Source organism: Shewanella sp. LC6 (assembly GCF_006385735.2).
GTDB classification, from domain to species: Bacteria; Pseudomonadota; Gammaproteobacteria; order Enterobacterales; family Shewanellaceae; genus Shewanella; species Shewanella xiamenensis.
The window spans coordinates 1,224,387-1,339,729 of record NZ_CP043902.1 but is presented as its reverse complement, the minus strand read 5'-3'; the positions used below and the strand labels follow the sequence as shown (position 1 = coordinate 1,339,729).

Sequence of the window (115,343 nt, the reverse complement as noted above, 5' to 3'; positions counted from 1 at the left end):
ACCACAATGATGCCTTTGGATAGGGAGCAACGTATCCAAGAATTAGCCAGACTTCTTGGTGGCGATACAATTACTTCTAACACTCTCGCCAATGCACGAGAACTATTACAGTAAAAATACAGTAAGCCACTGCAACGAAAATAAAGCTTTATAACCAATGCCTTATCTACAGCAGATAAGGCATTGGCATTTATAGGGTAACGAACTTTAGTTTGGGTTAACTAAAGATATTATTGGCTAATAAAGACAATCACTTGCAGACAAATAAGTGCAAAAAATCCTGCTAATACATCGTCTATCATAATGCCGAAACCACCTTCAACTTTGGCGTCGAGCCAACGTATCGGCCAAGGTTTTAGGATATCGAATAGCCGAAACAGCACAAAACCGACAGCAAGCCACAGAATACCAGCAGGAGCGGCAATCATAGTGATTAATAGGCCTGCAACTTCATCCCACACAATCGCACCATGGTCATGTACGCCCATGTCCTTAGCGGCCTTATCGCAGATATAAATCCCCGCGAGTACGCACACTAAGGTCACGGCTAAATACCAACACAAGGGCAACTGGGCCAATAATAAATAGAGCGGGACTGCCGCCAAAGTACCAAAAGTACCTGGCGCCTTAGCCGCTAAACCACTGCCAAAACCGAGGGCTAAAAAATGAATAGGATTTTTAAGGGACAGGCGCGACAGCGCCTGATCTTGGGATAACAACTTCATTAAAAATGCTCAAAACCGTGGTACGGTGGCGTAAATAGCTCACCATTAAGTTGCAACTTAAGCTTACTGCCCGCACAGATTTGCCCAACACGGACAAACTTAGTACCAGCATGGCTGAGGGCGGTTTCTAACGCACCTTTTTGTGACTCAGGCACGGTAAAGAGCAGTTCATAATCCTCGCCCCCCGTCAGCGCATAGCCTAATGCATGTTCTTCGCTCACGGTATCTTGCATCGCGCGCGACAAAGGAATCGCCCCCACATCGACTACAGCGCCAACCTTTGATGCCTTGAGGATATGCCCAATATCCGAGATAAAACCATCGGATAAATCGATGGCACTGGATGCCAAAGAGCGCAATGATTGCCCAGCCAATACTCGAGGAGTGGGTCGATAATGGCGATTAATCAAAAACTCTTTATGCTCCGCTCGCGCATGTTGCACGCCGCGGATCAAGTCCAGCCCTAACGCAGAATCACCAAGCGTACCCGTTACATAAATCCAGTCACCGGCCTTAGCGCCATGACGGGTCAAGGCTTTACCATGGGGGACTTGCCCGTGCACTGTGATATTAATTGCCCTAGGCCCGCGAGTTGTGTCACCACCTATTAAGGCGATGCCATAATATTCTGCCGCTTCAAACAGGCCTTCACTAAAACCACTCAGCCAGGTCTCGTTAACCTCTGGCAAAGTGAGTGCAAGCGTCATCCACGCAGGCTCGGCCCCCATTGCCGCTAAATCAGAAAGATTTACCGCTAAGGCTTTGTAACCTAAGGCTTGAGGTGGCATATCGGGGAAGAAGTGAACATTTTCGACTAAGGTATCGCAGGAAATGGCGATCGACTTGTTTTCGGCGGGCTGCACAAGGGCGCAATCGTCGCCAATACTCAATTTGACATCACGGCGTGTTGGGCCGCGGTGATTGAAATAACATTCAATAAGCTGGAATTCTTTCACTGTACAGTTTGGCGCGACTCACATCGGCCACCTTTGTTAGCAATGAAAAACGGTATCCTAAGATACCGTTTGTCCTTATTACTTACGTGCAACCAGTTTGTCGAGTAATCCATTAACAAACTTATGGCTTTCATCCGCACCGAAAGCTTTAGCCAGTTCAATCGCCTCGTTAATGGCAACTTTAAATGGCACATCTTTACGGAAAGTCAGCTCATAGGCCGCTAGGCGCACTATGGCTTTCTCCACTGGAGACACCTCATCAATGGGGCGATCTAAGTGTGGAATGATCAACTCATCCAATTGGGTTTTCTTAGTTGCTACGCCTGCAAATAGCTCACGAAAATAAGCTACGTCTACACCATCGAGACTCTGTTCAGTTAAAAACTCATGCTCGACATCGGCAATATTATTCCCGCTTAGTTGCCATGAATAAATGGCTTGAACGGCTAAACGGCGGGCCTTGCGGCGCTCAGAAGGCTTCATTATTTTTCCTACTATTACAACTGTTGTTCAAGCTGTTGCAGAACGTTGACCATTTCAAGCAAGCTTAGCGCAGCTTCGCCGCCCTTGTTACCCGCTTTAGTACCTGAACGCTCAATAGCTTGTTCAATGGTATCTGTCGTCAATACACCGAAGGCAACGGGCAGATCGAACTCTAATGCGATTTGAGCTAGACCTTTGTTACATTCGCCTGCAACAAAATCAAAATGAGGGGTACCACCACGGATCACAGCACCAAGTGCAATGATACCGTCAAACTTACCACTTGCGGCAACACGACGTGCAGCCAGTGGTAACTCAACCGCACCAGGTACACGGACGACAGTGATGTTTTCATCACTGACTTGGCCAAAACGTTTCAGCGTGTCAAGTGCACCTTCAAGCAGGCTCTCAACTAAAAAGCTGTTAAAACGCGAAATTACAATCGCAACTTTGGCATTCTTCGCTTCGATATTACCTTGAACTACGTTCATTTTCTTACCTAATTTAGCTAAAGCACCCGGCTTGGGCGAAAAGTGGCGACATAATACCACAGTCAATCGCCCACAGCCCTATGCAAATTATACAAATGATTAATTTTACCTTAGTGTAACGTCTAACAAGCTCGGCCTGTTACTCCGCCACGTATTCGGTCACTTCAAGCCCAAAGCCTGAGAGTGAATGGTAACGCTTAGGCGAGCTTAAGAGTCGCATTTTGGTCACGCCTAAACTGGCCAGAATTTGTGAACCTACACCGACACGGCGTGAAGTACCTTGCCATTTGGCTGACACGGGCGTCTGACCTTGATCTTCCGCCTCAAAGGCTTTGACTTTAGCGAGGATTTCACTGGGATGTTCTTGATTGCCAAGCAATACTAACACACCACCTTCGGCAGAAATCCGCGCCATCGCTTTTTCGAGCGGCCAGCTGCGTTGCTGATCGCGCTCAGAATGGAGTAGATCGTTAAACGTATTCTGTAAATGCACCCGCACTAAACAGTCAGGTTTCACCTCGCCCTTCACTAAGGCAAAGTGCAATTGGTTGTCGATAGTATCCCTAAAGGTCACCATATCGAACTCACCAAAACGGGTTGGCAGTTTGCATTTTGCTTCACGCACAACGGTCGTTTCTTTGGTGTTACGGTATTCAATCAGCGCCGCAATAGTGCCGATTTTAACGCCGTGTTTTTCAGAGAAAATCTCTAAATCAGGACGGCGGGCCATGGTGCCGTCTTCATTGAGGATCTCAACAATCACGCCCGACGGCTCAAGCCCCGCTAAACGGGCTAAATCACAACCTGCTTCTGTGTGGCCAGCGCGGGTTAACACGCCGCCGTCCTGCGCCATTAATGGGAAGATATGCCCAGGCTGAACTAAGTCCGACGCTTTGGCATCTTTAGCCACGGCAGCTTTTACCGTTACGGCGCGATCATGGGCCGAAATCCCGGTGGTTACGCCTTCGGCAGCTTCAATCGATACCGTAAAGTTAGTCGAGAACTGCGCATTGTTATTGGTTACCATCAAGGGCAGATTTAGCTGCTGGCAACGAGCTTTAGTCATGGTTTGGCAGATGAGTCCACGACCGTATTTCGCCATAAAGTTAATCGCTTCTGGCGTCACCAACTCGGCCGCCATAATCAGGTCGCCTTCGTTTTCTCTGTCTTCGTCATCCATCAAAATAACCATTTTGCCTTGACGAATATCCTCGATGATCTCTTCTATACTGTGCAGCGCCATTGTAGGACCTTTATGATTTTACTGTTGTTATGAAATTCTATACCTAAGTGAGCTAAGTGCCAGTGCCCTAACGCACAAAGCCAGCACGGGCTAACATTTCCATGGTCACCCCACCGCCTTGGGTTTCTTTAGTATCAAAGCGCATTAAACGCTCTAAATAGCGGGCAATTAAATCCACTTCAATATTCACCTTATCGCCGGCTTTCAAATCCACCAACGTGGTTTCACCCGCGGTATGGGGCACTATGGTTAATCGGAAACGGTGTCCATCGACTTCGTTTACCGTGAGGCTCACGCCATCGATGGTAATAGAACCTTTATGGGCGATATAGCGAGCCAGCTCCGTAGGCGCCGCTAACCAAAACTCAATCGCCTGGCCCCGCGCCAAACGCTGCTCAACGGTGGCAATGCCATCCACATGGCCGCTCACCATGTGCCCGCCGAGGCGAGTTGTCGGGGTAACGGCTTTTTCAAGATTAACCTTAGTACCCACTTTGTAGTTAGCAAAGCCTGTGAGACTGACAGTTTCAGCCGACACATCCGCCACATAGCCATCGGCTAATTGCTGAACCACAGTCAAACACACACCATTGGTGGCGATACTGTCGCCTAAACGCACATCGCTTAAATCCAGTTTGCCACTGGCGACCGTCAAACGAATATCATCGCCTTTACGTTCAAGCTTTCGCAGCGTGCCAACGGCCTCAATAATCCCAGTAAACATGGTTAACTCACTTATTCGCTAAAGATGGATTGGACGTGAGCCGCAAGGTGAAACGCGTATCCGCGCCCACTTTACGCTCATCGACCAGTTTGAGGGTCGGAATATCGGCCATCATTTGATAATCGGGTAATTCGAGTAGATTACGTCCTTGTGCGCCAAGAATTTTCATCGCTTGATACAGTACTAACTCATCGGCTAATCCCGCGCCGATAAAGGCACCTGCTAAGGTCGCGCCCGCTTCGATAAGCACCTGATTACAGTTTTTGCCTAAATAGCTTAAGAGTGTGGGCAGCGAGATGCGACCATCAATCGCCGGTAATTGAAGACAAGTCACATGGGACGGCAACTGCGCCATAAAGGCTGGCGAGTATGGCTCAGTTGAGACTAATAAAATCGGCGATTCAATCGCAAGCAAAGCTGCCTTAATCGGCATGCGGCAGCGACTGTCTAAAATCACCCGTAGCGGTTGTAAAATTTGCGCCTCACTCAATAGTGAGTTAAGACTGCCAAGCTCTGAGTAGCGCACATTGAGGGATGGATCATCGGCCAGTACGGTTTCAATCCCAGTTACTATGGCGCAGGCGCGCAAACGTAAACGCTGCACATCGCGGCGAGCTTCGGGGCCTGTAATCCACTTAGAGACACCATTGGATAATGCGGTTTTACCATCGAGACTCGCGGCAAGCTTTACCGTCACCCAAGGTAGGCCCGACTCCATGCGCTTCATAAAACCAAGATTTAAAGCATAGGCCTCATCGCGATGTAAACCGACATCCACTTGAATGCCCGCATCGCGCAGCATTTGAATACCGCGACCACCGACCTGAGGATTGGGATCTTCAACCGCCACCACCACACGTTTTACACCGATATTGATCAGCGCCAAGGCGCAGGGCGGCGTACGACCATAATGGCTGCAAGGCTCTAAGGTGACATAGGCGGTCGCGCCACGGGCAAGCTCGCCAGCCATGCGCAGTGCATGCACCTCGGCGTGGGGCTCGCCGGCTTTTTGATGATAACCTTCACCGACAATCTGATTATCTTTTACGATAACGCAGCCCACACTGGGATTGGGGCGAGTGGTATAAAATCCTTTGCGAGCCAGTTGTATGGCTCGGCTCATCATCTGGTTATCGAGTTCTGACCAATTCATATAAACCCTATGAAATCTTGAGGAAGCGTGCCCGAATGCAGCGCAAAACGAGGCACTAACCTAAGCACGAACCTAAGCACGAACCTAAGCACGAACCTAAGCACTAACTTAAGATAACCCATGTTACTTTTGCAGTTTCGCAATCGCCTCACCAAATTCGGAGACGTCTTCAAAGGCGCGATAAACCGAGGCAAAACGAATATAGGCAACCTTGTCTAGGCTCATTAACTGTTCCATCATCAAGTTGCCTATCATCTCGGATGGCACTTCACGCTCGCCAGTCGCCCGCAGCGTTGACTTGATTTTACTTAAGGCCTGCTCGATTTCATCCATGGACACGGGGCGTTTTTCGACCGCGCGTAACATACCTGCTTGCAGCTTTTCTTCATCAAAGGGTTGACGCGTGCCATCACGTTTAATCACCCGTGGCATGACTAATTCGGCGCCTTCGAAGGTGGTAAATCTTTCGTGGCATTCGGTGCATTCTCGGCGACGACGCACTTGATGGCCTTCCGCCACTAATCGGGAATCGATCACTTTAGTATCTGTCGCGCTGCAAAATGGACAATGCATTGAGCCTCCTGCCGTGAATGGAATAAAGCCTATCTTGCTTAAACCGAGCAGGTTTAAGTCTAAGATTTTAGCAATAAAAATGGCCGCTTAATGCGGCCATGGGATTTTATCCTATTTATCGGCTGAGGTTAACCACCTAAGCTTAACGACCTAAGCTGTTGTGAACTTAGCCGATATATTCGGATAAATTAACGAATTAACCGTAAACAGGGAAACGGGCGCACAGTGCCAATACTTGGCCTTTTACGCGCTCGATGACCGCTGGATTGTGAGCATCGTCGAGGATGTCACAGATCCAACTGGTTAACTCTTTCGCTTCAGCTTCTTTAAAGCCACGGCGAGTGATCGCAGGCGTACCAATACGTACACCAGAGGTCACGAATGGAGAACGTGGGTCATTTGGCACAGAGTTTTTGTTTACTGTGATGTTCGCGCTACCTAAAGCGGCATCGGCTTCTTTACCCGTCAGGTCGCGACCGATTAAGTCCACCAGCATTAAGTGGTTGTCAGTACCGCCAGAAACGATTTTGTAACCGCGCTCTAAGAACACTTCAACCATAGCTTTAGCGTTCTTAACCACTTGTTGTTGGTAAGCTTTGAACTCTGGCTCTAAAGCTTCTTTGAAGGCTACCGCTTTACCCGCGATAACATGCATCAAAGGACCGCCTTGACCGCCTGGGAATACCGCAGAGTTCAGCTTTTTGTATAACTCTTCATCATCGGCAGCAGACAGAATGATACCGCCACGAGGACCGGCTAAGGTCTTGTGAGTGGTTGAGGTCACAACGTGCGCGTGTGGCACTGGGTTTGGATACACACCAGCGGCGATAAGACCCGCAACGTGTGCCATGTCGACAAACAGATAAGCACCGATTTTGTCTGCGATTTCGCGCATTCTTGCCCAGTCAACGATACCTGAATAAGCAGAGAAACCACCGATCATCATCTTAGGCTTATGTTCAACCGCCAGACGTTCCATTTCGTCGTAGTCAATTTTGCCTGATTCATCGATGCCGTAAGGAATGATGTTGTACAGTCTACCGGAGAAGTTAACAGGTGAACCGTGGGTCAAGTGACCACCGTGAGCGAGGTTCATACCTAAAACGGTATCGCCTGGTTTTAACAATGCCATGTAAACGGCGCTGTTTGCTTGAGAACCTGAGTGAGGTTGTACGTTTGCGTAAGTCGCGCCAAACAGTTGTTTTGCACGCTCAATCGCTAAGGTTTCAACTACGTCCACATACTCACAACCGCCGTAGTAACGCTTGCCTGGATAGCCTTCGGCGTACTTATTCGTTAGTTGTGAACCTTGCGCTTCCATCACGCGTGGACTGGTGTAGTTTTCAGAAGCAATCAGCTCAATATGCTCTTCTTGACGCAGAGTTTCGTTCTGAATTGCGTTGAACAGTTCCGGATCATAATCTGCGATATTCATATCTTTTTTCAGCATTGCTTACTCCAGCTGCCAATTCTTGTAGGTAGGGTTGCGCGGTATTCTACTCGTAACGAGCCGACAATCCCAGTCTCTGAAACATGAAAATCCTACAGTTTTAGCTTGAATGCGCCTCAATGCCGAGTTGAGTTCGGCGCGCAATCGAGTAGAATTAGCCGCATCATTAGTCACTTATAGATGCAGAAAAATGGCTCAGTTTGTTTACAGCATGTTGCGGGTGGGCAAGGTTGTTCCGCCTAAGAAGCAGATCCTTAAAGACATTTCCTTAAGCTTTTTCCCCGGCGCCAAGATCGGTGTGTTAGGTCTTAACGGTTCAGGTAAATCCACCCTACTGCGCATTATGGCCGGTATCGATACCGAGATTGAGGGTGAAGCGCGCCCAATGCCAGGGCTGAAGATTGGTTACCTGCCACAGGAACCCAAACTCGACCCAACGCAAACCGTGCGTGAAGCGATTGAAGAAGCGGTTTCTGAAGCAAAAAATGCCCTCAAACGCTTAGACGAAGTCTATGCCGCTTATGCAGAACCCGATGCGGACTTCGACGCGCTTGCCAAAGAGCAAGGCGAACTTGAAGCGATTATTCAGGCGCAGGACGCTCACAATCTAGACAACATCCTTGAGCGCGCGGCGAACGCGCTACGTCTGCCTGATTGGGATGAAAAGATTGAAGTCTTATCGGGTGGTGAGCGCCGCCGTGTGGCGATTTGCCGTCTGCTGCTGGAAAAGCCAGAGATGCTGCTACTCGACGAACCGACCAACCACTTGGACGCCGAATCAGTCGCTTGGCTCGAACACTTCCTGCAGGAATACTCGGGCACCGTTGTGGCGATTACCCACGACCGTTACTTCCTCGACAATGCTGCTGGTTGGATTTTAGAACTTGACCGTGGTGAGGGTATCCCATGGGAAGGCAACTACTCTTCATGGCTTGAGCAAAAAGATGCTCGCTTGAAGCAGGAATCGGCCGCTGAAAGCGCGCGTCAAAAGACCATTGCAAAAGAATTAGAATGGGTTCGCCAAGGTGCGAAAGGCCGTCAGTCTAAGGGCAAAGCCCGTATGGCGCGCTTCGAAGAGCTGAACACCACAGATTACCAAAAACGTAACGAAACCAACGAGCTGTTTATTCCGCCTGGACCACGTTTAGGTGATAAAGTCATCGAAGTGAAAAACTTAACCAAGTCCTATGGTGATCGCGTGCTAATCGATAACCTGTCGTTCTCGATTCCTAAAGGCGCGATCGTCGGTATTATCGGAGCCAACGGTGCAGGTAAATCGACCCTGTTCCGCATGCTGTCTGGCAGCGAGCAACCTGATAGTGGCACCATTGAGATAGGTGAAACAGTACAACTGGCGTCGGTTGAACAGTTCCGCGATTCGATGAATGACAAGAACACCATTTGGCAAGAAATCTCTGGTGGTCAAGACATCATGCGCATCAACAACATGGAAATTCCAAGTCGCGCCTATGTTGGCCGCTTTAACTTCCGTGGTGCGGATCAGCAAAAGATTATCGGTACTCTATCGGGCGGTGAGCGCAACCGTGTTCACTTAGCCAAACTGTTGCAGGCTGGCGGTAACGTACTGCTCCTCGACGAACCAACCAACGACTTAGACGTTGAAACCCTGCGCGCACTGGAAGAAGCGATTCTCGAATTCCCAGGTTGCGCTATGGTGATCTCGCACGACCGTTGGTTCTTAGACCGTATCGCGACCCACATTCTGGACTACCGCGACGAAGGCCAAGTGAACTTCTACGAAGGTAACTACACCGAATACTCGGCATGGTTGAAGAACACCTATGGTGCCGATGTGGTTGAACCACACCGCCTGAAATACAAGCGCATGACGAAATAGATCGAGAATCTAGAATCTAGAATCTAGAATCTAGGCAAGCGTGTATCTGAGGAGGTTAACTCGAAAGAGTTAAGCTCCTTTTTATTGCATTGAATTTAGGGTGAGGATTTTCCGTTATTTCAGGCTGACACTATATTCATGCTGGTTCATGCTAGCAAAGTAGGCCACTAGCATATCCATCATCACTCTTAAGGCGGGCTGCATATGTTTACGGGATTGATACACCCCATATACGCCCAAGGATTGAGGTTTAAACTCCCGCAGCAGTGGCACTAATGCCCCCGAGTCGAGATGCGGTTTAACCGCCCACAAGGGCTGCATGGCAATCCCCTCCCCCGCCAAAGTAGCGTTTAGTACCACCATAGAATCATTGGCACTTAAGTTACCTCTTACGGGAATATTAAAAAGCTGCCCCGCCTCGATACCATCAGGATGAATAATTTGAGTAAAGCGCCACATCACATCGCCAAAATAGGAATAGGTTAAACAGTTATGCCGAGTCAAATCCTCGGGATGGCTAATAAGTGAATGGGTTGCAAGATAACGCGGTGCGGCGCAGACCACGGACTCACATTCCCCTAAACGTCTGGCGATTAGACTAGGATCGAGCTCATTAGTGATACGTATGGCAAGATCAATACGTTCGGCAACTAAATCAACGGTTTGACTGCTAACATGAAAGTTCACACTCGCCTGCGGGTGTTGGGCTAAGTAAGGACGCACGACCGTGGGAAGGAGTAAATGCGCTATAAATTGTGAGCAACTGATCCGCAGCAATCCTCGCGGTTGGGCGCTTTGTACATGACTGACCGCGGGGACTTCCTGCGCTAATTCAAGCAAGCGCTGGCAATAATCGAGCACTTGCTCGCCCGCACTGGTCAGGCTCAAACGTCTTGTCGAACGGTGCAGTAAGCGTGCCCCCGACCATTCCTCCATCTCGGCCAAATAACGGGTTACCATAGAACGCGACATATCCAGCGCTTCGGCGGCGCCAATCATGCTGCCTCGTTCAACAATAGTCACAAAAACCTTTGCCGCTTCGAGTCTATCCATGGTTTATCCGTCCCTTGTGTTGATTGCCTTGCACTAAATAATCAGTTTCAAACGTTGATTCATCCGGATTATGCAACAAATAAGCGCAAGTTTCCGTGTTTATCTAACGTTTTTTGCAACCTAAACTAAGCTCACTTTTGCAGCAGTGCAAATCACCGAATCCTATTTGAATGAATAAGTGAGAACAGAAATGACACTATTGAATGCTCTAAAATTAACCTCTTTGAAACCCCAGTTAGCCGCAACCATGCTGGTGGCGGGAATGGCTACTGCTCAGGCAGCACCTTTGCAAGTGAGCCATTTTAATCCAGGCGAAAACAGTATTTTTGCGGTATCTTCAAGCTTTATTAGCGGTGAACATGAAATGATGCTGGTCGATGCACAATTTCAAAAAAATGATGCCCAAACCTTAGTGGATACCATTAAAGCCAGCGGTAAAAAGCTTACCTTGGTGTATATCAGCCATAGCGATCCAGACTTTTACTTTGGATTGGATGTGATTAAGCAAAACTTCCCCGAGGTCGAAATCGTTGCCACTCAAACCACAGTCGATGACATTAAAGCCTCGATGGAAGGCAAACTGGCCTACTGGGGACCGATTTTAAAGGACAATGCCCCGAGACAATTAGTGCTGCCTAAGGTGGTCACCACCAATCGCTTTAGTATCGACGGTGAACAAGTACTGATTGAAGGACTAGAGGATGCTCACCCTAAGCATACCTACCTGTGGATACCGTCGGCTAAAACCATCACTGGTGGCGTTGAAGTGTTTGATAACACCCATGTTTGGATGGCAGATACCCAAAGTGTTGAGTCGCGTAAAGCTTGGTTAACCCATTTAGAAAAGATGGAAGCCTTATCTCCCAAAGAGGTTATCCCTGGACATTATCTCGGTGATGCCAGATTTGATAAGCGCGCCATCGATTTTACTCGCGATTATATTAATGCCTTTGAAAAGGCAGCCAAAACAGCAAAAGATTCTGCGGACTTAATCGCCAAGATGCTCAAGCTCTACCCACAAATTCCTTTAGATGCAGGGCTTGAGATCAGTGCCAAAGTCATCATGGGTGAAATGCGCTGGCCAATGTAAGGGAATAGGGGCATGGATATCTCCATGTCCCATTCAATCTGACATTCGCGCTTAGGCTAGCCCTTAAGCCAAAAAGCCAGAACAAAAGACTGTTTTTTGTAGGAATAATTGCGATGAACCCAACTATCAATACCACCATGAAAGCTAAGGCCGTGTTACATGCCATTATCGATCCCTTGTGCGGTTGGTGTTACGCAGCCGCACCGCTGTTTGATGCAGCAGCCGCTGCCGGATTTACCATCAAACTCCACGCAGGTGGCATGCTCACCGGCCCAAGGCGCAAACAGATTGATAACCAATGGCGCGATTATGTGATGCCCCATGATCAACGGATTGCCGCGTTAACCGGACAAGCCTTTGGTGAAAACTATTATGAAGGCTTATTACGTGATACCAGCATTGTACTGGATTCTGCGCCCCCCATTAGAGCTATGCTTGCCGTTGCAGCCTTAGGGGGCAATGAGCTAGCTTACCTACATGCAGTGCAACTCGCCCATTATCGCGATGGCAAAAGCGCCAGCGATGAACAGAATCTACATCTTTTAGCGGAAAAAATGGGAATAGATGGCGCTGCCTTTACGAAGGAATTTGCCCAAAATGAAGACACGTTTTACCAGCACATTTTGGCATCACGGGCGCTGATGAATCAGCTGGGTGCCCAAGGTTTCCCTTCAGTAGCACTCACGACAAGTGAGGGAAATCTGCGTTTACTCAATCACAGCCATTTTTACGGTCATCCGAGCAAGTGGCTTGAGTATCTGAATGAACAAGTGTCTTAACACGCCACTTTCTTGAAAGTGCGCCAGTCTTACGTTTTACTTATGAAGACTCAAACCTTGGCTTTTTGAGTTTGGGGTTTCCCCCTTAAACGATGGGATAAGTCACTATAGGATTTATCCCATCGGCATTTTCAATGTTGATACCACAGGCCAAGTTAACCCTGATTATCGAGCGCAAGCTCGGCTTGCTTTGCCTGTTCGAGCGTAAAAGGCTCACTCATTTTTACACACTCAAGTACTGCTTTCGCATAGAGTGGAATCGGCTTATCCCGAGGTAAACGCGGTAGCTGTGTCCCGGGCAAGGTAAGCAGATACTCATTGACTTTAGATTCAAACCACGAGAAACGAATCAGCTTAAACCCCTGATTAGTATCTAAATAGCATTTGTAATCCTGTCGCTTCTCAGTTTCTGTCGCCAGCGCTGACCATTGGAATCCCGCTAGCAGCAACAAACCAAGGGTACCGTATTTCATCATAAGGCTATTACTCATCTCGACTCGTTAACTCTTTACATCATTGACTGATGTAATAATAAATTTTGTTCGTTGTTGGCCCGCCCCCAATACACTTAGGGTTACCACTTTCACATGTCGCCTCATCTGGCACCGCATTACCGATACCAATCAAAAACATATCTGGCGTTGGTACTTTAGCATTCGGGTCCTTAGGCTGCTCGGCAGGCGGGATCACCAACTGCGGCGTATCCAGTACCAACTCACCTGCATACAAATAATCTGTTTTGTAACCACGAGTGCCCCTGTGCAAATTCTTTTTATAAAGATAGCCTTTGCCCGAACTCAAACATTGGTTGACTGAGCCATCACTACCAGGCACAAAACTGCTGAAGTACACCTCCCCCCCGACTATGGTCGCAGACGACAGGCTCTTTTCGCCTTTACGAGAGAAGTTATAGTACCAACCTCGTTTTTGACTAAAGACGATTTCACTGGCCTGATCATTGGGCGCAGCCGAACTGACATCATATAAATCACTTAACTGTAGTGTTTTAGGCACAGGCTTTTGATTTGATTTACCTTGGAATGATTGAGTGACTATGTTTCTATCTTGCAATGCAAAAAACATATCCGAGCGGGAGACATCACTTGGCTTTGCCCTGTGGCCACTCCCGACAACAATTGCGTCGTAAGGAATATTCTGTGATGTGACAACTTTGGTCGATGTTCCATTAACGACTTTAGTCAGCTCAAAGGTATTGGAGATCAAGGTCTGGGCCACTATAGGCCCAGAAAAGAATCGCCTATCTCCTGCCACTGAACTCTTATCCCCTAATGCGGCAAATTTAAATCCCGACCAGGTCGACACATTCGCGGAGGGCATATCCATCCGCCATACATTACCTTGGATATCTGTGGCATAGATTCTATCGGTATGACCATCACCATTGCCGTCTAATACAGCAACACTGCTTGGAATACTGGTGGCAATACCTGGCAATGGCGTGTTCGCCCCACTGCCGCCGAATTGATGGATTAACGCCCCCGTTTGCGCATCGACAATAAACACGCCACGGCCACTGCTGTCATCAGTACCAATCTCAGCGCCATCTTTAGTTGAAGGGGAATATCCGCCACCAAAAATCAATACAGGCTTATCGCCAGTCGCACTCGGAATTGTCGTCACCACAGGCGTCGACCAAGATTGCCCTAACTCGCCCATACCGGGTGAGCTGGCATCTATCTTCCACATAAAACTGGGGTTATCAGGTGTGGTCACATCGAGGGCGTAATACGCATTGCCGCCTCGGCGCATTCCCACAAATACCCATGCCTTTTCAATCCGTTTGCCCTGCATTTTGGTGTAGGCAACTGGCGAGCCATCAATACCGTATACCGAGTGTACGCCCGTCGGCGCGTTAGCCTTGAGATCGCGAAAATTCGGCAGTAGCTCATAGGGGATAAATCCCCAAGTCTCAGACACGCTATCACCTTCATCCTTAAACATATGCAGGAACCCATGGTTCGTCCCGACAAGAATTCGGATATCAGGTTTAGCTTCAGAACCAAAATTGAGTGCTAAGGGCTTGGAATGTAGAGCATCTCCCATAATATCAGCGCGCCAATTTGGGGTTGCGCTCCTGACAGTACTTAAGTCCTGATTTTTATCGTTATCAACATCGATTCCCTTCGCCCAGTCAAATAGCCCAGTGAGTTCTGTTTCATCGACCCCCATATAGGTGGCTAAACGCACATTATCCCCAGCTTTTCGAGCTGCATTTGACAGAGTAAAAGCGCTCAATCCACTGCCAAAATTACTGTATAAAGTGCGACTAGTCGCCTGCTGCATCGCGGCTAGCACCCCGCCACGCTTAACATCGTTACCATCACCGCTGCTTCCGCATTCTTCAGCTGATGTCCAATAGGAGCAAGCATCGGCTTTGATATTACCATCTTCACCTATCACATTTTTGCCTTTGCTATCAACGACATCACCGTCACTGGTCACCTTGAACTTTTTAATATTCCCTAGCCATCTTGGTCCCTTATTAGGCAAGAACATAGAGTAATAAGCTGAATCAAAGGTTTGAGTACGATTGAAGTTATTGCTCGCTACCGAGGGGGAAGTAAAGCTGGCATTTTTTTCGAGGATATTATTTAAAGCCGTTTGCAATGAAGAACGTAATTGACTGGCATCGGTGGCATCAAAATACTTACCACCGCCATTATCGGCGGTTTGCTTCAGTAGGTGCTCGGCACTGGCTGCACCTTCACTAAACCCAATGGTAAAGGTTCTAACGGTTTGTTTTCCGGCTAAATTAGGATTCACATCCTCAGTTCGCATCCAGCCAGAAAGCGCACTGAGATAACTTTTAGGATTGGAAGTATGCTTACCCACACCATTGGTTAAACGCTCAATAATGCCATCGGCCGCGTTATCAAGCGTCGGCTCGCCGTCGGTGATATAGACGATATACGCTTCATTTTGGCAAGGCTTAAACGGCGAATTGTACGTATTACTTCCAATAATAAGCGCAGCTGGGTCAGTAAAGGGATTAGAACTGGCGTTGTAGGTACCTTGGTAACGCCCCCAATTATCGTAGTAATTATAATCGCTATCATCATCACCAAAATACTGTTCCTGCCCACCAAAATAACGATAGGCTTCGTAGAGCGTTTCGCATAGCGGCGTATTTTGGGCATAACTAATAAGATTGACCCTTTTCAATAAATCAATTTTGGCTTGGGCGGACATAGTCTTAATCCCAGAGATAATCCGCCCACCGTCACGCGCACCATCACGTGGCCCATTCATATTAAAAATAGCTAAACCAAAATCCACACCCGGCGTAGTTAAAACCACACTTTCAATCGCATCTTGCGCCAGTTCTAGACGGGTTTTATTGACCTTCTTTTTAGTACCATGGTGCCATTTTAAATAATCTTCGGTATAAACAGTGACCACTTTGCCGGAGCCAAATCCCGTTTTCTGCGCCTTTGCCTTCGCGCTTGCCTTAGCACTCTCGGATGAGTGAATATTGACTGCCGTGTACCGAACGGGTTTAGCCGCAGAGCCTAAACTGTCAACGGGTAAACCGTTAGCCTCTCCTGCTGCATTACCGAGTCTTTCCTCTTGGATATCTTCAAAGCAATCGACAGCAGCTATCGAGCTACCATTTAGTTCAGAAAATTCTTTCCACGCACCAGTCCCCCCCGAAAAACCATACTCACGAAAGAAACCAGTGAAGGTGCCATACCGATTGAGGTAATCCCACGAGCTTTCACAGCCATTGAGTGCGGCATTAAACTGACGCATTTCACGCTGAGAGGCAGGATTAGGTAACTCAGCATTATCAGCCGAACCTCGGCTATAAAATAGCTTTCCCGACTGGGCATAGTTAGCATTACGTTTATTCTCGTAAGGAGCATCGACCCCATAGGCAAGATTACTCATACTGCCGGAGTTATCGAAAATGATCAGCACCTGCGGGCGCGAGCCATTACGGGCGGACGCTTCGAACACATAAAGCTCTGTATCATCAGCAATGCTTGACGCGGTAAATAAACTCACCACGCCAACAACGAGGCTCGAAATAATAAAAGCGACTATTGAAGTTAACGTATGGCGGACGTTTTGAAGGCGAGATTGACAAATATGTTTCAATAAAACGTAATTAAGCGAAAAGATCATCAACGAGTTTTTCTGACATTTAAATAAAAACTGACTCATACAGTATGCGCATCTGTTATTAAGGAATAATAAAAGCACCTGCATTTACAAAACTAGGATTTAAATTGTTTAAAAAGGCCAAGTTAACCGCACAACAAACAGTAAGTTAACCGAACGTAAAACAGTAAAATCATAAACTTAGGCTACTTTCAGCAATTATTACCATTATGCACACCGAATTGACAACAAATAAATAAAAAATGTAACCAATAAAAATATCACCATCATAGTAATGAGCTAAAAATAAAAAACAGTGACACTTATGATATTGAGAATGCGCTATTACGTTATAGGAAATAAAGGAGAACACCTGCCAAAAAAATATAAAAAAATGCTATACCATTAATTTAACTTGCCAAAACAAAACAGGCTGAACAACAAACATAGAGATAAAGCGTTCTCACCATGAAAATATCCCAACATAGGATCCCTTGCCCTACCAAGTTATTAACATTATGCTAACCAACCACGTTTAATAACTCAGGAGCTTTGAATGCACGCGCTCTTCCGCCATGGTTTAGGTCACTCGACACCTCAACCACAGAATATATCTTCGCTCACATTGAAGAAGAGACTCACTTCGGGTCAGGCTTCACTGTTTACTTTGCTAAGTTTATTTTCTGTTGGCGCATTTAGCACTGAACTTACGCCATCATCCGTGACCGATGGTCCTTATGTTTTCCTCGACCAAGGTAACCAAAATACCGCCTACTGGATCTGCCAGAGTCAGTTAAAACAAACCCCTATCGCAAACAATCAATTGGCTCGCCCAAATGATTGTGGCAACTTGCCACAGCCCAAACGCCATACCGATGCTCCCAAAGTTGAAGCTGATACCTACACTCATGCAGGCAAGATAGTGGCCTTAAGCGATGTGCATGGGCAATTCGATGTGATGATTAACCTACTGAAAGCCCATCAGATTATCGATGAAAATAATCACTGGGCCTTTGGTGACGGCCATATGGTCATGACGGGAGATATGTTCGACCGTGGTCACCAAGTTAACGAAGTTCTGTGGTTTTTATATAAGTTAGATAAGCAAGCCCAAGCCGCCGGTGGTCGATTACATTTACTTATGGGCAACCACGAGCAAATGGTGTTTCGCGGCGACTTACGTTATGTGAATGAGCGCTATAAAACCTCGGCGGAATTACTCAATCGCAGCTATGATGCGCTGTACAACAAAGACACCGAAATCGGCCGTTGGCTTCGCAGTAAAAATACTCTAGTAAAGATCAATAATCTGCTGTTTATGCACGGTGGAATAAGCCCTGAATGGGTCGAGCGTAAACTCAATATCAGCGATGCTAATCAGTTATTCCGTCAACATTTAGACGATAAAAAAGAAGATTTAAAACAAAACGATCTGTTGAATTTCCTGTTTTTCACTAATGGCCCCACTTGGTACCGTGGCTACTTTAAAGATGCACTCGCTGAACCCGAAATCGACCGAATCCTAAACTACTTTAAGGTTGATCATATTATCGTCGGCCACACTTCACAGGAACGAGTACTTGGACTTTACCATAATAAAATCATTGCAATAGATAGTAGTATTAAGGATGGTCAGTCAGGAGAATTATTACTGATAGATGACAATAAACTCACCCGCGGGTTATATAAGGGCGAGCAAGTAGCACTTTAAATCGATTCAGGGCTTATAGGTTTAATCCATAAGCCCTTTTTATTATTCAATAAAAGGATAACGAGTCGACTCCATATCGAGTAAGCGATAACTTACCTATCTATACAAAATTCAACTCATCGGCTTAACACCCCCTATACTCAGCAAATAACGCTTTAACGTTAGGGATGCGTATGGACTTCAAACTGCTGATAAATTTAAGCCTTGTATTGCTGTTGCTAGGATTGCCTTCCCGCAGTTTTGCAGGACGAGATTTAAACTTAGTTGCGACCAATTATCCGCCCTTTTATGCCGATTCGTTACCCGAGCAAGGTGGCGTTGCCCAAGTCGTTAAAGAGGCCTTTAAACGCCAAGGCTACAATGCCAGTGTTAAGTTTTATCCCTTTGCGCGAGCAGCATTACTGGTAAAAACCGGCCAAGCCGATGGTATTATTGGACTTTGGTACCGCAAAGAACGTGAGCAATGGGCGCATTATTCTGCACCGATACAAGCCGTACAGATTGTCTTCTACAAACGTAAAGATAACCCGTTACGTTTTAGTCAATTAAGCGAACTTAAGCCCTTTACCATCGGCATTGGCCGCGGTTACGCCAATCCACCCGAAATAGCCGCCACAGGACTCACGACAGAGGAAGGTAATTCCGACGAAATGAATCTTAAGAAATTGTTTCTAAAACGCATTGACTTAGTGTTAATCGGCCACAATCTTGCTCAATATTTAATCAAGCAAAATCAAAGTGAATATGCCGATACTTTCGAGCAGGTAGGAGACCCCATCGCCACAGAGGTATTCCATCTGGGCGTCTCTTTGGCGATAACGGATCAGTCCACCTTGATCGACGAATTTAACAAAGGCCTTGAAAGCATGGGCCAAGATGGTCGTCTTGAGGCAATTTTAAGCCAGTATCCGCAAATTCAATCGCCGTAGATCCGATAGAAAAAATACGAACACAAGCACATCCTTAGCAGAATAACTCAGCTATCGTATGCACTTCGAATGGGGCGAATGAGATTGCCATGGGGTATCTCGACACAAAACACAATTTCTTTCACTTTCGAGTGCTTAACTTTACAAACTTTTACCCACCTGATGACGGTTATTCACTAGAATAGCGCCATTAGTGCTAACGCCTGTTAACCGTCTTTGTGCGAGATAATTATTCCAATGAAAAAAACCATAATAGCCATTGCCTTAGTTGCGGCGGTTGCCGCCGCTGTGAGCTTTAGTGATGTATTGCAGGCTGCCAAACCCGAAAGTGCCCCCCAGCTTATGCGTACCGTGCCAGTTGTCACAGGGGAAGTGGTTGAACATCCACTGGCTCAATCTATTTCACTGATTGGTAAACTGGCCGCTGAGCGCGCAGTGGTGATCGCGCCGCAAGTCACCGGCAAAATTAAACAAATTGCCGTGACTTCGAATCAAACAGTGAAAAAAGGTCAGCTCCTTATCGAACTCGATGATATGAAAGCTCAAGCCGCGGTGGCTGAAGCCAATGCCTTTTTAAATGATGAAACCCGCAAGCTCAGAGAGTTTGAAAAACTTATCAGCCGCAATGCCATCACTCAAACCGAAATCGATGCTCAAAAAGCCAGTGTCGATATTGCCAGAGCACGCTTAGCCCTGAAGGATCCCCTCATAAATCAGCCATAGCATAGCCATATTTGAGCAACTGATTGGCGAATAATACCCAGGCCGCCAGCAATTCTTTCTCCGTGATTTGATAATCAGGCCGCCTGAGCACCTCCAATCCCAAGCGAATCGTTGAGAGTACCGTTCGATGCCCAATGGTATTGGCCTGAAAATGCTTATCCCAGCCCTGTTGCTGTGCGTGTAAACCAACTAGCCACAACAGGCATTGAACCATCAACGCTATCAGTAGGATGATGTCGAATCGCTCTGGACTGTTGGTACGACTTTGGCGTAAGCCAAAGCCGTATGCCGGGCTTTTGAGGTCACGAAAGGTTTCCTCTATTTGCATACGTTTGGCGTACAGGTTTACCAGCTGCTTTGGGCTCCGAGATTCTGGTGGTAAATTGCTGGCTAACACCCAAGGCTCTTTCGCCGATGTTGAGTACGTTTTTGCCGATGGATGGTGGCAATTAGTCCTCGTTGAACGCTGATTTGTACGCCCCTTAGGTTTGCTACGATAAAGCGTGAGATGGCAATTGATAGGGTTAGTTTTGGTCAAGGTCTTACAACCCAGGCTCTTCGCTTGACCGTTGGCCAAGTCATGTGTACTGCGAACTGCACGCCAATTTTCAGCGCCAATATCTGCAAATTGAACTGTACCGCGAATACGGCTTAGCCAAAACCAACCATGCGCCTCAACCTCTTTGTACCAAGGCACTTTGAACCCCGCGTCAGTCACGATGAGAGGGGTAACATGCAAAGGTAAAATCTTGGCTAAGTCCGCTAAAAAACCGTTGTGGGAGGCCTTAGAGCATTGTTCTGATAGGGGATAGGACTTCTCATACAGGGTAATAGAGCGGCCATTGAAGGCTATTGAGGCGCGCAGAGCCATGATGCGTTTATGCTCTCGGATGTCTGACCAATCGACGAGCACAATCGGCATAGGGTTACCAGAACAGATGAGGCTGGCATGCCATTGGTAGACAGCTAACCGTTCTTGATGCAGATGCGTGTTGCCGAGCAAACGATCAATGCGCTTGATGTTGTGCTTGGTTCGGGCCGTGGTTGGTAAATTTCGACCTAACTCAGTCAAGGTCAGTGTCTTACATTCAATCAGTGCCTTAGAGGCCAGCATCAAGCTGTTTAATCGTTTTAGGTGAAGTTCTGGGCAGTATTGGTGTAAAGAATGTTGTAGGATATTGGCTTCGCGCATCTTGTTGTCCAAGTGTAGTTTTTAGCGAAACCATTTGATCATGCAACAAGATGCGCTTCCACTCTAATTTGATGATTTATTTGTAAATCATCAGGGGATTCTTCAGCGCTTAGCCTCTGCGCAGGCAGATTTACATTATCATTCCCTTATCGCACCTTTTGCCGGTAAAACCGGGCTGATTAACTTTAGTGAAGGTAAGATGGTAAGTATTGGCACAGAGTTAATGACCTTAGATGATTTATCCAGCATGCGACTGGACTTACAAGTGCCTGAACATTTTCTGTCACAACTTAGCATTGGCATGCCAGTATCAGCCACCAGCCGAGCTTGGCCAGGACAAACCTTTATCGGCAAAGTGGTCGCCATCGATCCCCGCGTGAATGAAGAAACCTTAAACCTGAAGATCCGCGTACAATTTGAAAATAGCGATAATCGCTTAAAACCCGGCATGATGATGTCATCAACCATCACCTTCCCACCGATTTCAGCCCCCATAGTGCCAGTGCAAGCCCTAGAATATTCAGGCACTAAACGCTATGTGTATGTGGTTGGTGAGGATCATATCGCCCATCGCACCGAAGTGATTTTGGGTGCCCGTGTTGGCGACCAAGTGCTTATCGATAGCGGCCTTAAAATTGGCGATAAAGTGGTGGTTCAAGGGCTTGTGAATATGCGCGATGGCTTAAAAATCAATGAAGTCGCTCTTGAAGCTAAGAATAGTAATAACCGCCCAGCCAAGTCAGACGTCAACACTGCGGAGACGAAATAATGTGGCTGTCCGATGTCTCAGTTAAACGCCCCGTCGTTGCAATTGTTTTAAGCTTACTGCTATGCGTGTTTGGCTTAGTGTCCTTTACTAAACTTTCAGTGCGGGAAATGCCCGATGTTGAAAGCCCAGTGGTGACAGTCAGCACCAGTTATTCCGGTGCATCGGCAGCGATTATGGAAAGTCAAATCACCAAGACCCTTGAGGATGAACTCACGGGGATCAGCGGTATCGATGAAATCACCTCTACAACTCGTAATGGTAGCTCGCGGATCACGGTCAAATTCCTCCTCGGTTGGAACTTAACCGAAGGGGTGAGTGATGTGCGTGATGCCGTGGCCCGCGCCCAGCGCCGTCTGCCGGAAGACGCTAACGATCCTGTAGTATCGAAGGACAATGGCTCAGGCGAACCGTCCGTGTATGTGAACTTAAGTTCAACCGTGATGGACAGAACCCAGCTGACCGATTATGCCCAGCGGGTTTTAGAAGACAGATTCAGTCTGATCAGCGGCGTGAGTTCCATCAGTATTTCGGGTGGTCTTTATAAGGTCATGTATGTCAAGCTCAGACCCGAGCAAATGGCGGGGCGCAACGTCACCGTCACCGATATCACTAGCGCCCTACGTAAAGAGAACATCGAAACCCCTGGCGGCCAAGTGCGTAACGATACCACAGTGATGTCGGTGCGTACCAAAAGGCTCTATTACACCCCAAAGGATTTTGACTATTTAGTCGTACGCACAGCCAGCGACGGGACACCTATCTATTTAAAAGATGTGGCCGATGTTGCCGTGGGCGCACAGAATGAAAACTCCACCTTTAAAAGTGATGGTATTGTTAACCTAAGCTTAGGGGTGATCACTCAATCCGATGCAAACCCATTGGTCGTCGCTCAGGAAGTCCATAAAGAAGTCGATAAAATTCAAGACTTTTTACCCGATGGCACCAGTCTTGTAGTCGACTTTGACTCCACCGTCTTTATTGACCGCTCAATCAACGAGGTCTACAACACCCTCTATGTCACTGGCGCCCTCGTGGTGTTAGTGCTGTATATCTTTATCGGTCAAGCAAGGGCAACCCTTATCCCCGCGGTAACGGTTCCAGTCTCTTTAATCTCCGCCTTTATTGCCGCCAACATGCTAGGTTATTCAATTAACCTACTGACATTAATGGCATTAATCCTCGCCATTGGTCTCGTGGTCGACGATGCGATTGTGGTGGTCGAAAACATTTTCCACCATATCGAAAAAGGCGAAGAGCCGCTGCTTGCGGCTTACAAAGGCACGCGGGAAGTGGGCTTTGCGGTCGTGGCAACCACCGCGGTGTTAGTCATGGTGTTCCTGCCGATTTCATTTATGGATGGCATGGTCGGTTTACTCTTTACCGAATTTTCCGTGATGCTGGCAGTGTCTGTACTGTTCTCATCCCTCATTGCCCTCACGCTAACGCCAGTATTGAGTAGCAAATTACTCAAAGCCAATGTAAAACCTAACCGTTTCAATCGCATTGTGGATAGTGGTTTTGCGCGCATGGAAAGGGTTTACCGTGTGGGTGTAACCCATGCGATCCGCTTTAGATTACTGGCACCACTGGTCATTCTCGCCTGTATTGGCGGTAGCGCATGGTTAATGCAGCAAGTCCCCTCGCAATTAGCACCACAGGAAGACCGCGGTGTACTTTACGCCTTTGTGAAAGGCGCTGAGGGCACTAGCTATAACCGTATGACGGCGAACATGGATATCGTCGAAGACAGATTAATGCCACTCCTTGGCCAAGGTGTATTGCGGTCTTTCAGTGTGCAAGCCCCTGCCTTTGGTGGTCGTGCTGGCGATCAAACTGGCTATGTGATCATGCAGCTAGAGGATTGGGAACATCGCAATGTCACGGCGCAACAGGCGCTCGGGATTATAAGTAAAGCATTGAAAGATATTCCCGATGTGATGGTTCGCCCTATGATGCCAGGCTTTAGGGGGCAATCGAGTGAGCCAGTACAATTTGTACTGGGTGGCTCTGATTATGCGGAACTCTTTAAATGGGCACAAGTGTTAAAAGAGCAAGCCAATGCCAGCCCGATGATGGAAGGCGCGGATCTGGATTACGCCGAAACCACACCGGAACTGATTGTCAGCGTTGATAAAGAGCGCGCAGCAGAACTTGGGATCAGCGTCGATGACGTCTCACAAACCTTAGAAGTGATGCTCGGCGGTCGTAAAGAAACCACCTATGTGGATCGCGGCGAAGAGTACGATGTGTATCTGCGCGGTGATGAAAACAGTTTTAACAACGTCGGCGATTTAAGCCAAATCTATATGCGTTCAGCCAAGGGCGAATTAGTCACGCTCGATACGGTCACCCATATCGAAGAAGTGGCCTCAGCGCAAAGATTGAGCCATACCAATAAACAAAAATCCATCACCCTTAAGGCCAACATCAGTAAAGGTTACACCTTAGGCGAGGCCTTAACGTTCTTAGAAAACAAGTCCATAGAGTTATTACCCAAGGATATTTCCATTGGCTATACAGGTGAATCAAAAGACTTTAAAGAAAACCAAAGCAGTATTTTTATTGTGTTCGGTTTAGCACTACTGGTGGCTTACTTGGTACTCGCTGCGCAATTTGAGAGTTTTATCAACCCCCTAGTGGTGATGTTTACCGTACCAATGGGAGTATTTGGAGGTTTCCTCGGCCTGTTAGTGACCAGTCAAGGTATTAACATTTATAGCCAGATCGGCATGATCATGTTGATTGGCATGGTGACCAAAAACGGGATCTTAATTGTCGAGTTTGCCAACCAACTGCGTGACCGAGGTTTAGCCTTAGATAAAGCCATTATCGATGCCTCAACCCGCCGTTTACGCCCGATTTTGATGACGGCCTTCACCACCTTAGTCGGCGCGATACCGCTGATTTTCTCAACTGGCGCAGGCTCTGAGAGCCGGATTGCGGTGGGGACTGTGGTGTTTTTCGGCATGGCCTTTGCGACCTTTGTCACCCTGTTTGTCATCCCTGCAATGTACCGTTTAATCTCGGCCGCGACCCATTCACCGGGATATGTTGAAGCTAAGCTCGAAGCGGCCATCAAAGCACAAGAGTTAGCGGCACAAGAGGCAGCCAAACAGCAGGAACAAACGGCAAAAGCCTAATTTATCGCCATGATGTAAACAGGCGCGAAATAATGCGTTTGCTTAAATCATAAAAGCCAAGGGAGCAGTCCCTTGGCTTTTTCATTTAGGTTTCAGATGAGTTCCTTCTATGTTTTATCCAACCTACATGATCTGCAAAATCAAGTCCGACGCATAACAGCGACAGTGCCTTCATTAGCTTTTTTAAGCAATATACCGGCACCACACCGGCGCAATACTTTAAATAATCAATCCATTAACCTAACTAAAAATCCGTTAAGCAAAGCTAAACTCGGCCATTACCGACTAGATCCATTGCTGTTTTTGCCTGCTCGCGCCATTAGCTACCTTGCTGTGCTATAGTGCGCAGAGTCTTCCAACTGATAGCCATAACTTATCCCTTGAAAAGAATCGCCCTCTTTGTCGATGTGCAAAACATTTATTACACCTGCCGTGAGGCCTATCAGCGCCAGTTTAACTATCGTAAACTCTGGCAACACTTGAGTGCGCAAGGAAATATTGTCAGTGCTGTTGCCTATGCCATTCATCGAGGTGATGATGGCCAGCTTAAGTTTCAAGATGCTTTGAGACATATCGGCTTTGAGTTAAAACTTAAGCCCTTTATCCAGCGCAGTGACGGATCAGCAAAGGGAGATTGGGATGTGGGGATCACAATTGATGTACTCGATACCGCTCCCAATGTGGATACCGTAATACTGCTTTCTGGCGATGGGGATTTTGCAATCTTGCTTGAGAAAATAACGCAAAAATATGATGTTAAGACAGAAGTCTATGGCGTCCCCCAACTGACAGCAAAATCACTGATGGATGCAGCAACACAGTTTAATCCGATTGATGATGCTTTACTGCTCTAACAACAATGAATATTAAGCTGAAAATTCTTGGGTTGATAATTGATAAAAATTATCTATATCTGCCAACAAAATGCTGTAAACACCTGCATCTAACTGCCCTTTATCGACCATGGGCTGCATAATGTCGCCAATCTCTGATAGCGATAAAGAGCCTCGATAGGGTCGCTTTTGAGTCAACGCCTGAAAAACATCGACCACAGCAAGAATACGCGAAGGTAAATCTAATTGTTCCTGCTGCTTACTGAAGGGATAGCCTGAACCATCGAGACGTTCATGGTGATTTGAGGCCCATTCGCCTATTACAGACTTAGGGAAAAAACGATGTAAAGTATGCTCTGTATCAACGGTATGACGTTTGACAATCGAATACTCTTCCTTTGTTAATTTGCCTTCTTTATGCAGCAACAGGTCAGGCGTTTTGAGCTTACCGACATCATGTAACAATCCCGCAACGTACAATAATTCAGCATCGGTATCTGATACACCGCAGTCCTTTGCCACTAATTTTGCTAACAGTGCGACTTTTTCTGAATGGTGAAATGTAAAGGGACTCTTAGCATCAACTATTCGAGCTAAAAATCGCGCTAACTGCTTTACCCCGTCAATATCTAATTCTTTGTCGTAAAAGTGATTAGCTTTGAACTCCAGACCTAATAACTCAATATGAGTTGCATCCATGTTGTACCAAAAGCCATCCTTTTTGACCAGTTGACACATTGCATTGACCATTTCTGCTTCAAATAAAGTTCCACTGTGGGCCAATAAATTCTCTGCGACCATACTTTCATGCAATGTAATCAGCTCCTCATGACAACCATGCGTATATCTGGCTCTTAAAAAGTCGGTACGATCCGCTAAGAAAATCAGTGCTGCAATATCACGGTCAAATACGGAAAGCTCATGAGATTGCAACTCAAGCCAAGGTGTGTGGTGGTAAAGAACGACAGGCGCAAAAACATCTAAAATCGGGCATTTAAGCAATGCCTCATAGCCACGTTGACTATGGCACTGCGCATCTTCTGGCTGCATTAATTTGAGCAGACGTAAGTGCTCTTCGGAGGAAGAAACGCCGCAATCATGAATAAGTCCGGCAAAATAGGCGAACTGCTTTTTTTCATCGGGCCAGCCGAGCACATTCGCACATTCGTAAGCCATATAGCCAACCCGATGTCCGTGGTGCAAATCGTCCACCCCAACAAAATCCAATGCCGTCGCAACGGCTAATAAAGCATGCCTTACATCAATATTGACTTTGAAGTCATGGGGCTGAAAGGCATTCATTGAATTTTCCTAATAAATTATTTGTCCCTCACTAAAATATAGTCAATACCTTGATAATTAGCTGCAAAATACAAAAAAGACCTGAAATTTCAGGTCTTTTTATCGATATAAAATAGAACTTATAACACAGCCAAGTTAGACCTCTGATGCTGTACTATGACGGGCGCGTTTTGCTAAGGCATAGTAAAACAATGGTGTAAGGATCAAACCAAACAGCGTCACCCCTATCATACCGGCAAATACCGCAACCCCCATGGCTTGACGCATTTCAGCCCCCGCGCCTGTCGAAAACACCATAGGCACAACGCCCATAATAAAAGCGATAGAGGTCATCAAGATGGGGCGTAAACGTAAACGCGCCGCCTCGAGAATTGACTCCATGACTTCCATACCATGGTCTTGTTTTTCCTTGGCAAATTCGACAATCAGAATCGCGTTCTTGGTCGCTAAGCCCACGAGGACGATAAGACCAATCTGGGTGAAAATATTATTATCACCGCCATAAATAAGCACACCACTGAGCGCTGAGAGCAAGGTCATTGGAATGATTAAGATAATCGCCAATGGTAAACTCAAACTCTCGTACTGCGCCGCCAGCACCATAAACACCAGCAGGATCACCAACGGGAACACGAGCAAGCCAGTGTTACCGGCGAGGATCTGCTGATAGGTCAGCTCAGTCCACTCGTAGGTCATGCCTATCGGCAAGGTCTCGGCGAGGATTTTCTCAATCGCCGCCTGCGCTTGACCCGAACTCACACCGGGTGCTGGGCCACCGTTAATCTCAGCCGTGGTGAAACCGTTATAGTGCATCACACGATCGGGCCCCGCACTCTGGCTCACATTGATAAAGGAGCCGAGTGGGATCATATCGCCATTCACATTCGGCACTTTTAGCTGACTAATCTGCTGCGGGCTTTGACGGAATGCTTCGTCGGCCTGCATATTCACCTGATAGGTTCGACCGAAACGATTGAAGTCGTTGACATAGGTCGAGCCCATATAGGTTTGTAATGTCTGGAAAATTTGATCGAGCGACACTGCCTGCTGTTTCGCTTTAGTCCGATCGATATCCAGTTCAAGTTGTGGCACGTTCACTTGATAGCTAGAGAAAATCCCCGCTAATTGTGGATCGGCCCACGCCTTATACATCACTTGTTGGGTCACCTGATACAAGGCCTCATAACCAAGGTTGGCTCTGTCTTGAATTTGCAGACGGAACCCTCCAATAGTGCCGAGGCCTTGCACAGGTGGCGGCGGGAAGATGGCAATAAACGCATCCTGAATACCAGCAAATTGCTGATTTAATTGGCCGGCAATCGCATTCGCCGACAGCTCAGGACGCTTACGTAACTCAAAATCATCTAAGGCAACAAACACCACGCCCGAGTTAGGACTATTAGTAAAACCGTTGATACTCAGACCGGGAAAGGCAATAGAGTGCGCCACACCGGGGTGATTCAATGCGATGTCGGACATTTTCTTGATCACCGCATCGGTACGCTCGAGTGAGGCCGCATCCGGTAATTGGGCAAATGCCACTAAATACTGTTTATCCTGTCCTGGCACATAACCCGTTGGGGTATTCACAAATTGCACGCCCGTCAGTGTAACCATCCCCAGATACACCAGTCCGATAATGCCACCAAAACGGATCACCTTACGCACTAGATAGCCATAACCCTCTGATGCACGGTTGAATAAGCGATTGAATGGCGTAAATAACCAGCCACCAAACAGCTTATCCATTAACCGTGTGAGCGCATCCTTAGGCGCATCATGCCCCTTGAGTAACAACGCCGATAACGCTGGGCTCAAGGTGAGCGAGTTAATGGCCGAAATAAAGGTCGAAATCGTGATAGTCAGCGCAAACTGCTTATAAAACTGCCCCGTTAATCCGCTCATAAAGGCGGTTGGAATAAACACCGCGGCCAACACTAAGGTGGTTGCCACAATCGGCCCAGTCACTTCCTTCATGGCTTTTTGTGTTGCGGCAATTGGGCTTAAACCCGAAGCGATATTTCGCTCGACGTTTTCTACCACCACGATGGCATCGTCGACCACAATCCCGATGGCCAGCACCAGACCAAACAGCGACAAAGCATTAAGCGAGAAGCCCATCAAGTGCATAAAGGCGAAGGTCCCCACCAAAGACACAGGCACGGCCACCAGCGGAATAATCGAGGCGCGCCAAGTCTGCAGGAACAGCACCACCACGAGTACCACTAAGAGCACGGCTTCAAGTAAAGTTTTAATCACAGCTTCAATCGAGCCACGCACAAATACGGTCGGATCGTACACAATTTCGTATTGCAGCCCTTCGGGGAAAGACTTCGCCAGTCTTGCCATTTCGGCGCGCACATCGTCGGAAATTTGAATCGCATTTGAACCTGATGCTTGGAACACCGGGATAGCGACCGCATCTTTATTATCCAGCAATGACCGCAGCGCATAACTAGTTGCACCGAGTTCGACGCGCGCCACATCCTTAAGACGGATCACCTCACCGTTTTGACCGACCTTGATAATAATGTCTTCGAATTCTGACAGTTCAGTCAGACGCCCCTTAACGTTAATCAAGAGTTGGAAGTCGGCATTACCGCTAGGCTGCGCCCCTAAACTGCCCGCTGCCGCTTGCTGATTTTGCTCACGTACGGCGGCGATAATTTCAGCTGGCGACATGCCAAGCGCCGAGACCTTATTCGGGTCAAGCCAGATCCGCAGACTATATTCGCCCGCACCGAATAAACGCACCGCGCCCACACCTTTGATCCGTGCTAACTCATCTTTTACGTTTAATGCCGCATAGTTAGACAAATACAGCATGTCATAACGGTTATCCGGCGACAGTAAATGCACCACCATGGTTAAGTCGGGCGAGGACTTTTCGGTCACAATCCCGAGGCGTTGAACCTCCTGCGGCAAACGTGGCATAGCACGGTCAACCCGGCTCTGCACTTGAGTTTGCGCCCTGTCCACATCGGTGCCAATGGCAAAGGTGATGGTCAAGGTCATGCGTCCATCGGACGTCGCCTGCGATGACATATACAGCATGTCTTCGACGCCGTTAATTTCCTGCTCTAAGGGCGAGGCAACCGTTTCGGCGATGACTTTAGGGTTAGCGCCAGGGTAATTGGCGGTCACCACGACTGTCGGAGGCACCACTTCAGGGTATTCGGTAATAGGTAATTGCCAGACGGCAATCGCCCCTGTGATAAAAAATAGCAGCGAGAGAACGGCTGCAAATATCGGTCTTTTAATAAAAAACTGCGACAACATTCTGTTGGATTCCTTAACCGCGGCTCGCTACTTCAACGTCTGGGGTAGTGATATTTTCTTGATGTTTATCAAGTAGTAATTGAGCTTGACGAAGCGCATCTAGCTGCTCGCTATCGGCCATATCAACCAGGTGTGGCTCAATTTGCATCTTAGGACGAACCCTTTGCATACCATTGACGACGATCTTGTCGTTTGCCGCTAAACCTTGCTTAATAATGCGTAAACCTTGAACTTTTTCACCCAAGGTGACGCCGCGGTACTCCACTGTGCCATCGTTTGCCACCACTAAGACGAACTTGTTGTTCAGATCCGTGCCCACGGCTTTATCATCGATTAAGATGCCGTCGTAGGCACCGCTACCAGCGGTACGTAATCTGGCGAACAGACCAGGGAGCAAGCTGTTGTCTTCATTGCTAAAAGTGGCGCGTACTCGAATAGTGCCCGTCTGCCTATCCATCGAGTTATCGACAAAATCCACTAGGCCTATGTGTTGATATTCGCGCTCGTTGGCCAGCGCCATATACACGGGATTGTCGCCAGCACGAGGGTCGTTACGCTTTTTCTCGGCGGTTAACTTGACGTATTTCAGGTAGGTTTGCTCATCCACATCGAAGTAGGCATACATGCTGGCGGTCGACACTAAGCTGGTTAATACACTCTGCCCCGCAGACACATAGTTACCCGCGGTGACATTGGCGTAGGAGGCTCGGCCATCAATCGGCGCGCGCACTTGGGTGTAATCTAAGTCCAACTCGGCGCGCAGCAGCGCCGCTTTCACAGAGGCTACGGCCGCCGTGGTTTGACGTTTGTTAGACTCGCGGGTATCGAGTAATTCTGCCGATACTGCCTTTTGGGCAAAGAGTTTGCGGGCACGTTCTAAGTCGTTAGCGGCCAGTTGCTCAGCAGAGATCGCGCTAGCAAGATCTGCTTTTAACCGGGCCACTTCCGCTTCGAACACACTCGCATCGATACGGAATAGCACATCGCCTTTTTTCACTAAGGCGCCTTCTTTAAAGTTTACCGACGCGATATAACCAGACACGCGTGGCACTAAGGTCACACTTTCTGGCGCCTGCAAACGGCCGGTAAATTCATCCCACTCGGTAACGCGCTCATGCAATACCTGCGCAACATCGACCTTAAGTGCACCTTGAGCAGGGCTTTGCTGTGCAGCTGGTTTACCACAGGCCGAAAGGACAAACGCCGCCACGGCAGTCAACATCAATATCCGTAAAGGTGGGTTACTTTTCATCTTACAATCCTCATGTGGCAGGCATTTATCTCGTTTAAGACAGACATCAGTGATGGACACTCGGTCAATACCAATAAATACCGACTGGTAAAAAATATTATGTACTGAGCGGTAATATATAGTGTAAAATGACCCTGTCAACTTATTTTGTACCGATAGGTATTTAATTTTTGTGCCAGCTTGAAACTTTGTAGTTAAGCCTTTGAGGTTATTAGGGCGTGTTGACGTTTCGAGATTAGATTTTGTTCGTTCTGGCAAGCACGTGCTCGCGAAACGAGGAATGATGTGTCGTTATTCTACTCAAATGACGAGTGACAAAGAGCAAGGGCTTGCCAGACGAACCCTTCGGGCAGCATTTGGCTGGCTTTTCTGCTGCGTTATCGTCCGTTTATGTAGAATAACTACACTGCACGGACTTTGCCTTGCATAAAAGCCAGCCAAATTGCTGCAAAAATAACCCTGAAACGTCAACACGCCCTAGCCACAGCGAACGTGCTATGTGGGCTTGAATGGACGATATATTTTGGTGAGTTACGCACCTAACCCGCAGACAGCAGGCAAGAGTGGCTGGACATGAGCTAAACCCATGTCTATCCTAGGGGCAATTGAGAATTGAGGAGCCTAATGATGTCAACCGTCACCCAGACGCCCTGCGTAGGTCGCCCACGAGCCTTCGATGCCGACGATGCATTGGCCAAAGCCTTAGAAGTCTTTTGGCGTAAAGGTTTTGAAGGTACATCGTTAACCGATCTCACTCAGGCCATGGGCATCAACAAACCCAGCCTATATGCCGCCTTTGGTAACAAAGAGCAGCTGTTTCTGAAAGCGATCGAGTTATACGAGCAGCGCCCCTGTGCATTTTTCTATCCTTCGCTTGAAAAAGAAACAGCCTATCAAGTGGTTGAGTCCATGCTCTATGGCGCAGCATCCTCCTTAGTAGATGAAAACCAACCCCATGGCTGCTTGATTGTCCAAGGCGCTCTCGCCTGTAGTGAAGCTGGACAAGCCATTAAAGAAACCCTGATCACCCGTCGCCGTGATGGTGAGCAAGCATTATGCGAACGCCTGCAACGCGCAAAGGATGAGGGCGATCTCCCCGAAGATGCCGATCCACTGCTGCTATCTCGATACATTGGCACAGTGCTACAAGGCATGGCCGTACAAGCAACCAATGGCATTTGCCCCAATGAATTACGTAAAGTGGCTGAGTTAGTATTAGCTAACTTTCCGAAAAATAACCCGTAATAGCACGATTAGCATATAACGATTGACATAAACCCCAGTGAACACTGGGGTTTATGCTTTTAAGACGCTAAAAAATCGAGATGAGTATCGAGTTAACACTGGACTTGATGAGTGACCAGACTTGGACGCAGCAGATTGTCATGGACGGGACAACGATTACACACAGTATCTAAAAACTCATTCTTTTCTGCATCGGTTAAGTCGGCGTCTATGCTGGCATTGATGGCGATTTCTTTAAATCCAACAGGATCGTCCGAGGGTTGGCCTAATAATCCCGCCGAATTCATCACGGCTCTCACATGCACATCAAACTGGTGAATAGTGATATTACGTTCACGCGCAACCATCTTAGCTATCGCAGAAATGCAGCCACCAAGCGAGAATAAAAAGGTCTCTAAAGGGTTAGCTCCTTCATTGGTAGCGCTGGGTTGATCAATAACCAGCAAATGCTCACGCACCTGCGCTGTAACCTTCCAACCGCTTGCCATATGTGTGGTGACTTCAACAACTTTTTCAGCCATAACAAACTCCATTAGTTTTATTTCAATCAGATTATTCTAATGGTGTTAACATAAAAAGTCACAAGCTAAGATCACAGTTTATAAAGTCAGGTTAGGAAGTCAGTGTATGGGTTTAACCTAGATATCTAGAGTGTAAGGTTTTAATAAAATCGCTATAAATGTCAGTTATTCTGCACAGCAAACCAATGAAAATCCAAAACATCGAAGTAAAAAAGGCAATAAAAGGCCCCTTCCAATAACATTGAAAGAGGCCCAAGTATGCGTTAAAGCGTTATAGCACTATCCACTTATAGGACTATCCACGTTGCCTTGATTTCAGTGTATTTATCAAAGGAGTGTAGAGATTTATCTCGGCCATTACCCGATTGCTTATATCCACCGAAAGGTGCCGTCATATCGCCGCCATCATAATGGTTAATCCACACCATACCACTACGCAATGCTTTAGCCGTTTTATGCGCCTTACTGATATCCGCTGTCCAAACACCTGCCGCTAAGCCGTAGATGGTATCGTTAGCGATCGCAATCGCCTCCTCCATACCATTGAATTCAATGACAGATAATACAGGGCCAAAGATTTCCTCACTGGCAATTTTCATTTGGTTTTTCACATTTGAAAATACCGTTGGCTGCACATACACACCGCCCGTTTCGGCCAGCACTTGTTGTCCACCATGCACTAAGCTCGCGCCCTCATCTTGGCCCGCCTTGATATAGCTTAAGATGGTATCTAATTGCTGCTTATCGACCACTGCGCCGCTAACGGTAGCAGGATCCAGTGGATGCCCAGGCTGCCACGAGGCGAGCTCTTCTGCTATAAGTGCAATCAGCTGATCTTTAACACCAGCTTCCACCAGCAAGCGTGAGCCCGCAGTACAAACTTCACCCTGGTTAAAAGCAATGGCTTCAGCGGCAGCCACAGCCGCTGCTTTAAGATCGGGCGCATCGTTAAATACGATGTTCGGGCTTTTACCACCCGCCTCTAACCAGACCCGCTTCATATTCGACTCGCCCGCATAAATCATTAATTGCTTAGCGATTTTTGTTGAGCCAGTAAAGACTAAGGTATCCACGTCCATATGCAGCGCCAGTGCTTTGCCGACGGTATGGCCATAACCGGGGAGCACGTTTAGTACACCTTTAGGGATCCCAGCTTGAACGGCAAGTTCGGCAATACGAATGGCGGTGAGCGGTGATTTTTCAGAGGGTTTAAGGATAACACTGTTCCCCGTCACGAGTGCTGGGCCTAACTTCCAACAGGCCATTAGCAGCGGGAAATTCCAAGGCACAATCGCTGCCACCACGCCCACGGGTTCGCGAGTAATCATGCCGATTTCATTATGTGCCGTCGGCGCCAGCTCATCGTAGAGTTTATCAATGGCTTCCCCCGACCAACGAATGGCACGGGCAGCGCCCGCAATATCTACCGCCTTTGAAAAACGTATCGGTTTACCCATATCCAACGTTTCTAACAGAGCGAGTTCATTGGCATTTTCTTCCAATAACTCGGCAAAGCGGATCATCACTTGTTTACGTTTAACAGGCGTAGCCTTTGACCATACCCCAGACTCAAAAACCTCACGAGCATTAGCCACGGCGATATTGGCGTCCATCAAATCGCAACTGGCAACTTGTGCTAATAAACGACCATCGATTGGACTGATGCAATCAAAGGTTTTGCCTGATGTAGCATCCCGATACTCGCCGTTAATAAAAGCCTTGCCATTGATTGTTAGGCTTGCAGCGAGGTTTTCCCAATCGCTCCGTGTTTTAGGTGTACTCATGATGACCTCTTAATCGTTTGTATTCGTTTATTTTATCTTTATTAGGATAAGGGCTATCTCGACTAACAACTGCCAAAGATGACCTAAGGCTGTAACTGCTGCCTAGATTACGCTTTTAAGACATCAAAATTCAATATTTTTTACAAAAATAGCATTTTTGCCACAAATAACTGCACAGCACTCTTCCATGTTCATTATTTCTAACATAGCATAGCAAATATTAGCCACCCTTAACGAAGACCTGACCCCATTTAACAAGGAAAAGGACAAGGTAAACATCTATGGCCGACTCACCCAACAATCTCGCCCACGAGCATCCTTCACTTGAACACTATTGGATGCCTTTTACCGCCAATCGCCAATTTAAAGCGAGCCCTCGATTACTCGCCAAAGCTGAAGGCATGTATTACACCGATATCAATGGCAACAAGGTATTAGACTCAACCGCGGGGTTATGGTGTTGTAATGCGGGCCATGGTCGACGTGAGATAAGTGAGGCCGTCAGCAAACAAATTCGAGAAATGGATTACGCCCCCTCCTTCCAAATGGGCCATCCCATCGCTTTTGAACTGGCCGAGCGTTTAACCGAACTCAGCCCAGAAGGACTTAATAAGGTCTTCTTTACCAACTCAGGCTCTGAGTCGGTAGATACCGCCCTTAAAATGGCACTTTGCTACCACAGAGCTAATGGCCAAGCGTCACGCACCCGCTTTATTGGCCGAGAAATGGGTTACCATGGCGTAGGATTTGGTGGGATCTCCGTGGGAGGTTTAAGCAATAATCGCAAAGCCTTCAGCGGCCAGCTTTTACAAGGGGTGGACCATCTCCCCCATACCTTAGACATTCAACATTCCGCCTTTAGTCGTGGCTTACCAAGCCTCGGTGCTGAAAAAGCAGAGGTATTAGAACAATTAGTCACACTCCATGGCGCCGAAAATATTGCTGCCGTTATTGTTGAACCCATGTCGGGTTCGGCAGGGGTGATTTTACCACCACAAGGTTACTTAAAGCGCCTACGCGAAATTACCCAAAAATACGGCATCCTATTGATTTTTGATGAAGTTATTACCGCATTTGGCCGTGTAGGTGCCGCATTCGCCAGCCAACGTTGGGGCGTTATCCCCGACATAATCACCACAGCTAAAGCCATTAATAATGGCGCCATCCCCATGGGCGCCGTGTTTGTGCAGGATTATATCCACGATACTTGCATGCAAGGGCCAACCGAACTGATTGAATTTTTCCACGGTTATACCTATTCGGGCCATCCAGTCGCTGCCGCCGCAGCACTCGCCACGCTCTCAATCTACGAAAATGAGCAGTTGTTTGAACGCAGCTTCGAACTTGAGCGTTATTTCGAGGATGCCGTTCATAGCCTCAAAGGGTTACCCAATGTGATTGATATTCGCAACACCGGATTAGTTGCGGGTTTCCAGCTTGCACCTAATAACGAAGGCGTTGGCAAACGCGGTTATCGGGTGTTCGAGCGCTGTTTTCATCAAGGCACGCTCGTGCGGGCAACGGGCGATATTATCGCCATGTCCCCACCACTCATTGTTGATAAACATCAAATTGACCAAATGGTAAATAGTCTCAGCGATGCCATTCATGCCGTTGGATGATGCACAATTTTCAATCACACGCCCAGAAATTAGGGAAAATAAAGGTTAGCTATGCTTAAGATTACCCACTATGTGAATGGCCAACACACTCCAGCGAGTACAAGAAGCCAAGATATTTTTGAACCAGCCACCGGCGAATGCCGAGGTCAAGTATCCCTCGCCAGCAGCGATGAAGTCGCTGCCGCTATTGCCAGCGCCAAAACGGCTTTTGACGCTTGGTCACAGGTAACGCCCCTTAATCGCGCCCGTGTGCTTTTTAAATTCAAAGCGTTAGTCGAACAACATATGGATGAACTGGCGCAGCTCATCACCCTAGAGCACGGCAAAGTGCTCGATGATGCCAAAGGAGAGCTTATCCGCGGCCTCGAAGTCGTTGAATTTGCCTGTGGTATCCCACACTTGCTCAAAGGGGAACACACGCAACAGGTTGGCGGTGGTGTGGATTCCTGGTCCGTTAATCAAGCTTTAGGTGTTGTCGCTGGCATAGCGCCCTTTAACTTCCCCGTGATGGTTCCCATGTGGATGTTCCCAATCGCCATTGCCTGCGGCAACACCTTTATTATGAAACCCTCAGAAAAAGATCCAAGTTCAGTGATGCGGATTGCCGAGTTGCTCAAACAAGCTGGCTTACCTGATGGGGTGTTTAACGTGATCAATGGCGACAAAGAGGCCGTCGATACCCTGCTCACTCATCCAGATGTGCAAGCCATAAGCTTTGTTGGTTCCACTCCAATCGCTGAGTATATCTACAGCACCGCATCCACACACGGTAAACGAGTACAAGCCTTAGGCGGTGCCAAAAACCATATGCTGCTGATGCCAGACGCGGATTTAGATCAAGCGGTAAGTGCACTGATGGGCGCAGCATACGGCAGTGCAGGCGAGCGTTGTATGGCGATATCGGTGGTGTTGGCTGTGGGCGATGTGGGCGATAAACTGGTCGACAAGTTATTACCACAAATCCAACAATTAAAAGTGGGCAATGGCCTCACGCCAGAGATGGAAATGGGCCCCCTTATTTCCAAACAACACTTAACCAAAGTCACTGACTATGTAGAAACTGGAGTTCAGGAAGGAGCAACCTTACTGGTAGACGGCCGACAATTAACCGTTGCCGATCATCAACAAGGTTACTTCTTAGGGGCGTGTTTATTCGACCATGTCACGCCGGATATGCGGATCTATCGCGAAGAAATCTTTGGCCCTGTGCTATCTATTGTTCGAGTCAACGATTATCCCACTGCACTTACGCTTATCAACCAACATGAATTTGGCAACGGCACCGCCATTTTCACCCAAAGCGGTGAGGCTGCCCGTCATTTTTGTCACCATGTGCAAGTGGGTATGGTCGGCGTTAACGTGCCAATCCCCGTACCGATGGCTTTCCATAGCTTTGGCGGCTGGAAACGCTCACTCTTTGGACCTTTGCATATGCATGGCCCTGATGGTGTTCGTTTTTATACCAAACGCAAAGCCATTACCGCTCGCTGGCCTGTAGGCAAACAGACTCAAGCTGAGTTTGTTATGCCCACCATGAAATAATCCGGAGCCATTTATGACAGTGAGCGTCACGTCGATCATTCGCTTTGCCAGCGCACAATCGCCAGTGGAGAGCTATCAAGTCGCCCCTGAAAAGCGTATTGCAGGCAATCCCACCCAGCAATTGCAAAATCATTATTCTAGCCCTTGTAATCAATTCCATAGTGGAATTTGGCAAAGTGAATCAGGCGCTTGGAAAATCAACTACACTGAATATGAGTATTGTGAAATTCTCGAAGGAACCAGTGTGATCACCGATCTTGAGGGACAATCTCAAACCTTTAGCGTAGGTGATCGCTTTATTATTCCAGCGGGATTTCAAGGTGTGTGGCAAGTCGTCACCCCCTGTCGCAAGGTGTATGTCATCTTCGAACAAAACTCACAGTAATACAGAGGTGCATTTTGCCTCAATGAACAAAGTTAAAGTGAGTTAGCTTTACCGCCATGAGGTCACAGCAACGGAGTTTCCTTGGCTGTTGTTTGGCAAATTATCGGATGTACAGACCTGTTTTAAAACATAAAAGAAGCTTGTGCATCCGTGTCAATCAAGAAAATGGGAGAAATACCGTGAATAACAACCTACAGAAAAAACGGCTAGCACAACTTGCTGGACTCGCGCTTACTACCAGCTTATTTTCCAGCATAGCCAGTGCAGAAGTGTCTGGTGAGATTAGCTTAACTAACGATTATCGCTTCCGCGGTGTCTCGCAAACCGCTGGAGATCCCGCTGTACAAGGTGGAATAGACTGGAGTTTTGAATCAGGATTTTCCGTCGGCGCCTGGGCCAGTAACGTCGACTTTGATGAACCTGGTTATAATGGCCCAGATGTTGAGTATGACTTCTATGTTGCCTACGGCGGTGATATCAATGATAACGTCAGCTACGACGTGACACTGAACCGCTATAACTATTCGGGCGAGAGTGATCTTGGCTATTTCGAAGTAACGGCTGGCGTCGAGTTTAGCGGATTTCGCGTAGCCTATTGGTATACCAATGACTACGGTGGCACTGATTTAGATTACCACTACGGTGAAGTCAATTATTCCTATGAGTTTGTCGAAAACTGGAATCTCGATCTGCATTACGGCTACAACGTTGGCGATGCATTAGATGATGGTGAAGGCTTCGATAGTTACTCCGACTATTCTGTTGGTGTCTCCACGGAATTAATGGGATTTGGCCTTTCACTTGCTTGGCTTGGCACAGATTTAAGTGGCGATCAAAAAGTCTCCGACGGTGTATACCAAAACGACGATACCGTCCTCGCGAGCGTTAGTTACGCTTTCTAATAGGGTTATCTCATTAGACAAAACACCCTAGTACAAAAGTCATTAAAAAGCCCTCTTTCGAGGGCTTAGTTATTTTTGTCATGAATGTATTATTAATTTGAAGACCAACTGCGCATCTTATGGCCTTTGACTGCATAGAAGAGAATAAACAGATAACAAGGTAACATCACCATATACCCGCCCTGCTGCCCCATTTCGGTTGCCGAACTCATTAAACCCCAAGACACTGGACCAAAGGCACCGCCGGCAATCCCCATGATCAGTAGTGCTGAACCCGTACTCGTCAATTTGCCCATGCCCGACAAAGCAAGAGGCCATACGGCAGGCCATACAATCGCATTGGCTAATCCTAAGAAAGCAATCAATAGCAAGGTATCAGGTAAAGCTACGCCCCCAAAAGGCACCAACAAAGTGTTAGCAATAGCGTAGGAATTGTTATCCCCAAACAGAATGCCTAAGGTGAGTAATATGCCTAAAATTGCGGAAATCATCAGCGCTGTCGGTTGAGAAATAATGCGAGGGATAAGGATAATCCCCAGCGTATAACCCAGCACCATGCAAACCATAGTGTATGAGGTCATGACCCCGTAATGCTCAACGCCTAAAGATAGCGCAAAGGTACCTATAGTATCGCCAGCGATCACCTCTACCGCTACGTACACAAACAATGCCAACACACCAAATGCTAAGTTAGGGTGAGATAACGCCGCTTTAATCTGGCTTTTATCTGTATGCTCAGCGACTTCATCTTCATTAGATAATTCTGGTAATGGGGATTTTTTCACCGCCAAGGCTAAAACACCGATAAACACCGCCATGCCTAAGTAAGGAAAAACCAAACTATTGGCCATTTCATCAATTTGTACTTGCGTTAATGTTGTGCCGATACGGTCTTTAAAACTATCTAAAATCAACGCTGAGAACACTAACGGTGCAATCACCCCCGCACCTTTGTTCAAAATACCCATCACGCTAACACGCGCCGCCGCTGACTCTTCAGGCCCAAGACGAACAACATAAGGATTTACTGCGGTTTGCAGTAACGTCTGCCCCGCCCCCATAACTAATTGGGCAAATAAAAATAGGGCGAAGACTTGGGTCTTCGCCGCTGGAATAAACAGTAAACCCGCGAGCATCATCACGCCCATGCCCAAGGCCATCCCATTTTTGTAGCCCACTTTACGGATAAGCCACGCCGAGGGCAGTGCAGTAAAGGTCACCGCGATATAGAAAGAAAACAGGATTAATGAAGCTTGGAAGGGATTGAGTTGCAAAATTTGTTTTAAATAGGGGCATTAAAGAACCATTCAACCAGGTTGCAAACCCGAGGATGAAAAAGAGGGCTGCCACTATCGCCATGGGGATAAAACTGCTTTTCTGCTGGCTTTTATCGAGTGTCATTTCCATAAACCTGCTTCTTATAGTAATTAATTTTAAGGTGATTGCGGGACAAAAATCCGCTGAGTATTGCACACATCCCTATTGCAACTCATCTGCAATGGCTAATGTTATCATTCGAACTCACCATTGTTTCAGTGATGTTAAAACAAACAACACAAAAAGACAACGCTGTCATTTGCAATTTAATCCTAAAATACCGCGTTAAACATCACAATAAACCCTAAACGCTTAGCTAGATCCTGATTTAAAACCAAAGATGCGTATGGCAACTATCAAACATGAAATAAAAAAGCCGCAGATATCGCTCTGCGGCCTGATAAAAGCACAAGATAATGAGAAATTAAATTCGCACAAAAATATTGCGACGATACATCCAATACAGCACTAACCATTGAACGGTGAGCAAACCAATCACGGCCGCTAAGGGCTGAGCATTTTCCGGTAATGCCGCGATAACGCCACCGAACACACTCTGGGCGATATACTTCCAATCCACTAGGCTGGAGGCTAGATAAATAATGATGGCGTTAGTACCGATTACCACAAACACAAAGGCGAGCTTTTGCCATTTCAGTACATCCACTAGGGCATAAAACAGCGCTAACAGCAGCATACTCCAACCTGAAGTGACCAACACAAAAGAGCTTGTCCACAGCTCTTTATTGACGGGAATAACCCCATCCAGCAACCAACCTAAGTCTAAACAAACACCACCGGCAACACTCAATAAGCCGACTTTAGCCCACTCACCTTTAGGATGTGATTTCACAATAAAGTGGCCAACAAATACACCCGCTAAGGCGTTGACTACGGCGGGCAGTGTCGATAACAGGCCTTCAGGATCGGGCGTTCGTCCTTGATAGCTCACACCCGGCAGCAATAGGCTATCCACATAAGCATTGATAGAGTCAGTCGGTGATAACACTCCAGCCTGCCCACCAGGAAACGGCAACCAGAGCTGCACCGCGCCATAGGCCACTAATATGCCCAAGGCCACCAACACTTGGGTCCGTAAACTGGTATGCCACACCAGCAAGGCGGCAAAAAACCACGCAAAGGCAATTCGACCTAATACGCTGGCATAACGGACTTTTTCAGGATCGGCAGGCGCCCCAGTTCCCCAACCATGGTTATAAAGAATCCCAAGCAATAAAAGAAGAAACAGCCGCTTAATCCCGTGGCGATACACAGGCATACGCTCATGCATCGGCAGTTTATCTAAGCGTTTTGGCGATAATCCAAGGGCAACACCGGAGAGGAAAATAAACAGCGGAAAAATCAAATCATAGAAGCGAAACCCATGCCACTCACTATGGTGCATTTGGGTATCACCCCATTGCCAGCCCGCCCAGCCCGTCAACATAAGCAAGGCGCCAAATAGGGCTTCGCCACCTAAAATCCAAAACATATCAAAGCCACGCAGGGCATCAAGGGACATCAACCGCGGTTTTGACTGACTCTTTTTCGCGGCAGCCACCTGAGCATTAACGCCCGTATTGGCGATAGATCCCGGCGCAGTCGTACTCATACCATTATCCTTTATTATTGTTATTTAAATTATTTTTCGAGATGTTGAGCAAAATGCAGACTGTACAATAAAAAAACTTAGCCCCTGTCATCAAAATCTGACAAGGGCCAAGGTTAACGCTTTACGGACTCAACACACTAAGGGCGAACATAAACCGCATTTCCAGCAATATAGTTGGCCAACACTTGATGCTGATTATCCAGCAGCAATAAATCGGCGCGCTGCCCTACGGCTAACCGACCAACACTATCGGCAATGCCAAGGAACTCGGCAGGATACAAGGCCGCCATTCTCAACGCTTCACCTAGCGGTAAGCCAAGCATATTCACCGTATTTCGGACTGCACTTGCCATGTCTAAAACACAACCGGCCAGCTCACCGGTGACCGCATTTAATCGGTCACCGACTCGCAGCACCTGAGTACCAAACAACTCAAAACTGGTTTCATCATCCATACCCACAGGTGGCATGGCATCAGTCACTAACATCATCTTGCCACGGGGTTTAGCGCGTAGGGCAATTCGAGCGGCAGCAGGATGCACATGGTGACCATCGACAATCAAACCACACCAAGCCGTTTCGCTCTCAATTGCCGCACCCACCACACCAGGCTCGCGGGAACCTAAGGGCGACATCGCATTATATAGATGGGTAAAACCTGTCGCCCCAGCCTTTAAAGCCGCAACAACCGTATCGTAATCTGCGTTGGAATGCCCTAAACAGACCTTAACTCCTGACTCGACTAATAAGCGGATCACCTCAGGAGAAACGTTTTCAGGTGCTAAGGTGACAACGCGGATACCTAAATCCTGACGACAAAATATCGCCAGTTCGGCTTCGGTGATCTCACGAATAAAGCCTTGTGGATGAACGCCTTTTTTAGGCACAGACAAATGTGGACCTTCGAAATGCACCCCTAATACACCAGCACTTTTTTGCGCAACCGCAAGAGCAACGGCATCGGCCGCCTTAGCCATCACCTGCACATTATCGGTAATCAGCGTGGGTAAAAAACCTGTGGTGCCAAAACGCGCATGCGCCTTGCCTATGGTCTCGATGCAAGCGACTGTAGGACTAGTATTGAATAATGCTCCGCCGCCGCCGTTAACTTGCACATCGATAAAACCTGGCACCAGCGTTCCTGTATAGCGGACTTCTTTAGCACCAAGAGCGGTATCAAAGCTTGCAATCAGGCCATCCTCAATGGTGACAGGCACATCCTGATGGAAGGATTCGCCATCAAATAATTGCTCGGCAATTAAAGTGAATTTCATCCCAAACCTCTTTTTTAAATTAACACGGCGACAACGACCATCTTCTACAGCGTTTGAGTGACTTTTTTCAGCCCTGCTGGTTGGTCTGGATCAATACCACGGGCAATCGCTACTGCGGCAACATCAATATAAAAACGCTGCAACAAAGCTAACGGCGCTACACGTGGGTGAATATCCGTCGATGTTTGATTTAAATGGACTAAATCGGCACCACGTTGGCTCACATTTTCAATCTGTTCGATATGGCTAGCGTAAGACTCATCGCCAATACACACATCCACAATCGTGAGTTTTTTCTCAACTAAGGTCACTGGACCATGGAGAAACTCTGCGCTACTAAAGGCTTCAGCGTGGATTGAGCACACTTCTTTTAACTTAAGCGCAATTTCCTTAGACACCGCATAACCTAAGCCACGGCCTAACACGACTAAGTTTTTAACGTTTTCAACTGACTCAGGCGTCAGTTGTGGCTCAGCATCAACCGCCATTTGCAGCGCTTGTGGTAAAGAGCTTACCGCTGCGGCAAGGGATTGGCTCTGCGTCCATGCCGAAGCTAATTGTAAAATCGCCGACAGAGTTGCGAGGTAACTCTTGGTTGCAGCAACGGCTTTTTCTTCGCCTGCACGTAATGGCACCACCACATCGACGATGTCCTTAATTGGCGCAGTTTCATCGTTCACTAACGCCACACAAAACGCGCCAGCGTTTTTCGCCATACGCGCTTGGGCTAAAATATCAGGGCTGCGGCCAGATTGTGAAATTACAATCACTAATCCGCCTTCTAACTTCAAGGTTTTACCATAAACGCTGGCTACCGATGGTGCAGCGGCAAACGTTGGCACACCGACTTCGATTTCAAACAGATACTTAGCAAACACGCCGGCATGATCCGAGGAACCACGGCCAACGATCATCACAAAACGAGGATCAAAAGCACGCAGTTTTTCACCTAACTGCTGCATAAGATCGGCGTTAGCAGCTAACTGACCCGCAATTTTCTGCGGTGCGGTACGCGCTTCTTGTTCCATAATAGTGTTTGTCATGTTTTTTACCTTCAGATCTGATACTTATTCAGTTTTAGTACTCATGTGCTAAAACGACTTGTTTATTAAACTGTTGCTGAATTAAATTGCTGCTGTGCGTAGTACATAGCACCCAATTCTGGCGGCGCTAAGGTCTCAGAAATCTTTGCCACCACATCGCTACCAAGCCATGCCTGTAAAGGTTCAGCTAAGCCACCAATCATCGAGAAACGTACAGGGTTAAGCGTAAAGAGTTTTCGCGCCATTTCGCTAATATAATCAGCACCTTCTTGTACTATCGCGATAGCAACTTGATCCCCGGCGTTAGCACAATCGAGCACGTTTCTCGCAAACTGCGCATAACAACTTGAAGACTTGCCCGCGAGGTGCTCAACGATACCCAAGGCATCTTTCACCCCTAAATGGCTTAACAACATCTCAGTTAAGGCGGTCGGCGTGGCAAACCCATCGAGCGCGAGTAGCACATGCTCGGCAGCTTTGAGCCCTAGCCATGCACCACTGCCCTTATCACCTAACGCAAAACCATGGCCGCCAATGCTCAAACTAGCATCACCAACATGGGCATAACCGCAAGAACCCGTGCCGGTAATAATCACCGCACCATCCGCACCACAATGTGCACCAATGCACGCGGTATGCAGATCGGTGGTGACATACATGGCGGCAAACGGATGCTGCCAGTTAACAATATCCTGATACAGGCGCGGCACATTGACTCCCGCGAGGCCCAATCCCGCCACCAGCAAATGGCTATCAGTCGCTTTCATCCCGGCATCTAACAGAGCTTGATGCGTCGATGCTTCAATGGATTCAAATGTTTGCGCAAGACCATGTAACGGATTAGCGCGCCCAGCAACACCTGTCCCTAAAACGGTACCGTCCGCAGTATAGATAGTGGCTCGGCACTTACTGCCGCCCCCATCAACACCGATAAACAGTTGTTGATCTTTTGTCTGGACTAACCCCATGACATCCCTCTTCATCTCTTAATGCAGCGCTACCGTTGCTTATACTTATGCCGTTAATACAACACTCAACTTTAGTTAACTCAATGTTACAGCAAAAATGACAGCGTTGTCATTTACTTTTTGAAGCAATTTATAATCAAATGTCAGGCGAAAGAATTGACTGAAAGTGAAAAAGAAAAAGGCTGTATTTTTCTTTTAAAATACAGCCAGATACATAACAGATTAATTAACGATTAAGCTTCTGCCTTTGCGGATACCATCAGCAGCAATAGCACGGATCTCAACAGGCGCAGTTACCGCCTGCCCTGCTTGATAGGATTGCCATTGCCCACTCGCTTGTCGCCACTCAATCTTAAGTCCTGGATAAGCCACGTTGGCAAACAGTTTACCGTCACGGATCTCGGCGCCGATAGTCGGCACTCGGTAATCGATACCTGCCTTATCGAGTTTAATAAACTCCTTATGCCCTAATGTGTTGGCCATTTGCTGCCAAGATTGTGCCTGCGCGTCACGCATTGCCGCAGTAAAGTGCCCAGTGCTTTGGTTATATAATGCACCTTGATATTGGTAAGGCACTTCCCACTCTGCTTGATGCCAAGCACGCTCAGCCAGCATCAATAAACGCGGGAAAATCATGTACTCAACGGTATCGTTGCTGCGAATGGTTTCACTCCACAACTGCCCCTGTAAACCAGCAAAATTTTTACCTTGCTCCCGTGGTCCAGATTTTTTGCCTTTCTCATCGATTCTTGCCCTATCGTCGGCTTCAAAAGGCAGATTTTGCAAGTCGGTCCACTGCTCTGCATTCGCCACTAAGTTATCAGGCATAAAGCTAAACACTTTGTGCGCGTTGGTGGCACGGCTTGCCCAGTAATAGCCGTGCTCTTTAGGATCGGCTTCGTAGGGAAAATCAAAATACAGCACTTCAGGATTAGAGAGCACCACATCCCAACCGTTGTTCACTTGCTGATTGGCATGCTCATATCCTTTATAGGCGATCACATCCCAAATATTAGATTGGACTTTAGCTGGCATATAACTTGGGCGAACATGGCTCATGCCATCACTCCAACCTGCGGCTTCGATGCCTTTTTCCGCCAGTTGATTCGATATCCGCTCAATAAAGTAAGCGCCTAAATCCTCGATGGATTTCACGCCTTTATCGTTATTGGCTACAAAGGATAAACACTCAGGAGATTGCTTCCACGCTCCTGCGGTTTCGTCGGCGCCGATATGGTATCGAGTTAATAGTTGACCCGCGGCTTGGTGTAATTTGGCAATTTCATCAATCACTTTATCGACAAACTGATAGGTCGATTCCATACAGACGTTCAGGGCTGAAGAATCCCCTGATGATTTACAAATAAATCATCAAATTAGAGTGGAAGCGCATCTTGTTGCATGATCAAATGGTTTCGCTAAAAACTACACTTGGACAACAAGATGCGCGAAGCCAATATCCTACAACATTCTTTACACCAATACTGCCCAGAACTTCACCTAAAACGATTAAACAGCTTGATGCTGGCCTCTAAGGCACTGATTGAATGTAAGACACTGACCTTGACTGAGTTAGGTCGAAATTTACCAACCACGGCCCGAACCAAGCACAACATCAAGCGCATTGATCGTTTGCTCGGCAACACGCATCTGCATCAAGAACGGTTAGCTGTCTACCAATGGCATGCCAGCCTCATCTGTTCTGGTAACCCTATGCCGATTGTGCTCGTCGATTGGTCAGACATCCGAGAGCATAAACGCATCATGGCTCTGCGCGCCTCAATAGCCTTCAATGGCCGCTCTATTACCCTGTATGAGAAGTCCTATCCCCTATCAGAACAATGCTCTAAGGCCTCCCACAACGGTTTTTTAGCGGACTTAGCCAAGATTTTACCTTTGCATGTTACCCCTCTCATCGTGACTGACGCGGGGTTCAAAGTGCCTTGGTACAAAGAGGTTGAGGCGCATGGTTGGTTTTGGCTAAGCCGTATTCGCGGTACAGTTCAATTTGCAGATATTGGCGCTGAAAATTGGCGTGCAGTTCGCAGTACACATGACTTGGCCAACGGTCAAGCGAAGAGCCTGGGTTGTAAGACCTTGACCAAAACTAACCCTATCAATTGCCATCTCACGCTTTATCGTAGCAAACCTAAGGGGCGTACAAATCAGCGTTCAACGAGGACTAATTGCCACCATCCATCGGCAAAAACGTACTCAACATCGGCGAAAGAGCCTTGGGTGTTAGCCAGCAATTTACCACCAGAATCTCGGAGCCCAAAGCAGCTGGTAAACCTGTACGCCAAACGTATGCAAATAGAGGAAACCTTTCGTGACCTCAAAAGCCCGGCATACGGCTTTGGCTTACGCCAAAGTCGTACCAACAGTCCAGAGCGATTCGACATCATCCTACTGATAGCGTTGATGGTTCAATGCCTGTTGTGGCTAGTTGGTTTACACGCACAGCAACAGGGCTGGGATAAGCATTTTCAGGCCAATACCATTGGGCATCGAACGGTACTCTCAACGATTCGCTTGGGATTGGAGGTGCTCAGGCGGCCTGATTATCAAATCACGGAGAAAGAATTGCTGGCGGCCTGGGTATTATTCGCCAATCAGTTGCTCAAATATGGCTATGCTATGGCTGATTTATGAGGGGATCCTTCAGCACTGACCGTTTTTGAGCAACTTATTAGTATTAGGCTTAAGTGCAGTAATCGCAATGGAGAGGAACTCACCAGTTTGAGCGTTTTTTGTAAACACGATAGGGAAACTGGTCGCAGCAGACATAAACTCTTGAACCTGAAGAGGGAGCATATGCATAGTCTCAAAAAGGCTGTAATCAACCTTATCCCCAATCGCTAAATTTTTATGACTTGCGTCATTTAAAGGTACAAATTGTGTTTTCATTTTATTTTTCCTTTTTACACATTAAAATAAAGCGCTTAGATAGCTTGCAAGCCATAAGTACAAATCTTATCAATCAATTCTCTATGTTCTGGTAACCCCTCAAACATTTGGCGCTTCACATTAGACATGTTACTCATATAAGCATTCAAATTAGCTTTTGCGACTAAACCTCTATCATGCGGTTGAGTCGGATATTTCATCCCATAAAGAACATATAAGTAATTATCTAAGTTAAACACCTCAAACTTTGAGGGGAAATCCTCTGCAATAGGGCTAAATGACTTCCACATGTTAAGCCGCTCTTTTAACGGCTCAGGAATTGTCTCTTCACGCTGATTATCAAGCCAAAATGCCGAGTCATTTCTATCTGACAAACAATAATGCAATTTGGCAAATTCGACGACCCTTTCCCATGCGTGGTTAACAGTGCGATTAAAACGCATTGATAAGTAATCCACCTCATCTTTATTAGCAGGGAAACGTTCAGCAAGAAATCGAGCAGAAAAGTCCGTTAATAAAATTGAAGTCGCTTCTATGGGTTCTAAAAAGCCCTGTGCCAGCCCTAATGCAACGCAGTTTTTGACCCAAAATTGTTGACGATAACCTACCGTCATAGGGATTTTGCGATGGGGAATATCGGCAAGTTTACCACCAAGATAACGGTCAAACTTTTGTTCAGCTTCAGTTTGATTCATATGCGCTGATGAATATACAAATCCTGTACCGCGGCGCTGGGTAAGCGCAATATCCCAAATCCACCCGGCTTGATGTGCTGTTGCTTTAGTATAAGGAGGAATAACATCAGCAGGCTGAGTCGGAATTTGCGCAACTAATGCCGTATCAATAAAAAGTTGCAGCGCTTTACTGATAAATGGCACTTTTAATGCCTTAGCTAACAAAATAGATTCAAAGCCACTGCAATCAATATAGAAATCAAAAGATAGATTCCCCTGCTCAGTCTGCAATGACTCGATAGCGCCATCTACACCTAAGCACACGTCGTGTACCGTCGTTAAAATATGCTCTACATTAAATTTCTCAATGGCATTTTTAGCGAGTAATTTGGCAAACTTTGCTGCATTGAGGTGATAGGCATAGCCTAAAACACCAGCATATTCTGGCGTAGTAATGAGCTTTGGTGCTTTAGCCGCTTCGCAAGCTAAATGCTGTGGGGAAACAAAATCGGCAAAATGTCCGCTTTGTTCGGCCAACCACGTCGATACAGCGTCACCTTGGTGTAAATTAATGATATCGAATAGATGATGATAAAAATTATGCTTACCGTGACGCGATTTATCTAACCAGTTCACAAATTTAATAGACTGTTTAAACGTGACATCGCATGTTCGAATAAATTCTGACTCACTAATACCAAAACTCTGTAATGATTTTTTAATCGAAGGCACAGTACCTTCCCCGACACCAATAATAGGAATATCAGGAGATTCAATCACTGAAATAGATAACCCAGAACGCCCCTTCAACGCCCGGCCTAAGTGGTTCGCCGCTAACCAACCTGAAGTACCGCCACCTATAATAGCTATTTTTCTGATTGTCATCACGAGCCTCTAAATTGGAGAAACCTAAGTTTATTATTAAATTTATTGATAATAAAAAGCCTAGCGAATGCTAGGCTTTTTCGTGATTAAATTGAATTAGAAGCGTAACGCTACACCAAGCTTGTAGCGAGCTTCACCATCGAAGCTCCATACTGGGTAGTTATCTTTAAATTCACTAATAACACCTTCTGCATCAACAGGTGAAACACCTTTCTGAATACTGTCTTCTTCAAGTAAGTTAACGACTTCAAATGTTACAGATAGATAATCTGTCACATTATAGTTAGCACTTAAATCTACTGTGCCATAAGCTTGATGCTCGCGGTTACCGTAGAAACCAGGTAATTCACGCATCATATACTCTGAACGCCAGTTATATGCTATACGAGCAGAGAAATCATCCATCTCGTAGTAACCGACTAAGTTTACAGTGTGCTTAGATGAGTCTGAGAACACTCCTACACGATCAGCATAATTTTCAGCAGGTGAGGTTGCATCGGCAAAGGTGTAGTTAGCGGAGTAACCAAAACCGTTATCGAATGAATCTAGTAATTGCAGTTCAATACCATCGATTGAACCACCTGTAGCATTATAGTTTTCACTCACTGTCCAACAGTCATATATACCTGCACCACAGGAGCTACCACCTTGACTCACTAAGTTCTGAAGGATCCCCTCATAAATCAGCCATAGCATAGCCATATTTGAGCAACTGATTGGCGAATAATACCCAGGCCGCCAGCAATTCTTTCTCCGTGATTTGATAATCAGGCCGCCTGAGTACCTCCAATCCCAAGCGAATCGTTGAGAGTACCGTTCGATGCCCAATGGTATTGGCCTGAAAATGCTTATCCCAGCCCTGTTGCTGTGCGTGTAAACCAACTAGCCACAACAGGCATTGAACCATCAACGCTATCAGTAGGATGATGTCGAATCGCTCTGGACTGTTGGTACGACTTTGGCGTAAGCCAAAGCCGTATGCCGGGCTTTTGAGGTCACGAAAGGTTTCCTCTATTTGCATACGTTTGGCGTACAGGTTTACCAGCTGCTTTGGGCTCCGAGATTCTGGTGGTAAATTGCTGGCTAACACCCAAGGCTCTTTCGCCGATGTTGAGTACGTTTTTGCCGATGGATGGTGGCAATTAGTCCTCGTTGAACGCTGATTTGTACGCCCCTTAGGTTTGCTACGATAAAGCGTGAGATGGCAATTGATAGGGTTAGTTTTGGTCAAGGTCTTACAACCCAGGCTCTTCGCTTGACCGTTGGCCAAGTCATGTGTACTGCGAACTGCACGCCAATTTTCAGCGCCAATATCTGCAAATTGAACTGTACCGCGAATACGGCTTAGCCAAAACCAACCATGCGCCTCAACCTCTTTGTACCAAGGCACTTTGAACCCCGCGTCAGTCACGATGAGAGGGGTAACATGCAAAGGTAAAATCTTGGCTAAGTCCGCTAAAAAACCGTTGTGGGAGGCCTTAGAGCATTGTTCTGATAGGGGATAGGACTTCTCATACAGGGTAATAGAGCGGCCATTGAAGGCTATTGAGGCGCGCAGAGCCATGATGCGTTTATGCTCTCGGATGTCTGACCAATCGACGAGCACAATCGGCATAGGGTTACCAGAACAGATGAGGCTGGCATGCCATTGGTAGACAGCTAACCGTTCTTGATGCAGATGCGTGTTGCCGAGCAAACGATCAATGCGCTTGATGTTGTGCTTGGTTCGGGCCGTGGTTGGTAAATTTCGACCTAACTCAGTCAAGGTCAGTGTCTTACATTCAATCAGTGCCTTAGAGGCCAGCATCAAGCTGTTTAATCGTTTTAGGTGAAGTTCTGGGCAGTATTGGTGTAAAGAATGTTGTAGGATATTGGCTTCGCGCATCTTGTTGTCCAAGTGTAGTTTTTGGCGAAACCATTTGATCATGCAACAAGATGCGCTTCCACCCTAATTTGATGATTTATTTGTAAATCATCAGGGGATTCTTCAGCACTAAGTTTGGATCTTCAATACCAATTTGTTGATTTAATTTTTCACGGGTTGAAATAAATGAACTAACATCTTTAATAAAGTAAGTTGCTGCAAATAAACCTTCGCCGCTGAAATACCACTCTAAGCTTAAATCTGCTTGAGAGGCTTTAAATGGCAACAGATTCACACTCCCAGTTACTTTCTTTTCGTTACCTGGAGTACCGTCGTTAAAACCAGGTAATTTAGAAGTCGCAAAAAGATCTGCGTAGTTAGGGCGAGACATAACCTGTGCTGCTGATGCTCTTAAAATTAAATCGCTTGCTAAATCAAATGCAATGTTTACGCTTGGTAAAACATCATTATAGCTTGCCTTATCTGTACTTAAATCATCTGCATAAGTACCTTTTGTGCTGAATGCGTAATAATCCGATTCAACATCGGTAGAGATATATCTTAAACCGAAATTCCCCCGTACACCTTCACCAGCAAATGTGGCCATAGTGTATAGAGCTAAGTTTTTCTCTTGAAGCGTACCGTAACCAGATTTGTCTAAAGTAAAGCCATCAATGGCGGCGTAAGCATCTCTGATCATATTGTCAAAGATAGGCTTAGGTAAGGTAAAACCTGCACCTGATGATATAGTTCCTGAGTAATATTCAGAGGCGTCTTTTGCAGTAATATTTGATGATTGCGCAGCTTCAGTCGTTTGAGTTACGTCATGATCCGCATAGCTAATACCTGATTTAATTGAGGTAATAACACCAAACTCAACTGGAACTGTGATATCAAAGGTCGCAAATGACTCTTCATCAGTATTAGGTTGTTTTTTCAATGCCCAACCCGCAGTTTCCAACTTGCCATTAAAATCACTGGCATCGAAAGCATTATTAGCGATGTCAATTTTGATAACATCACCAGTTGCATCGTAAATACCCGCAAAATCTGCCGCTTTACCAATTGACTGACCATAGTTGGATGTCAAATCGGTACCACCCTCAGCTTTAGTCTTACCGATACGGCCTTCTAACTTATAGGCATCAGCTTGATATGCAAAATCGAGGTCCACTGTATCAGAGGACATGCTTGCCTTACGAGCCCAAGTTTGTGCCCATGCAAAACCACCTTTATCGGTATGCTCAACTAAAGTACAAACACCTGCGGCATTTTTCTTAAGACACTTGTTTTCACCCTGTTGGGTCGGGAATAAGAAAATTGACGTATTGGCATTGTTTGCATCAAGCTGCAAACTCATAACATTTAGACCGAACTCAAGGCTATCAGTTGGTCTGTATTGGAAAGCAGCATTAACAGCTGTGCGTTCACGGTCTTGTTGGAAAGTTGTTGGAACAATTTCCCCCCAACCAAGTAACGACTCAATACCATTACGTTGGTATTCAGTTTTATCTAACGAGCCAGCCACTAAAAAGCCAAATTTTTCGTCTTCAGTTTTCCAGCTATATAAACCTGAGGTCTGCGGATCTGTCGCTTCAGAAACAGTACCGTAATCACCTTTTGCACTTAAAAATACAGAATTAGCTTCTAAATCAAGCGGCTTACGAGTCTTAACTAACACTGTGCCGCCAATACCGCCCTCTGCAACATCAGCCTGAGAAGATTTCTTGACCTCTATACCACCAACTAATTCGGGAGGAAGTAAGCTGTAATTAAAACTGCGATCAATGGCTTGTTGATCAAACCATCCTGTTGAGGCGACAGAATGCCCATTTAATAATGTGCTAGTAAGTTGGCTAGAAGCACCTCGAATAGAAACTTGTTGACCTTGGCCAAACTGACGGTTTACCGCAACACCAGGAATACGGCCTAAAGACTCCCCCACGTCACCGTCAGGAAATTTACCAATATCTTCAGCGGTCACAGCATCAACAACAGCGTCAGAAAAACGTTTGTCGTTAACAGAAGCTTTCATTGAAGCTCTCATACCACGCACTTCAATTTTTTCAATATTTTCAGGAGCGGCAGCAGTTGCAGCCGCTTCTGCAGCGACAGCACTGATTGAAACCGCGCTGCCGAGGAGGATAGCAATGTTTGTAGCTAGTACACTTTTCTTAAAGGATGATGGTCGCATCTCGTTTCCCTTCCATAACTTTATTATCGTTTTAGTATTCATAACCATTCCGATGGAATGACAACGCTGTCATGTCTAGAGCAAACATTACACAATAATTAACAGCCTTGCCACAACAAAATAACTCTGGACGAAAAAAAAAGTCATAACACTGACTTTGGCAGGATAGAATCTGAATATATTTAAGCAAAAATAATCACTTAAATAATTTGATGTAAAATTACAACTTATAACGGAGTGTTAACAGTTGAAAAATGCCGCAGTTTGTAACAAATGAGCATTGCTATACGGCATAAATGCTCGCACTATAAGCAACATAATAAAAAGTTAACTGACAACGCTGTCGGCTTGTAAATTACGCTTAAAGGATTGAGGTTCATCAATCTGCTAGCCCTTCGCAAATTCGAATAAAGAGTTTTTAGATCAATGAAAGTCACTATCAACGACGTCGCTAAATATGCTGGAGTGTCAATCAAGACAGTTTCCCGCGTAACCAATAATGAGCCATCGGTGAAACAAGCCACGATTGATAAAGTGAACGAGGCCATTAAAGCATTAAATTATCAGCCCAATCTTGCCGCAAGAAATCTGGCAGGGACAAAATCCTATGCTATTGGTTTTATTTATGATAATCCTAACGCGTATTACATTATTGATATGCAAAATGGGATTTTATCGGCATGTAAAGATAAAGGCTACGAGCTTGTTATCCACCCTTGTAATGCTAAATCTGACACAATTTGTGATGAGCTGACTCAGCTTGTTAAACATTCGAGGCTCGCAGGTTTAGTGTTAACACCGCCACTTTCAGAAGATCCAAAAGTACTGAAATCTCTCAACGAGATCGATGCAAATTATGTCCGCATTATTGCAGGGGAAGGAGTTAAAGAGCCAGATGGGCTCACCATTTTAGTGAATGACAAGTCGGGGGCGGTTGAAATAACCCAGCATTTGATTGATTTGGGCCATAAAAATATCGCTTTTATAAGTGGTGATTTGCACCACGAATCCACGAAAGAACGATTACTTGGCTATAAACAAGCATTAACAAAAAACCATCTAATTCTGAATGAGGATTACATAATTGAAGGGAAATACTCATTTGAATCGGGGGTCGAAGGCGCAAATATCCTGATTAAACTTAAAAATCGTCCTACTGCGATTGTTGCTTGTAACGACGAAATTGCAGCAGGAGCACTTTTTGCCGCACGTTTAGCAGGGCTTGATATTCCTGGTGACTTGTCGATTGTAGGATTCGAAGATAGCCCATTTTCACGCCAAACTTGGCCGAAGCTTACCACAGTTCATCAACCCAATTCTGAAATTGCCCAAGTTGCGACAGAACTGTTAATCGATAAACGTCGTGAGCTAGATGCTAAATTTGCAAAAACATTTACCCCAGAGCCGGTTATCCGCGATTCTTCTGCCTCACCTAAACACTAGGATATATTGACGTTTTAGACTTATATTAGTAGTGCGTGATACAAAAGTGGCGCATTGTCGTCGTAGTACGTAAACGGATTCTCTAGTAGCAGTAATATCAAATCCAATATCGAAAAATGCCATACTAAAAACACGAGAGATCATAGCTCACTCGTGTTTATACCGTTAGTGTAATTTCAGCTTTGGTCTTTGCCACTTGAGCAGCTTTTGTGCGATGCGATAAATAATCGCAGAGAACCAACCATATAGGCTCGCTAAATGCCTCTGATATAAAGAGATGTACATCAGCCTTGCGATATGGCCTTCAACGAAGAAAGTACCAGAGCGCAGATTCCCCATTAAATTACCCACGGCCGAAAAGCGGCTTAATGAAACTAAGGAACCATAATCTTTATAGACAAAAGCCTTTTCAGCCTTATTTTGTAGCCGGTTCACAATATTCTCATATAGCGTATCTGCCATCTGAGCAGCGGCTTGAGCGCGTGGCGGAACAGGTTGACCAGACTCCAGAATTAATAGCGCGCAATCCCCAATGGCATAAATATCTTGATGGCCTTTCACCCGCATACAAGCATCAACTTCGACTTGGTTTCGCGGCGTAATAGGCAGTTTAGAAAAATTTCGGAAGGCTTTTGGACCTTTAACGCCAGCCGCCCAAACCTTTAGGCCCGCCTCAATCACATCACCATCTTGAGTGATGAAGCCGTCACGCGTCACTTCCTTTACCTGCACCCCGATGTGTAAACGAATACCGATTTTATCAAGTACAGCTTGGGCTCTAGCACTTACACGCTCTGGCAGTTGAGGAAGAATTTTGGGAGAGGCTTCAATAAGATGCACATCAAGATGATGTTTTGAGATATTAAGGTAACCATATTCTTTAACTGATTCAATCACATGATGAAGTTCAGCGGCTAACTCAACGCCTGTTGCGCCTGCACCAACAATGCCTATACTGACTTTCTCTTGTGTTTCATTGAGTTGTAACAAGGCATCCAAGAGCTTTTGATGAAATAAGTTAGCGTTATCTAAACTATCGAGAAAAATACAATGTTGCTCCGCTCCTAGGGTATTAAAGCTATTGGATACTCCACCTAAGGCCAGAACTAAATAATCATATTCAATCTGACGAGGTTCAAGCAATAATTCTCCTGAATCACTATATACAGCAGCAAGCTGAATAGTCTTTGCATCTGGTTCACACTGCTCAATTTCACCACGAATATAACGATATCCATTTTTAAGGCCATGATCTCTGTAAAGTAATCCCTCAATCGACTGATCGATAACCCCCACAGCAACTTCGTGTAATTTTGGCTTCCAGATATGAATAGGGCTTTTATCAATTAAGCAGACATCGACGACATCACCACCGCCCAACTTACGGCCTAATTTTGAGGCCAGCGCTAAACCTGCAGCTCCACCGCCCACAATAACGATTCGTTTCGTAGCCAAAATAACAACCTCACAAGCTCATTTAAGTGGCTAAGTTATACCATGGAACAGATAAGAGATAACTACTTTAGTCTAACTAAGCAGACCATTTTACATTAAAGATATTTCAGAAATCGAACGACTTAATGAGCTACGTGATAAAATTTAGGCAACAAAAAAGGGCCCTCAGGCCCTAATTTTAAAAGAATAGATTTAAACCGCTTCTTCGTTTTCTTCCCCAGTTCGAATCCGGATAACCCGCTCAACATCTGTCACAAATATTTTGCCATCACCAATCTTACCAGTACGTGCAGTTTCAACAATCACATCTATAGCTTGATCAACGAGATCATCTTGGATCACAAGCTCAATTTTTACTTTTGGCAAAAAATCAACCATATACTCAGCACCACGATAAAGCTCCGTATGTCCTTTCTGACGACCGAAACCTTTGACTTCGAGCACAGTCATTCCCGTGATCCCAATCTCAGCAAGTGACTCGCGCACATCATCTAATTTAAAAGGCTTAATAATGGCTTCAACTTTCTTCATCAAACATTCCTCAGCACTTGCTTACAGATAATCAAACAGAATAACACTAGCTTACACGTGGTTAAGGCATTATTGAAGCATTGGCATCGCTTTACTCATAAAACACAGTTTCTATAAAACGGTTCTTAGCACATAAAAATCTAAAAATTACATCGCAGATCCTAGCCTGACAGTTATACTTGGAGTTAGCTGTTGATGTTTAAACCCCTGCTGGACGCGGGACACTTATGACAAAGGAACTGTTATGAAAACCCATCAAAATGGTTTTAGCCTGATAGAACTATTCACCACTTTATCCATATCAACACTTCTCCTTACGATTGGGGCTCCATCGTATACTGACATAACTGACCATTTTAGAGCAGATTCGAATATAAAAACTGTTCAACAAACATTCGCATTTGCACGTAACACCGCAATAAACTACGGATATAGGGTAACTGCTTGTCCTCTCGTTAATGGACACTGCACTGATAACTGGCAGCAAGGTATCTCAGTTTTTACTGACTCAGGTGCAGCTGAAACACTTGATTTAAATGATAAAGTGATAATGACTATTGATGAGTTCGATAGCAAAGATTTTATAAAGTACAACCGTAGCTCTGTAAGATTTCAGCCAGATGGGCTTGCATCAGGCAGTAACGGAACCTTTAAATATTGCCCACGAACAATAGATAACAAAAATTCTAAAGCAATAGTGGTCAATCAAGCGGGACGAGTTCGCTTATCTACCGCAAAAAATATTGACTGTAAATAAATGCATATTGATAAATATGCTAGTACACGACCCATTGAATGCAGCTAAGTTGTTAATGCACTGCCACAGTATTGAGATGCAGAGCATCAGCTTTCTCTATACTGAATATAAATTACTCGTACATAACTAAAACCATTTAAACCTTGTGTATTGGCTGTGCTAATTATAAACGACACTGTAAAACAACTTATTGGTTATATTGAATATCTTAGATAGTTACTGATCTTGTAGGCTCTCTCGCATATACTTAACCGAGTTAACGCGAGGATTATTCAATGTTTACTCTCTCAAAAGGTTTTACTTTAGTTGAACTAATGGTCACCATCGCAATTGCGGCTTTACTTCTTTCTATTGGCGTCCCCTCTTTTACAGCAATGTACTGAAGAATCCCCTGATGATTTACAAATAAATCATCAAATTAGAGTGGAAGCGCATCTTGTTGCATGATCAAATGGTTTCGCTAAAAACTACACTTGGACAACAAGATGCGCGAAGCCAATATCCTACAACATTCTTTACACCAATACTGCCCAGAACTTCACCTAAAACGATTAAACAGCTTGATGCTGGCCTCTAAGGCACTGATTGAATGTAAGACACTGACCTTGACTGAGTTAGGTCGAAATTTACCAACCACGGCCCGAACCAAGCACAACATCAAGCGCATTGATCGTTTGCTCGGCAACACGCATCTGCATCAAGAACGGTTAGCTGTCTACCAATGGCATGCCAGCCTCATCTGTTCTGGTAACCCTATGCCGATTGTGCTCGTCGATTGGTCAGACATCCGAGAGCATAAACGCATCATGGCTCTGCGCGCCTCAATAGCCTTCAATGGCCGCTCTATTACCCTGTATGAGAAGTCCTATCCCCTATCAGAACAATGCTCTAAGGCCTCCCACAACGGTTTTTTAGCGGACTTAGCCAAGATTTTACCTTTGCATGTTACCCCTCTCATCGTGACTGACGCGGGGTTCAAAGTGCCTTGGTACAAAGAGGTTGAGGCGCATGGTTGGTTTTGGCTAAGCCGTATTCGCGGTACAGTTCAATTTGCAGATATTGGCGCTGAAAATTGGCGTGCAGTTCGCAGTACACATGACTTGGCCAACGGTCAAGCGAAGAGCCTGGGTTGTAAGACCTTGACCAAAACTAACCCTATCAATTGCCATCTCACGCTTTATCGTAGCAAACCTAAGGGGCGTACAAATCAGCGTTCAACGAGGACTAATTGCCACCATCCATCGGCAAAAACGTACTCAACATCGGCGAAAGAGCCTTGGGTGTTAGCCAGCAATTTACCACCAGAATCTCGGAGCCCAAAGCAGCTGGTAAACCTGTACGCCAAACGTATGCAAATAGAGGAAACCTTTCGTGACCTCAAAAGCCCGGCATACGGCTTTGGCTTACGCCAAAGTCGTACCAACAGTCCAGAGCGATTCGACATCATCCTACTGATAGCGTTGATGGTTCAATCCGACTTTCCGCACCTGATTTAGGAATAAATTTGCCGATACCGTTCGCCTAACACGTCGAGAATGATCTGCTGGTCCACTGTGAGTCCTGTGACTTGAGGTGGCGCCTCTCCCAACTGGTACTCGTGCACCCCGCCAAAGCGTAAAAAAATCCACCGCGCAGTCGGTTTTTGCGTGGGTTTCTTTTTCATGTCCGCCACACTCCGGTTCTGCTCTACTAAGCCCTGCCGGATCCGGTGCTCCAGCGCCGCATAAATCATCAGGCTACAGGTCATCACCATCAGCAACGCTTCGATACGTTCCGGTTTTTTAAGATATAACGAGGAGGTTAAAAATTCGGGACTTTTCAGAAACCTAAAACCACGCTCGACATTCTGCTGGGCTTTATAGGTAGCCAACAGCTCAGCCATGGTGAGCGTTTCACTGTGATCATTGGTCGCGAGGATGAACACCCCTGTCTGGTTGCGCGCCTCAGCCACCCGCGCCAAGCTACTTGCGGCTAACCCCTTGATGTGAAATTGGTAGTTCACCGGCATTTCACCCTTTTGGGGCCTTCCGCGCCCTGCATAGATAGGTTCACTCACGACTTCTGCTTCTAGTTGCAGCAGATTTAAGCTGACAGCAAAACGGGCTAATTCAGCCTGCGCATCGGTCTCGCAGGCAAAACGCTGGGCACATAATTTGTTGAAGGCTTTCAGTTCACGCGTGCTGTCTTTCAGTAGGTTTTTGGCTAATGTTTGCTGCTCACGGTGGCTGGCCTGTTCGCTGCGCACCAGCAACCAACGCTGCGCGACGTCGGCATAATTGGCGCTTTGCCAACAGCCATGATAGCCATTGCCCAGCGCAACCAGCGACTGGGTGCCAATGGTTGCCACGGCTCGCTTGGCTTCATTGAGGGTGACAGGCACACGAGTCACGAACAACTGTTGCTGTTGTGCCAGTAGTTGCAAGGTGTCGGCGCAATACAGCGCCGCATCGCCGACCAGATAACGACTCTCCTGCGCGGCCTTGAGACTGCTCAAGTGGCGCCGTACCGTCTGGGCAAAGGCCTTGGTATCATTAATATTACCACTCAAGGCTTGCATGTAGATGGGCAGGCCGGCCTGATTTTCACAGATAAGCTCCAGGATAACCTGGTTTAGCTCTGGCCGATGGTCGCGGCTATAGCCCCGTACCAATTGCAACTTACCGAGCTGCTCGCCATCGGCTTGGTCATAGGCGCCATCGACGTGGAAGCTGGTGATATCGAGGTGTACTGCAGTACTTTTGAGCCCCAATCGTTCAACGACCTGCTCCGCCATCACCTGATAAAGCGTGCTGACATCGGCCTCAAAGAGGGCATCAAGGCAGCGGCCGAGCACATCATCATTGAGGTCATCGGCACAGATCCCCGGGCCAATCAGGCGTTCTACAGGCTTGTTGGCAAAGAATTGCGGGAACATGTGCAAGGTCGAACTATGAAAGCCAAGACCGTTCAGTATCATCGCCACCAACGCTTCACCATGTGAGACTTTGTAGGGCGGCGTTTTGGGTAGCACCGCATCAATCATGCGAGCAATGCCGAGTTCTTGGCAAAGTGCAGCGACCAAACCAAGGTGGTCGAGGTTACGGATAGAGATAGCGGGAGCGGCCATGATGAATTACCTGCAAAAGAGAGTAATAGATCAGAATGACCGATCGCCGTCAAGTTTTTTAAATCGAAAATTAGGTGCGGAATGACGGTTCAATGCCTGTTGTGGCTAGTTGGTTTACACGCACAGCAACAGGGCTGGGATAAGCATTTTCAGGCCAATACCATTGGGCATCGAACGGTACTCTCAACGATTCGCTTGGGATTGGAGGTGCTCAGGCGGCCTGATTATCAAATCACGGAGAAAGAATTGCTGGCGGCCTGGGTATTATTCGCCAATCAGTTGCTCAAATATGGCTATGCTATGGCTGATTTATGAGGGGATCCTTCAGAGCAATGTATGAAGCGACTCGTAGCGCAAATGAAATACAAAAAATTAATGACCTTTTTGCCTTTGCGCGAAATCAAGCGGTGAATTACGGTTCTACAGTCACAGTATGCCCCTATGCAGCCTCCCCCTGTGGTAATGACTGGAGTAAGGGGTTTAGTGTGTATATTGAAAAAAATGGTTCAAAAAAAGTCCTAAAGGTAATAGATGGATTTAACTCTAAAGATACGATTTCACTAACTGGCCCGACAGATAAAACCGTGAACTTTACTTCTGATGGCCTAGTATCTACTGAAACATCTATTATATATTGCCCAAGTGGAGAAAGTGATGGTTCTAAAAGCATAAAAATTAGTACATCAGGATTAATTAAAGAGGGAAGTGATAACCAAAGTTGCTTATAACTGACTGAGCATCCACTTACAAATTATCACTATATTAAATTTCAAAAATGCCAAATCAAATGAAACGATTTGGCATTTTTAATACTGAGTTTAAAAACATCGTTTTGGCGCTAAGTTTTTATTAAGCTTAAAATGAATCACTAAAAGTGTTTATCTAGGTGTCAACTTATCCAATTCTTGAGCCTTAAGGCTGTTGAAAGAAGCATTAAGTTCAACGCATTCTTCAACTGCATTGATGTATGACTTTTTACCATCATTTGAGTGATGACGAAGAGTGCCTACAAGGCTAGCCATTCGTAACGGCATTTCACTCATCTTCCAACGATAAAAAGCAATTTCAGCATTATTATTAAACGTTACATAACATTTGAAATCCTGTTCGACTTGAGGATTTCCAGTAACAGCCCAAACTTTGCTCGATATCAACACCAAAATCGTGGAGAGAATGACTCGTTTCATTTCCAACACTCCGCACTTGGACCTTTAGCCCCTGTATCTGTTAAGGTCAAAGGAGCACAGGAAGAATCACGACTTGCCTGTATCCCTTGAGCGACTGCTTTTAGCGTAAATGATGTTGTACCACTTGATGTCACAGAATAATTACCATGTTCAGTAATATAGGGATCTGCGCCTATCAGCTTAGTTAAATCAGTAGCATACTTACGATTATCTAAGTAATACTGTTCTTGTAAATTAGCTAATCTCATCAACGCCGACAATCCTTCAGCTCTCGTACTTTGCGCAACGTATCGAGTATAAGAAGGATATGCAATTGCCGATAAAATGCCAATAATGACAACAACAATCATCACTTCAATTAATGTAAATCCTTTATCTTTAATCTTCATATTTACTTATTCATTTATATGGTAATAAATTTTATTGGTATTTAAACCACCACCCAATCCAATGGTTCCTTTGCATTCGCCATTCTCACACTCCCCTTTTCCTACACCAATAATATACGCTTCAGCTTTTTCTCCATCTTTAGGCTTAGGAATAACTATTTGGGGGGTATCAGGTACCCGCTCACCTACCTCGTAATAAACTTGGCTATAAGAACGAGTCCCCTTATGCAAATCGAACACGTACAACCTACCTTGCCCTGAAAAACCACACACACCTGAATCCAAATCAACTGATTGATTAGTTGGCGGTACAAAAGAGGTAAAATAGACTTTACCATTAAAAATTAGTGATGCTGATAAACTCTTTTCTCCAATAGCTGTAAAGCTGTACTGCCAGCCTTTCATTTTTCCAAATGCAATATCACCATCTTTATCACTAGGAGCTGAATTGGTGACATCATAAAGATCCATAGAAGTCAATGTTACAGGCTTTGTAGTAAAATTTTGCGTTACAACGTTACGGTCTTGGAATACATAAAATTTATCTTTAATACTTAAGCCTAGTGGGTTATCACGATTACCCGAACCAATCGTCACAGCATCATAAGGAATTTTTTGATAACTTAAAGTTGCGCCATCTGAATGCACATTATTAAATTCAGTCTGAGCAACCACTGGACCCGCAAAAAACATACGATTATCCGGTGCAGGCCCGGCAATGGATGCGAACTTAAATACTGTCCACTTATCCTTGTCTGTGCCAAATAAATCCATACGCCAAACATTGCCTGAAATATCACTAGAGTATATGCGGTCAGTATTACCATCATTATCGCTATCGAGTATAGCAACTTTAGCAACAACACTCCCCATACCTGTATCGGTAAATTTTGTGATAAGCGTGCCATCCTTTGCATTTACGATATAAACCGCTTGTCCAGAACCTTGAGCCGATGCCATACCTCCACCAAAAATTAATACAGGATCACTAATTCCTTTTAAAAATGTAACAACAGGCTCTGACCAAGTTTGGCCCAAATCTTCAAAGCCAGTTGAATCAGAATTAATCATCCATTTAAATGTTGGTGAATCTGGTTTTGAAATATCTAAAGCATAATAAGATGTACCACCACTACGCATACCTAAGTAAAGCCAAGCATCTTTTACTTTGCCCGTACTATCTGTTTTTGTGTAAGCCACTGGGGATAAATCCATCCCATAAACAGAATGCACACCCGTTGCAGGATTATTTCTTAGTTTAGGAATATTGCCCCAAAGCTCATTAGGGATAAATGCCCAGGATTCAGAAACTGAACCCACAGAATAATCTGCACTACCCAAATCGGAGTCCTTAAACATATGCACTAAACCTTGGTTAGTACTAAGAATAATCCTCACATCCATAGTGGTAGCAGATCCAAAATTAATTGCTAAAGGTTTAGAGTGCAGAGGATCGCCCATCATATCCTCCCTAGGATCTGAAGTGCTATCGTCATTATCATCATCATCGACATCCACACCATACAACCAATCCAAATCAGTTTGTGAATAGCTAGAAACGAAGGAAGACGTTGCCAAATTCACTAGATTGGTACCGCTATTAGTATAAATTTTGCGATTTTTAAGCTGGCTTCTTAATGTCGGTAATACCCCACCAGACAGCACCTTATTTCCATCGTTTACACCGGAACAAGCATTCCAATAGGTACATGTATCAATAGAAATGTTACCATTTGTATCAATAGCATTAGCGCTACCGCCAGGACCGACAATCTCCCCTGCTGAGTTCACCTTTAGCTTTTTAAGGTTACCACTCCAACGCGGACCATTTCCAGGCAGAAACATAGCATAATATGCGGCATTATAGGTTTGAGTTTTATCAAAATTATTACTGGCAATACTTGGAGATGTAAACGTAGAGTCAATCGTTAAAATTGATTTTAACGCATCGTCCAAAGCCGTTACTAAATCAAGACCATTTTTTGCGACATAGTACTGAAGAATCCCCTGATGATTTACAAATAAATCATCAAATTAGAGTGGAAGCGCATCTTGTTGCATGATCAAATGGTTTCGCTAAAAACTACACTTGGACAACAAGATGCGCGAAGCCAATATCCTACAACATTCTTTACACCAATACTGCCCAGAACTTCACCTAAAACGATTAAACAGCTTGATGCTGGCCTCTAAGGCACTGATTGAATGTAAGACACTGACCTTGACTGAGTTAGGTCGAAATTTACCAACCACGGCCCGAACCAAGCACAACATCAAGCGCATTGATCGTTTGCTCGGCAACACGCATCTGCATCAAGAACGGTTAGCTGTCTACCAATGGCATGCCAGCCTCATCTGTTCTGGTAACCCTATGCCGATTGTGCTCGTCGATTGGTCAGACATCCGAGAGCATAAACGCATCATGGCTCTGCGCGCCTCAATAGCCTTCAATGGCCGCTCTATTACCCTGTATGAGAAGTCCTATCCCCTATCAGAACAATGCTCTAAGGCCTCCCACAACGGTTTTTTAGCGGACTTAGCCAAGATTTTACCTTTGCATGTTACCCCTCTCATCGTGACTGACGCGGGGTTCAAAGTGCCTTGGTACAAAGAGGTTGAGGCGCATGGTTGGTTTTGGCTAAGCCGTATTCGCGGTACAGTTCAATTTGCAGATATTGGCGCTGAAAATTGGCGTGCAGTTCGCAGTACACATGACTTGGCCAACGGTCAAGCGAAGAGCCTGGGTTGTAAGACCTTGACCAAAACTAACCCTATCAATTGCCATCTCACGCTTTATCGTAGCAAACCTAAGGGGCGTACAAATCAGCGTTCAACGAGGACTAATTGCCACCATCCATCGGCAAAAACGTACTCAACATCGGCGAAAGAGCCTTGGGTGTTAGCCAGCAATTTACCACCAGAATCTCGGAGCCCAAAGCAGCTGGTAAACCTGTACGCCAAACGTATGCAAATAGAGGAAACCTTTCGTGACCTCAAAAGCCCGGCATACGGCTTTGGCTTACGCCAAAGTCGTACCAACAGTCCAGAGCGATTCGACATCATCCTACTGATAGCGTTGATGGTTCAATGCCTGTTGTGGCTAGTTGGTTTACACGCACAGCAACAGGGCTGGGATAAGCATTTTCAGGCCAATACCATTGGGCATCGAACGGTACTCTCAACGATTCGCTTGGGATTGGAGGTGCTCAGGCGGCCTGATTATCAAATCACGGAGAAAGAATTGCTGGCGGCCTGGGTATTATTCGCCAATCAGTTGCTCAAATATGGCTATGCTATGGCTGATTTATGAGGGGATCCTTCAGGACATAGTATCCTTTAGAAATACCATCACTATTGCGCGGATTTCCACCTCTAAAAGCTGTTTCTTCCAATAAATCTGCTGCCGCATCAGCACCGTCCGAAAAACCAATAGTAAAAATACGAATATTTTGTTTGTTATCAACTCCCATAGAATCTTTATTTCCGATAACTACATCATTGTTGTACATATAGGCAGCTAAAGCCGGCATGTAACTAGTATCATTTTCATTCTGAGGATTTTTAAAGTTAAATATAGTATAATCAGCATCTTTATTTTTAGCTGTCGAAGTTAAATTTTTAATTAGTAAATCAGCTGACTTATCAACTGTTGGTGCACCATCAGTAATATAAATAACATAAGCTGTATCAGGACATTTTTTAAAAGGAGTTGAATAATTTCCTGTCATTAGAATGCTTGGCGGGGTATTTTTTTTATAATTTAAAGACTTATAATCAGTATCTTTATTTCCAAAGGTTACTGGACCACCACTAAAGTACATGTAAGCCTCATAAAGAGTTTCACATAATGGCGTATTTGTTTGCGCCGGCATACCTTTGATTAAATTGGTTAAACTTGTTTTATTCACTGAATTCATTTCAGCCAAGTCATAAACAACTCGGCCACCATCAGCATTAGATTCATCAGGAAAATTAAGATTAAATACAGCCAGACTAGCATCAATTGGTACAGCAAGTGAGTCTAAAGCAGAAATTAATGCTTTCTTGGCAACATCAAGACGAGTACCAACACCACCACTCTCTTGTCCTTCTTTAGTTGTCGTAACCCATTTGTGCCAGACTAGATAATGAGCAGTATAAAGCGTCACTGGTTGCCCTGAGCCAAACTGAGTGTTTTTTAAACTATTTAAGCGGTCGGTTTCGGTAGCGCTGGTTGTATACATCGATTTATTGTTTATGGGATAACCATTTGCAAAAGAGTTACCTTTCAATTTACCCGGATTAACAGGATCAGCATTTAAAATATCTTCATAGCAATCAACAATATCATTTTGATTAAAACCATTATTATCAGCAAGATTATTCCATGTATTTCTGTTGCTACTAAACTCTCTTAAATAACCAGTATAACGTCCTTTAGAAACTAAAGCCTTTGCAGCTGTATTGCAGTTATTATTATCTTTATAAAATCGTCTCCCATCATTAGGCTTATCGGGAGTAGGCATATTACTAGTATTATCAATTCCCCCTGCATTCCAGTAGGTTCCCTTGTCGTTAATATAACCTGAGTAATTCTCCAAAAAAGTTCCAAATCCATCAGGATAAGTACAAACTCCTGCATTTTTATCTGCCTCAGAGCAATAAGAAGTTACAGCATTTTCTTCCACGGTGGACATACTGCCAGAATTATCAAAAATAAAGAGTACCTGCGGGCGTTTGCCTGTTCTAACTGTTGAATCCACCAAATAGAGTTCAGTATCATCAGCAAACGTCAAGCCTGCTGAAAAAGTGATAACTATAAATATTCCAATGAGCAATTTGTTTAACATGATATTAATCCTATTAAGGCAAGACTTGCTGCTCTACACCTGATACAACGGTTAGTTGACCTAAGTCATCTCGACCAAATGTTCTTGTACTACTAATTTCCACTCGGCGACAATTCACTAAATTAGCCCCAGTTGCGTTTGCTGTTCGCTGACAGGCTACATTTCTAACTCCTGTAAGGGGGTATGGGGTAAGTTGCTGTACACCATTAAAAAGTTTTTCCGTAGTAGCAACATTTAGATTCGCCAATAGCATGCCTTCATATTTTAGTATCACTTGCTGTAGCCCACCATCAGCAATTGATTTAGCTTCAATCCGCTCAGCTCCGGCTCCAGACATACGTATGGCTTGGGTTGAATTGACGGCTAAGGCGACACCTATTATTGTCATTAAAAGCAGTACAATGAGTGCGAAAAATAATACTATCCCTTTCTGCTTTCTCATCTATTCGTCCTCTAATTGCGAATTAACACAGGATTGGCAAGCACCATAGTGGTTGAAACCACTTTTCGTCTAAAGTGGTCATTTAATCCTTTGATTTCCTTGTCACCTAAAGTGTAAGTCGTATCATTTGTATAGCTTTTATCTTCATCGATTGCTCTAACTAATAAATAAACTCTAACAGCAACTAAACGCTGAAATAATTCGTTATCCCACATTAAAGGTGTAACATTTTCAGCAGGCATAAAACTATCAGCGGTATCATCGCCATCATTATCAAAACCATAGAGAATACGCATATTTTCTATGCCTTCGACTAATTGTTCTTCATTGTTCATACCATTGTTTTTTGTTAACGTTTTACGTCTTAACACCGGTACTAAACCATCATTCTTAATAAAATAAATATGATGTTGATATTCCCAAAATCGTGCATTTTCAAGCGCAGGATTCGGAGGATTACCCCCTTTAAATAACACCGCTTGACTAGAATTTGCTGCCATGTAATAGCGCTCTCCGTTGGGATTTGTAACTGGAGGCCCGATCAGCCTTTTTATTTGGATCACATCCGTATTTGCATTAACACCATTTAAGCACGTTAACTCCACAGCACTTTTACCTGCTTCATATCCCCACAGTCTTCTAAAGTGTGCAGGTTCATTATTGGGCAATGTGCCATTATTTATCCCAGCCCCAATACAATCATTCGCGATGCCATCTCTTAATGTCATATTGGTGCCAAGTACAAAATCGGTTCCAGTGATATCACCCATAAAGCCGAGTTGGGTAATATCTCTTTCCATCAGCGCCAATGCAATCCTGCCATTTTCTTGTAATTGGTTGAATTGACTAGTCGTTACCACATTTGAAGATGACATACTAAACATAGCGAACAGCCCTAGCGTAAGAAATAGCCCGATCAGCATCGAAACCATTAACTCCACTAACGACATTCCCTTTTGAAAATTCGTCATTTTGTCTGCTCGCCTAAATAATCACTGTTGATACGACAAAAATACGTCGACGAGTGCCAAGATCTTCACCACATTCATTCCCTGTGTATGTTGTGCCGGCGCCCTCACGAATACCTCTCCACGCCACGGCAACAGTCACCGTCGTTCCATCAATGGCTATACAAGCTGTTGGAGTATCTAATCCACCGACATTTTGGCCATCAACGATTTCCGCAGCGCCCATGAAACTCTGTTCCCATTGATAAAGGTCCCAAGCTTCAGTTTCAGCTGGAGAACATAAACTGACTGCGCCAACAGCAACATCACACTCTTTAGCCGGCTTAGCCAGCGTTCCAGTATATTCTCCGCTATAATTGGCTAATTGCGTTCGATTAAGCTTCATACGGTTAATAATATCGTTGGCATAGTAAGAAGCTTGTGTCTGCTGAAAAGATTCAAAGCTGCCGCGCTTAGCCACTATGTGTAAATTAAAAATACCGATCAGGCCAATCACTAAGATCACTAATGCAACAAGCACTTCTATTAGTGAGAAGCCTCGTTGAAATCCTTGATGTGTCAATCGTTCGAATTTAGTCATATTTTTGACATGCTTTTCAGCTATTTACCCTTTTAAATCTTAATCTTACGATAAAACCATTGCTAACAGTTAATAATAGATGAGTAAAATGTAAGTGGCCAGTAACAATAGCATATAAGCTGCAATCTCATTATGCTTTGTTTGAATTTAGTCATACTTAGACAATAAAAAAGAGGCCATTGGCTAATGCCGTTCACTTAAGAGTGAACGGCATTTTTCTTTGGTCTAACCGGAAACTTGTTTTTGCTCATTTTAAGGACTCGTGGATATGCCCTTTCCCGTTTACCATCCAGCTTAAATTGCCGTGCATTTCGTTCTATATCCAATACGTCTCTCGGGACATTCCCCGGTGTTTGTGATGACAGTTGTGTCAACTTGAAGATGATATAACTCGCCGCATCCCGAAAACTCAGTTGATTGGGATGGACCGATGGCAAGCTTTTAGCCATCAGCAACATCTTATATCTAATGAGATTATAGGCCAGTAGCACGCCCCATAACTCTTGAGTCACCAGCTCCGGTAGTTGACTGCGGAGCGTAAAACGGCTCTCCAGTAGATGTTGTTTCATCTCTCTATAGCCCAGTTCGATTTCCCATCGATGGGCATATAAGTCGACGATGTCTTCGCTGGGGTAACGCATCGGGTCTGTCAACGAGGTCAAAATGGCGACTGACTTACCTTTCACTGTCTTAGTCAATAAACGCGCTTCAAGAGTTTCAGGGAGCTGCGGCCATTTCTTTCTGGCTTGAGGTGTCGTGGTGAGTTTCACCCTCTGGTCATGCTTTCCTAGCGTTCGCACCACCTCATATTGTGTGCCTTTCTTCAATGGCAACAACCAGTGGCTATCAGGTTGCGCTTGCTGCCAAGCGTGCAGCAGGCCGAGCGAGTAAAATCCTCGGTCAAATAGGGTTAGGCTGTGATTAGGAATGCTAGGAATGAGCTGGGACGCTAAGTTCATTTCATTTTCGGCAACCGAATCAAAGGCGCTGTTGACCAATAAATGGCTGCTTAATTCCATCAAGCAAACCATGCGAATTTGCGGATAAGCCGCTTCGCCTGAAGCGTTTGCGGTACGCGCAAAGGCGGCTTGATTTTGGACACTATCGGGTGTCCGCCACACTACACCGTCAACACCATACAAGTTAAGACCGCACCAATGAGGATGTTCAGCTCTCGCGTGCCAGGTATTGGCGCTGCGGTTAAATACTTCTCTAATAACCTCACTGCCCAATCGTTTACGCGCCTGAGTCACGGCGCTGCGTGCAACATAATCAATCTCTTGCGGCAAAACAATGTCGAGTTTGTTGATGAGTGACCGAACAGACTCCCCTCGGAACAAAGCCATTCCGATAACGGCCCAAATCATCGCGTCCATCGGCAATTTACGCCGTCTTAACGTCGCAACGCCCTGAGAGTCTAGGCAAGATTGAATTAACTCAGGTTCTAACACATCTGCTAAGCAGGTGAATTCGGTTAGGCGGGTAATATGAGTACGGGCGAGTGCTTCTGAGAGTTGCATAAAAAAATCCGATGACATGAGGTCATCGGATTTTGATCTTTTCAGCGAGATCGTCAAGCGATCTGTCTTAACTGATCGGCATTAGGCCATTGGCCTCTTTCAATTGACTACTATTTTCTACATTAATTAGCGTAGTTCAGCGGGTACGGCAAAGACAGTATCTTCTTTTCGTCCTTCGACTTCAGTCACCACACTTGGCGCTAATTTCGCTATGGCTTGAACCACTTGCTGTACAAGAACCTCTGGTGCAGACGCGCCAGCCGTTACAGCAACTTTAGTTACACCCTCAAACCAAGATGAATCAATATCATCTGCAGTATCAACCAGATAAGACTCTGTACCCGTTTTTAATGCTAATTCACGTAAGCGATTAGAGTTAGAGCTGTTTTTCGAACCGACCACAATTAACAGATCCACATCGGCCGATAAGTTACGCACCGCATCTTGACGGTTTTGCGTCGCGTAGCAAATATCATCCTTACGAGGGCCTTCAATGGACGGGAAACGCTTTAATAAGGCGCTGATGATATCGAGAGTATCATCTACCGAGAGGGTCGTTTGAGTCACGAAGCAGAGGTTATTAGGATCGCGAACTTCTAAAGTCTCGACATCTGCCGGGGATTCAATCAGATAAACCCCACCATTAGGGTTATCATATTGTCCCATTGTGCCTTCAACTTCAGGATGTCCCGCATGGCCAATCAAAATACATTCAATACCCTTGCGACTTGCTCGAGTGACCTGCAAATGCACTTTGGTGACTAATGGACAAGTTGCATCGAATACTCGCAGCCCACGCGCTTTAGCTTCGGCACGTACCGCCTGAGAAACCCCATGAGCACTAAAGATAACAATATTGTTATCAGGTACTTGGTCTAACTCTTCTACAAAAACAGCACCGCGGTCTTTCAAATTTTGCACCACATAGCGGTTATGCACGACTTCATGGCGAACATAAATCGGTGGTGAAAATAACTCGAGCGCACGCTCAACGATGCTAATGGCACGATCCACACCAGCACAAAAGCCGCGAGGATTTGCCAGCATAATATTTAAACTTGGGCTGGTAGGATCTAATTTCATCTTACAGTACCTTCACCACGTCGAGTTCAAATGTGACTTTGCGTCCCGCTAGAGGGTGATTGAGATCGACGGTAATCGAATCACCCGCAACCTCACGCACAATTCCAGGTATCTCACTGCCGCCAGGACCAGCAAAACTCACGATAACGCCAACTTCAAGCTCCATATCGGCTGGAAAGCGGGTTCTATCCATATAATGAATCGCATCGGGATTTGACTCACCAAAGGCATCGACCGCTTCAAGCGTAAAGCTGTGCCTATCGCCTTCATTCAAGGAGGCAAGCTGCGCTTCAAATGCAGGGCTTAAAGTACCATCGCCGATATTAAGACGTGCTGGCTTACCCGAGGCTTTAGTGCTATCGGCGGTCGAACCATCTTCAAGCACAATATTCATATGGCACAATAACGAACGTGTCACAGTCACTACTTCACCTCTTCGGTTTTATCTTGTTCGGATTTGCTGTTAAAAAACGAATCCCAAATGATCAGCACTGCGCCGATAAAAATCGCGGAATCGGCGATATTAAAGGCGGGATAATGGCTCTTACCCCAATAAAAATCGATAAAATCCACCACAAAACCATGCATCAATCGATCGATTAAGTTACCTAGGGCGCCACCAATCACTAAGGTGTAAGCCAAATTTAACTTCCAGAGGGATGCCGCTTGCTTGCGCAGCCACACAGTCAACAAGGTACTAAAACCAACGGCCACTAAGGTAAATAACCAACGTTGCCAACCGCCCGCTTCACTTAAAAAGCTAAATGCGGCGCCATAGTTACGTACATAGGTGAAATTAAAAAAAGGTAATAACTGCACCGATTCGAACAAATCAAAATTGGCTAAGACCCATTGTTTGGATAGTTGATCGGCCAAAAACACCAATACAACTACCCAATACCAACGTAAGCCACTGTCTTTCCAAGTTAATGGCATACAGATCCTTTACGCAAACAGACGAACTTCGCCGTCACCTTCAATATTGGTTACGCAGCGATGGCACAGCGTTGGGTGAGCCTCAATCGTGCCCACTTCTTCCCTGTGGTGCCAACAACGTTCGCATTTTTCTGCTGTTGTTGCATTTACCACTAACTTCAATGACGCCAGCTCAGTTTCAACGGCATCGCTTGTCGCATCTGCCAATGGCAATACTTTGGCTTCTGAAGTTAACAGGACGAAACGCAGCTCATCACCAATGTGCGTTAACTGTTCAGTTAAAGCCGCATCAGCAAACAGTGTGACTTCGGCTTCTAAGGAGCCACCAATACGTTTATCACGGCGCGCTTGCTCGATGACCTTGTTGACCTCGTTACGTACAGTCAGCAGATTTTCCCAGTACGCATCACTTAAATCAGTATCTAAAGTGATAGATTGCAGACCTTGATACCATTCTTGGGTAAACACGTAAGCATCACGTTGACCTGGCAGTAATTGCCACACTTCATCGGCAGTAAAGCTCAGGATTGGCGCAATCCAACGCACCATAGCTTCGGCGATATGGAACAATGCCGATTGACAGCTACGGCGGGCATGGCCCTCTTGCTTAGCGGTATATTGACGGTCTTTAATGATGTCTAAGTAGAAGCTACCTAGCTCAACCGAGCAGAACTGCATCAGCTTTTGCGTCACAATATGGAAGTTATATTGCTCGTAAGCTTCGATAATTTCTTGCTGAAGAGCGGCCGCGCGGCGCACAGCCCAACGGTCTAACGCCACCATATCTTCTACTGCCACTAAGTCCTTCGCAGGGTCGAAGCCATTAAGGTTCGCCAGTAAGAAACGAGCGGTGTTACGAATACGGCGATAAGCATCGGCGCTACGGTTTAAGATTTCATCCGATACTGTCATTTCACCGCTGTAGTCGGTTGCCGCAACCCAAAGGCGCAAAATGTCCGCACCTAGTTTGTTAGTCACTTGCTGCGGCGCAATCACGTTACCGATAGATTTCGACATCTTGCGACCTTTACCATCAACGGTAAAGCCGTGGGTCAGCACTTGCTTGTAAGGTGCTTTGCCTGTCATAGCGGTAGAAATCATCAGAGATGACATAAACCAACCACGGTGTTGATCGCTACCTTCGAGGTATAAATCTACACCATGACCATGAAACTCTGGGCGCGCGCCAACCACAGAAGCAAAGGTTGAACCTGAGTCGTACCATACGTCTAGGGTATCGGTCACTTTGCGGTATTGTTCGGCTTCTTCACCCAGTAATTCAGCAGCATCGAGATCCCACCAAGCTTGGATGCCTTCCTGCTCAATACGATTGGCCACACGCGCCATTAACGACACGCTGTCAGGGTGCAGCTCTTCAGTTTCGCGGTGTACGAATAATGTAATTGGTACGCCCCAAGTACGTTGACGGGAGATACACCAATCTGGGCGATTCTCAACCATCTTCTCGATGCGGCTTTGCCCCCAGTCAGGGATCCACTGAGTCTGCTCAATTTCGCTTAATGCTTGCTTGCGCAGGTTATGGTTATCCATAGAGATAAACCATTGTGGCGTTGCGCGGAAGATAATGGGTGTCTTATGGCGCCAGCAGTGTGGATAGCTGTGACGGTACGCAACATGGTGTAATAGCGCACCTTTTTCTTGCAGCAATGCAACCACATTGTCATTTGCTTTAAATACGTGTTGACCAGCAAAGAACTCAGTCTCTGGCTTGTACACACCGTTATCGCCAACTGGGTTTGCCACTTCTAAACCGTATTTCTGACCTACCACGAAGTCGTCTTGACCATGGCCAGGTGCTGTGTGGACCACACCCGTACCCGCGTCAGTCGTCACGTGGTCACCTAAAATTGTAGGTACGTCAAAGGCTAAGAATGGATGCTTAAAGCGAACCAATTCAAGCGCTACACCTTTAACTTTACCTAACACGCTATGGCTCTCGGCGCCGTAACGCGTCATACAAGCTTCAACTAACACGTCAGCCAGAATAACCGCGTGAGTCGCCCCCTCTTTCACAAATTCAACCAAGCTGTAATCCAGCTCTGGGCTGATAGATAACGCGCGGTTCGCAGGCAGCGTCCAAGGTGTGGTTGTCCAAATCACCATAGCGACTGGATGTGAGTAATCGCTTACACCAAACTGAGCGGCAACGGCTTTGCTGTCAGTTGCAGTAAAGGCCACATCGATAGCGGGAGAGGTTTTATCCTCGTATTCAACTTCGGCTTCAGCAAGGGCAGAACCACAGTCTGTACACCAGTGAACAGGTTTAACACCTTTATGTAAGTGACCGTTTTCAATCACTTTTGATAAAGAACGAACAATATTGGCTTCGGTGGCAAAATCCATTGTTAGATAAGGTTTTTGCCAATCGCCTAACACGCCTAAACGAATAAAATCTTCGCGTTGGCCATCGACTTGCTCGGCAGCATATTTACGGCATTCTTCACGAAATTCGGCCGCAGAAATTTTTTGACCAGGCTTACCGACTTTTTGCTCAACTTTCAGTTCAATTGGCAGACCGTGGCAATCCCAACCTGGCACATAAGGCGCGTCAAAACCAGACATGGTTTTTGACTTAACAATAATGTCCTTAAGAATTTTGTTGACTGAGTGACCAATATGAATGCTGCCGTTCGCATACGGTGGGCCGTCATGCAAAATAAAAGGTGTGCGGCCAATTCGGCTATCACGGATCTGCTGATACAGACCGTCTTTCGTCCAGCGCTCTAACATCTCTGGCTCGCGATTTGCCAAATTACCACGCATCGGAAACTCAGTTTCCGGCAAATTCAAAGTAAATTTATAGTCGCTCATTGATCCTATACCGTTAATTAAACTGATAAATATCAGCCTGCATCGTTACCAAATAAAGCTCTGGCCTCATTTGCATCATTCAAAATTTGTTGCTTTAGTGCATCCAATGAATCAAAAGGTTGTTCATCGCGAAGTTTTGCCACTAACTCAACCTCAACATGCTTGCCATAAATGTCACCTTCAAAATCAAAAAGATGCACCTCAAGCTGACAAACTTGACCATTTACGGTCGGGCGGAAACCAATGTTGGCAACCCCTTCATAAATATCGCTATCTTCCCAATAGAGTTTCACCGCAAACACCCCGCGCACTGGCACCACATTGCGCTTGAGGGCGATATTGGCGGTGGGAAAACCTATGGTTCGGCCAATTTTTTGGCCATGGGCCACACGGCCGCTTAAGGTAAAGGGGTGACCGAGTAGGCGTCTCGCCTGCTCCAGGTTTCCTTTAGCCAATTGTTCTCTTACCGCGGTCGAGCTCACACGTTGCGAGCCCACCATAAAACTCTGGGTGCTGACCACGGTAAAGCCATAACGGGCTCCAGCTTGCATCAGCATTTCAAAGTTGCCTCTTCGACCTTGTCCAAAGCAAAAGTCATCGCCCACGACGAGATACTTCACCCCGAGTTTACGCACCAGCAATTCTTCGATGAAATGCTCAGCAGGTTGATCAGCAAAGGCGCGATTGAAGTTAATACACACTAACCGCTCAACGCCTAACTCATCCAATAGGATTATTTTATCCCGCAGTAAGCTCAAACGCGCGGGGGCATTCTCACCTCGGAATAACTCCTGTGGCTGAGGCTCAAATGTCATCACTGTTGGCGGTAACGACAGCTGTTTGGCCTTTTGCACCAGATTAGCAATCACCTGTGCATGGCCGCGATGCACGCCATCAAAATTACCTATCGTCAGCACACAGCCATGGTGAGATGACAAAATGTTATGTGTACCACGGATTAATTCCATAACTTTAGACAACTGCCAAGCGCAAATCGGCTGATTATATAACAGCTAACGATAAGAATCAGCAATCAAACTCCCCGTTTCATTGACCAAGGACGAATTCCCAACGCCAGTAACCCAAGTAAATACGTGATAGTCCCAACAGCAATCAAACCAATCAAAGCCTTAGCTCGTAAAGCTAAATGCCATTCTATCCATTGAGATTGCGTGGGTAATAAATAGTACAAGACTACCACCATCAATGCCGTAGAGACCACGGCTTTAAGGAAAAACACCATAGTCGGTTTGGTAATACGATAAACCCCTGCTTTATGCAGGCCGCGATAAAGTAATGTGGCATTAAGCAAGGCTGACATGGATGTAGCAATCGCCAAACCCACATAACCAAATGGGATTGCAAATATTAAGTTAAAGCCCATATTGGTGATCATAGCGATGATGCCATAGCGTACGGGGGTTTTAGTATCCTGGCGAGAATAATATCCTGGCGCTAAAACTTTGATTAACATAAAACTCAGTAAACCGCTTCCGTAAGCCATCAAACTGTAAGAGGCCATTTGCACATCATTGATAGTAAAGGCGCCGCGCATAAACAGTACCATTAACATAGGCTGCGCGAGCACTATCAACCCCATCATAGCAGGCAAACCGAGTAATAAAATCGCTTTAATTCCCCAATCCATGGTGTTACCAAAGCCATCTCCTTCTGCATTCACATGATTTCGCGATAACGCGGGTAAAATCACGGTTGCAATAGCAATACCAAATAAACCAAGTGGAAACTCTAATAATCGGTCTGAATAATAGAGCCAACTAATAGAACCAGTCATCAAGAAGCTGGCGATAAAGGTATCAAATAACAAGTTGATTTGTGAGACAGAAACCCCAAACAATGCAGGGATCATCAAAGTTCTAATCTTCACAACCCCGGGATGTTGCCAACCCCACGAAGGTTTTACTAACGCTTTCTCTCGGAGCAGAAACGGAATTTGGAATAAAAACTGAATTAAACCACCACAAAATACTCCCCATCCCAAGGTAATTTCGGGCTGAGAAGACGTCGGAGCGAAAAACATTGCCGCCGCAATAATGGCCACATTTAGAAACACTGGCGTAAAAGCCGATACAGCAAAGCGTCCTCGAGTATTTAAGATTGAGCCCGCTAAAGCAGTAAAGGTGATAAACCACAGATAAGGAAAAGTGATTTTTAGTACGACCGTTGCTAACTCAAACTTAGCGCCATCAGGTTCGTTATTCAGCCAGGCCATAAACCAGCCGCCACCAAATAAGGCGGACAACACAGGAGATGCAATCACACCGACAAGCGTGACAATCGTCACTAAGAGCCCTAAGGTCCCCGCCACCTTACTGAGTAACTCGCGAGTTTCGTCCGAGGTATGCTTTTCTTGATATTCGGTCAGTACAGGAACAAATGCCTGTGCAAAGGCGCCCTCGGCAAATAATCGACGTAAAAAGTTAGGAATTTTATTCGCGAAGAAAAAAACATCAGCGCTTGTCCCTGCACCCATTAAATTGGCAACGACAACATCTCTAACCAAACCTAAAACACGGGAAATCAATGTCATAGCACTAACAATCATGCCTGACTTCAATAATTTTTTACTCAAACGTCCCCCAGACCTATATCGAATGGATTAGGTGATTCATCTCAAAAAATCGACTCAGGCTCTGTCACACTGCGGTAATAGCTGCTAGAATTGCGCCACATATTACACGAGTTGGGTTGAAGATAGCCAAGGCAGGTTGAATTAATTTATCTTTATGATGATTATTCAATCATAGTCATTGACAAAGTGACTAAATGCAGGCATATTCCTCGGCCTTTAAAAGTATCAAATCCAGTTTTTAGGAGTTGCACCTTGGCTAATAGCAAGTCTGCAAAGAAGCGCGCGCTTCAATCTGAAAAGCGTCGTCAGCATAACGCCAGCCGTCGCTCAATGTTACGTACATACGTTAAAAAAGTTATCGCAGCTATCAAAGCTGGTGATCACAAAACAGCAACCGAAGCTTTCGCTGCTGCACAACCAATCGTTGACCGTATGGCGACTAAAGGCCTTATTCACAAGAATAAAGCTGCTCGTCATAAGGCTCGTTTGAACGCTAAGATCAAAGCGCTTGTTGCTTAATTATCTTAGTAAATAAAAAAAACCGGCAATTGCCGGTTTTTTTATATCTGCTGAAAACCATTAATGACAATAAATATTGTTTAGTAAATGGATCATCTCACGCACTTCATCACTCTTCAGTGAATAAAATACGGTCTGCGCTTCTTTGCGTGTGGTTACTAAATTATCTTTGCGTAACCAAGCAAGGTGTTGTGATAGTGCCGATTGACTTAAGCCTAATTTTTTATTCATTTCGCCAACGCACATTTCTCCTTCATTCAGTAAATAACAAAGGATAAATAAACGACGTTCGTTTGCGAGTGCCTTTAATAGCACCACGGCATGATCGGCTCGCTCCTGCATTAATTCAATATTCATTACGCACATTTTCTCCTAAAACTAACCCCTGCGCTAATATAGCGTTGCCTTACAGATATAGTCGGGACATAAAGCACACTTTTTGCTAGATTGTTTTCAAAAGTGGGACATGCTTAATAAAAACAAAGGAAACCTATGAAACCCTACCAAACAACGTTGATAACAGGCCTTTTTATTAGTGGTTTGAGCGCTTGCCAAACTCATATCGAAACACCAGTCAAAACAGATATCCCTTCTCAATTACAACAAACCGCTTTAGCCTCTTCGATTGGATATGACATTGTCGAATCTCTTACGGTAGAAGTAGGACCGCGCCTTGCTGGTAGTCCAAAAGACATTATTGCCGTGAACTGGGCAATGAATAAGTTAACCAGCCTCGGGTTTGATAAGGTTTATAAAGAGCCAGTACAGGTTCCTATTTGGGAACGTGGAGAAGCCAAAGCCAAGATTATCTCTCCGGTAGAGCAACCTTTGGTGATTACTGCATTGGGTGGCAGCATTGCAACGCCAGTAACGGGCATTAGGGCTAGAATAGCTCGCTTTGATAGCCTAGAAGCATTACAACAAGCCAACCCTGATGATGTAAAAGGTAAAATTGCCTTTATCGATCAAAAAACGGAGCGTCATATAACTGGTGAAGGTTACGGAAAAAGTGTCGGCGGCCGCTCGAAGGGCGCTGTCGCAGCAGCACAAAAGGGAGCCGTAGCAATCGTCATTCGCTCAATAGGCACCGACCATGACCGCATGGCACACACTGGCGTGATGCGTTATCAAGATGGTGTGACTAAAATCCCTGCTGCGGCGATGTCTAATCCCGATGCAGACTTAGTCGATGCCATGTTAAAACGCGATCCGAATGCGGTGCTCGAGCTGCATATGTCACCGAAGGATTTAGGTACGAATACCTCTTACAACGTTATTGCAGAAGTCACTGGCAGTAGTAAACCTAACGAAATCGTGCTGATTGGTGCCCATTTAGATTCATGGGATGAAGGTACAGGTGCAATTGATGATGGCGCTGGTGTTGCGATTGTGACAGCGGCAGCAAAACATATTCAAGATCTTCCACAAAAGCCCGCTCGTACGGTGCGAGTAGTACTATATGCAGCCGAAGAAATTGGCTTAGTGGGGGGTAAGGCTTATGCTGAAGCACACAAAGCCGAGTTACCTCTACATTATATTGCTGCAGAATCAGATTTCGGCGCGGGTCCAATTTATCAAATCGACACTAAGGTAAGTGACAACGTTTTCGCCCAAGTTCAAGAGAGCATTAAACCAATGACATACAACGGTGTCGCCCTTGGTAATAATCAGGCCTCTGGCGGACCTGATGTCTCTATGCTACCCGCATTAGGCGTACCTGTTGCATCGTTAAGACAGGATGGCCACGATTACTTCGATTATCACCACACACCTAACGATACCTTAGATAAAATCGATCCTAAGGCTTTGGCACAAAATGTGGCGGCATATGCTCAATTTGCTTATATCATGGCAAACTCAAATTTAGTGTTAACGCCCATTAGCACTGAATCGAAATAAGCCTCATAAGTAAATCATTCACCCATAAAAAGAAAAATGCCAGTCAGCTTAACTGACTGGCATTAAGCCTAAGCAGCTCTTTTTATTTAAGCCGTAATACGTTATTGCGCTTCACGTAAAAATGTTGGCTCATTCGGTTTACTCAATTCTTCACTGTAGTAATAACCTGCCACATCAAATGCTTTTAATTCATCAATCGAACTCACTTGCTGATCAATAATATATCTTGCCATCATTCCCCGCGCTTTTTTCGCAAAGAAACTAATGACTTTGTATTGACCATTTTTAAAGTCTTTAAAAACAGGAGTGATTAATTGTCCTGCTAATTGCTTTGGCTTTATCGCCTTAAAATATTCATTGGATGCAAGGTTGATAATGATCTCATCCCCCTGCGCAGCGACCGCATTATTGACCGCTACGGTGAGAGTGTTGCCCCAAAAATCGTAGAGATTCTTACCTTTAGGATTGGCAAGGGCCGTCCCCATTTCTAAGCGATAAGGTAAAATTAAATCCAATGGCCGCAGTAACCCATATAGCCCAGATAAAATGCGCAACTGCGACTGACTACGTTCAAGCTGTTCAGGTGTCAGGGTATCAGCATCAAAACCTGTGTAAACATCGCCTCTAAAAGCGAAAATAGCTTGCTTAGCATTATCAATACTGTAATCGGGTGTCCACTCGCCAAAACGTGCCGCATTTAAGCCCGCAATGCTATCGCTGACCTTCATTAATGTTGCTATGTCACTGGGGGTTAACCGTTGGCAAACTTGAATGAGCTCTTGGCTATAAGCTAAAAAATCGGGCCGAGTATGGGTTTGAGTCAAGGAAGGTTGCTCAAAATCTAGGGTTTTCGCCGGTGAAACCAAAATCAACATTAACACACTCCAACAAATAAAATACGCCACTATGATACTGAACAAGCATAAAAAAACCACGTACGGATGACGTGGTTTTTCCGATAGCGCTAATCAGTGAACTTGAGCTTAACGACTAACCGCTGATTCAGTACGCGATTTAGCCAACTCATTGGCACTATTGTCCTGCCAAATGCCATCATCAAGTTGTTCCATCAATTCGGGGAACTTACTGCGGTCAAACTCAGGCATTTTGCCACTCTTTAATTGTTCACAGTAATCGTTGATAACCCGTATCGCCAAGCCAGATAACAGCAACAATGCGACGATATTGACCGTTGCCATTAGCCCCATTGACACATCGGCTAAGTTCCACACTAAGCTGATTTTGGCTACGGCACCAAACATCACCATGCCTAATACGCACAGGCGAAATAACGGTAACGCCTTAGTACTGTTACCCGTTAAGAACATCACATTGGTTTCGGCGTAGGAATAATTAGCAATGATTGAGGTAAAGCAGAATAGAAAAATCGCTATCGCAATAAAGGCACCGCCCCAATCACCAACATGATTCGACATCGCATTAATAGTAAGACGAATACCATCATCACTAGAACCTATGTCACCAGACAACAAGATAATGGCAGCCGTTGCGGTACAAATAACAATAGTATCAACAAAAACTCCCATCATCTGCACAAAGCCCTGAGATGCTGGATGATTAGGATTAGGTGAGGCACTCGCCGCCACGTTTGCCGCGCTGCCCATCCCCGCCTCATTTGAGAACAAACCACGGGCAATACCTGCTTGCATCGCCTGAGCGACTGTATAAGCAACGCCACCTGCTGCTGCCTCTTGCCAACCGAAAGCACTTTTTACAATCAGGCTAATAACTGCGGGTAATTGCTCTAAATTGAACAACACAATAATGAAAGCTATTAGAATATAAGCCAACGCCATAATTGGCACGATAAACTCAGATACTCGCGCAACTTTACGTAAGCCGCCGACGATAACAAAACCACTGGCTAACACTAAGCCGATACCGACATAGGTCGGATCGAAGCCAAACACGCGCTCCATCGCCCCCGTAATGGTATTGGCTTGCACCGCGTTAAACACCAAACCAAAAGCGATGATCAGGAAGAAAGCGAACAACACCCCCATCCATCTCTGACCAAGTCCCTTCTCCATATAATAAGAAGGGCCACCACGAAATTGGCCGTTGGTATCACGCACCTTATAAACCTGCGCAAGAGTGGACTCTACCATAGCCGTTGCCATACCCAACATGGCAATTAACCACATCCAAAAGACAGCGCCAGGTCCGGCGGAGCCAATGGCCACCGCTACACCCGCCATGTTTCCGGCACCCACTCGGGCAGCCATACTCGTACAGAATACTTGGAATGAAGACAAACCACTTTCACAGCCTTGGCGGCTCATGGTCATGACTTTTAGAGAGTGTTTGAAGTGTGTAAGTTGAATAAATACAAGTCGTAAGGTGAAATAGAGCCCCGCACCCACCAGTCCGTAAACGAGCAATTTGCCCCAGAGCAGTGCGTTCAAAAAGTTTACAATCGTTTCTAACATATTATTTTACTTCTTCCCGTAGCAAATGCCCTCCCCCACCTATACTTAGCGAGGTGCAACATTTGTGGTGAATGAATCCTTCCAAATAAAGGTAAGAATATCGGTAGATTTATTCTTTCAAATTATCCTTCCGTGAATTTACAACATCACGGCTACCGAATTCAACGCAGCAAAATAGCACAGTATTCGAAATTACTCATGTGATCAAGCCTAGGTTTACATTGTTAAATAGCTACAAGCTCACGATCATAAAGCTTAGATAAGTCACTGTTAATATTAAATTAACAATTTAACAAACTTCATTCACATGCGTTAACGACAAACACAAGTTTTAAAATTTGGATGCAGGGCACATTTTTGTAATAAAATTACAAATATAGTAACTCCAAGAAAACATTATTTACTTCCGTCTGCTCTAGTGAGGCTTAATATGACGACAACACATGAGATAAATGCTCTTAAAAAATACGTAAGAGCCACTAACTTCCTAGCCACCTCCCAGATTTACTTAAAGCAAAACGTACTTCATAAGCGCCCACTAGCGCACTCGGACATTAAGCCTCGCTTGCTCGGTCACTGGGGAACGTGTCCTGGTATCAACTTTGTCTACGCGAACGTTAACCGACTCATTGTAAAACATAATCGTCCCTTTATTTACTTAGTTGGTCCAGGACATGGCTTCCCTGCCGTACAAGCTAACTTATTCATTGAAGGCTCTCTAAGCCACTACTATCCAGAAACCATTCCTTATAATGAAACGGGCATTGAGGATATTTGTAAAAAGTTCTCAGCAGCATACGGTTATCCTTCACATGCTAATCCTGAAGCACCAGGACAAATTCTGGAGGGTGGAGAATTAGGTTATTCATTATCCGTTGGCTGGGGCGCAGTGCTTGATAACCCCGATCTTATCGCGACGGTATTAATAGGTGATGGAGAATCAGAAACAGGCCCATTAGCCGCATCTTGGTATGCAAACCGATTGGTATCACCCGCCACCAACGGTGCTGTGCTACCTATCGTCCATATTAACGGCTATAAAATTTCTGGCCCAACCCGTATGGGACGCATGAGTCATGAAGAATTAGATCTTGAATTCCGCGGTCTTGGCTACCACCCCATTATTGTGGACAGCGAAGCGGAAGAAGATATCTACGTTCAAATGGCAACCGCCATGGATACCGCTTATAGCATGATTAATGATATCCAAGCCCGAGCACGTAAAGGCGAAGATATTGTAAAACCTCGCTGGCCAGTGATTTTAATGCGCACAGCCAAAGGTTGGACTGGCGTAAGCGAATATAATGGTAAGAAGTTAGAAGGCAACTGCGAATCACACCAAGTGATTGTCAATAAATGCGCGACCGATAAAGGCCATCTAGCCGCATTGGATAATTGGTTAGCTAGCTACCAGTTCCAAGAGCTCTATCAAATCAATGCTCAAGGTGAACTGATTTTTGATGCGGATATTAGCTCATTGATCCCACCAAAACACTTAGCTTGTGGTCGCCAACATCTCACTTATGGTGGTGAAGTTGTTAGAGCTTTATCCAATCCTGATCTAGAAAAACTCAGTTACGGTCCAGAAGTACCACGCGGACACCGCGGTTACTCCATGCTGAAAATGGGTGAATGGATGCGTGACGCATTCAAACTGAACCGTGATCAACGCAATTTACGCATTTTCAGCCCTGATGAAACCTATTCAAACCAACTGCAAGCGGTATTTGAAGAAACCGACCGTGCATGGCAATGGCCAATTGAAAGCTGGGATGAAGATATGTCTCGCGATGGCCGTGTGCTAGAGCTTCTTTCTGAGAACTTACTATTTGGTATGTTACATGGCTACACAGTAACGGGTCGCCACGGCATGTTCCCAACCTACGAGTCATTCTCGCAAGTAGTTTCATCCATGGCCGACCAATATTGTAAGTATGTTTATGCCAGTCAAGGGGTGCATTTCCGTAAACCTTTACCAGCGTGCAACGTAGTACTTTCTTCATTATTAGAGCGTCAGGATCACAACGGTTACTCGCATCAAAACCCATCGTTCCTAGGTGCGATGTTAGAAAAACATCCAAAGATTATCTCTGCTTATTTACCAGCTGATGCAAACAGCACCTTAGTGTATACCGAACGTGCTTTTGCGGATCGTGACAAACTAAACATCCTAGTCGCAGGTAAAAAAGAGCTGCCACAATGGCTAAGCTTAGATGAAGCACGTAAACAAGCCAAAGATGGTGTCATGGTGTGGGATTTTGCTTCAGATGAAAATCCAGATATCGTCCTTGCTGGCTGTGGTGATTATGTCACTCAAGAATGTATGGCCTCTTTAGTGATCATTCGGGAAATGCTGCCTCGAGTCAGAATCCGTTTTGTGAGCGTCACCGAATTAAGCAGTGATGGTTTAGGTAGCCGTAAATTTAAAGAAAAACCATGGATGATGGATGAAATATTTACTCAAGATAAAGGAGTAGTATTTAACTATCACGGTTATCCAAATACAATCAAAAAGTTAATTTTTGATTACAAAGGAAGCCGCCGTTTTAGAATTAAAGGTTATGAAGAAGAAGGCTCAACAACTACACCATTTGATATGGGTGTGCGTAATGGAACCTCTCGCTACCACCTTGTTATTGATATGGCTTATAAACTATTCCAACAAGGCGTCATTGATGAGACTAAACACGTTTCAATCACAACAGATATGTTGCAAAGACTTGTTGATCACCGTAACTATATTAAAGCACATGGTGTTGACCCAACTGAAATCGAAAATTGGGTTTGGACTCGCTAGCAGTTAATTAAATTAACAAAATAAATACAATTTAAAGGCATCCGAAAGGATGCCTTTTTAACATCTCAAGTTAATTACAAGATGGAGTCCCATAAAAAAACTTCAGACTAAGCACTGGAAAATTTTAACAAATGCAGTGATAATTAACCGCTGGCTACAATACCAAAGGATCCCCACACTAAGTGCTAGCAATGTTTTGCTTAAAACCCGCAAAGCATATTGGTGGAGAATCATAAACAATGGACTTAGAAAAAATGATGAAGAATACATTAAAAGTAGTTTTACTTACATCAATGCTTCCACTTGCTGCCAGTGCATCTCAAGAGTTAACTCCTTGGTATGTTGGTGCAGGTTTAGGCGTTAATAACTATGAACACATTGCAACTGATAACGGCGATGATAACCCATACGCATGGGATATTTTCGCAGGCTATATGTTTAATGACTACTTTGGTGCAGAAATCGGCTATCGTGATCTAGGTAGTGCAGATTGGACCTATGCAGGCATTAGCAATGATGCAGATGTAAAAGGTGCAACTCTTGGCCTAGTTGGCGTATGGCCACTAGGTAACCGTTGGAGCCTGTCTGCTGAAGCTGGCGCAATGTACTACACCTTAGAAAACAACCAACGCGTTGGTAACGTATTAACTTCTTACAGCGAAAACGACTTCGCACCATATTTCGGTGCAGGTGTTGGCTATAACTTCACTGATAACCTGAAGTTACAAGCTAAATACCGCCGCTATGAAAACTTAGATGATAACGCTGGCGCTAACGCTATCGTTCCAGTAAATGCTGACAGCAACTATTGGGGCTTAGAATTAAGCTACCGTTTTGGTACTCCAGCAGCAGCGGCTCCTGTAGCTGCCGCCGTTGTTGCAGCAGCACCAGTTGACTCAGACAACGATGGTGTATACGACGATAAAGATCAGTGCCCAGCAACGCCTGCAACTCACAAAGTTGACTCTGTTGGCTGTACTATCTATGAAAACGTTAAAAAGCAAGAAGATGTAGGTTCTATCCAGTTTGCTAACGATTCTGCAGTAGTGAAGAAAGAGTACTACAAAGACATCGAAAGACTGGCTAACTACCTGAACAAGAACCCAGAATTCACTGTTGAAATCGCGGGTCACGCTTCTAACGTAGGTAAACCAGAATACAACATGGTTCTGTCTGACAAGCGTGCTGACGCTGTTGCTAAGATCCTTGTTGAAAAATATGGCATCAGCCAAAGCCGCGTAACTTCTAACGGTTACGGTATCACTAAGCCATTAGTGGCTGGTGACTCTAAAGAAGCTCATGCAGCTAACCGCCGCATCGAAGCCATCGTGACAACTACTGAAAAACAACCTGTTCTGAAGTAATTGCACTGTTAAGAATAAAAAAGTCGCTGCTTGCAGCGACTTTTTGTTTTTAAGGCATCGACACTATCTAACCTGATGGCGCTAAGACTGATTAAGTGGCACTCACCACTATGTTCAGCAAGAAACGATGTAGTTTTACCATTTTTGTAATTTTTTTACATTGATGGTTGGAAAAGTTGGCAAAATCGCTTCTAATAGTCATCAGTTCATTTCTGAGTTTTGACCGCTATCTGAGAAGGATGTTTTTCATGGCAAATACATTAGAGCAACTCAAGTCATACACTACTATTGTGGCCGATACTGGCGATATTGAAGCAATTAAGCGCTATCAACCAGAAGACGCAACCACTAACCCATCACTCATTCTAAAAGCCGCTCAAATCCCTGAGTATAGCGCTCTAATCGACAATGCTATTGCATGGGCTAAATTACAAAGTGCTGATATTGAGCAACAGATTGATGATGCCAGCGATAAACTTGCAGTGAACATTGGCGTGGAAATTCTGAAACTGGTTCCAGGCCGAATTTCAACTGAAGTGGATGCCCGCTTATCCTTCGATAAAGAAAAATCCATTGCAAAAGCGCATAAGCTTGTTCGTCTATATCAAGAAGCAGGAATAGATAAATCTCGCATTTTGATCAAATTAGCCTCAACTTGGGAAGGCATTTGTGCCGCCAAAGAGTTAGAGCAAGAAGGCATCAACTGTAACTTAACCCTATTATTTAGCTTCGCTCAAGCACGTGCCTGTGCTGAAGCTGGCGTGTACTTAATTTCTCCATTCGTTGGCCGCATCCTCGACTGGTACAAAAAAGACACAGGTAAAGACTATGACGCAGTAAATGATCCTGGTGTCGTTTCTGTAACTGAAATTTACAACTACTACAAGCAGCATGGCTATAACACGGTAGTCATGGGGGCAAGTTTCCGTAATATCGGTGAAATCATCGAATTAGCGGGTTGTGACCGCCTGACTATTGGTCCTTCATTACTCGAAGAGCTAGCAAACTCTCAAGTCGCTATTCAACCTAAACTCATTCCTGCCAGCACTACAGTTGCTGCGGGTGAGCCTTTAACCGAAGCGCAATTCCGCTGGGACTTTAACCAAGATCCTATGGCCGTTGACAAGCTAGCAGAAGGCATCCGTAACTTCGCCATCGACCAAGGCAAACTCGAAGTCATGCTCAAGGCTAAACTGGCAAACTAAGTATCTTCGGAGACGATTCGATGACTATCTTGACCCAAAGCACAACATGGAAGGCATTAGCAGCCCATAGCCAGCAGATCCCGCATATGCGAGAACTCTTTGCAGGCGATCCTGCACGCTTTAGCAACATGTCGCTTTCTACTTGTGGCTTATTTTTAGATTATTCAAAAAATAGAGCAACACCTGAGACTCTCAACTTGCTGCTGACACTGGCGCAAGAAGCCAAGCTTGACGCTAAAATCAAGGCGATGTTTGCCGGTGATATCATTAACACCACCGAAAAACGTGCCGTTTTGCATACCGCACTACGCAGTACCGCGGACCAATCCATCATTGCCGAAGGTCAAGATATCGTTCCTGAAGTACAGCAAACGCTGAACAAGATGCAGCAGTTTGTCACTTCAGTCACCTCAGGACAGTGGAAAGGCTACACAGGCAAAGCCATTACCGATATTGTCAGTATCGGTATCGGTGGTTCATTCCTTGGCCCTAAAATTGTTTCCCAAGCCTTACGCCCATACTGGATAACAGGTCTCAATTGCCATTTTGTTGCAAACGTCGATGGCACCTCGATCAGTGAAAAACTCAAGCTGCTCGATCCTGAAACCACGCTTTTTATCATGTCGTCTAAGTCTTTTGGTACACAAGAGACGCTGACCAACACCTTAACGGCCAAAGCGTGGTTCTTAGCTAAAGGTGGTTCACAGTCCGATGTCGCGAAACACTTTGTTGCCGTGACCTCTAACGTGGCAAAAGCAACTGAGTTTGGTATTGATGCCGCTAATATCTTCCCTATGTGGGACTGGGTTGGAGGTCGCTATTCTCTGTGGTCTGCCATTGGTTTACCCATTGCTTTACTCATCGGCATGGATAACTTCCGCTCCCTATTAAAGGGTGCGCACCAAATGGATACCCATTTTGCCACTGCGCCTTTAGCGGAAAATATGCCCGTCATCATGGGACTATTCTCACTGTGGTATGGCAATTTCTTTAATGCTCAAAGCCATGTGGTATTGACCTACGATCATTATCTGCGCGGACTTCCTGCCTACTTCCAACAACTGGATATGGAAAGTAACGGTAAATCAGTCACGCTCAATGGTACTCATGTGGATTACAGCACGGGTCCTGTGATTTGGGGCGGCGAAGGCACAAACGGTCAACACGCTTACCATCAGTTGCTGCATCAAGGTACTGCATTAATTCCTGCTGATTTCATTATGCCGCTGCAAAGCCATAACCCTATCGGTGAACACCATGATCAGTTAGCCTCTAACTGCTTTGGACAAACTCAAGCACTCATGCAAGGCCGTACCTTAGATGAAGCGCTGGCTGAATTGAGCAAGAGCAACTTGAGTGATGAAGAAAAGTTACTTATCGCCAAACACAAAGTCATGCCGGGCAATAAGCCAAGCAACACTCTGTTAATGGATAAGCTGACTCCAGAAACCTTAGGCGCACTGATTGCGCTCTATGAGCACAGAACCTTTGTCCAAGGCGCCATTTGGGACATCAACTCCTTCGACCAATGGGGTGTTGAGCTTGGCAAAACCTTAGGTAACGACGTCCTCGCCCGTATAGGTGCAGATCAAGAAGCGACTGCGTTAGATGCTTCAAGCAATGGCTTAATCAATCTTTATCGACGGGGCAAAATCTGATCGAACAAAAAGCCAGCAATTGCTGGCTTTTTTATTGTATCTCATTAATAAAATAAACATTTCAAGAAGCAACCACCACTAAAGTGATAGTTAAGATCAATGACATATCATCCAAATTTCATTTCAAGTTAACACAAATGAAACATAATTCTTGCACCCTGTTTTGAAAATATGTTATTTAATCGCTGACAAAACATACAACAACAGGAGGTTACCATGGATCGTTTAGATTATGGTTGTGCGCTAGATGAAGTTGTAGAAAGACCCGACCGCTCGCGTGGTGCTAATAAAAAGCGTAAGTGGCGCGAAATCGAGGCGTTAAAGGACAAACATCGTTTACTCAAGGAACTGCAAGAGATTGATAACAACTTTGATTACGATATAGACACCATCCAGTTGTAACCTGCTGTTTTTTTATTGACAGGATATAGAGAAAAAGCGCTTATGGCGCTTTTTCTGTTTTTACCCTTCAGATGACTTACAACCCCTAATCGGACGCTTTTAAATAGGAACGTAAGTCATCAAAGGCTTGCTGCTCTCGGTCAAGGAATAGCGGATCATCAATTAACGATGCTTGGCATTGTTGTTCAATCTCCTTCCAATCTTGCTCGGTTAAAGACTTCGCAAGTAAGGGGAAAATCTCCCGCTCTTCCATCTGCATATGTTTTTCTTGTAAGTCAACATATTCGGCAAAATCGGCAATCAGTTTATCCCTTGCGACAACAATGTCACTTAATATCAGGTTTAAAGTATTCATTAATGCCGATGAAGCCGCAGTCACAACTTGGTGCTCGGCACTTAGCTTGTCGATGTCATCATTCGCCTTATGTGCCAAATAATAAGCATAAATAATATCTTCAACGGGGTGATGGCTACGCTCAGCATATCCTTGCATATACTCAACGATGTCTCTCACAACAATAAAATTAATCGCCTCGCCTTCAACTAATTTCATCTGTTTATTTTTCAAGACATTCAATAGCACTGCTATATGTTTATGATCATGCATGAGTCTTTTGAGCATATCGCCTCCTGAACTTAGGACTGACTATTGATACTAGTCAAGTCGTTTATCAATATCCAATATAACAGGCGAGTTCCTGTGCACTTTATGACCATGATCAAGTAATTAACATTACGATCTGTAAAAAGTGTCCTAGATTAATACGACAACGTTAAGAATAAGATATTAATATCAGTGAGTGGCCTTAATGAGACCAGCCCACTGATTTACGCTTTATTTGCTCACAGAATGAAGCTGATGCTGTAAAGCTTTAAATTTCTCAATTGCCTTTGTGCCATCGGTAGATTCAGCATTGGTTTTAGACAACTCGGGATACTGCTTCACTAAACTTTGCTCAAGAGCTAAGGCTTCCTGTATTTGCTTCGAGTCTATTAACGCCTGCAAACGTGTTAACGACGCCATCAACACATCTTTATCACGCAGCGCAGCTGCGGCTACATCACTTTGAGGCAATGCACGCGCCCTTTGCGATAATGCTTGAGACTCTGCTTGCTGATTTTCCGGGGCTGACATCTTAGCTTCGGCCCTCATCGCTTCCCTTTGCCTACTTTGTGTTGCGGCATCTTCCATTCTCGCTTGACGCGCCATTTCGGCTTGCTGATCAGCGTGATCTAACGGTGCTTGAGCGGGCATGGGCGCCCCCATAGTCAACGCTGCTGGAGCGGCTAACTCCTCCTCAAAATAGCCTCTATTCAGTACGATTAAACCCACAACCAGCACTAAAGAAGCTGCGCTCGATAACGCCCATGGGAAACGGCGCCACACAGGCGTAGCAGCAGGCTTTAGCTGGCTCACATTCATTTCAGCCAAATGAGCTTGTGATAGGCGCAAAATATCTTGGTCGAGCCGCTCTGGTGGCATTTCCAGTGCTTGCTTGTGATACCAAGCAGAGACTTCCTGACGTAGTGCCTCTTCTTCCGATGACAGAGTGGAATTACTCATGACCAACCTCCTGCCATTTAGCATTGACACAATCTTTTAAGCTTTGATACGCGTAGCGAATACGGCTCTTGGTCGCTTCGAGTGTCACCCCCGCAATATCGCTGATCACCGCTGCGGTAAAGCCCATTTCGATATTGAGAATAAAGGCCTCTTTCTGCACTTGGGGTAACAGGGCAATACAGGTCTTCAGTAACAGGCTCTTTTGCGTTTCCTGCCAATGTACATCGGGTTGTTCCTGCTCCGCTCCCACAAAGGTATCTAGCCCTTCCTCATTATCATGGCTAACTAAGTCGACGGGTTTGACAGCTCTGACGTGGTCAATCAACAGATTATGGGCAATCCGATAGAGCCAAGTATTAAACTTAGCACTCGGCTCATAATTGGCGGCGGCACGGATCACTCGTCCCCAGGTTTCTTGATATAAATCTTCGGCTAACTGTTTGTCACCGAGTTGGCGCACAAAGTAACGGTACAAGGCGCCTTTGTGTTTGAGATAAAGCTGCTCAAACGCTTTGCCATCGCCTTTGGCATAGCGTTGCATTAACTGTTCATCGGTATGCTCATGGGCATGCATTTGCGGTATCGCCAGGGCCATGGCAGCTCCCTAATGGTTAACTAACTGAAACATAATAATTTGGCTCATTGTTGATGCGGTTTATCCTCGGGCGGGAAAGGTTTATCTCCGACATCAAAGGATTTTTTGATTGCTACTCGCTGTGTTTGTGCAAGTGCCGCAGCAGTATCGACAAGTTGCATAAACTCATGTCGGTAGCCGCTGGTATCTTCCCCCAGCGCAGAACGTGTGAGCGCACTAAGCTTATTATAATCAAATTGATGCAAATAGTGGCTTTGATTCAGCAACTGTCCTAATCCTGCCACTGCAGCGGCAAAACGAAAATCATCACTCGCCTGCGCTAATGAGTTTACCCTTTGGTGGGCACGGATTGGATAACTCAGTAACTGGCTCTGAGTCGCATCCGGTAGCTGATAACGTAATTTAAGATAGGCGATTTCGTCGCGGCTATATTTTTCATTGCCAGTCTTGGAATTATAGCCATAGCGAAGTTTATCATTAGCCAAATTACCCGCATCAACATAGCGAAGCTCGTAAAGCGCCGTGACGGTATGCCCTGCGCCTATTTCGCCCGCATCCACCTTATCATTATTAAAATCCTCCCGCGCGAGGGCACGGTTCTCATAACCAATCAGACGATACTCGGCCACAAGGGCGGGATTAAACTCGACCTGCACTTTCACCTCTTTGGCTATGGTGAGTAAAGTTGCACTTAACTGTTCCACCAGCACTTTTCTCGCCTCATTGAGGGAATCGATATAGGCATATTGTCCATTGCCTTTATCGGCTAATTGCTCCATCAGATGGTCATTGTAGTCACCCATACCAAAGCCGAGCGTCGTTAGCCCAATGCCCAGTTGCTTCTGCGTGCTAACCAAATCGATTAATTCATCGAGGTTGGTCGTGCCGACATTAAAGTCGCCGTCGGTCGCAAGTATCACTCGATTAATGCCGCCTTCAACAAAGTGCTTTTTCGCAAGCTGATAGGCAAGCTGAATCCCCTGTGCCCCATTGGTAGAACCACCCGCACTGAGCTGCTCTAACGCATAGTTAAGGGTTTGACTGTCGTTACCCGCCGCGCCATCTAACACAACTCCAGCGGCGCCAGCGTAGACGACAATCGATACCTTATCCTGAGCATCCAGTTGCTGAGTCAGCATTTTCAAGGCAGTTTGCAGCAGAGGTAATTTATCGGGCGATGCCATCGACCCTGACACATCCAGCAGAAACACTAAGTTACTGGCGCCGAGTTCGGCTTTACTCTGCTCATATCCCTTCAAACCGATGCGAAGTAACATCATGTCATCGTTATAGGGCGATGGTGCAAGCTCAGTCGTAACACTAAAGGGCGCCTCATTTTTACCCGGCAGTGGATAATCATAGGAAAAATAATTCAGCATTTCTTCAACCCGCAGAGTGTCCTTCTGTGGTAAACGCCCTTCCTTCAACATTCGTCTTAAGGTCGTGTAACTACCAGTATCGACATCGATAGCAAAGGTGGAAACCGGGATTTCCCCCGCAACCATGATGCCGTTTTGCACTTGTTTCTCAAATCGATTGCGCTCAGGTGGCACTGACCCAGACCAATCGCCGTTTAACGCGGGCGCCGCACTGATACTGGCCGCAGGTTGAGCGATATACGATCGCCCCTCAGCATTCATTGTTTGCAGCCTAGCTAACGAGGCTTGCTCCTGTATGGCGATTGCAGCATCCAATTGCCGATTGGCCTGACGCTTGGCACTTTCCTTAAGCTCTGCGCTTTGCTTAAGTTCAGCACTTTGCTTTAGCGCTGCTTGTTGCTCCGCGGCAATTTTTGCTTGAACTGCTAATTCAGTAGGGTTTTGCTGCTTCGCGGATTTATCACTGCAAGCACTCAAGCCTAATAGTACAGCGACTGTTAATCCCGAAACAACAAAGCTTAAATGCGTTTTATGGCGAAAGACTGAAGATGGATATCTCATGATAGTGACCTAGTGATTGTGACCCCAATGGTTGATATCCCTATAAACGCAGCCTAAGCACAAAAGGGTTATTTGATAAGAGAAATCGCCACACTCACTTTGCCAAGCATACTATTTATTAAAAACAAAGACATTTAAGCGTCTTTTGCAACCATGATCACACAAGAACATTCTTCTGGACTCTAGAATAGAGCCTTGTAATAAGCCGCGTTTATGGACCCACTCGTGTCACACTCTGCTCATTTGTTTTCATTAAGAATTGCCCACGCCCTTAGCGAAGCGTGCGTAAAAGATAAATATTCGTTTAAACGTTTTGGACAAGATCTCATGGCGGGTCTGACCGTAGGGATCATTGCGATACCACTGGCAATGGCACTGGCGATAGCCAGCGGTGTCGCCCCACAATATGGCTTATACACCGCCATTGTCGGTGGTTTTATTATTGCCATGACAGGAGGCTCCCGTTATAGCGTCTCGGGACCAACGGCCGCCTTCGTCGTCTTACTCTATCCCATCGCCCAACAATTTGGGTTGGCGGGACTGCTGATCGCTACCGTCATGTCTGGCATGATGCTGGTTGCCATGGCGATGTTAAGACTGGGTCGATTAATCCTATACATTCCTGAATCGGTCACCTTAGGCTTTACCGCAGGGATTGGGGTGGTGATAGCAACCTTGCAGCTAAAAGACTTCTTCGGTCTGCATATAGAGCACATGCCAGAGCAATATTTTGCCAAACTCATGGCACTAGGTCAGGCATTGCCTGCACTTCACCTACCAAGCTTATTAGTGGCTGCTGCTACCTTAGCCACTATGCTACTCTGGCCTAGATTAAAAATCCCAGTACCAGCCCACCTTCCGGCCATCGTTTTGGGCAGTATTCTCGCTTTAGTGTTAAATGCTATGGGCGCTGATATTGAGACCATAGGAACACGTTTCCATTACCAATTAAGCGACGGCAGTGTCGGCACAGGTATCCCCGCGGTTCTCCCCCACTTTGAATGGCCTTGGTTACAAACTGGCGCCAATGGTCAAACCTTTGAATTTAATCTGGCCACTTTTCAAGCCTTACTCCCCGCCGCCTTCGCGATTGCCATGTTAGGTGCCATAGAATCGCTGCTATGTGCCGTTGTGCTTGATGGTATGACAGGCAAGCGCCATAGCGCGAACAGCGAGCTTCTCGGCCAAGGGATAGGCAATATTATCGCCCCCTTCTTTGGCGGGATCCCAGCAACCGCGGCGATTGCCCGCAGTGCGGCAAACGTTAAAGCGGGTGCTCAGAGTCCGATCGCATCGATGATCCATGCCATAGTGGTCTTGGTTGGTTTAGTCGCGCTCGCAGGAGTACTTGCCTACTTACCTATGTCGGCCATGGCCGCATTATTACTGGTTGTAGCTTGGAATATGAGTGAAGCCCCAAAAGCAGTGCACTTACTGAAAACTGCGCCCACCAGCGATATATTGGTGTTTTTAAGCTGTTTTTCACTCACGGTGATATTCGATATGGTGATCGCCATCAGCGTGGGGATTATTTTAGCCGCGCTACTATTTATGAAAGAAATCGCGGAGATGACCAAGCTGTATGATATCAGTAGCAACAAGCGTTATATCGATCAGCCTCTGCCCGCCGACTGGGCCGTGCTCAAAATTAATGGCCCGCTATTTTTTGCCGCTGCCGATCGTATTTTTGCCGAAATAGCCAGCCTCACTCAAGATAAACAAGTGATTGTACTTTACTTAGATGGGGTATCGATTCTGGATGCAGGCGGTCTTGCAGCACTCAATAAACTGATTGAAAAATGTAAGCATAACCATACTAAGTTGATTATTGCCGATTTGCAGTTTCAGCCCATTCGCACCCTTGCAAGGGCTAAAGTGCAACCGATTGAAGGGATACTGAAGTTTTATCCTACCCTGCGGGAAGCCTTAGCCGAAGCGCCATCATTTGAGCATATCGTCGAATCTAATCCAGCAGCAACCCACTAATTGCAAATTGATATTTTATCCCCAACGCACAGTATCTACGTTGGGGTATAGGGTTTATTTAGGCCAATTCAACGAACACTTTATCCATCCTAAAGGCACTATTTTTACGCGCAAAAAACGCCAGAAATCGGGCTTTACATGGTATTATTCTGCGCCATGATGCTCCCAGCTCTTACAGGAGCCGCGAACATCGACTGTACCCAGACCTGAAACAAGGTCGAAATATAATTAAAATTAGTGAGTTAAGGAGTTATCATGCAAGCCCTTGTTGCTGTTGTTATGGGTTCTAAGAGTGATTGGCCCACAATGGAAGCCGCCGCTGAGATCATGGATAAACTGCAAGTGCCTTACCATGTTGAAGTTGTATCAGCCCATAGAACGCCAGATAAGCTGATGGAGTTTGCAGCCGGAGCCGCTGACCGTGGTTTTAAAATTATTATCGGTGGCGCGGGCGGTGCAGCTCATTTACCCGGTATGATTGCCTCAAAAACTCGCTTACCTGTATTAGGTGTACCAGTACAAAGCAAAGCGCTATCGGGCATGGATAGCTTACTGTCTATCGTGCAGATGCCAAAGGGTATCGCCGTAGGCACACTCGCCATCGGTACCGCTGGAGCCTTTAACGCTGGTCTACTCGCCTGCCAAATCTTAGCCAATAACGATGCAGATCTTGCCGCACGTTTAGAAGCCTTTAGAGAAGAACAAACCCGCGCAGTACTGGACAATCCCGATCCGAGGGAAGCCTAATGACCCAAGAAAATGCAAAATCAAAGGTTTGGGTGTTAGGGAATGGTCAACTCGGCGCTATGCTGACCCACGCAGGCGAGCCACTGGCTATTGATGTTCGCGCCGTCGATATCATGACGCCAACCGATGAAATCCTGCCGCTGGCGCCTCAGGATATTATCACCGCCGAACGCGAGCAGTGGCCCGAATCAGCCTTAAGCTTACAACTCAGTAGCCATCCGCATTTTGTTAACGGCCCAGTATTTAGCCGTTTGGCCGACCGTTACTGCCAAAAAAGCTTACTCGATCAGCTCCAAGTCCCAACGGCACCTTGGACACTTGTCGATGATAAGACCAACGTCGAAAACTTGTATCAAGCCTTTGGCCCACGCGTGTTGATGAAACGTCGCACGGGCGGTTACGACGGTAAGGGCCAACATTGGCTCAAACAAGCTGAAGCGGGTGACATCCCCCAAGATTGGCGCAACTTAGCCATTGCCGAACAAGCAATCAACTTCGATGAAGAAGTCTCCTTAGTCGGCGTGCGTACCCGTGAAGGTCAATGCGTGTTTTATCCATTAACACTCAACCTGCACCAAGATGGCATTTTGATGGCCTCAATTTCGCCACTGACTCGTCTGAATCACCTGCAAGCGCAAGCGGAAGGCATGCTGAGCGCTATTATGCATGAGCTGGAATATGTCGGCGTAATGGCGATGGAATGTTTCCGAGTTGGCGATAAGCTGCTGGTTAACGAGTTAGCGCCGCGGGTACACAACTCAGGCCATTGGACCCAAGCGGGTACCCATATGGATCAATTCCAACTGCATTTAAGAGCTTTGTGTGGGATTGCGATTCCGCAGCCACAGGTTAACTTTCAATGCGTGATGGTCAATCTGATCGGTATTGATAACGATCCTCGCTGGTTAAGCTTGCCTAATGCTGAGCTCTATTGGTACAACAAAGAGGTTCGCCCAGGCCGTAAAGTCGGGCACTTAAATCTTTCAGTGCCTAATACTAGCGTGTTAACAGATAGTATTGGCGCGTTGCAAACTTGGATGCCAAGCCAATACCAAGCGCCCCTTGCGTGGATTTTAGCCGAGTTTGCTAAAGCCTAACCGAGCAGCGCAACTCACTGATAAGGGAATATATTTATTCCTTTATCAGTGAATTTATCAACTTCGTTATATACTTATTCTTACTCAGCGTGAATGAGTTAGTGATGTGGCGATTCAATCAGACTAACCGGAGCACGAATAAAGGAACTGCCGAGTGAAATTAAGGGATAATTTTAAACGTAAAACCATTGACCGCTTAGACTATCGCTATCACCTCTTATTGTTGATTGTACCGATAGTGCTTTTCGTTTTATTGTTCGTTTTTAATGCTCCGACAGAAGGCTGGACTATTCTACCTCTGCTGTTTGTGTGCCTTATCTATGTCATTGCCTACAGCTTAATCTACTATCTCCACCAAGGGCGTTTAACTCGCCTATGGCAACATCTAGAGCAAGTCGTGAACATTAACGATGCCATTTACGAACTTGCCCACCTGTCGAGTCAGTATAAAAATGAACATGCATTTCTCGATGCCCTGTTGAATAAAGCCGTCTGTATTATTAACGGTGCAGAAATGGGCAGCATTATCAAAGTCAATGAAGATAACCATAGACTGCATTTCGAGTCAGTAGTTGGACTCGATCTTAACAAGCTAAAACAATTGAATTTCTCCCTTGAACAATCCTTCGAGTATCGACTCACCAAGGGTAAATGTGACCGTGTAGTCGTTGTGGATGATATGAAAAATATCAATGCCGCAAGCACGCTAACAGATGAACAGCAACAGGTGCTGCTTACAGCAGCCAAGCAACCGATACGCTCCACACTCTCAAGCCCAATACGGATTGATGGCAAACTTTACGGTATGCTGAATCTCGATAGCAGTAGTGTTGGCGCCTTTAACGACTACGACCGTAATTTGGTCTCTATTCTTACCCACGAGGCCAGCAACGCCATTGCCCTGTATCAAAAGTCATTACAAATCACTAAACTCGCCAACTTCGACAACTTAACCGGACTCTATAACCGTAAAAACTTCGAAGATGCCCTGCAACATTGGCAACCTAAGGCTCAATTAGGCAGCTTTTTAGTGATCATTGATATGGATAATCTCAAAATTATCAATGATCAACAGGGACATCAGGTCGGCGATGTGGCAATAAAAGAAGTCGCTAAAACAATCCTAGGTTTCTGGAAACACAAAGGCATTATCTCTCGGTTTGGTGGCGATGAGTTTGTCGCCCTATGCCATGGCCCGCTTGAATTACTCGAAAACGATCTGGATGCCATGCGCCTTAAGTTACATCATGAGTCGCCGCTAAATCTCAATTTTAGTGTAGGCATCGCCCCTTACGATAATGATTGGGCTAAGTCTTTTAAACAGGCTGATAATGCAATGTATGAGCAAAAGCGCGGTAAAAAACAGGCCGTTAATGCACTCGAAGCCATAGCGGCTAATAATCAGCTGCCGCAATAAACATTCGGCAACAGCTTATAGTCAATAAGCTCCTCGTACATGGGCGCAAGGTTAATCAAAAAATAGTCGCCATAACCAAGAAGAATCTAAATCCTCCTTGCAGGTTTTATACTGAGCCGCATAACGTTTGGCTCTATCATCCACCTTAGCTGCAACCTTGACTAACCAAGCCTTAGACTTATAAGAGCCTCGACGATAACCTCCCCAACCTTCGTGGTAATTGAGGTACTGCGCCTTCGCATCCCATTTAGAAATTCCATTGATTTTATTGGTCTTGTAAATAAACCAGCCCATAAAATCCATGGCATCATCAAAATTACTGCGCGAAGACCAACTATTACCAGTCTCGCGAACATAGTCATCCCACGTCATGGATTTGGCTTGCGCATAACCATAGGCATCACTGGCTCGGCCAATGGGAATAAAGCCTAAAAAGTACTGCATAGGCGGCGCCGCATTATGTTTAAACGAGCTTTCTTGATACATCATTGCCAGAGGCACATGCACGGGTACGCCCCATTTATCGCGGGTATCCTTAGCGGCCTCGTACCATGAACGATGTTCTTGAAAAATATCGCAAAGGTTGTCAGGAGATTTTGGCGGAGAAGTGGCGCAACCAGACAGAAAACCTATGGATGCACATAACAGAGTTGTCGAAAGCCATTTCATTAAGCGCTTGTTCTCCAAAGAAGTAAAACTTGCCCATCATCGCACAGTGATAGAATGAGGCAAAGCACCAATCCTGTTTTTGGCGCTAAGATCACCTTCGCGCCTATTTCCAGGTCATACTCATTAACAGAAATGACAATCCATTGTTAAAACGAACTATTTTGTTTCAGGACTTAAATCAAACTGGCATTCATGATTTTCTTGTTGCCACACACCAGGCTCCCAATAGTTGGTATCTTTACCCATGTAGCGTTTATCCGTGTGGAATAATGCCCCTATGTGGTAACGCTGGTGCCCTTCGACCACTAACGTAAAGGTTTTTGGCGTTCGCGCGCTAAGGGACACCCCAAGGGATGGAGCATCAATTAACTCGGCAACGGTAAACTCATATTCCCCAGGTGCTAATTGATAATTAGGCTTTGAGACCACAGGCTTACCATCTAGATGAGTCACCACCACTCGATACCAATGGGTACTAGCATCGGGTTGTAAATAGCCCGATACCGTACCACAACTTAAATCATCTTCAGGGGATGAAGCGCAACCTGAGAGTAACGCAGTAGACCCAAGCAAACTGGCAGCGAGAATAAATGTCCGCATCTTCACACCTTGACTCATTAGGCTGGCGCGCCGAAATAGTCAGTCAGATAATCATCAAAGGATACCGCACTTTGCGCCGCTTCGATGTCCGCTTGCTTGTTAAGCGATGCTTGTGCCTCAGCTTGATAATCGCTGACAACCTCAGCTGATAAGGGGTAATCCATAAAATATTGATGATATTGCTGTGCCAATGACATCACCCACTGCCCATGATCTTGCCCCTTGGTTACCAATTGCTGAAGCACTTGGCCCGACAAGGTTTTTTGTGGGTCATTTACAGCTTCACGCCAATGGGCTAAGGCCACTTGGTAATCGTGTTTATCACCATCGAGTAACTTAGCCAATGAGTCCAAATGCTCAAAGAGATCCAAGAGCCACGTCTGCAATGGCCGCGTACCCGAATCGGTCATCAGTTCAAGCCCTGGTTTACGGCCTTCAAGCACAACTGACTTTAAGTTAGCACTTAAACGAGCTTCCTCTGCCGCATCTGATTTAGGAGAATCTGTTAATAAACAATAGAGTAAGAACAAGTCGAGGAAACGCACTTGGCTAGCCTCAATCCCAATCGGGCTAAAAGGGTTCACATCTAATGCACGTACCTCAATATATTCCACCCCTGCGCGGGCAAGGGCTTCAGAGGGTTTCTCACCACTTTTTGTCACCCGTTTAGCGCGGATAGGCGAGTAAAATTCGTTTTCAATTTGCAGCACATTAGCATTGAGTTGACGATATTCACCATCCACCTTGACGCCAATATTGGCAAAATTTGCCGATGGCATCTTAATTGCCGCTTTAATCCCCGCCAAATACTCAGGCAGAGAATTATAACTAATATTGAGATCTTCTTGCTCTTTATTGGTATAGCCCAAATCGCTCATCCGTAGCGACGTTGCATAGGGTAAATACAGTGTGCCGCGTCCCGACTTTTCAAAACGTAAATCGGTCTTTTGACCCTTGATAAATGAGCTACACAACGCTGGAGAGGCGCCAAACAAATAAGGCAACACCCAGACCAAACGGCGATAATTGCGGATAAGTCCAAAGTAAGACTCGGAGATAAAATCCTCAAAGCTCAAGCCTTTATCGCTCAGTTCATAGAGGCGTTGCCACAATTCCCGCGATACCGAGAAGTTAAAATGCACCCCAGAAATAATCTGCATCAAAGCGCCGTAACGATAAGTTAAGCCCTTACGATACAAGGTTTTCATCTTACCCGTGTTCGACGTACCGTACCGAGCAATGGGGATATTCGCCTCATCTTTTACATAGCAGGGCATGCTCACGGGCCAAAGACGCTGACCATGCAAATGCCGCACACTATAGGCATGGGTCTGGGTCAAGCCTTGCAATAGCGGCTCAACCTGATTATTCACCGGAGTAATAAATTCAAGCAGTGCTTCACTGTAGTCAGTTGTAATACGCGAGTGAGTCAAGGCCGACCCTAACTCGATGGGGTGACCATCTAGCGCAAGGTAGCCAGATTCATCAATACGTAGCGCCTCACGCTCAATTCCACGTTGCATGCCAAGGAGTGCGGCACGCCCTTGAGCGTCCGAGAAATGTTGTACTAATTCATTGAATGGCTTCAATTTGCGCTTCTCTGATTGGTGGTTCGCTATCGCGACAAGGTTAACAGTCAGACCTTTATTTTGAGGCTTATCTTTCAAAATACGCCTCAAAATAAATCTAAACCTGTCCATGGGGCAAGCCAAATTACATTCTTCTGCGATTAAACGCAGACGGTGACAGCTAATGCTGTCACCGCCATACACTTTAACGCTTTAGACAACAGCCACTTTGTGCTGCACGATTAACTTGTCTGCAATTTATACCCAAACAACCTAAAGAGGTTGAAACTCGTATCTTTGGGTTTGTTAGGTATATATAAGGCCAAAAAGCTAATTTACAATACTAAAGTTTCAATTGGATAGCCTAAAGTTGCCAAATCCGCTTCAATTTTAGCCTTGTCACCCACAACCAAGATGATCATTTGTGAGATATCTAGCTCGGAAGCCGCGAGGGCATTGAGTTCATCTTTTGTTACAGTATTTATAATTTTGTCCTGCTCGGTAGTAAAATCTTGGCTTAATTGATAACGCTGAATCATCCGCATAAAACCCGCCTTCTGATAAGGCGTCTCATAATCCAACGCCTGCCCTTGGGAAACCGAGTTTCGCATAAAGGTCAGCTCCGCATCAGTCATCCCTTGCTGCTGATAAGCTTTGATTTCTTTAATAAACTCATTTAAGGCTTTAGCAGTTACATCAGTACGCACATCGCTAGAGGCGATAAACTCCCCCGCTTCACCCGCTCCCGAGAAGCTTGTACGCGCGCCATAGGTATAGCCCTTATTCTCACGTAGGTTAAGGTTAATACGACTATTAAAAGCCCCCCCTAGAGGGTAGTTCATTAGATACGATTTAAAATAATTGCCTGTTGCATCATAGGGTAAGGCGCGTTTCGCAATATTGATCACCGACTGGGCAGCGCCGGGTTTATCAATCACATAAATAGTGCCCCCTTTAAGTGCAGGGAATGATTTTAGTGGCGGCAATACACTGGCCTCACCTTGCCATTGACTTAATCCTGCAAGTTTTGGTAGCAATGCGCTTTCAGGCAGATTTGCCACAGTAATAATTTTGGCATTAGCACCACGATACTGCTCGGCGTAAAATGCCTTCACATCCGCAAGTGTCAGCGCGGCTACTGAATCTAACGTTCCCGCATCACTCACCCCAAGGGCGTTATTGTTACCATAGAGCAAGCTATACAGCGCAGCATTGGCCTGATAGCTAGGATCAGACTGCATATGTTGAATTTGCTGTAATTGTTGCTGCTTCACGCGAGTAAAATCGGCCTCATCGAAGGCTGGCATAAATAGCTTTTCTTCTAAGATGGCTAAGGTTTCATCCAAATGCTCGGTGAGTGCTGAAACTTTAATCGTGCTTTGATATTCCGAAGCACTAAAATCGACCGTACTACCTAACATCTCAAGCGCCTGTGACAATTGTTCACTGCTACGCTTTTGGGTCGATTCATTGAGCATTTCCGCAGTTAAGCTTGCCAGTCCCGCCTTTTCGACGGGGACGAGTCGATGACCACCGTTAAGATAAATCACCAACTCAACCGTTGGTGTCTCGGCGCTTTGAGTGCCCATAACTTCAATGCCATTGGCTAACTTACTGGTCCAGATTTGCGGCACTTTCAGCACAGGCGCAGCCCCCGTTGCGGGCATTTTTGAACGATCAAAGCTTGAAACCAATTTAGCGGTAGGTAATTCACCTTCAACCGCCGTTTGGGCGACCGGCAGCGTTTGGGCTGTGAAGTTATCGGGATGGGCAACTAAGGCCTTCATACCCTGTGGCACCACACTCATCACCACCATAGGTTTGTCTTTGATGTATTTTTTAAATACGCGCATCACATCGTCTTTAGTGACATTAGCGTAACGAGCAAGGTCAGAAGCTATTTTATTCGGCTCACCAAACAAGGTTTGATTTAGCGCCAAAGTCGATACTTTTCCTTTGACGCTTTGCAGACCAAATATGCTATCGGCCTCAAACTGGACTTTCACTTTTTGCAAGTCTTCGTCGGTCACGCCGCGCTGCTCGAACTCATTAATAGATGCTAAGATCCGCTGCTCAAGCTCAGCAAGCGTCGTCCCTTTTTGTGGATTAGCTAGGGCGTAAATCGACATCTGGCATGCCAACTCCTGACAGGGTTGGCTCACGCTGGCCTGCACTGCATAACCATCCTTCACCAGATTTTTATAGATTAATGAGGTTTTCCCCCCGCCTAAAATATTGGTTAATAAATCCAGCGCAGCCTCATCGGGATGACTGGCATACACGGTCGGAAACCCTATACGGATCAGCGGTAAATGTACGTTATCTTCCATCGAAATATAGCGGGTCTTATCAAGCGTAACTAAGGTCTTAGGTTCGGACTGAACCTCTGGGCCTCGGGGGATTTCGCCAAAGTATTTATTTACCCAAGCTAAAGCTTGCTGCTCATCAAAATCGCCACCAATCGTCAGCGTGGCATTATTAGGGCCGTACCAGCGCTGGAAAAAGTGCTTAACATCATCCACTGTGGCGCGGTTAAGATCCTCTGGCCAGCCAATAACAGGCCAGGAATATGGATGTCCAACTGGAAACATAGCTTGATTAAAACGCTCGCTCATTCGGCCATAGGGTTGATTATCAATCCGTTGAGCGCGCTCATTTTTTACCGTCTCGCGCTGCACTTCAAATTTCTCACTGGTCAGCGCTGGCAATAAAAAGCCCATACGGTCAGACTCAAGCCACAGCATTTTTTCGAGCTGATTGCTAGGGACAGTCTCAAAATAGTTGGTTCTATCAGTATTAGTGGAACCGTTAAGCATTCCACCCGCCTCGGTCACCACCTCAAAATGCTGCTCATCGGCAACATGCTCTGAGCCTTGGAACATCATATGTTCAAATAAGTGGGCGAATCCTGAGCGGCCGGCCAGCTCACGGGCTGAGCCGACATGATAAGTCACATCAACATGCACTAGAGGATCAGAGCGATCCTGATGCAAAATTACGGTAAGGCCATTAGCAAGCTGATATTTTTTATAGGGAATACCGACTTGTGAATCTGTGAGTTGCACATTTTCAATTAACCTTATACCTGTAGGTATTTGGGTTGAAGTTTCAGAGGCACAGCCTGCAAGTGCAGCGGAAATCGCAACCGCTAGTATCCATTTTTTCAAAGTATTCCCCTTATACATCAATGGGCTAAAAATTAGCTCAGCTCAAAACCTTTTATCCATAATCACTTAAGACGCTTAAATATCAGCAAAGTTCCAATTAATACAATGACTTCCTTTACTAAATCCCGCCCTTTAACCGAACAACTGCGTTAATAAATCAACCAAGCCAGTGTAATGTCACTGCAGCTACCATAAGATAACGAACTGTTTTACCAATAAAAATCATGCTCAACGCGGGTAACATGGGTAGCTTTAACCAACCCGCAAGTAAACATAATATATCCCCGATAATCGGTGCCCACGACAGTAATAAGGACCACACGCCATAACGCTCGATAAGTGTTAAGGCTTTGACATGTTTGCCTTCACTCAATGCCTCTGGGGACTTAGCAAACCGCCCTAAACGTCCAAGATAAAAACTTGTCATCGCCCCTAAGGTATTACCAATACTGGCTACAGCAACTAATACTAACCAAGCTTGCGGGGCTTTATTTAACAGGGCGACGAGCAAAACTTCAGATCCACCCGGTAACAAGGTGGCCGCCAAAAAAGCTCCCGAAAACATGACAATTAAGTCCGACATAAAAACTTACTCTATGAAATTAATAATTTTTTACATTAAATATTGGGTTACAACCTTGACGTTAAAACGATGTAAAAACCAACTGTTTCACAACAAACTCATTTATCACAATAAGTTATAAGAAAATCGGTTTGTTATAACCCTGTCACTGCCGATACAATGCCTTTAATGGCAGAAATTGTCCTGTACCTGACGCGCCGCTTGGTATAAGTTCATTTACTTCAAGTGGATACACATACTAGCATCTCAGGTCTATGGGCTTGTAATGATATATTTTTGGAAAACGCATGATCCTTCAAACTATTAGCCGCATCCCTTTTTGGCAAAAAGTCCTCACAGGCTTTATCTTAGGTGCGCTCGTTGGCGTGTTATTAGGCGAAAGCGCAACTGTGCTTAAACCGCTTGGCGATCTATTTATTAGCGCGATTAAGATGCTAGTTGCGCCACTGGTCTTCTGCGCTATCGTGGTAAGTATTACCTCGCTAGGCTCTCAAACCAATCTAAAACGCCTAAGCCTTAAGACCTTAGGCATGTTTATGCTAACAGGTACAATCGCCTCGTTAATCGGCTTAGCCGTTGGTTCGCTTATTGATATGGGCGGCACGATGCAGCTGGCCACCACTGAAGTCCGTGAGCGCAATATACCCGGGTTTGCGCAGGTGCTACTCGATATGATCCCTGTCAATCCATTTGCCTCACTGGCCGAAGGTAAAGTACTGCAAATTATTGTGTTTGCCGCTTTAGTCGGGATTGCCATCAACAAGGTTGGCGAGAAGGCTGAGCCGCTAAACCGCACGATTGAAGCGGGCGCCGAAGTCATGTTCCAACTAACCCGCATGGTGCTCAAACTCACTCCTATTGGTGTATTTGGTTTAATGGCTTGGGTGGTTGGTGAGTATGGTTTATCAACCTTACTGCCCTTAGGCAAATTTATTGCCGCAATCTACATTGCTGCCCTTGTACATATGATTTTTGTGTATGGTGGCTTTGTGAAATTAGCAGGATTAAGCCCGATACAATTTTTCCGTAAAGCATTGCCAGCTCAATTAGTTGCCTTCAGCACTTCGTCAAGCTTTGGCACGCTGCCCGCAAGTACTAGAGCGGTTGAAACAATGGGTGTTTCTAAGCGTTACAGTGCCTTTGTCATGCCTCTTGGGGCCACCATGAACATGGATGGCTGTGGTGGAATCTACCCTGCGATTGCCGCGATTTTTATCGCGCAGATTTACGGTATTCCACTCGATACCTTAGATTATGTGATGATCGCAGTGACCGCGACCGTAGCTTCTGTTGGCACCGCAGGTGTTCCAGGTAGTGCCATGGTAATGTTGACGGTAACCTTAGGTGTGATTGGTTTACCGCTCGAAGGTATCGCCTTTATTGCCTCAATCGATCGAATTATCGATATGATCCGAACCACGACAAACGTCACTGGCGATATGATGACAGCCGTCGTGATAGGTAAGTCAGAAAATGAACTAGATGTTGAACAGTTTAATGCTAAGGATACACAAGCATCACTAGCCTAACTAATACCTAGGATTGGATAACTGTATACAAAAAACCACCTTAACTAAGGTGGTTTTTTTCGCCCTTTTAAAAGCCATGCACGCTATTGCTCACCCTAAACCAACCCGCAATACTGTTGCGTTTAGCCAAGGTTTTAGTCACCTCATGGGGAAAACGCTCACTTAAGAAAATCACAAAGTGCCCCATTTTAGGCGCGATGCGCTCAATCTCGTTATCATCTTCATCAAAAATGACTAACTCACCACAATGTTCGGGTATCCAGTCAGGATTAAGGAAAAAAACTGTCGTTAAAATACGGTTTTGGCTACCTTTCAATGCATCCACATGCTTTTTATAGAAGGCACCAGGTTGGTACACCGCATAATGGCTTTCATAGTCAAACAAGCCCATAAATAAGCGACGATTGAGCCCTTCTTTTAATTGCATCATCAAATCTAAATAAAGCGAGTCAGGCTCATGCTGCTCGTCCAACCACTGAATCCGATCACGGCGAATATCGGGGTTAAGTTGTTGTTCTGCACCACGTCCGATGGAGGCCGCTTTTAGCTCATGTATTTCTGTCGCTTGCACTTTTTCCAATAAAACTTGGCTTATATGGGCAGGCACTAACTCGGGTAAAAAGATATAGCCTTTGTCTACCAAGGCGTCAGCGATCACATCCAGCACTGCTTCACTTAATTGCGAAACCATTAATGCTACATCCAATAATAAGAGGCTACGCTTTAGCTGTACTCAAGGGCTCAAAGGAAGGGGAAACTGAGCCTGATTTTCGAGGGGCGTCGATACGGGATAAAGAAGTTATCCCACAGTCAAATTTGGCGGGATTTTAGAGTAAAGATTATCGAAAAACAATAGCATAAAAAAAGCTTGATAGGTTGCCCTACCAAGCCTTTGGCCCTTTTACAATGACTCGTTTAGTCGACTAAACCACGACGTTTTAATAAGGCATCGGTCGTAGGTTTTTGACCAGTAAAGTGAATGTAATTCTGCATCAAATCTTCGCTGTTGCCTTTAGACAATACCGCTTCACGGAACTTATCGCCGTTTTCAGCTTTTAAGCCCCCATGTTGGCCCATATAGGCGAAGGCATCGGCGGCAAACACTTCTGTCCACAGGTAAGCGTAATAACCGGCTGAATAGCCACCCGAGAAGGCATGGCTAAAATAGCTCGACTTATAACGCGGTGGGATCGGCGCGAAATCGAGGCCGTGTTTGGCTAACACTTGATGCTCAAACTGTTCCACATCCTTAATTTGGGTGTCGGCACCAATCGAGTGCCATTCCATATCCAGTAATGCAGCCGCTAAATACTCAACGGTATCAAAACCTTGACCAAATTTATTCGAGGCTAAGATTTTATCGAGTAAGGCTTTAGGAATAGGTTCACCAGTTTGATAGTGCTTGGCGTAATTGGCAATGACTGCTGGGTCAATGTTCCAATCTTCGTTAACTTGAGACGGAAACTCCACAAAGTCGCGCGCCGTAGAGGTACCTGCCACACTCGGGTATTTCACCTTGGAGAATAAACCGTGCACCGCATGACCAAATTCATGGAACATAGTGGTCACTTCATCGAAGGTCATCAAGGTTGGGCCGTCAGCAGGTTTCGGGATATTCAGGGCGTTATACACAACCGGTTTAGTACCGAGTAGCCCGCTCTGAGTGACAAACTCATCCATCCAAGCGCCGCCGCCCTTGCCTTCACGGGCATAAGGGTCGAGATAGAACAGGCCAATTGAGCTGTTGTCTTTATCGAAAACCTCAAAGGCGAGCACATCGCTATGCCATACTGGTAAATCGGTGCGAGGTTTAATGCTAATGCCGTAGAGTTTGTTCATTGCGAAGAACAAACCATCCTTGAGCACTGAATTGAATTCAAAATAAGGTTTGATGCTGCTCTCGTCGAGGGCATACTTTTGTTGGCGCACTTTCTCGGCGTAATAAGCCCAATCCCAAGGTTGCAATTCAAAATTGCCGCCAGCTTTTTTGATTTCAGCTTGGATATCCGCCGCATCGGCCTTAGCGTGAGCCAACGCCTTAGGCGCCAAGTCATCTAAAATTTCATACACTGCGCTTGGCATTTTAGCCATTTGGTCGGCCACGGCATAGGCAGCCCAAGTATCAAAGCCGAGTAAATTGGCTTTCTTGGCGCGCAGCTGCGCCATCTTCACGATTAAAGGGCCATTGCTAGCAACGGCACGGTGGGCCGAGGTTTCCCAGACTTTTTGGCGCAGTTCACGATTATTTAAACTGGCTAAAATAGGCTGACGCGTCGTGTTCACTAAGGTAATCAAGTAACCCGTTTTACCCGCTGCTTGCGCTGCGGCCGCTAAGGTCGCGATTTCACTATCAGATAAACCGTCTAGCTGTGCCTTGTCGGTCACGACAATCACATCGTCTTTAAATGACTTTAAACTGTTTTGGGAAAACTCAGTCGCTAGGGTGGCCAACTCAGCGTTGAAATCACGCATTTGGGCTTTATCGGCATCGGATAATTTGGCCCCTGCACGCACAAACTGATCGTAATAAAACTCGACTAAGCGCTTATCTTCAGCATTTAACGTGTCACGTTGTTGATACACGGTTTCAACACGTGCAAATAAGCTTGGATCTAAATAAATGTTATCGCGATGAGCCGATAACTTAGGCGCTAAATCCGCCTCCGTTTTTTGAAAATTATCATCGGAGATCAAACCCGCGAGGTTAAAGAAGGTGCGTGACACTCGAGTCAACAACCCACCCGACGTTTCCATAGCTAAAATGGTATTCTCAAAGGTCGGCGCCTGTTTATTGCCAATAATGGCGGCGATTTCAGCCTCGTGCTCTTTTATCCCCTGCGCAAAGGCGGGGGCATAATCCGAGCTCTTGATCAAATTAAACTGCGGTGCTTGATCTTGTAATGGACTCTTGCTTAATAACACATTGGTCGCATCTATTTGAGCTGGTGTTGAAGCAGCTTTGGCTGCGACCGCATTAGTAGCTTCAGAATTTACAGCAGAATTTTCAGAACAGGCGCCCAATAACAACGCCGCGGTAACAGCGGTAAAAATAACAGACTTACGCATATTAACTCCCTTAAGTGTCACTGCCCTGTCTTTATATTTTTTAAGTGAAAGGTGCGAGTAACGGATTTTGGCTTCTCTTCCAACGAGTGCATCTTCAAGGCACTGTCGTCGACGCACAACCTTAGCAAGTTAACCGCCATTCAGCCAAGCTTTCGACCAACGTATTCAAGGCTAAATTGTATCGCTTTATGTGTGACGAACCTCAAATAACATCATCAAGCGAGCACCACTGCCATGCCCTGAAGAATCCCCTGATGATTTACAAATAAATCATCAAATTAGGGTGGAAGCGCATCTTGTTGCATGATCAAATGGTTTCGCCAAAAACTACACTTGGACAACAAGATGCGCGAAGCCAATATCCTACTACATTCTTTACACCAATACTGCCCAGAACTTCACCTAAAACGATTAAACAGCTTGATGCTGGCCTCTAAGGCGCTGATTGAATGTAAGACACTGACCTTGACTGAGTTAGGTCGAAATTTACCAACCACGGCCCGAACCAAGCACAACATCAAGCGCATTGATCGTTTGCTCGGCAACACGCATCTGCATCAAGAACGGTTAGCTGTCTACCAATGGCATGCCAGCCTCATCTGTTCTGGTAACCCTATGCCGATTGTGCTCGTCGATTGGTCAGACATCCGAGAGCATAAACGCATCATGGCTCTGCGCGCCTCAATAGCCTTCAACGGCCGCTCTATTACCCTGTATGAGAAGTCCTATCCCCTATCAGAACAATGCTCTAAGGCCTCCCACAACGGTTTTTTAGCGGACTTAGCCAAGATTTTACCTTTGCATGTTACCCCTCTCATCGTGACTGACGCGGGGTTCAAAGTGCCTTGGTACAAAGAGGTTGAGGCGCATGGTTGGTTTTGGCTAAGCCGTATTCGCGGTACAGTTCAATTTGCAGATATTGGCGCTGAAAATTGGCGTGCAGTTCGCAGTACACATGACTTGGCCAACGGTCAAGCGAAGAGCCTGGGTTGTAAGACCTTGACCAAAACTAACCCTATCAATTGCCATCTCACGCTTTATCGTAGCAAACCTAAGGGGCGTACAAATCAGCGTTCAACGAGGACTAATTGCCACCATCCATCGGCAAAAACGTACTCAACATCGGCGAAAGAGCCTTGGGTGTTAGCCAGCAATTTACCACCAGAATCTCGGAGCCCAAAGCAGCTGGTAAACCTGTACGCCAAACGTATGCAAATAGAGGAAACCTTTCGTGACCTCAAAAGCCCGGCATACGGCTTTGGCTTACGCCAAAGTCGTACCAACAGTCCAGAGCGATTCGACATCATCCTACTGATAGCGTTGATGGTTCAATGCCTGTTGTGGCTAGTTGGTTTACACGCACAGCAACAGGGCTGGGATAAGCATTTTCAGGCCAATACCATTGGGCATCGAACGGTACTCTCAACGATTCGCTTGGGATTGGAGGTACTCAGGCGGCCTGATTATCAAATCACGGAGAAAGAATTGCTGGCGGCCTGGGTATTATTCGCCAATCAGTTGCTCAAATATGGCTATGCTATGGCTGATTTATGAGGGGATCCTTCAGTGCCATGCCCACATTACATCTGAATAATAAAAATCATAAACAACATGATAAATATAAAAATAATTTAATTTAAAAATAATAAGTTACCTAAGAACAATTATAAAAACGCTAAAGGTTAACGCAATAATGATATAAAAACCGGTTTAAAATCAAACCATTTTAATAACAAATATTAATTATCTTTAACAAACAACCAATCCAAGTGTTTATCCAACAGACAAACAAAAATCACGTCATATATCGACTGTAATTTAACCAATCAAATTCATTGTCACAATTTAATACAGCCTTTATCCAATTAATGTCACATTCAGATCATCAAATGTCTTTATAATCCTGTTCGTTAACTTAATGCTTCTGTAACTAATCGTTTTCAGAACAGTTTTCAGAATATGAGTTAACTGGATGATGGGTATGCTCAAAAATAGAGCATGTATTAGGGTCACATAAATATAAATAGAGAAAACTATGTTAAATAAAAAACTACTCGCAGTGATGATCACTGCCGCCCTTGGTGTAAGCGCCTGTGGCTCAGATGATGAGCCAATTGTTCAAGCGGATTTACGTGTATTAGAAACCACCGATCTGCACACGAATATCATGGATTTCAACTACTACAACGGCAAAGTCGATCCAACAATTGGCCTAGCGCGTACCGCAAGTTTAATTCATGCGGCTCGTCAGGAGTCCAAAAACAGTGTGCTCGTTGATAACGGTGACCTACTTCAAGGTAGTCCAATGGGCGACTATATGGCTAAAGTCGGTCTGCAAATGGGCGATGTTCACCCGGCTTATAAAGCGATGAACCTACTAGATTACGAAGTGGGAAATATCGGGAATCACGAATTTAACTATGGTTTAGATTTTTTAAATAAATCACTTCATGGTGCTAAATTTCCTTATATTAACGCCAACGTATATTGTGCTGATGAAAACGGTTGTTGGAATAATGTGAAAAAAGGTGAGCATTTATTCACCCCATATATCATTAAAGAAAAACAAATTATCGATAACGAAGGAAATAACCAAACCATTAAGATTGGTTATATTGGTTTTGTGCCGCCACAAATCTTATTGTGGGATAAACAAAATCTTACTGGCAAAGTTAAGGTTGAAGATATCGTCGAGACAGCAAAGAAATATGTGCCTGAAATGAAGGCGAAAGGCGCTGATTTGATTATCGCGATCCCCCACTCTGGTATCGGTTCAACAGAGAATCCTGGCGATCCAATGGCGGAAAACGCTACCTACGCGTTAACGAATGTAAAAGATATTAATGCCATTATGTTTGGTCACAGCCACTCCATCTTCCCCGATGCCAAATATGCCGACCTACCTAATACAGATGTGACTAAGGGTCTATTAAACGGCGTCCCAGCCGTCATGCCTGGACGTTGGGGTGATAACTTAGGTGTGGTTGACTTTAAACTAGAGCGTAAAGACGGTAAATGGGTGGTACTTAGTGCAACGACTAAGGCTCGTCCTATCTATGATGGCACAACTAAAACGCCATTAGTGGAAGCAGACGCTGCCATTCATGATGCAGTCGCCGCCGAGCACCAAGGCACACTTGCCTTCGTGGATGAGCCAATTGGGGTTGCTGCCGCCGATATGTATAGCTTCTTGACCTTAGTGCAGGACGATCCAACGGTGCAAATCGTTTCCGATGCACAAATAGCCAACGTAAAAGCCAAACTCCCAGAGGCGTTAAAAGATCTGCCTGTATTATCGGCC

General features: G+C 45.6%; 86 protein-coding genes and 12 pseudogenes (2 of these 98 cut by a window edge). 38 read left to right on the top strand and 60 right to left on the bottom strand.

Annotation, left to right across the window (positions count from 1 at the left end):
• Positions 1-114 carry the 3' end of a DNA repair protein RecN gene (gene recN / locus FJD32_RS05955; protein WP_037421122.1) on the top strand. The gene continues 1,545 nt to the left of window position 1, outside the view, so the window shows 114 of its 1,659 coding nt (coding positions 1,546-1,659); its start codon lies off the left edge, out of view; its stop codon occupies positions 112-114.
• 116 nt (positions 115-230) lie between these two features.
• Here recN and FJD32_RS05950 read toward each other — a convergent pair whose 3' ends face one another.
• The 9 genes from FJD32_RS05950 to glyA form a co-directional block, all read right to left on the bottom strand.
• Positions 231-725 (bottom strand): phosphatidylglycerophosphatase A, encoded by a 495-nt coding sequence (locus FJD32_RS05950; RefSeq protein WP_037426249.1) that lies wholly within the window; start codon positions 723-725, stop codon positions 231-233.
• Entirely contained in the window at positions 725-1,681 is a 957-nt protein-coding gene (gene thiL, locus FJD32_RS05945; RefSeq protein ID WP_055648583.1) for a thiamine-phosphate kinase, read from the bottom strand. Before thiL ends, FJD32_RS05950 begins: the two co-directional genes overlap by 1 nt.
• A 78-nt stretch (positions 1,682-1,759) precedes the next feature.
• Positions 1,760-2,164 carry a transcription antitermination factor NusB gene (nusB, locus tag FJD32_RS05940; RefSeq protein ID WP_011073312.1) on the bottom strand — a complete coding sequence of 135 codons (405 nt, stop codon included), beginning with the start codon at positions 2,162-2,164 and terminating at the stop codon, positions 1,760-1,762.
• Between the two features lie 14 nt (positions 2,165-2,178).
• Entirely contained in the window at positions 2,179-2,655 is a 477-nt protein-coding gene (gene ribE / locus FJD32_RS05935) for a 6,7-dimethyl-8-ribityllumazine synthase (RefSeq protein ID WP_011073313.1), read from the bottom strand.
• 139 nt (positions 2,656-2,794) lie between these two features.
• On the bottom strand, positions 2,795-3,898 hold the full coding sequence (ribBA, locus tag FJD32_RS05930; RefSeq protein ID WP_047534781.1) for a bifunctional 3,4-dihydroxy-2-butanone-4-phosphate synthase/GTP cyclohydrolase II: 1,104 nt from the start codon (positions 3,896-3,898) through the stop codon (positions 2,795-2,797).
• A gap of 67 nt (positions 3,899-3,965) precedes the next feature.
• Positions 3,966-4,622, bottom strand: a complete 657-nt coding sequence (locus FJD32_RS05925) for a riboflavin synthase (protein WP_011716201.1) — start codon at positions 4,620-4,622, stop codon at positions 3,966-3,968.
• A 7-nt stretch (positions 4,623-4,629) separates the two neighbouring features.
• On the bottom strand, positions 4,630-5,775 hold the full coding sequence (gene ribD, locus FJD32_RS05920) for a bifunctional diaminohydroxyphosphoribosylaminopyrimidine deaminase/5-amino-6-(5-phosphoribosylamino)uracil reductase RibD (protein WP_055648584.1): 1,146 nt from the start codon (positions 5,773-5,775) through the stop codon (positions 4,630-4,632).
• A gap of 123 nt (positions 5,776-5,898) precedes the next feature.
• Positions 5,899-6,348: a transcriptional regulator NrdR gene (nrdR, locus tag FJD32_RS05915; RefSeq protein ID WP_011073317.1), complete on the bottom strand. Its 450-nt coding sequence runs from the start codon at positions 6,346-6,348 to the stop codon at positions 5,899-5,901.
• 196 nt (positions 6,349-6,544) lie between these two features.
• The gene (glyA, locus tag FJD32_RS05910; protein ID WP_055648585.1) at positions 6,545-7,798 is read right to left on the bottom strand and encodes a serine hydroxymethyltransferase; all 1,254 of its coding nucleotides are present in this window, start codon (positions 7,796-7,798) and stop codon (positions 6,545-6,547) included.
• Between the two features lie 190 nt (positions 7,799-7,988).
• On the opposite strand from glyA, the gene ettA reads away from it, so the two are divergent.
• Positions 7,989-9,656, top strand: coding sequence for an energy-dependent translational throttle protein EttA (gene ettA / locus FJD32_RS05905; protein WP_047534771.1), 1,668 nt, complete (start codon positions 7,989-7,991; stop codon positions 9,654-9,656).
• A gap of 114 nt (positions 9,657-9,770) precedes the next feature.
• Here the strand turns inward: ettA and FJD32_RS05900 are convergent, their stop codons facing one another.
• Positions 9,771-10,709, bottom strand: a complete 939-nt coding sequence (locus tag FJD32_RS05900; protein ID WP_140906924.1) for a LysR family transcriptional regulator — start codon at positions 10,707-10,709, stop codon at positions 9,771-9,773.
• 190 nt (positions 10,710-10,899) lie between these two features.
• Between FJD32_RS05900 and FJD32_RS05895 the strand changes: the two genes are divergently transcribed.
• Together FJD32_RS05895 and FJD32_RS05890 are read left to right on the top strand one after the other, a co-directional pair.
• Positions 10,900-11,799, top strand: a complete 900-nt coding sequence (locus FJD32_RS05895; RefSeq protein WP_140906923.1) for an MBL fold metallo-hydrolase — start codon at positions 10,900-10,902, stop codon at positions 11,797-11,799.
• Between the two features lie 113 nt (positions 11,800-11,912).
• On the top strand, positions 11,913-12,578 hold the full coding sequence (locus FJD32_RS05890) for a DsbA family protein (protein WP_140906922.1): 666 nt from the start codon (positions 11,913-11,915) through the stop codon (positions 12,576-12,578).
• 155 nt (positions 12,579-12,733) lie between these two features.
• Here the strand turns inward: FJD32_RS05890 and FJD32_RS05885 are convergent, their stop codons facing one another.
• Positions 12,734-13,069, bottom strand: coding sequence for a TapY2 family type IVa secretion system protein (locus FJD32_RS05885; protein WP_037421095.1), 336 nt, complete (start codon positions 13,067-13,069; stop codon positions 12,734-12,736).
• A 22-nt stretch (positions 13,070-13,091) separates the two neighbouring features.
• Positions 13,092-16,724 (bottom strand): PilC/PilY family type IV pilus protein, encoded by a 3,633-nt coding sequence (locus tag FJD32_RS05880; RefSeq protein ID WP_240200012.1) that lies wholly within the window; start codon positions 16,722-16,724, stop codon positions 13,092-13,094.
• A gap of 532 nt (positions 16,725-17,256) precedes the next feature.
• Here FJD32_RS05880 and FJD32_RS05875 point away from each other — a divergent pair.
• The 3 genes and pseudogenes from FJD32_RS05875 to FJD32_RS05865 all read left to right on the top strand — a co-directional run.
• On the top strand, positions 17,257-18,411 hold the full coding sequence (locus FJD32_RS05875) for a metallophosphoesterase (protein WP_140906920.1): 1,155 nt from the start codon (positions 17,257-17,259) through the stop codon (positions 18,409-18,411).
• Between the two features lie 173 nt (positions 18,412-18,584).
• A pseudogene (locus tag FJD32_RS05870) lies at positions 18,585-19,378 on the top strand (transporter substrate-binding domain-containing protein).
• Between the two features lie 199 nt (positions 19,379-19,577).
• Positions 19,578-20,033, top strand: a pseudogene (locus tag FJD32_RS05865) (biotin/lipoyl-binding protein); the annotation flags it as partial.
• A 13-nt stretch (positions 20,034-20,046) separates the two neighbouring features.
• On the opposite strand, the gene FJD32_RS05860 reads toward FJD32_RS05865, so the two are convergent.
• Positions 20,047-21,255, bottom strand: coding sequence for an IS4-like element IS10A family transposase (locus tag FJD32_RS05860; RefSeq protein WP_001206290.1), 1,209 nt, complete (start codon positions 21,253-21,255; stop codon positions 20,047-20,049).
• A 106-nt stretch (positions 21,256-21,361) separates the two neighbouring features.
• Here FJD32_RS05860 and FJD32_RS05855 point away from each other — a divergent pair.
• From FJD32_RS05855 to FJD32_RS05845, 4 genes and pseudogenes are all read left to right on the top strand, one after another.
• Positions 21,362-22,024 (top strand): annotated as a pseudogene (locus tag FJD32_RS05855) (efflux RND transporter periplasmic adaptor subunit); the annotation flags it as partial.
• On the top strand, positions 22,024-25,164 hold the full coding sequence (locus FJD32_RS05850) for a multidrug efflux RND transporter permease subunit (RefSeq protein WP_055648308.1): 3,141 nt from the start codon (positions 22,024-22,026) through the stop codon (positions 25,162-25,164). The pseudogene FJD32_RS05855 and the gene FJD32_RS05850, both read left to right, overlap by 1 nt.
• 155 nt (positions 25,165-25,319) lie before the next feature.
• A pseudogene (locus tag FJD32_RS25035) lies at positions 25,320-25,391 on the top strand (AraC family transcriptional regulator); the annotation flags it as partial.
• A 153-nt stretch (positions 25,392-25,544) separates the two neighbouring features.
• On the top strand, positions 25,545-26,018 hold the full coding sequence (locus tag FJD32_RS05845) for an NYN domain-containing protein (protein ID WP_055648309.1): 474 nt from the start codon (positions 25,545-25,547) through the stop codon (positions 26,016-26,018).
• A gap of 12 nt (positions 26,019-26,030) precedes the next feature.
• Here the strand turns inward: FJD32_RS05845 and FJD32_RS05840 are convergent, their stop codons facing one another.
• The 3 genes from FJD32_RS05840 to FJD32_RS05830 all read right to left on the bottom strand — a co-directional run bounded on the left by FJD32_RS05840 (position 26,031) and on the right by FJD32_RS05830 (position 31,830).
• The gene (locus tag FJD32_RS05840; protein WP_140907389.1) at positions 26,031-27,299 is read right to left on the bottom strand and encodes an HD-GYP domain-containing protein; all 1,269 of its coding nucleotides are present in this window, start codon (positions 27,297-27,299) and stop codon (positions 26,031-26,033) included.
• Between the two features lie 135 nt (positions 27,300-27,434).
• Positions 27,435-30,578, bottom strand: coding sequence for a multidrug efflux RND transporter permease subunit (locus tag FJD32_RS05835; RefSeq protein WP_140907388.1), 3,144 nt, complete (start codon positions 30,576-30,578; stop codon positions 27,435-27,437).
• Positions 30,579-30,591: 13 nt separating this feature from the next.
• Positions 30,592-31,830, bottom strand: coding sequence for an efflux RND transporter periplasmic adaptor subunit (locus tag FJD32_RS05830; protein ID WP_140907387.1), 1,239 nt, complete (start codon positions 31,828-31,830; stop codon positions 30,592-30,594).
• Between the two features lie 624 nt (positions 31,831-32,454).
• Here FJD32_RS05830 and FJD32_RS05825 point away from each other — a divergent pair.
• Complete coding sequence (locus tag FJD32_RS05825) at positions 32,455-33,075, top strand: TetR/AcrR family transcriptional regulator (RefSeq protein WP_140907386.1); 621 nt, start codon at positions 32,455-32,457, stop codon at positions 33,073-33,075.
• A 92-nt stretch (positions 33,076-33,167) separates the two neighbouring features.
• Here FJD32_RS05825 and FJD32_RS05820 read toward each other — a convergent pair whose 3' ends face one another.
• Both FJD32_RS05820 and FJD32_RS05815 read right to left on the bottom strand, forming a co-directional pair.
• On the bottom strand, positions 33,168-33,596 hold the full coding sequence (locus FJD32_RS05820) for an OsmC family protein (RefSeq protein ID WP_140907385.1): 429 nt from the start codon (positions 33,594-33,596) through the stop codon (positions 33,168-33,170).
• A gap of 287 nt (positions 33,597-33,883) precedes the next feature.
• A complete protein-coding gene (locus tag FJD32_RS05815; RefSeq protein ID WP_055648315.1) occupies positions 33,884-35,380 on the bottom strand; it encodes an aldehyde dehydrogenase in 1,497 nt (498 codons plus the stop codon).
• 281 nt (positions 35,381-35,661) lie between these two features.
• Here FJD32_RS05815 and FJD32_RS05810 point away from each other — a divergent pair, with 281 nt between their 5' ends.
• The 4 genes from FJD32_RS05810 to FJD32_RS05795 all read left to right on the top strand — a co-directional run bounded on the left by FJD32_RS05810 (position 35,662) and on the right by FJD32_RS05795 (position 39,831).
• Complete coding sequence (locus tag FJD32_RS05810) at positions 35,662-37,002, top strand: aspartate aminotransferase family protein (protein ID WP_055648316.1); 1,341 nt, start codon at positions 35,662-35,664, stop codon at positions 37,000-37,002.
• A gap of 51 nt (positions 37,003-37,053) precedes the next feature.
• Entirely contained in the window at positions 37,054-38,544 is a 1,491-nt protein-coding gene (locus tag FJD32_RS05805; RefSeq protein ID WP_055648317.1) for a CoA-acylating methylmalonate-semialdehyde dehydrogenase, read from the top strand.
• 13 nt (positions 38,545-38,557) lie between these two features.
• The gene (locus FJD32_RS05800; protein WP_055648318.1) at positions 38,558-38,929 is read left to right on the top strand and encodes a cupin domain-containing protein; all 372 of its coding nucleotides are present in this window, start codon (positions 38,558-38,560) and stop codon (positions 38,927-38,929) included.
• Positions 38,930-39,108: 179 nt separating this feature from the next.
• Complete coding sequence (locus FJD32_RS05795; RefSeq protein ID WP_055648319.1) at positions 39,109-39,831, top strand: TorF family putative porin; 723 nt, start codon at positions 39,109-39,111, stop codon at positions 39,829-39,831.
• Positions 39,832-39,923: 92 nt separating this feature from the next.
• Here the strand turns inward: FJD32_RS05795 and FJD32_RS05790 are convergent.
• The 6 genes and pseudogenes from FJD32_RS05790 to FJD32_RS05765 form a co-directional block, all read right to left on the bottom strand.
• Positions 39,924-41,232: pseudogene (locus tag FJD32_RS05790) on the bottom strand (sugar MFS transporter).
• Between the two features lie 340 nt (positions 41,233-41,572).
• Positions 41,573-42,760: a DUF5009 domain-containing protein gene (locus FJD32_RS05785; protein WP_140907384.1), complete on the bottom strand. Its 1,188-nt coding sequence runs from the start codon at positions 42,758-42,760 to the stop codon at positions 41,573-41,575.
• Positions 42,761-42,897: 137 nt separating this feature from the next.
• Positions 42,898-44,034, bottom strand: a complete 1,137-nt coding sequence (gene nagA / locus FJD32_RS05780) for an N-acetylglucosamine-6-phosphate deacetylase (protein WP_055648320.1) — start codon at positions 44,032-44,034, stop codon at positions 42,898-42,900.
• Between the two features lie 44 nt (positions 44,035-44,078).
• Entirely contained in the window at positions 44,079-45,077 is a 999-nt protein-coding gene (locus tag FJD32_RS05775) for an SIS domain-containing protein (RefSeq protein ID WP_055648321.1), read from the bottom strand.
• Between the two features lie 65 nt (positions 45,078-45,142).
• Positions 45,143-46,045: a BadF/BadG/BcrA/BcrD ATPase family protein gene (locus FJD32_RS05770; protein ID WP_055648322.1), complete on the bottom strand. Its 903-nt coding sequence runs from the start codon at positions 46,043-46,045 to the stop codon at positions 45,143-45,145.
• A gap of 222 nt (positions 46,046-46,267) precedes the next feature.
• Positions 46,268-47,380: pseudogene (locus FJD32_RS05765) on the bottom strand (family 20 glycosylhydrolase); the annotation flags it as partial.
• Positions 47,381-47,488: 108 nt separating this feature from the next.
• Here FJD32_RS05765 and FJD32_RS05760 point away from each other — a divergent pair.
• Positions 47,489-48,697 (top strand): IS4-like element IS10A family transposase, encoded by a 1,209-nt coding sequence (locus tag FJD32_RS05760; RefSeq protein ID WP_001206290.1) that lies wholly within the window; start codon positions 47,489-47,491, stop codon positions 48,695-48,697.
• A 9-nt stretch (positions 48,698-48,706) separates the two neighbouring features.
• Here the strand turns inward: FJD32_RS05760 and FJD32_RS05755 are convergent, their stop codons facing one another.
• The 5 genes and pseudogenes from FJD32_RS05755 to FJD32_RS05735 form a co-directional block, all read right to left on the bottom strand.
• Positions 48,707-48,952, bottom strand: a complete 246-nt coding sequence (locus FJD32_RS05755) for a SapC family protein (RefSeq protein ID WP_240199993.1) — start codon at positions 48,950-48,952, stop codon at positions 48,707-48,709.
• 35 nt (positions 48,953-48,987) lie between these two features.
• Positions 48,988-50,511 carry a tryptophan halogenase family protein gene (locus FJD32_RS05750; RefSeq protein WP_140907772.1) on the bottom strand — a complete coding sequence of 508 codons (1,524 nt, stop codon included), beginning with the start codon at positions 50,509-50,511 and terminating at the stop codon, positions 48,988-48,990.
• A gap of 96 nt (positions 50,512-50,607) precedes the next feature.
• A pseudogene (locus FJD32_RS05745) lies at positions 50,608-51,174 on the bottom strand (TonB-dependent receptor); the annotation flags it as partial.
• Between the two features lie 13 nt (positions 51,175-51,187).
• A complete protein-coding gene (locus tag FJD32_RS05740; RefSeq protein WP_001206290.1) occupies positions 51,188-52,396 on the bottom strand; it encodes an IS4-like element IS10A family transposase in 1,209 nt (402 codons plus the stop codon).
• Between the two features lie 106 nt (positions 52,397-52,502).
• Positions 52,503-54,569 (bottom strand): annotated as a pseudogene (locus FJD32_RS05735) (TonB-dependent receptor); the annotation flags it as partial.
• Between the two features lie 426 nt (positions 54,570-54,995).
• On the opposite strand from FJD32_RS05735, the gene FJD32_RS05730 reads away from it, so the two are divergent.
• Positions 54,996-56,012 carry a LacI family DNA-binding transcriptional regulator gene (locus FJD32_RS05730; RefSeq protein ID WP_037421020.1) on the top strand — a complete coding sequence of 339 codons (1,017 nt, stop codon included), beginning with the start codon at positions 54,996-54,998 and terminating at the stop codon, positions 56,010-56,012.
• A gap of 165 nt (positions 56,013-56,177) precedes the next feature.
• Here FJD32_RS05730 and FJD32_RS05725 read toward each other — a convergent pair whose 3' ends face one another.
• Positions 56,178-57,467, bottom strand: a complete 1,290-nt coding sequence (locus tag FJD32_RS05725; protein WP_037421015.1) for an NAD(P)/FAD-dependent oxidoreductase — start codon at positions 57,465-57,467, stop codon at positions 56,178-56,180.
• 192 nt (positions 57,468-57,659) lie between these two features.
• The gene (gene glnB, locus FJD32_RS05720; protein WP_011073353.1) at positions 57,660-57,998 is read right to left on the bottom strand and encodes a nitrogen regulatory protein P-II; all 339 of its coding nucleotides are present in this window, start codon (positions 57,996-57,998) and stop codon (positions 57,660-57,662) included.
• Between the two features lie 244 nt (positions 57,999-58,242).
• On the opposite strand from glnB, the gene FJD32_RS05715 reads away from it, so the two are divergent.
• The 3 genes and pseudogenes from FJD32_RS05715 to FJD32_RS05705 all read left to right on the top strand — a co-directional run.
• Positions 58,243-58,755: a GspH/FimT family pseudopilin gene (locus tag FJD32_RS05715; protein WP_055648541.1), complete on the top strand. Its 513-nt coding sequence runs from the start codon at positions 58,243-58,245 to the stop codon at positions 58,753-58,755.
• A 275-nt stretch (positions 58,756-59,030) separates the two neighbouring features.
• A pseudogene (locus tag FJD32_RS05710) lies at positions 59,031-59,135 on the top strand (prepilin-type N-terminal cleavage/methylation domain-containing protein); the annotation flags it as partial.
• Between the two features lie 105 nt (positions 59,136-59,240).
• A pseudogene (locus FJD32_RS05705) lies at positions 59,241-60,227 on the top strand (IS4-like element IS10A family transposase); the annotation flags it as partial.
• Positions 60,228-60,247: 20 nt separating this feature from the next.
• Here FJD32_RS05705 and FJD32_RS05700 read toward each other — a convergent pair.
• Positions 60,248-61,861 (bottom strand): IS1634-like element ISShes12 family transposase, encoded by a 1,614-nt coding sequence (locus FJD32_RS05700; RefSeq protein ID WP_011715680.1) that lies wholly within the window; start codon positions 61,859-61,861, stop codon positions 60,248-60,250.
• A 102-nt stretch (positions 61,862-61,963) separates the two neighbouring features.
• Here FJD32_RS05700 and FJD32_RS05695 point away from each other — a divergent pair.
• Both FJD32_RS05695 and FJD32_RS05690 read left to right on the top strand, forming a co-directional pair.
• A pseudogene (locus FJD32_RS05695) lies at positions 61,964-62,176 on the top strand (IS4 family transposase); the annotation flags it as partial.
• A 17-nt stretch (positions 62,177-62,193) separates the two neighbouring features.
• Positions 62,194-62,589, top strand: a complete 396-nt coding sequence (locus FJD32_RS05690) for a GspH/FimT family protein (protein ID WP_240199992.1) — start codon at positions 62,194-62,196, stop codon at positions 62,587-62,589.
• Positions 62,590-62,739: 150 nt separating this feature from the next.
• Here the strand turns inward: FJD32_RS05690 and FJD32_RS05685 are convergent, their stop codons facing one another.
• The 3 genes and pseudogenes from FJD32_RS05685 to FJD32_RS05675 form a co-directional block, all read right to left on the bottom strand.
• Positions 62,740-63,048 (bottom strand): TapY2 family type IVa secretion system protein, encoded by a 309-nt coding sequence (locus tag FJD32_RS05685; RefSeq protein ID WP_037429632.1) that lies wholly within the window; start codon positions 63,046-63,048, stop codon positions 62,740-62,742.
• A complete protein-coding gene (locus tag FJD32_RS05680) occupies positions 63,045-63,437 on the bottom strand; it encodes a type IV pilin protein (RefSeq protein ID WP_037429631.1) in 393 nt (130 codons plus the stop codon). Before FJD32_RS05680 ends, FJD32_RS05685 begins: the two co-directional genes overlap by 4 nt.
• Before the next feature lie 6 nt (positions 63,438-63,443).
• A pseudogene (locus FJD32_RS05675) lies at positions 63,444-65,432 on the bottom strand (PilC/PilY family type IV pilus protein); the annotation flags it as partial.
• 106 nt (positions 65,433-65,538) lie between these two features.
• On the opposite strand from FJD32_RS05675, the gene FJD32_RS05670 reads away from it, so the two are divergent.
• Positions 65,539-66,747 carry an IS4-like element IS10A family transposase gene (locus FJD32_RS05670; protein WP_001206290.1) on the top strand — a complete coding sequence of 403 codons (1,209 nt, stop codon included), beginning with the start codon at positions 65,539-65,541 and terminating at the stop codon, positions 66,745-66,747.
• Here the strand turns inward: FJD32_RS05670 and FJD32_RS05665 are convergent.
• From FJD32_RS05665 to murJ, 11 genes are all read right to left on the bottom strand, one after another.
• Positions 66,731-68,266, bottom strand: a complete 1,536-nt coding sequence (locus FJD32_RS05665) for a hypothetical protein (protein WP_240199991.1) — start codon at positions 68,264-68,266, stop codon at positions 66,731-66,733. The two genes, FJD32_RS05670 and FJD32_RS05665, sit on opposite strands and share 17 nt — an antisense overlap.
• A 13-nt stretch (positions 68,267-68,279) precedes the next feature.
• Entirely contained in the window at positions 68,280-68,708 is a 429-nt protein-coding gene (locus FJD32_RS05660; RefSeq protein ID WP_037429627.1) for a pilus assembly PilX N-terminal domain-containing protein, read from the bottom strand.
• A gap of 11 nt (positions 68,709-68,719) precedes the next feature.
• Complete coding sequence (locus FJD32_RS05655; protein WP_037429626.1) at positions 68,720-69,679, bottom strand: PilW family protein; 960 nt, start codon at positions 69,677-69,679, stop codon at positions 68,720-68,722.
• 13 nt (positions 69,680-69,692) lie between these two features.
• The gene (gene pilV / locus FJD32_RS05650; RefSeq protein ID WP_047536846.1) at positions 69,693-70,280 is read right to left on the bottom strand and encodes a type IV pilus modification protein PilV; all 588 of its coding nucleotides are present in this window, start codon (positions 70,278-70,280) and stop codon (positions 69,693-69,695) included.
• A gap of 173 nt (positions 70,281-70,453) precedes the next feature.
• Positions 70,454-71,776 carry an IS4-like element ISSba6 family transposase gene (locus FJD32_RS05645; RefSeq protein WP_205403023.1) on the bottom strand — a complete coding sequence of 441 codons (1,323 nt, stop codon included), beginning with the start codon at positions 71,774-71,776 and terminating at the stop codon, positions 70,454-70,456.
• A gap of 126 nt (positions 71,777-71,902) precedes the next feature.
• Entirely contained in the window at positions 71,903-72,859 is a 957-nt protein-coding gene (gene ispH / locus FJD32_RS05640) for a 4-hydroxy-3-methylbut-2-enyl diphosphate reductase (protein WP_037421194.1), read from the bottom strand.
• A gap of 1 nt (position 72,860) precedes the next feature.
• The gene (gene fkpB / locus FJD32_RS05635; RefSeq protein ID WP_140906996.1) at positions 72,861-73,283 is read right to left on the bottom strand and encodes an FKBP-type peptidyl-prolyl cis-trans isomerase; all 423 of its coding nucleotides are present in this window, start codon (positions 73,281-73,283) and stop codon (positions 72,861-72,863) included.
• A complete protein-coding gene (lspA, locus tag FJD32_RS05630) occupies positions 73,283-73,795 on the bottom strand; it encodes a signal peptidase II (protein WP_037421196.1) in 513 nt (170 codons plus the stop codon). The genes fkpB and lspA overlap by 1 nt, the downstream gene beginning before the upstream one ends.
• Positions 73,796-73,804: 9 nt before the next feature.
• Positions 73,805-76,627 carry an isoleucine--tRNA ligase gene (gene ileS, locus FJD32_RS05625; RefSeq protein WP_140906995.1) on the bottom strand — a complete coding sequence of 941 codons (2,823 nt, stop codon included), beginning with the start codon at positions 76,625-76,627 and terminating at the stop codon, positions 73,805-73,807.
• A gap of 32 nt (positions 76,628-76,659) precedes the next feature.
• Positions 76,660-77,595, bottom strand: a complete 936-nt coding sequence (ribF, locus tag FJD32_RS05620) for a bifunctional riboflavin kinase/FAD synthetase (protein WP_069454415.1) — start codon at positions 77,593-77,595, stop codon at positions 76,660-76,662.
• Positions 77,596-77,660: 65 nt separating this feature from the next.
• Positions 77,661-79,220: a murein biosynthesis integral membrane protein MurJ gene (murJ, locus tag FJD32_RS05615; RefSeq protein WP_140906994.1), complete on the bottom strand. Its 1,560-nt coding sequence runs from the start codon at positions 79,218-79,220 to the stop codon at positions 77,661-77,663.
• Positions 79,221-79,472: 252 nt separating this feature from the next.
• Here murJ and rpsT point away from each other — a divergent pair, with 252 nt between their 5' ends.
• A complete protein-coding gene (gene rpsT, locus FJD32_RS05610) occupies positions 79,473-79,739 on the top strand; it encodes a 30S ribosomal protein S20 (RefSeq protein ID WP_037421209.1) in 267 nt (88 codons plus the stop codon).
• Between the two features lie 60 nt (positions 79,740-79,799).
• On the opposite strand, the gene FJD32_RS05605 is transcribed toward rpsT, so the two are convergent.
• Positions 79,800-80,096 carry a metalloregulator ArsR/SmtB family transcription factor gene (locus tag FJD32_RS05605; protein ID WP_006084975.1) on the bottom strand — a complete coding sequence of 99 codons (297 nt, stop codon included), beginning with the start codon at positions 80,094-80,096 and terminating at the stop codon, positions 79,800-79,802.
• A gap of 135 nt (positions 80,097-80,231) precedes the next feature.
• Here FJD32_RS05605 and FJD32_RS05600 point away from each other — a divergent pair, with 135 nt between their 5' ends.
• Positions 80,232-81,638 carry a M28 family metallopeptidase gene (locus FJD32_RS05600; protein ID WP_133182182.1) on the top strand — a complete coding sequence of 469 codons (1,407 nt, stop codon included), beginning with the start codon at positions 80,232-80,234 and terminating at the stop codon, positions 81,636-81,638.
• A gap of 101 nt (positions 81,639-81,739) precedes the next feature.
• Here the strand turns inward: FJD32_RS05600 and yaaA are convergent, their stop codons facing one another.
• Both yaaA and FJD32_RS05590 read right to left on the bottom strand, forming a co-directional pair.
• Complete coding sequence (yaaA, locus tag FJD32_RS05595; protein WP_037421218.1) at positions 81,740-82,513, bottom strand: peroxide stress protein YaaA; 774 nt, start codon at positions 82,511-82,513, stop codon at positions 81,740-81,742.
• 108 nt (positions 82,514-82,621) lie between these two features.
• A complete protein-coding gene (locus FJD32_RS05590) occupies positions 82,622-84,088 on the bottom strand; it encodes an alanine/glycine:cation symporter family protein (RefSeq protein ID WP_037421222.1) in 1,467 nt (488 codons plus the stop codon).
• A gap of 430 nt (positions 84,089-84,518) precedes the next feature.
• On the opposite strand from FJD32_RS05590, the gene FJD32_RS05585 reads away from it, so the two are divergent.
• The 5 genes from FJD32_RS05585 to FJD32_RS05565 all read left to right on the top strand — a co-directional run bounded on the left by FJD32_RS05585 (position 84,519) and on the right by FJD32_RS05565 (position 91,514).
• On the top strand, positions 84,519-86,885 hold the full coding sequence (locus FJD32_RS05585) for a phosphoketolase family protein (RefSeq protein ID WP_037421225.1): 2,367 nt from the start codon (positions 84,519-84,521) through the stop codon (positions 86,883-86,885).
• Positions 86,886-87,124: 239 nt separating this feature from the next.
• Entirely contained in the window at positions 87,125-88,249 is a 1,125-nt protein-coding gene (locus tag FJD32_RS05580; RefSeq protein WP_069454411.1) for an OmpA family protein, read from the top strand.
• Between the two features lie 248 nt (positions 88,250-88,497).
• Positions 88,498-89,454, top strand: a complete 957-nt coding sequence (gene tal, locus FJD32_RS05575) for a transaldolase (protein WP_037421238.1) — start codon at positions 88,498-88,500, stop codon at positions 89,452-89,454.
• Positions 89,455-89,474: 20 nt separating this feature from the next.
• Positions 89,475-91,112: a glucose-6-phosphate isomerase gene (pgi, locus tag FJD32_RS05570; RefSeq protein WP_037429612.1), complete on the top strand. Its 1,638-nt coding sequence runs from the start codon at positions 89,475-89,477 to the stop codon at positions 91,110-91,112.
• A 216-nt stretch (positions 91,113-91,328) separates the two neighbouring features.
• Positions 91,329-91,514 (top strand): DUF3545 family protein, encoded by a 186-nt coding sequence (locus FJD32_RS05565; protein WP_037421244.1) that lies wholly within the window; start codon positions 91,329-91,331, stop codon positions 91,512-91,514.
• 85 nt (positions 91,515-91,599) lie between these two features.
• Here the strand turns inward: FJD32_RS05565 and FJD32_RS05560 are convergent, their stop codons facing one another.
• From FJD32_RS05560 to FJD32_RS05545, 4 genes are all read right to left on the bottom strand, one after another.
• Entirely contained in the window at positions 91,600-92,136 is a 537-nt protein-coding gene (locus FJD32_RS05560; protein WP_055648477.1) for a hemerythrin domain-containing protein, read from the bottom strand.
• Between the two features lie 213 nt (positions 92,137-92,349).
• Entirely contained in the window at positions 92,350-93,078 is a 729-nt protein-coding gene (locus tag FJD32_RS05555) for a hypothetical protein (protein WP_099457632.1), read from the bottom strand.
• A complete protein-coding gene (locus FJD32_RS05550) occupies positions 93,071-93,673 on the bottom strand; it encodes a sigma-70 family RNA polymerase sigma factor (protein ID WP_011717976.1) in 603 nt (200 codons plus the stop codon). Before FJD32_RS05550 ends, FJD32_RS05555 begins: the two co-directional genes overlap by 8 nt.
• A 44-nt stretch (positions 93,674-93,717) precedes the next feature.
• Positions 93,718-95,613, bottom strand: coding sequence for a VWA domain-containing protein (locus tag FJD32_RS05545; RefSeq protein WP_099457631.1), 1,896 nt, complete (start codon positions 95,611-95,613; stop codon positions 93,718-93,720).
• Positions 95,614-95,838: 225 nt separating this feature from the next.
• On the opposite strand from FJD32_RS05545, the gene dauA reads away from it, so the two are divergent.
• The 4 genes from dauA to FJD32_RS05525 all read left to right on the top strand — a co-directional run bounded on the left by dauA (position 95,839) and on the right by FJD32_RS05525 (position 100,860).
• On the top strand, positions 95,839-97,599 hold the full coding sequence (dauA, locus tag FJD32_RS05540) for a C4-dicarboxylic acid transporter DauA (RefSeq protein WP_037429656.1): 1,761 nt from the start codon (positions 95,839-95,841) through the stop codon (positions 97,597-97,599).
• A 255-nt stretch (positions 97,600-97,854) separates the two neighbouring features.
• Positions 97,855-98,346 carry a 5-(carboxyamino)imidazole ribonucleotide mutase gene (purE, locus tag FJD32_RS05535; RefSeq protein ID WP_037421257.1) on the top strand — a complete coding sequence of 164 codons (492 nt, stop codon included), beginning with the start codon at positions 97,855-97,857 and terminating at the stop codon, positions 98,344-98,346.
• Positions 98,346-99,443, top strand: coding sequence for a 5-(carboxyamino)imidazole ribonucleotide synthase (purK, locus tag FJD32_RS05530; protein WP_140906993.1), 1,098 nt, complete (start codon positions 98,346-98,348; stop codon positions 99,441-99,443). Before purE ends, purK begins: the two co-directional genes overlap by 1 nt.
• A gap of 154 nt (positions 99,444-99,597) precedes the next feature.
• Positions 99,598-100,860, top strand: a complete 1,263-nt coding sequence (locus FJD32_RS05525; RefSeq protein ID WP_037421263.1) for a sensor domain-containing diguanylate cyclase — start codon at positions 99,598-99,600, stop codon at positions 100,858-100,860.
• Positions 100,861-100,911: 51 nt separating this feature from the next.
• Here FJD32_RS05525 and FJD32_RS05520 read toward each other — a convergent pair whose 3' ends face one another.
• From FJD32_RS05520 to FJD32_RS05500, 5 genes are all read right to left on the bottom strand, one after another.
• Entirely contained in the window at positions 100,912-101,529 is a 618-nt protein-coding gene (locus tag FJD32_RS05520; RefSeq protein WP_037421266.1) for a lipoprotein, read from the bottom strand.
• A gap of 156 nt (positions 101,530-101,685) precedes the next feature.
• Positions 101,686-102,147, bottom strand: coding sequence for a hypothetical protein (locus FJD32_RS05515; RefSeq protein WP_037421270.1), 462 nt, complete (start codon positions 102,145-102,147; stop codon positions 101,686-101,688).
• Positions 102,147-103,796 (bottom strand): glutamate--cysteine ligase, encoded by a 1,650-nt coding sequence (gshA, locus tag FJD32_RS05510; protein WP_047536893.1) that lies wholly within the window; start codon positions 103,794-103,796, stop codon positions 102,147-102,149. The genes FJD32_RS05515 and gshA overlap by 1 nt, the downstream gene beginning before the upstream one ends.
• A gap of 236 nt (positions 103,797-104,032) precedes the next feature.
• A complete protein-coding gene (locus FJD32_RS05505; RefSeq protein WP_140906992.1) occupies positions 104,033-106,882 on the bottom strand; it encodes a pitrilysin family protein in 2,850 nt (949 codons plus the stop codon).
• 139 nt (positions 106,883-107,021) lie between these two features.
• Positions 107,022-107,447: a YqaA family protein gene (locus FJD32_RS05500; protein ID WP_140906991.1), complete on the bottom strand. Its 426-nt coding sequence runs from the start codon at positions 107,445-107,447 to the stop codon at positions 107,022-107,024.
• A gap of 287 nt (positions 107,448-107,734) precedes the next feature.
• Between FJD32_RS05500 and FJD32_RS05495 the strand changes: the two genes are divergently transcribed.
• Entirely contained in the window at positions 107,735-108,976 is a 1,242-nt protein-coding gene (locus tag FJD32_RS05495) for a dicarboxylate/amino acid:cation symporter (protein ID WP_140906990.1), read from the top strand.
• Between the two features lie 67 nt (positions 108,977-109,043).
• On the opposite strand, the gene FJD32_RS05490 is transcribed toward FJD32_RS05495, so the two are convergent.
• On the bottom strand, positions 109,044-109,667 hold the full coding sequence (locus tag FJD32_RS05490) for a 2OG-Fe(II) oxygenase (protein ID WP_140906989.1): 624 nt from the start codon (positions 109,665-109,667) through the stop codon (positions 109,044-109,046).
• A 224-nt stretch (positions 109,668-109,891) separates the two neighbouring features.
• The gene (locus tag FJD32_RS05485; protein WP_140906988.1) at positions 109,892-112,042 is read right to left on the bottom strand and encodes a M3 family metallopeptidase; all 2,151 of its coding nucleotides are present in this window, start codon (positions 112,040-112,042) and stop codon (positions 109,892-109,894) included.
• A 345-nt stretch (positions 112,043-112,387) separates the two neighbouring features.
• Here FJD32_RS05485 and FJD32_RS05480 point away from each other — a divergent pair, with 345 nt between their 5' ends.
• Positions 112,388-113,596 carry an IS4-like element IS10A family transposase gene (locus FJD32_RS05480; protein WP_088585542.1) on the top strand — a complete coding sequence of 403 codons (1,209 nt, stop codon included), beginning with the start codon at positions 112,388-112,390 and terminating at the stop codon, positions 113,594-113,596.
• A gap of 481 nt (positions 113,597-114,077) precedes the next feature.
• Positions 114,078-115,343, top strand: partial view of a bifunctional 2',3'-cyclic-nucleotide 2'-phosphodiesterase/3'-nucleotidase gene (locus FJD32_RS05475; protein ID WP_140907356.1) — the 5' portion only. 792 nt of this gene lie beyond the right edge of the window; 1,266 of the gene's 2,058 nt are visible here — the first part of the coding sequence; the start codon lies at positions 114,078-114,080; its stop codon lies beyond the right edge, outside the window.

Bases quoted from the DNA above. Each gene is read 5' to 3' on its own strand.
- FJD32_RS05950 (WP_037426249.1), bottom strand. From the start codon at position 725: ATGAAGTTGTTATCCCAAGATCAGGCGCTGTCGCGCCTGTCCCTTAAA.
- nusB (WP_011073312.1), bottom strand. From the start codon at position 2,164: ATGAAGCCTTCTGAGCGCCGCAAGGCCCGCCGTTTAGCCGTTCAAGCC.
- ribE (WP_011073313.1), bottom strand. From the start codon at position 2,655: ATGAACGTAGTTCAAGGTAATATCGAAGCGAAGAATGCCAAAGTTGCG.
- ribBA (WP_047534781.1), bottom strand. From the start codon at position 3,898: ATGGCGCTGCACAGTATAGAAGAGATCATCGAGGATATTCGTCAAGGC.
- FJD32_RS05925 (WP_011716201.1), bottom strand. From the start codon at position 4,622: ATGTTTACTGGGATTATTGAGGCCGTTGGCACGCTGCGAAAGCTTGAA.
- ribD (WP_055648584.1), bottom strand. From the start codon at position 5,775: ATGAATTGGTCAGAACTCGATAACCAGATGATGAGCCGAGCCATACAA.
- nrdR (WP_011073317.1), bottom strand. From the start codon at position 6,348: ATGCATTGTCCATTTTGCAGCGCGACAGATACTAAAGTGATCGATTCC.
- glyA (WP_055648585.1), bottom strand. From the start codon at position 7,798: ATGCTGAAAAAAGATATGAATATCGCAGATTATGATCCGGAACTGTTC.
- ettA (WP_047534771.1), top strand. From the start codon at position 7,989: ATGGCTCAGTTTGTTTACAGCATGTTGCGGGTGGGCAAGGTTGTTCCG.
- FJD32_RS05900 (WP_140906924.1), bottom strand. From the start codon at position 10,709: ATGGATAGACTCGAAGCGGCAAAGGTTTTTGTGACTATTGTTGAACGA.
- FJD32_RS05895 (WP_140906923.1), top strand. From the start codon at position 10,900: ATGACACTATTGAATGCTCTAAAATTAACCTCTTTGAAACCCCAGTTA.
- FJD32_RS05890 (WP_140906922.1), top strand. From the start codon at position 11,913: ATGAACCCAACTATCAATACCACCATGAAAGCTAAGGCCGTGTTACAT.
- FJD32_RS05885 (WP_037421095.1), bottom strand. From the start codon at position 13,069: ATGAGTAATAGCCTTATGATGAAATACGGTACCCTTGGTTTGTTGCTG.
- FJD32_RS05880 (WP_240200012.1), bottom strand. From the start codon at position 16,724: ATGATCTTTTCGCTTAATTACGTTTTATTGAAACATATTTGTCAATCT.
- FJD32_RS05875 (WP_140906920.1), top strand. From the start codon at position 17,257: ATGCACGCGCTCTTCCGCCATGGTTTAGGTCACTCGACACCTCAACCA.
- FJD32_RS05860 (WP_001206290.1), bottom strand. From the start codon at position 21,255: ATGCGCGAAGCCAATATCCTACAACATTCTTTACACCAATACTGCCCA.
- FJD32_RS05850 (WP_055648308.1), top strand. From the start codon at position 22,024: ATGTGGCTGTCCGATGTCTCAGTTAAACGCCCCGTCGTTGCAATTGTT.
- FJD32_RS05840 (WP_140907389.1), bottom strand. From the start codon at position 27,299: ATGAATGCCTTTCAGCCCCATGACTTCAAAGTCAATATTGATGTAAGG.
- FJD32_RS05835 (WP_140907388.1), bottom strand. From the start codon at position 30,578: ATGTTGTCGCAGTTTTTTATTAAAAGACCGATATTTGCAGCCGTTCTC.
- FJD32_RS05830 (WP_140907387.1), bottom strand. From the start codon at position 31,830: ATGAAAAGTAACCCACCTTTACGGATATTGATGTTGACTGCCGTGGCG.
- FJD32_RS05825 (WP_140907386.1), top strand. From the start codon at position 32,455: ATGATGTCAACCGTCACCCAGACGCCCTGCGTAGGTCGCCCACGAGCC.
- FJD32_RS05820 (WP_140907385.1), bottom strand. From the start codon at position 33,596: ATGGCTGAAAAAGTTGTTGAAGTCACCACACATATGGCAAGCGGTTGG.
- FJD32_RS05815 (WP_055648315.1), bottom strand. From the start codon at position 35,380: ATGAGTACACCTAAAACACGGAGCGATTGGGAAAACCTCGCTGCAAGC.
- FJD32_RS05810 (WP_055648316.1), top strand. From the start codon at position 35,662: ATGGCCGACTCACCCAACAATCTCGCCCACGAGCATCCTTCACTTGAA.
- FJD32_RS05805 (WP_055648317.1), top strand. From the start codon at position 37,054: ATGCTTAAGATTACCCACTATGTGAATGGCCAACACACTCCAGCGAGT.
- FJD32_RS05800 (WP_055648318.1), top strand. From the start codon at position 38,558: ATGACAGTGAGCGTCACGTCGATCATTCGCTTTGCCAGCGCACAATCG.
- FJD32_RS05785 (WP_140907384.1), bottom strand. From the start codon at position 42,760: ATGAGTACGACTGCGCCGGGATCTATCGCCAATACGGGCGTTAATGCT.
- nagA (WP_055648320.1), bottom strand. From the start codon at position 44,034: ATGAAATTCACTTTAATTGCCGAGCAATTATTTGATGGCGAATCCTTC.
- FJD32_RS05775 (WP_055648321.1), bottom strand. From the start codon at position 45,077: ATGACAAACACTATTATGGAACAAGAAGCGCGTACCGCACCGCAGAAA.
- FJD32_RS05770 (WP_055648322.1), bottom strand. From the start codon at position 46,045: ATGGGGTTAGTCCAGACAAAAGATCAACAACTGTTTATCGGTGTTGAT.
- FJD32_RS05760 (WP_001206290.1), top strand. From the start codon at position 47,489: ATGCGCGAAGCCAATATCCTACAACATTCTTTACACCAATACTGCCCA.
- FJD32_RS05755 (WP_240199993.1), bottom strand. From the start codon at position 48,952: ATGAAAACACAATTTGTACCTTTAAATGACGCAAGTCATAAAAATTTA.
- FJD32_RS05750 (WP_140907772.1), bottom strand. From the start codon at position 50,511: ATGACAATCAGAAAAATAGCTATTATAGGTGGCGGTACTTCAGGTTGG.
- FJD32_RS05740 (WP_001206290.1), bottom strand. From the start codon at position 52,396: ATGCGCGAAGCCAATATCCTACAACATTCTTTACACCAATACTGCCCA.
- FJD32_RS05730 (WP_037421020.1), top strand. From the start codon at position 54,996: ATGAAAGTCACTATCAACGACGTCGCTAAATATGCTGGAGTGTCAATC.
- glnB (WP_011073353.1), bottom strand. From the start codon at position 57,998: ATGAAGAAAGTTGAAGCCATTATTAAGCCTTTTAAATTAGATGATGTG.
- FJD32_RS05715 (WP_055648541.1), top strand. From the start codon at position 58,243: ATGAAAACCCATCAAAATGGTTTTAGCCTGATAGAACTATTCACCACT.
- FJD32_RS05700 (WP_011715680.1), bottom strand. From the start codon at position 61,861: ATGGCCGCTCCCGCTATCTCTATCCGTAACCTCGACCACCTTGGTTTG.
- FJD32_RS05690 (WP_240199992.1), top strand. From the start codon at position 62,194: ATGTATGAAGCGACTCGTAGCGCAAATGAAATACAAAAAATTAATGAC.
- FJD32_RS05685 (WP_037429632.1), bottom strand. From the start codon at position 63,048: ATGAAACGAGTCATTCTCTCCACGATTTTGGTGTTGATATCGAGCAAA.
- FJD32_RS05680 (WP_037429631.1), bottom strand. From the start codon at position 63,437: ATGAAGATTAAAGATAAAGGATTTACATTAATTGAAGTGATGATTGTT.
- FJD32_RS05670 (WP_001206290.1), top strand. From the start codon at position 65,539: ATGCGCGAAGCCAATATCCTACAACATTCTTTACACCAATACTGCCCA.
- FJD32_RS05665 (WP_240199991.1), bottom strand. From the start codon at position 68,266: ATGTTAAACAAATTGCTCATTGGAATATTTATAGTTATCACTTTTTCA.
- FJD32_RS05660 (WP_037429627.1), bottom strand. From the start codon at position 68,708: ATGAGAAAGCAGAAAGGGATAGTATTATTTTTCGCACTCATTGTACTG.
- FJD32_RS05655 (WP_037429626.1), bottom strand. From the start codon at position 69,679: ATGACGAATTTTCAAAAGGGAATGTCGTTAGTGGAGTTAATGGTTTCG.
- FJD32_RS05645 (WP_205403023.1), bottom strand. From the start codon at position 71,776: ATGCAACTCTCAGAAGCACTCGCCCGTACTCATATTACCCGCCTAACC.
- ispH (WP_037421194.1), bottom strand. From the start codon at position 72,859: ATGAAATTAGATCCTACCAGCCCAAGTTTAAATATTATGCTGGCAAAT.
- lspA (WP_037421196.1), bottom strand. From the start codon at position 73,795: ATGCCATTAACTTGGAAAGACAGTGGCTTACGTTGGTATTGGGTAGTT.
- ileS (WP_140906995.1), bottom strand. From the start codon at position 76,627: ATGAGCGACTATAAATTTACTTTGAATTTGCCGGAAACTGAGTTTCCG.
- ribF (WP_069454415.1), bottom strand. From the start codon at position 77,595: ATGGAATTAATCCGTGGTACACATAACATTTTGTCATCTCACCATGGC.
- FJD32_RS05605 (WP_006084975.1), bottom strand. From the start codon at position 80,096: ATGAATATTGAATTAATGCAGGAGCGAGCCGATCATGCCGTGGTGCTA.
- FJD32_RS05600 (WP_133182182.1), top strand. From the start codon at position 80,232: ATGAAACCCTACCAAACAACGTTGATAACAGGCCTTTTTATTAGTGGT.
- yaaA (WP_037421218.1), bottom strand. From the start codon at position 82,513: ATGTTGATTTTGGTTTCACCGGCGAAAACCCTAGATTTTGAGCAACCT.
- FJD32_RS05590 (WP_037421222.1), bottom strand. From the start codon at position 84,088: ATGTTAGAAACGATTGTAAACTTTTTGAACGCACTGCTCTGGGGCAAA.
- FJD32_RS05585 (WP_037421225.1), top strand. From the start codon at position 84,519: ATGACGACAACACATGAGATAAATGCTCTTAAAAAATACGTAAGAGCC.
- FJD32_RS05580 (WP_069454411.1), top strand. From the start codon at position 87,125: ATGGACTTAGAAAAAATGATGAAGAATACATTAAAAGTAGTTTTACTT.
- tal (WP_037421238.1), top strand. From the start codon at position 88,498: ATGGCAAATACATTAGAGCAACTCAAGTCATACACTACTATTGTGGCC.
- pgi (WP_037429612.1), top strand. From the start codon at position 89,475: ATGACTATCTTGACCCAAAGCACAACATGGAAGGCATTAGCAGCCCAT.
- FJD32_RS05565 (WP_037421244.1), top strand. From the start codon at position 91,329: ATGGATCGTTTAGATTATGGTTGTGCGCTAGATGAAGTTGTAGAAAGA.
- FJD32_RS05560 (WP_055648477.1), bottom strand. From the start codon at position 92,136: ATGCTCAAAAGACTCATGCATGATCATAAACATATAGCAGTGCTATTG.
- FJD32_RS05555 (WP_099457632.1), bottom strand. From the start codon at position 93,078: ATGAGTAATTCCACTCTGTCATCGGAAGAAGAGGCACTACGTCAGGAA.
- FJD32_RS05550 (WP_011717976.1), bottom strand. From the start codon at position 93,673: ATGGCCCTGGCGATACCGCAAATGCATGCCCATGAGCATACCGATGAA.
- FJD32_RS05545 (WP_099457631.1), bottom strand. From the start codon at position 95,613: ATGAGATATCCATCTTCAGTCTTTCGCCATAAAACGCATTTAAGCTTT.
- purE (WP_037421257.1), top strand. From the start codon at position 97,855: ATGCAAGCCCTTGTTGCTGTTGTTATGGGTTCTAAGAGTGATTGGCCC.
- purK (WP_140906993.1), top strand. From the start codon at position 98,346: ATGACCCAAGAAAATGCAAAATCAAAGGTTTGGGTGTTAGGGAATGGT.
- FJD32_RS05520 (WP_037421266.1), bottom strand. From the start codon at position 101,529: ATGAAATGGCTTTCGACAACTCTGTTATGTGCATCCATAGGTTTTCTG.
- FJD32_RS05515 (WP_037421270.1), bottom strand. From the start codon at position 102,147: ATGAGTCAAGGTGTGAAGATGCGGACATTTATTCTCGCTGCCAGTTTG.
- FJD32_RS05505 (WP_140906992.1), bottom strand. From the start codon at position 106,882: ATGTATAAGGGGAATACTTTGAAAAAATGGATACTAGCGGTTGCGATT.
- FJD32_RS05500 (WP_140906991.1), bottom strand. From the start codon at position 107,447: ATGTCGGACTTAATTGTCATGTTTTCGGGAGCTTTTTTGGCGGCCACC.
- FJD32_RS05495 (WP_140906990.1), top strand. From the start codon at position 107,735: ATGATCCTTCAAACTATTAGCCGCATCCCTTTTTGGCAAAAAGTCCTC.
- FJD32_RS05490 (WP_140906989.1), bottom strand. From the start codon at position 109,667: ATGGTTTCGCAATTAAGTGAAGCAGTGCTGGATGTGATCGCTGACGCC.
- FJD32_RS05485 (WP_140906988.1), bottom strand. From the start codon at position 112,042: ATGCGTAAGTCTGTTATTTTTACCGCTGTTACCGCGGCGTTGTTATTG.
- FJD32_RS05480 (WP_088585542.1), top strand. From the start codon at position 112,388: ATGCGCGAAGCCAATATCCTACTACATTCTTTACACCAATACTGCCCA.